The 115210-nt window shown below is 28.7% G+C and carries 118 protein-coding genes, 13 tRNA genes, 1 rRNA gene and 1 other RNA gene; 26 read left to right on the plus strand and 107 right to left on the minus strand.

The genetic code is table 11. From position 1 onward, the window contains the following. Both NSA50_RS13045 and nagE read right to left on the minus strand, forming a co-directional pair. Positions 1-113, minus strand: a 16S ribosomal RNA gene (locus NSA50_RS13045); the annotation flags it as partial. A 648-nt stretch (positions 114-761) separates the two neighbouring features. After that, positions 762-2201 carry an N-acetylglucosamine-specific PTS transporter subunit IIBC gene (nagE, locus tag NSA50_RS13050; RefSeq protein WP_195266740.1) on the minus strand — a complete coding sequence of 480 codons (1440 nt, stop codon included), beginning with the start codon at positions 2199-2201 and terminating at the stop codon, positions 762-764. Between the two features lie 550 nt (positions 2202-2751). Between nagE and NSA50_RS13055 the strand changes: the two genes are divergently transcribed. Further along, the gene (locus NSA50_RS13055; protein ID WP_195266739.1) at positions 2752-3270 is read left to right on the plus strand and encodes a PTS sugar transporter subunit IIA; all 519 of its coding nucleotides are present in this window, start codon (positions 2752-2754) and stop codon (positions 3268-3270) included. Positions 3271-3318: 48 nt separating this feature from the next. Here NSA50_RS13055 and glcT read toward each other — a convergent pair whose 3' ends face one another. Together glcT and NSA50_RS13065 are read right to left on the minus strand one after the other, a co-directional pair. Then, positions 3319-4179 (minus strand): glucose PTS transporter transcription antiterminator GlcT, encoded by an 861-nt coding sequence (gene glcT, locus NSA50_RS13060; protein ID WP_195266738.1) that lies wholly within the window; start codon positions 4177-4179, stop codon positions 3319-3321. Between the two features lie 35 nt (positions 4180-4214). Beyond that, positions 4215-5150, minus strand: a complete 936-nt coding sequence (locus NSA50_RS13065) for a GNAT family N-acetyltransferase (protein ID WP_195266737.1) — start codon at positions 5148-5150, stop codon at positions 4215-4217. 178 nt (positions 5151-5328) lie between these two features. Between NSA50_RS13065 and NSA50_RS13070 the strand changes: the two genes are divergently transcribed. Next, positions 5329-5994: a DUF4230 domain-containing protein gene (locus NSA50_RS13070; protein ID WP_257429739.1), complete on the plus strand. Its 666-nt coding sequence runs from the start codon at positions 5329-5331 to the stop codon at positions 5992-5994. A 75-nt stretch (positions 5995-6069) separates the two neighbouring features. Further along, the gene (gene msrA, locus NSA50_RS13075; protein WP_195266735.1) at positions 6070-6540 is read left to right on the plus strand and encodes a peptide-methionine (S)-S-oxide reductase MsrA; all 471 of its coding nucleotides are present in this window, start codon (positions 6070-6072) and stop codon (positions 6538-6540) included. A gap of 124 nt (positions 6541-6664) precedes the next feature. Here the strand turns inward: msrA and NSA50_RS13080 are convergent, their stop codons facing one another. The 5 genes from NSA50_RS13080 to NSA50_RS13100 form a co-directional block, all read right to left on the minus strand. Beyond that, positions 6665-8014 (minus strand): carbohydrate ABC transporter substrate-binding protein, encoded by a 1350-nt coding sequence (locus NSA50_RS13080; RefSeq protein ID WP_195266734.1) that lies wholly within the window; start codon positions 8012-8014, stop codon positions 6665-6667. A gap of 133 nt (positions 8015-8147) precedes the next feature. Then, positions 8148-8306 carry a DUF6903 family protein gene (locus NSA50_RS13085; protein ID WP_195266733.1) on the minus strand — a complete coding sequence of 53 codons (159 nt, stop codon included), beginning with the start codon at positions 8304-8306 and terminating at the stop codon, positions 8148-8150. Between the two features lie 75 nt (positions 8307-8381). Then, positions 8382-10541 carry a 1,3-beta-galactosyl-N-acetylhexosamine phosphorylase gene (gnpA, locus tag NSA50_RS13090; protein WP_257445684.1) on the minus strand — a complete coding sequence of 720 codons (2160 nt, stop codon included), beginning with the start codon at positions 10539-10541 and terminating at the stop codon, positions 8382-8384. Between the two features lie 15 nt (positions 10542-10556). Next, on the minus strand, positions 10557-11453 hold the full coding sequence (locus NSA50_RS13095) for a carbohydrate ABC transporter permease (RefSeq protein WP_257445686.1): 897 nt from the start codon (positions 11451-11453) through the stop codon (positions 10557-10559). A 12-nt stretch (positions 11454-11465) separates the two neighbouring features. Next, positions 11466-12359, minus strand: a complete 894-nt coding sequence (locus tag NSA50_RS13100) for a carbohydrate ABC transporter permease (protein WP_257445688.1) — start codon at positions 12357-12359, stop codon at positions 11466-11468. Positions 12360-12543: 184 nt separating this feature from the next. Between NSA50_RS13100 and NSA50_RS13105 the strand changes: the two genes are divergently transcribed. Beyond that, positions 12544-13413 (plus strand): helix-turn-helix domain-containing protein, encoded by an 870-nt coding sequence (locus tag NSA50_RS13105; RefSeq protein ID WP_257445690.1) that lies wholly within the window; start codon positions 12544-12546, stop codon positions 13411-13413. Positions 13414-13480: 67 nt separating this feature from the next. Here NSA50_RS13105 and NSA50_RS13110 read toward each other — a convergent pair whose 3' ends face one another. After that, entirely contained in the window at positions 13481-14239 is a 759-nt protein-coding gene (locus NSA50_RS13110) for a tRNA threonylcarbamoyladenosine dehydratase (RefSeq protein ID WP_257445692.1), read from the minus strand. Between the two features lie 402 nt (positions 14240-14641). On the opposite strand from NSA50_RS13110, the gene NSA50_RS13115 reads away from it, so the two are divergent. Continuing rightward, positions 14642-15334 carry a 5'-methylthioadenosine/adenosylhomocysteine nucleosidase gene (locus NSA50_RS13115; protein ID WP_257445694.1) on the plus strand — a complete coding sequence of 231 codons (693 nt, stop codon included), beginning with the start codon at positions 14642-14644 and terminating at the stop codon, positions 15332-15334. Between the two features lie 240 nt (positions 15335-15574). Here the strand turns inward: NSA50_RS13115 and NSA50_RS13120 are convergent, their stop codons facing one another. The 19 genes from NSA50_RS13120 to NSA50_RS13210 form a co-directional block, all read right to left on the minus strand. After that, the gene (locus tag NSA50_RS13120; protein WP_195266726.1) at positions 15575-15979 is read right to left on the minus strand and encodes a GtrA family protein; all 405 of its coding nucleotides are present in this window, start codon (positions 15977-15979) and stop codon (positions 15575-15577) included. Positions 15980-15982: 3 nt separating this feature from the next. After that, positions 15983-16948 carry a glycosyltransferase family 2 protein gene (locus NSA50_RS13125; RefSeq protein WP_195266725.1) on the minus strand — a complete coding sequence of 322 codons (966 nt, stop codon included), beginning with the start codon at positions 16946-16948 and terminating at the stop codon, positions 15983-15985. Between the two features lie 24 nt (positions 16949-16972). Next, on the minus strand, positions 16973-18820 hold the full coding sequence (locus NSA50_RS13130) for an LTA synthase family protein (RefSeq protein WP_257445697.1): 1848 nt from the start codon (positions 18818-18820) through the stop codon (positions 16973-16975). Positions 18821-18822: 2 nt separating this feature from the next. Then, positions 18823-20346: a glycan biosynthesis hexose transferase WsfD gene (wsfD, locus tag NSA50_RS13135; RefSeq protein WP_257445699.1), complete on the minus strand. Its 1524-nt coding sequence runs from the start codon at positions 20344-20346 to the stop codon at positions 18823-18825. Between the two features lie 223 nt (positions 20347-20569). Next, a complete protein-coding gene (locus tag NSA50_RS13140) occupies positions 20570-21076 on the minus strand; it encodes a COG2426 family protein (RefSeq protein ID WP_195266722.1) in 507 nt (168 codons plus the stop codon). A gap of 101 nt (positions 21077-21177) precedes the next feature. After that, positions 21178-21597 carry a hemerythrin domain-containing protein gene (locus NSA50_RS13145; protein WP_195266721.1) on the minus strand — a complete coding sequence of 140 codons (420 nt, stop codon included), beginning with the start codon at positions 21595-21597 and terminating at the stop codon, positions 21178-21180. Between the two features lie 261 nt (positions 21598-21858). Continuing rightward, entirely contained in the window at positions 21859-22413 is a 555-nt protein-coding gene (locus tag NSA50_RS13150; RefSeq protein ID WP_195266719.1) for a rubrerythrin family protein, read from the minus strand. Positions 22414-22931: 518 nt separating this feature from the next. Then, complete coding sequence (locus NSA50_RS13155; RefSeq protein ID WP_195266717.1) at positions 22932-24167, minus strand: DUF1015 domain-containing protein; 1236 nt, start codon at positions 24165-24167, stop codon at positions 22932-22934. 24 nt (positions 24168-24191) lie between these two features. Then, on the minus strand, positions 24192-25097 hold the full coding sequence (locus tag NSA50_RS13160; RefSeq protein ID WP_257429735.1) for a D-2-hydroxyacid dehydrogenase: 906 nt from the start codon (positions 25095-25097) through the stop codon (positions 24192-24194). 188 nt (positions 25098-25285) lie between these two features. Then, positions 25286-26362, minus strand: coding sequence for a pyridoxal-phosphate-dependent aminotransferase family protein (locus tag NSA50_RS13165; protein ID WP_195266713.1), 1077 nt, complete (start codon positions 26360-26362; stop codon positions 25286-25288). Between the two features lie 288 nt (positions 26363-26650). Then, on the minus strand, positions 26651-27097 hold the full coding sequence (gene mscL, locus NSA50_RS13170; RefSeq protein ID WP_257445702.1) for a large-conductance mechanosensitive channel protein MscL: 447 nt from the start codon (positions 27095-27097) through the stop codon (positions 26651-26653). After that, positions 27098-27283, minus strand: a complete 186-nt coding sequence (locus tag NSA50_RS13175; RefSeq protein WP_195266709.1) for a hypothetical protein — start codon at positions 27281-27283, stop codon at positions 27098-27100. A 296-nt stretch (positions 27284-27579) separates the two neighbouring features. Beyond that, positions 27580-27828 carry a pro-sigmaK processing inhibitor BofA family protein gene (locus NSA50_RS13180; protein WP_195266708.1) on the minus strand — a complete coding sequence of 83 codons (249 nt, stop codon included), beginning with the start codon at positions 27826-27828 and terminating at the stop codon, positions 27580-27582. A 67-nt stretch (positions 27829-27895) separates the two neighbouring features. Further along, positions 27896-28153 (minus strand): DUF2508 family protein, encoded by a 258-nt coding sequence (locus tag NSA50_RS13185; protein ID WP_195266706.1) that lies wholly within the window; start codon positions 28151-28153, stop codon positions 27896-27898. A gap of 79 nt (positions 28154-28232) precedes the next feature. Next, positions 28233-29768: a cardiolipin synthase gene (gene cls, locus NSA50_RS13190; protein ID WP_257445705.1), complete on the minus strand. Its 1536-nt coding sequence runs from the start codon at positions 29766-29768 to the stop codon at positions 28233-28235. Positions 29769-29789: 21 nt separating this feature from the next. Then, on the minus strand, positions 29790-30386 hold the full coding sequence (gene recR / locus NSA50_RS13195; RefSeq protein ID WP_195266702.1) for a recombination mediator RecR: 597 nt from the start codon (positions 30384-30386) through the stop codon (positions 29790-29792). A 165-nt stretch (positions 30387-30551) separates the two neighbouring features. Then, on the minus strand, positions 30552-30896 hold the full coding sequence (locus NSA50_RS13200) for a YbaB/EbfC family nucleoid-associated protein (RefSeq protein WP_195266700.1): 345 nt from the start codon (positions 30894-30896) through the stop codon (positions 30552-30554). 148 nt (positions 30897-31044) lie between these two features. Continuing rightward, the gene (gene dnaX / locus NSA50_RS13205) at positions 31045-32664 is read right to left on the minus strand and encodes a DNA polymerase III subunit gamma/tau (RefSeq protein ID WP_257445708.1); all 1620 of its coding nucleotides are present in this window, start codon (positions 32662-32664) and stop codon (positions 31045-31047) included. 494 nt (positions 32665-33158) lie between these two features. After that, entirely contained in the window at positions 33159-33422 is a 264-nt protein-coding gene (locus NSA50_RS13210) for a ribosomal protein L7/L12 (protein WP_257445710.1), read from the minus strand. Positions 33423-33604: 182 nt separating this feature from the next. Here NSA50_RS13210 and NSA50_RS13215 point away from each other — a divergent pair, with 182 nt between their 5' ends. From NSA50_RS13215 to NSA50_RS13230, 4 genes are all read left to right on the plus strand, one after another. Beyond that, complete coding sequence (locus NSA50_RS13215; RefSeq protein ID WP_243242189.1) at positions 33605-34150, plus strand: thymidylate synthase; 546 nt, start codon at positions 33605-33607, stop codon at positions 34148-34150. Positions 34151-34265: 115 nt separating this feature from the next. Beyond that, the gene (locus NSA50_RS13220; RefSeq protein WP_257445712.1) at positions 34266-35285 is read left to right on the plus strand and encodes an NUMOD3 domain-containing DNA-binding protein; all 1020 of its coding nucleotides are present in this window, start codon (positions 34266-34268) and stop codon (positions 35283-35285) included. 239 nt (positions 35286-35524) lie between these two features. Further along, positions 35525-35839 carry a thymidylate synthase gene (locus tag NSA50_RS13225; RefSeq protein WP_257445714.1) on the plus strand — a complete coding sequence of 105 codons (315 nt, stop codon included), beginning with the start codon at positions 35525-35527 and terminating at the stop codon, positions 35837-35839. Between the two features lie 2 nt (positions 35840-35841). Next, on the plus strand, positions 35842-36324 hold the full coding sequence (locus tag NSA50_RS13230; RefSeq protein WP_195266085.1) for a dihydrofolate reductase: 483 nt from the start codon (positions 35842-35844) through the stop codon (positions 36322-36324). A 261-nt stretch (positions 36325-36585) separates the two neighbouring features. On the opposite strand, the gene ffs is transcribed toward NSA50_RS13230, so the two are convergent. The 9 genes from ffs to NSA50_RS13275 all read right to left on the minus strand — a co-directional run bounded on the left by ffs (position 36586) and on the right by NSA50_RS13275 (position 44599). Then, positions 36586-36847: signal recognition particle sRNA large type (ffs, locus tag NSA50_RS13235), an RNA gene on the minus strand. 3 nt (positions 36848-36850) lie between these two features. Beyond that, positions 36851-36940: transfer RNA gene (locus tag NSA50_RS13240), tRNA-Ser, on the minus strand. A 338-nt stretch (positions 36941-37278) separates the two neighbouring features. Then, positions 37279-37668: a hypothetical protein gene (locus NSA50_RS13245; RefSeq protein WP_257445716.1), complete on the minus strand. Its 390-nt coding sequence runs from the start codon at positions 37666-37668 to the stop codon at positions 37279-37281. A 5-nt stretch (positions 37669-37673) separates the two neighbouring features. Beyond that, entirely contained in the window at positions 37674-37871 is a 198-nt protein-coding gene (locus NSA50_RS13250; protein WP_257445718.1) for a hypothetical protein, read from the minus strand. Position 37872: 1 nt separating this feature from the next. Beyond that, entirely contained in the window at positions 37873-40686 is a 2814-nt protein-coding gene (locus NSA50_RS13255) for a phage tail tape measure protein (RefSeq protein ID WP_257445720.1), read from the minus strand. 81 nt (positions 40687-40767) lie between these two features. Further along, positions 40768-41403, minus strand: coding sequence for a hypothetical protein (locus NSA50_RS13260; protein ID WP_257445730.1), 636 nt, complete (start codon positions 41401-41403; stop codon positions 40768-40770). 14 nt (positions 41404-41417) lie between these two features. Next, positions 41418-41717: a hypothetical protein gene (locus NSA50_RS13265; RefSeq protein WP_257445732.1), complete on the minus strand. Its 300-nt coding sequence runs from the start codon at positions 41715-41717 to the stop codon at positions 41418-41420. Between the two features lie 589 nt (positions 41718-42306). Further along, positions 42307-42879: a recombinase family protein gene (locus tag NSA50_RS13270; RefSeq protein WP_257445734.1), complete on the minus strand. Its 573-nt coding sequence runs from the start codon at positions 42877-42879 to the stop codon at positions 42307-42309. A gap of 1054 nt (positions 42880-43933) precedes the next feature. Further along, a complete protein-coding gene (locus tag NSA50_RS13275) occupies positions 43934-44599 on the minus strand; it encodes a helix-turn-helix domain-containing protein (RefSeq protein WP_257445736.1) in 666 nt (221 codons plus the stop codon). Between the two features lie 504 nt (positions 44600-45103). Between NSA50_RS13275 and NSA50_RS13280 the strand changes: the two genes are divergently transcribed. Continuing rightward, positions 45104-45580: a type II toxin-antitoxin system PemK/MazF family toxin gene (locus NSA50_RS13280; protein WP_257445738.1), complete on the plus strand. Its 477-nt coding sequence runs from the start codon at positions 45104-45106 to the stop codon at positions 45578-45580. Positions 45581-45925: 345 nt separating this feature from the next. On the opposite strand, the gene NSA50_RS13285 is transcribed toward NSA50_RS13280, so the two are convergent. The 10 genes from NSA50_RS13285 to NSA50_RS13330 form a co-directional block, all read right to left on the minus strand. Further along, a complete protein-coding gene (locus NSA50_RS13285) occupies positions 45926-46594 on the minus strand; it encodes a hypothetical protein (RefSeq protein ID WP_257445740.1) in 669 nt (222 codons plus the stop codon). 272 nt (positions 46595-46866) lie between these two features. Continuing rightward, the gene (locus NSA50_RS13290) at positions 46867-47067 is read right to left on the minus strand and encodes a hypothetical protein (RefSeq protein WP_257445742.1); all 201 of its coding nucleotides are present in this window, start codon (positions 47065-47067) and stop codon (positions 46867-46869) included. A gap of 120 nt (positions 47068-47187) precedes the next feature. Next, on the minus strand, positions 47188-47430 hold the full coding sequence (locus tag NSA50_RS13295) for a hypothetical protein (RefSeq protein WP_257445744.1): 243 nt from the start codon (positions 47428-47430) through the stop codon (positions 47188-47190). A gap of 123 nt (positions 47431-47553) precedes the next feature. Continuing rightward, entirely contained in the window at positions 47554-47718 is a 165-nt protein-coding gene (locus tag NSA50_RS13300; RefSeq protein ID WP_257445746.1) for a hypothetical protein, read from the minus strand. A 995-nt stretch (positions 47719-48713) separates the two neighbouring features. After that, positions 48714-49682: a tyrosine-type recombinase/integrase gene (locus NSA50_RS13305; protein WP_257445748.1), complete on the minus strand. Its 969-nt coding sequence runs from the start codon at positions 49680-49682 to the stop codon at positions 48714-48716. 302 nt (positions 49683-49984) lie between these two features. Next, positions 49985-50752 (minus strand): prolipoprotein diacylglyceryl transferase, encoded by a 768-nt coding sequence (lgt, locus tag NSA50_RS13310; RefSeq protein ID WP_257445750.1) that lies wholly within the window; start codon positions 50750-50752, stop codon positions 49985-49987. Between the two features lie 97 nt (positions 50753-50849). Continuing rightward, positions 50850-51293 (minus strand): nucleoside deaminase, encoded by a 444-nt coding sequence (locus NSA50_RS13315; RefSeq protein WP_257445752.1) that lies wholly within the window; start codon positions 51291-51293, stop codon positions 50850-50852. A gap of 85 nt (positions 51294-51378) precedes the next feature. Further along, positions 51379-52623, minus strand: a complete 1245-nt coding sequence (locus NSA50_RS13320) for an HlyC/CorC family transporter (protein ID WP_195266079.1) — start codon at positions 52621-52623, stop codon at positions 51379-51381. A gap of 457 nt (positions 52624-53080) precedes the next feature. Further along, positions 53081-53155, minus strand: a tRNA-Arg gene (locus NSA50_RS13325). Between the two features lie 82 nt (positions 53156-53237). After that, positions 53238-54053 carry a staygreen family protein gene (locus NSA50_RS13330; RefSeq protein ID WP_257445754.1) on the minus strand — a complete coding sequence of 272 codons (816 nt, stop codon included), beginning with the start codon at positions 54051-54053 and terminating at the stop codon, positions 53238-53240. A gap of 289 nt (positions 54054-54342) precedes the next feature. Between NSA50_RS13330 and NSA50_RS13335 the strand changes: the two genes are divergently transcribed. Continuing rightward, positions 54343-55068, plus strand: a complete 726-nt coding sequence (locus tag NSA50_RS13335) for a lysophospholipid acyltransferase family protein (RefSeq protein WP_257445756.1) — start codon at positions 54343-54345, stop codon at positions 55066-55068. 305 nt (positions 55069-55373) lie between these two features. Here NSA50_RS13335 and NSA50_RS13340 read toward each other — a convergent pair whose 3' ends face one another. The 3 genes from NSA50_RS13340 to NSA50_RS13350 all read right to left on the minus strand — a co-directional run bounded on the left by NSA50_RS13340 (position 55374) and on the right by NSA50_RS13350 (position 58721). After that, the gene (locus NSA50_RS13340) at positions 55374-56744 is read right to left on the minus strand and encodes an MATE family efflux transporter (protein WP_257445758.1); all 1371 of its coding nucleotides are present in this window, start codon (positions 56742-56744) and stop codon (positions 55374-55376) included. Positions 56745-56878: 134 nt separating this feature from the next. After that, positions 56879-57985, minus strand: a complete 1107-nt coding sequence (locus NSA50_RS13345; RefSeq protein ID WP_257445760.1) for a Fic family protein — start codon at positions 57983-57985, stop codon at positions 56879-56881. A gap of 229 nt (positions 57986-58214) precedes the next feature. Next, on the minus strand, positions 58215-58721 hold the full coding sequence (locus tag NSA50_RS13350; protein WP_195430778.1) for a methylated-DNA--[protein]-cysteine S-methyltransferase: 507 nt from the start codon (positions 58719-58721) through the stop codon (positions 58215-58217). A 286-nt stretch (positions 58722-59007) separates the two neighbouring features. On the opposite strand from NSA50_RS13350, the gene NSA50_RS13355 reads away from it, so the two are divergent. After that, entirely contained in the window at positions 59008-60588 is a 1581-nt protein-coding gene (locus NSA50_RS13355) for a DEAD/DEAH box helicase (protein WP_257445763.1), read from the plus strand. A gap of 56 nt (positions 60589-60644) precedes the next feature. Here NSA50_RS13355 and NSA50_RS13360 read toward each other — a convergent pair whose 3' ends face one another. Further along, positions 60645-60947 (minus strand): hypothetical protein, encoded by a 303-nt coding sequence (locus tag NSA50_RS13360; protein WP_195266065.1) that lies wholly within the window; start codon positions 60945-60947, stop codon positions 60645-60647. Positions 60948-61076: 129 nt separating this feature from the next. On the opposite strand from NSA50_RS13360, the gene rd reads away from it, so the two are divergent. After that, positions 61077-61241, plus strand: coding sequence for a rubredoxin (gene rd, locus NSA50_RS13365; protein ID WP_195266063.1), 165 nt, complete (start codon positions 61077-61079; stop codon positions 61239-61241). Positions 61242-61274: 33 nt separating this feature from the next. Here the strand turns inward: rd and NSA50_RS13370 are convergent, their stop codons facing one another. The 5 genes from NSA50_RS13370 to NSA50_RS13390 all read right to left on the minus strand — a co-directional run bounded on the left by NSA50_RS13370 (position 61275) and on the right by NSA50_RS13390 (position 68173). Then, positions 61275-62753 (minus strand): BREX-1 system adenine-specific DNA-methyltransferase PglX, encoded by a 1479-nt coding sequence (locus tag NSA50_RS13370; protein WP_257445766.1) that lies wholly within the window; start codon positions 62751-62753, stop codon positions 61275-61277. A 127-nt stretch (positions 62754-62880) separates the two neighbouring features. Further along, positions 62881-64299 carry a potassium/proton antiporter gene (locus NSA50_RS13375; protein WP_257445768.1) on the minus strand — a complete coding sequence of 473 codons (1419 nt, stop codon included), beginning with the start codon at positions 64297-64299 and terminating at the stop codon, positions 62881-62883. Between the two features lie 232 nt (positions 64300-64531). Beyond that, entirely contained in the window at positions 64532-65656 is a 1125-nt protein-coding gene (locus NSA50_RS13380; protein WP_257445770.1) for a LysM peptidoglycan-binding domain-containing protein, read from the minus strand. Positions 65657-65830: 174 nt separating this feature from the next. After that, positions 65831-67390: a peptidoglycan-binding protein gene (locus NSA50_RS13385; protein ID WP_257445772.1), complete on the minus strand. Its 1560-nt coding sequence runs from the start codon at positions 67388-67390 to the stop codon at positions 65831-65833. 96 nt (positions 67391-67486) lie between these two features. Continuing rightward, a complete protein-coding gene (locus NSA50_RS13390) occupies positions 67487-68173 on the minus strand; it encodes a PHP domain-containing protein (protein WP_195266044.1) in 687 nt (228 codons plus the stop codon). 150 nt (positions 68174-68323) lie between these two features. Between NSA50_RS13390 and NSA50_RS13395 the strand changes: the two genes are divergently transcribed. Continuing rightward, positions 68324-69082: a 3'-5' exonuclease gene (locus NSA50_RS13395; RefSeq protein ID WP_257445775.1), complete on the plus strand. Its 759-nt coding sequence runs from the start codon at positions 68324-68326 to the stop codon at positions 69080-69082. 56 nt (positions 69083-69138) lie between these two features. On the opposite strand, the gene NSA50_RS13400 is transcribed toward NSA50_RS13395, so the two are convergent. From NSA50_RS13400 to chbG, 4 genes are all read right to left on the minus strand, one after another. Continuing rightward, complete coding sequence (locus tag NSA50_RS13400; RefSeq protein WP_195266040.1) at positions 69139-69939, minus strand: SIS domain-containing protein; 801 nt, start codon at positions 69937-69939, stop codon at positions 69139-69141. Between the two features lie 113 nt (positions 69940-70052). Beyond that, entirely contained in the window at positions 70053-70706 is a 654-nt protein-coding gene (locus tag NSA50_RS13405; protein ID WP_257445777.1) for an N-acetylmannosamine-6-phosphate 2-epimerase, read from the minus strand. 5 nt (positions 70707-70711) lie between these two features. Then, positions 70712-72202 carry a PTS transporter subunit EIIC gene (locus tag NSA50_RS13410; protein WP_195266038.1) on the minus strand — a complete coding sequence of 497 codons (1491 nt, stop codon included), beginning with the start codon at positions 72200-72202 and terminating at the stop codon, positions 70712-70714. Positions 72203-72439: 237 nt separating this feature from the next. Beyond that, a complete protein-coding gene (gene chbG / locus NSA50_RS13415; RefSeq protein WP_257445779.1) occupies positions 72440-73177 on the minus strand; it encodes a chitin disaccharide deacetylase in 738 nt (245 codons plus the stop codon). Between the two features lie 219 nt (positions 73178-73396). Between chbG and NSA50_RS13420 the strand changes: the two genes are divergently transcribed. Then, positions 73397-75787 carry a GxGYxYP domain-containing protein gene (locus NSA50_RS13420; protein ID WP_257445781.1) on the plus strand — a complete coding sequence of 797 codons (2391 nt, stop codon included), beginning with the start codon at positions 73397-73399 and terminating at the stop codon, positions 75785-75787. A 249-nt stretch (positions 75788-76036) separates the two neighbouring features. Here NSA50_RS13420 and NSA50_RS13425 read toward each other — a convergent pair whose 3' ends face one another. Then, positions 76037-76795 (minus strand): MerR family transcriptional regulator, encoded by a 759-nt coding sequence (locus tag NSA50_RS13425; RefSeq protein WP_195266032.1) that lies wholly within the window; start codon positions 76793-76795, stop codon positions 76037-76039. Positions 76796-77051: 256 nt separating this feature from the next. Here NSA50_RS13425 and NSA50_RS13430 point away from each other — a divergent pair, with 256 nt between their 5' ends. After that, positions 77052-77489, plus strand: coding sequence for a globin domain-containing protein (locus NSA50_RS13430; protein WP_195266030.1), 438 nt, complete (start codon positions 77052-77054; stop codon positions 77487-77489). Positions 77490-77597: 108 nt separating this feature from the next. Here the strand turns inward: NSA50_RS13430 and NSA50_RS13435 are convergent, their stop codons facing one another. After that, positions 77598-78302 carry a YjgB family protein gene (locus tag NSA50_RS13435; protein WP_257445784.1) on the minus strand — a complete coding sequence of 235 codons (705 nt, stop codon included), beginning with the start codon at positions 78300-78302 and terminating at the stop codon, positions 77598-77600. Positions 78303-78735: 433 nt separating this feature from the next. Between NSA50_RS13435 and cdd the strand changes: the two genes are divergently transcribed. Next, a complete protein-coding gene (cdd, locus tag NSA50_RS13440) occupies positions 78736-79155 on the plus strand; it encodes a cytidine deaminase (protein WP_195266026.1) in 420 nt (139 codons plus the stop codon). A 267-nt stretch (positions 79156-79422) separates the two neighbouring features. Here the strand turns inward: cdd and NSA50_RS13445 are convergent, their stop codons facing one another. The 19 genes from NSA50_RS13445 to NSA50_RS13535 all read right to left on the minus strand — a co-directional run bounded on the left by NSA50_RS13445 (position 79423) and on the right by NSA50_RS13535 (position 94732). Then, on the minus strand, positions 79423-79695 hold the full coding sequence (locus tag NSA50_RS13445; protein ID WP_257445787.1) for a CD3324 family protein: 273 nt from the start codon (positions 79693-79695) through the stop codon (positions 79423-79425). A gap of 155 nt (positions 79696-79850) precedes the next feature. Then, complete coding sequence (locus NSA50_RS13450; protein WP_257445788.1) at positions 79851-80597, minus strand: hypothetical protein; 747 nt, start codon at positions 80595-80597, stop codon at positions 79851-79853. A gap of 340 nt (positions 80598-80937) precedes the next feature. Beyond that, the gene (locus NSA50_RS13455; protein ID WP_257445790.1) at positions 80938-81054 is read right to left on the minus strand and encodes a PepSY domain-containing protein; all 117 of its coding nucleotides are present in this window, start codon (positions 81052-81054) and stop codon (positions 80938-80940) included. A 21-nt stretch (positions 81055-81075) separates the two neighbouring features. Then, a complete protein-coding gene (locus NSA50_RS13460; RefSeq protein WP_257445792.1) occupies positions 81076-81489 on the minus strand; it encodes a PepSY domain-containing protein in 414 nt (137 codons plus the stop codon). Between the two features lie 541 nt (positions 81490-82030). Next, positions 82031-83026, minus strand: coding sequence for an inorganic phosphate transporter (locus NSA50_RS13465; protein ID WP_195266019.1), 996 nt, complete (start codon positions 83024-83026; stop codon positions 82031-82033). An 11-nt stretch (positions 83027-83037) separates the two neighbouring features. Beyond that, positions 83038-83655: a DUF47 domain-containing protein gene (locus NSA50_RS13470; RefSeq protein ID WP_195266017.1), complete on the minus strand. Its 618-nt coding sequence runs from the start codon at positions 83653-83655 to the stop codon at positions 83038-83040. 258 nt (positions 83656-83913) lie between these two features. Next, on the minus strand, positions 83914-84909 hold the full coding sequence (locus NSA50_RS13475) for a hypothetical protein (protein WP_257445795.1): 996 nt from the start codon (positions 84907-84909) through the stop codon (positions 83914-83916). Positions 84910-84935: 26 nt separating this feature from the next. After that, positions 84936-86630, minus strand: coding sequence for a recombinase family protein (locus tag NSA50_RS13480; RefSeq protein ID WP_257445833.1), 1695 nt, complete (start codon positions 86628-86630; stop codon positions 84936-84938). Positions 86631-86826: 196 nt separating this feature from the next. Further along, a complete protein-coding gene (locus tag NSA50_RS13485) occupies positions 86827-87210 on the minus strand; it encodes a hypothetical protein (RefSeq protein WP_099314351.1) in 384 nt (127 codons plus the stop codon). A gap of 73 nt (positions 87211-87283) precedes the next feature. Beyond that, positions 87284-87811, minus strand: coding sequence for a hypothetical protein (locus NSA50_RS13490; RefSeq protein WP_055277843.1), 528 nt, complete (start codon positions 87809-87811; stop codon positions 87284-87286). A gap of 40 nt (positions 87812-87851) precedes the next feature. Then, positions 87852-87992 (minus strand): hypothetical protein, encoded by a 141-nt coding sequence (locus NSA50_RS13495; RefSeq protein ID WP_156327490.1) that lies wholly within the window; start codon positions 87990-87992, stop codon positions 87852-87854. A gap of 187 nt (positions 87993-88179) precedes the next feature. After that, positions 88180-88725 carry a hypothetical protein gene (locus tag NSA50_RS13500; RefSeq protein ID WP_257445801.1) on the minus strand — a complete coding sequence of 182 codons (546 nt, stop codon included), beginning with the start codon at positions 88723-88725 and terminating at the stop codon, positions 88180-88182. Positions 88726-89001: 276 nt separating this feature from the next. Further along, entirely contained in the window at positions 89002-90393 is a 1392-nt protein-coding gene (locus tag NSA50_RS13505) for a DNA primase family protein (protein WP_257445803.1), read from the minus strand. Positions 90394-90543: 150 nt separating this feature from the next. Beyond that, positions 90544-91308, minus strand: a complete 765-nt coding sequence (locus NSA50_RS13510; protein ID WP_099328553.1) for a hypothetical protein — start codon at positions 91306-91308, stop codon at positions 90544-90546. Positions 91309-91400: 92 nt separating this feature from the next. After that, on the minus strand, positions 91401-91856 hold the full coding sequence (locus NSA50_RS13515; protein ID WP_257445807.1) for a TM2 domain-containing protein: 456 nt from the start codon (positions 91854-91856) through the stop codon (positions 91401-91403). Positions 91857-91873: 17 nt separating this feature from the next. Then, positions 91874-92176 (minus strand): Mor transcription activator family protein, encoded by a 303-nt coding sequence (locus NSA50_RS13520; protein WP_257445809.1) that lies wholly within the window; start codon positions 92174-92176, stop codon positions 91874-91876. Between the two features lie 1439 nt (positions 92177-93615). After that, the gene (locus tag NSA50_RS13525) at positions 93616-93966 is read right to left on the minus strand and encodes a hypothetical protein (protein WP_257445811.1); all 351 of its coding nucleotides are present in this window, start codon (positions 93964-93966) and stop codon (positions 93616-93618) included. 19 nt (positions 93967-93985) lie between these two features. Then, on the minus strand, positions 93986-94294 hold the full coding sequence (locus NSA50_RS13530) for a DUF960 domain-containing protein (protein WP_257445813.1): 309 nt from the start codon (positions 94292-94294) through the stop codon (positions 93986-93988). Positions 94295-94438: 144 nt separating this feature from the next. Continuing rightward, on the minus strand, positions 94439-94732 hold the full coding sequence (locus NSA50_RS13535) for a hypothetical protein (RefSeq protein ID WP_257445815.1): 294 nt from the start codon (positions 94730-94732) through the stop codon (positions 94439-94441). 74 nt (positions 94733-94806) lie between these two features. Here NSA50_RS13535 and NSA50_RS13540 point away from each other — a divergent pair, with 74 nt between their 5' ends. Next, positions 94807-94968: a hypothetical protein gene (locus NSA50_RS13540; protein ID WP_186838387.1), complete on the plus strand. Its 162-nt coding sequence runs from the start codon at positions 94807-94809 to the stop codon at positions 94966-94968. Positions 94969-95000: 32 nt separating this feature from the next. Here the strand turns inward: NSA50_RS13540 and NSA50_RS13545 are convergent, their stop codons facing one another. Both NSA50_RS13545 and NSA50_RS13550 read right to left on the minus strand, forming a co-directional pair. After that, complete coding sequence (locus NSA50_RS13545) at positions 95001-95336, minus strand: hypothetical protein (RefSeq protein ID WP_257429894.1); 336 nt, start codon at positions 95334-95336, stop codon at positions 95001-95003. 66 nt (positions 95337-95402) lie between these two features. Beyond that, positions 95403-95711 (minus strand): hypothetical protein, encoded by a 309-nt coding sequence (locus NSA50_RS13550; protein WP_257429897.1) that lies wholly within the window; start codon positions 95709-95711, stop codon positions 95403-95405. 325 nt (positions 95712-96036) lie between these two features. On the opposite strand from NSA50_RS13550, the gene NSA50_RS13555 reads away from it, so the two are divergent. Beyond that, positions 96037-97092 carry an HNH endonuclease gene (locus NSA50_RS13555; protein ID WP_257445820.1) on the plus strand — a complete coding sequence of 352 codons (1056 nt, stop codon included), beginning with the start codon at positions 96037-96039 and terminating at the stop codon, positions 97090-97092. Between the two features lie 121 nt (positions 97093-97213). Here NSA50_RS13555 and dcm read toward each other — a convergent pair whose 3' ends face one another. The 8 genes from dcm to NSA50_RS13595 form a co-directional block, all read right to left on the minus strand. Beyond that, the gene (dcm, locus tag NSA50_RS13560) at positions 97214-98878 is read right to left on the minus strand and encodes a DNA (cytosine-5-)-methyltransferase (protein WP_306813943.1); all 1665 of its coding nucleotides are present in this window, start codon (positions 98876-98878) and stop codon (positions 97214-97216) included. A 210-nt stretch (positions 98879-99088) separates the two neighbouring features. Continuing rightward, positions 99089-99568, minus strand: a complete 480-nt coding sequence (rlmH, locus tag NSA50_RS13565) for a 23S rRNA (pseudouridine(1915)-N(3))-methyltransferase RlmH (RefSeq protein ID WP_195266015.1) — start codon at positions 99566-99568, stop codon at positions 99089-99091. Between the two features lie 30 nt (positions 99569-99598). Next, the gene (locus NSA50_RS13570) at positions 99599-100258 is read right to left on the minus strand and encodes an Hsp20 family protein (RefSeq protein WP_195266013.1); all 660 of its coding nucleotides are present in this window, start codon (positions 100256-100258) and stop codon (positions 99599-99601) included. Positions 100259-100433: 175 nt separating this feature from the next. Then, complete coding sequence (locus tag NSA50_RS13575) at positions 100434-101075, minus strand: lactate utilization protein (RefSeq protein ID WP_257445823.1); 642 nt, start codon at positions 101073-101075, stop codon at positions 100434-100436. Positions 101076-101241: 166 nt separating this feature from the next. After that, positions 101242-101739, minus strand: coding sequence for an SEC-C metal-binding domain-containing protein (locus tag NSA50_RS13580; protein ID WP_195266009.1), 498 nt, complete (start codon positions 101737-101739; stop codon positions 101242-101244). Between the two features lie 44 nt (positions 101740-101783). Further along, a complete protein-coding gene (locus NSA50_RS13585; protein WP_195266007.1) occupies positions 101784-101945 on the minus strand; it encodes a CxxH/CxxC protein in 162 nt (53 codons plus the stop codon). A 24-nt stretch (positions 101946-101969) separates the two neighbouring features. Further along, positions 101970-102761: an MBL fold metallo-hydrolase gene (locus NSA50_RS13590; RefSeq protein ID WP_195266005.1), complete on the minus strand. Its 792-nt coding sequence runs from the start codon at positions 102759-102761 to the stop codon at positions 101970-101972. A 22-nt stretch (positions 102762-102783) separates the two neighbouring features. Then, positions 102784-104043 carry a UDP-N-acetylglucosamine 1-carboxyvinyltransferase gene (locus NSA50_RS13595; RefSeq protein WP_195266003.1) on the minus strand — a complete coding sequence of 420 codons (1260 nt, stop codon included), beginning with the start codon at positions 104041-104043 and terminating at the stop codon, positions 102784-102786. 318 nt (positions 104044-104361) lie between these two features. Between NSA50_RS13595 and NSA50_RS13600 the strand changes: the two genes are divergently transcribed. From NSA50_RS13600 to NSA50_RS13615, 4 genes are all read left to right on the plus strand, one after another. Then, positions 104362-104904: a hypothetical protein gene (locus tag NSA50_RS13600; protein WP_195265994.1), complete on the plus strand. Its 543-nt coding sequence runs from the start codon at positions 104362-104364 to the stop codon at positions 104902-104904. Between the two features lie 159 nt (positions 104905-105063). After that, positions 105064-105513, plus strand: coding sequence for a dUTP diphosphatase (locus NSA50_RS13605; protein ID WP_195265992.1), 450 nt, complete (start codon positions 105064-105066; stop codon positions 105511-105513). An 89-nt stretch (positions 105514-105602) separates the two neighbouring features. Next, the gene (locus tag NSA50_RS13610; RefSeq protein WP_195265990.1) at positions 105603-106034 is read left to right on the plus strand and encodes a DMT family transporter; all 432 of its coding nucleotides are present in this window, start codon (positions 105603-105605) and stop codon (positions 106032-106034) included. Positions 106035-106126: 92 nt separating this feature from the next. Next, the gene (locus tag NSA50_RS13615) at positions 106127-107320 is read left to right on the plus strand and encodes a S8 family serine peptidase (RefSeq protein WP_195265988.1); all 1194 of its coding nucleotides are present in this window, start codon (positions 106127-106129) and stop codon (positions 107318-107320) included. Positions 107321-107374: 54 nt separating this feature from the next. Here NSA50_RS13615 and NSA50_RS13620 read toward each other — a convergent pair whose 3' ends face one another. Beyond that, positions 107375-108478, minus strand: a complete 1104-nt coding sequence (locus tag NSA50_RS13620) for a peptidoglycan DD-metalloendopeptidase family protein (protein ID WP_257445828.1) — start codon at positions 108476-108478, stop codon at positions 107375-107377. A gap of 164 nt (positions 108479-108642) precedes the next feature. Between NSA50_RS13620 and NSA50_RS13625 the strand changes: the two genes are divergently transcribed. Continuing rightward, positions 108643-109647, plus strand: a complete 1005-nt coding sequence (locus NSA50_RS13625) for a DnaD domain protein (RefSeq protein ID WP_195265984.1) — start codon at positions 108643-108645, stop codon at positions 109645-109647. Next, entirely contained in the window at positions 109640-110614 is a 975-nt protein-coding gene (locus NSA50_RS13630; protein ID WP_195266093.1) for an ATP-binding protein, read from the plus strand. The genes NSA50_RS13625 and NSA50_RS13630 overlap by 8 nt, the downstream gene beginning before the upstream one ends. Before the next feature lie 111 nt (positions 110615-110725). Here the strand turns inward: NSA50_RS13630 and NSA50_RS13635 are convergent. From NSA50_RS13635 to NSA50_RS13690, 12 genes are all read right to left on the minus strand, one after another. Then, positions 110726-110800, minus strand: a tRNA-Thr gene (locus NSA50_RS13635). Between the two features lie 26 nt (positions 110801-110826). Continuing rightward, positions 110827-110903, minus strand: a tRNA-Asp gene (locus NSA50_RS13640). Between the two features lie 7 nt (positions 110904-110910). Beyond that, positions 110911-110986: transfer RNA gene (locus NSA50_RS13645), tRNA-Val, on the minus strand. Between the two features lie 4 nt (positions 110987-110990). After that, positions 110991-111065: transfer RNA gene (locus tag NSA50_RS13650), tRNA-Glu, on the minus strand. 6 nt (positions 111066-111071) lie between these two features. Then, positions 111072-111146, minus strand: a tRNA-Thr gene (locus tag NSA50_RS13655). 24 nt (positions 111147-111170) lie between these two features. Continuing rightward, positions 111171-111247, minus strand: a tRNA-Asp gene (locus NSA50_RS13660). Positions 111248-111255: 8 nt separating this feature from the next. After that, a tRNA-Val gene (locus tag NSA50_RS13665) sits at positions 111256-111331 on the minus strand. Between the two features lie 3 nt (positions 111332-111334). Beyond that, positions 111335-111409, minus strand: a tRNA-Glu gene (locus tag NSA50_RS13670). Positions 111410-111436: 27 nt separating this feature from the next. After that, positions 111437-111513: transfer RNA gene (locus NSA50_RS13675), tRNA-Asp, on the minus strand. Between the two features lie 8 nt (positions 111514-111521). After that, positions 111522-111597: transfer RNA gene (locus NSA50_RS13680), tRNA-Val, on the minus strand. 4 nt (positions 111598-111601) lie between these two features. After that, positions 111602-111676, minus strand: a tRNA-Glu gene (locus NSA50_RS13685). Between the two features lie 136 nt (positions 111677-111812). Beyond that, on the minus strand, positions 111813-112394 hold the full coding sequence (locus NSA50_RS13690; RefSeq protein WP_195266325.1) for a hypothetical protein: 582 nt from the start codon (positions 112392-112394) through the stop codon (positions 111813-111815). Between the two features lie 249 nt (positions 112395-112643). Here NSA50_RS13690 and NSA50_RS13695 point away from each other — a divergent pair, with 249 nt between their 5' ends. Continuing rightward, the gene (locus NSA50_RS13695; RefSeq protein WP_195266327.1) at positions 112644-113888 is read left to right on the plus strand and encodes a BaiN/RdsA family NAD(P)/FAD-dependent oxidoreductase; all 1245 of its coding nucleotides are present in this window, start codon (positions 112644-112646) and stop codon (positions 113886-113888) included. Positions 113889-113937: 49 nt separating this feature from the next. Here NSA50_RS13695 and NSA50_RS13700 read toward each other — a convergent pair whose 3' ends face one another. Further along, positions 113938-114687 carry an acyl-[acyl-carrier-protein] thioesterase gene (locus NSA50_RS13700; protein ID WP_195266329.1) on the minus strand — a complete coding sequence of 250 codons (750 nt, stop codon included), beginning with the start codon at positions 114685-114687 and terminating at the stop codon, positions 113938-113940. Between the two features lie 119 nt (positions 114688-114806). Next, the gene (locus NSA50_RS13705; protein WP_257445831.1) at positions 114807-115070 is read right to left on the minus strand and encodes a hypothetical protein; all 264 of its coding nucleotides are present in this window, start codon (positions 115068-115070) and stop codon (positions 114807-114809) included. Positions 115071-115210: the final 140 nt, after the last annotated feature.

The raw sequence follows: 115210 nt of genomic DNA on the forward strand, positions 1-115210 counted from the left end.
TACTCACCCGTCCGCCGCTAGATTCGTTCCCGAAGGAACTCCTCTCGCTCGACTTGCATGTGTTAGGCACGCCGCCAGCGTTCGTCCTGAGCCAGGATCAAACTCTCAATAAAAAGTTTAATCTCTTCGCTCAAATTACTTTGAGTCTTAATTTTAAGACGTCTAAAAGAATTGCTGGTTTATTTTACTTAACTTATTTTCTGTTCAATTTTCAAAGACCATTTTCTTCATCGCCCTCAAGCGACTTACTTATCTTATCACTTATTTACTTTATTGTCAACAACATTTTTTAACTTTCTTTCAAGTTGTTTTGTTGAAATCAATTCGTTCACAAGGGACGAGTTACATAATATCATGTTAGCCTCCCCCAGCACCAATGAAATTACCTTATATATTTAAATTATATTTATTTTTATTTGTTTATCTCATATTTTCTTCGTATTTCAATTATTGACACACCAGGATAAGTTAATTATATATTTCATATGTTAATACTATATATATAATTATATATTCTGTTTTTTTATTCTATAATTACCTATATAACCTTTTCTAGCATTTTAATTTTATAGTTAATATATGTATATGATTAAATTACTACTATAAATAATTAAAACTAGAAATATATTAGAGAGTTAATTTACCTTTTAAATAAAATAGCTAAGCTTAGTTTCTATATCATTGAAGGAATGTATTTATTATTTAAAGAAAAATAGAAGGTACACTTTCATATACCTTCTACTTTCATTTATTTATTTTTATTATCTTTTTAATTCAGCTTTTATTGCATCAGCAACAAATTGTACATTTGTTCCAACTATTACTTGGATGTTTCCTTTTCCTGGTCTTATAACACCTCTAGCTCCTAAAGCTGTTAAGTTTTTATCCTTAATTATAGCGTTATCTTTAACACCAAGTCTTAATCTAGTAACACAGTTGTCTACTGATACTATATTTTGTCTTCCACCTAAAGCTTCAATATATGCTTTAGCTAATTCATTCATATCTCCACTAACTGCTACATTTTCACTTAATTCATCATCATCATCTTCTCTACCTGGAGTCTTTAAGTTGAATTTAGTGATTACAAATCTAAATACTACGTAGTAGATAATTGCAAATACTAAACCAATTGGTATTAAAAGAAGTGGATTTTCAGCCATTGGTGCTTTAAAGCTTAAGATCCAGTCAACAAATCCAGCACTGAAGTTAAATCCAGCTCTTACTGGTAATAATGTACAAACTATAGCTGAAATACCTGTTAAACCAGCATGTACAACATATAAAGCTGGTGCTAAGAACATGAATGCGAATTCTAATGGTTCTGTAACTCCTGTAAAGAATGAAGATAATGCAGCTGCTAATAATAATCCATATACAGCTTTCTTCTTATTATCTTTAGCAGTATGATACATAGCTAAAGCTCCTGCTGGTAAACCAAACATCATTACTGGGAAGAATCCAGTCATGTACATTCCAGTTACACCTTGAGTACCTGTTCCTGCCCAGAAGTTTCCGATATCGTTAATTCCTGCAACGTCAAACCAGAATACTGAGTTAAGTGCATGGTGAAGTCCTGTTGGTATTAACAATCTATTGAAGAATGCATATATACCTGATCCAACTGCTCCTGTAGAAACAATAGCTTTACCAAATGATACTAGTGCATTATAAACTACTGGCCATACAAAGAATAATATAAGTGCCGCAACTAATGATGCTAAAGCTGTCATAATTGCAACTGATCTCTTACCACTGAAGAAACCTAAAGCATCAGGTAATTTAGTATTTTTAAATTTATTGTAACATGTTGCACCAATTAAACCTGCAACAATACCAACGAATTGAGTTTGAATTTTTGAGAATGCTGCTGGTACTTCTGCAACATCTATTCCCTTGAACATTCCAACAACTGCTGGGCTTAATAAAGTTGTAATCATAAGCCATGAAACTAAACCAGCAAGTCCTGCTGTACCATCATTATCATCTGACATTCCAACTGCTACACCAATTGCAAAAAGTATAGCCATATTATCAATTAGTGCACCACCAGCTTTTAATAAGAAAGCTGCAATAACACTGTTAGCACCCCAACCTGTTGGGTCAATCCAGTAACCAATACCCATTAATATACTTGCAACAGGTAATGCCGCTACTGGAAGCATTAAAGATTTTCCTAGTCTTTGAAGATACTTCATCATAATAATAAATCCTCCTTAAATTTTTTATATACAAATTTAAGCGGCTGTATAATATAATTCCTGGCAAGAAATAAAAAAAGCCGAAAAGGATATTATAGATATATAAATCCTCTTCGGCTCATGCTCAACTAATTGATAACACGCCTAAATTCGTACACATATTTTATTTACAATGTAATTGTACCATCTGTTGTTATTGTTTTCAATAGTTTTTTTCATCATTTTTTTGACGTTTTTCTATCATTTTCTTAAGATTTCATTAATTATATTAAATATGCTCATATTTGCTAACGATTTCAGTTATTTTTTTTAATTTAGTTTATTGACAACTATTAGCAACTATATATATAATCATACTAGACGTGTTACTGTTTAATCAGGCATGAGTCCATTAATATTTGGAGGACTTATGCCTTTTGTTTTAAAAATTTTGTATATAATATTTATGTATTTATTATGATATATTTAAGAATACTATAAATATTAATTTATATACTCATCAAAATATGCAGTAGAAAGGATGTGGGTTCCTGATTATTCAGGAAATACTATGTTTAATTTTATCAAGAATTTATTTAAATCAGATTCAAACAATGAAAAGGCTGTAGTTAATCCTAACGCACTTGTTGCTCCTGTTTCTGGTAAGATTATTCCTTTATCAGAAGTTCCAGACCCAGTTTTCGCTGAAAAACTAGCTGGAGACGGAATGGCTATAGTAGCTGATGGAGATACTATTGTTGCTCCTGCTGATGGAGAAGTTACTCTTATCTTTAAAACTAAGCATGCATTTGCTATGACTTTAGAAAATGGATTAGAGTTACTAGTTCACATAGGATTAGAAACAGTTTCTCTTGATGGAGAAGGTTTTGAACAATTAGTAGAACAAGGTACAAAAGTTAAAGCTGGTACACCATTAATTAAGATAGACAGAGAATTAATCTTAAGCAAAGGATTATCTCTTGCTACACCAGTTCTAATAACTAACGTTGATGCAACTAAGTCAATTACCCCAGTTGAAAATGGAGATGCTGTTGCAGGTAAAACTGTAGTTGTTAACTTCGAAGTATAATAACTTTTTATAAAATAAAAATCAGCCATACTTTATAATGGCTGATTTTTATTTTACAATTGAAACTCTAAATCTTTCTATATGCATTGCTAAATATGCAACTTCATCTTCTGATAAATATTTGATTTCTAAAATTCTACAGATTATCTTTTTTGTCTCTTCTGCAATTTGATATGAAACTCCATACTTTTCTTTTATAATATCAATCAAATCATTTTTTATAGGTGTATTAGTAATTATTCTTTCTATCGCAAATCTTATATGAGTTAAGAACCTTGCATAATCTAAAGACTTTCTATCTATTTCTATGTTTAATCTATCTTCAACATGCTCAACTACTGAATTACTTAAAAAACTATATTTTATAGTATTAGATAGCTTTCCATTATTCCTTGCTGAATGAATATGTAAAGCAACAAATCCTTTTTCCCCTTCAGGGATATCTAATTTTAACTCCTCACTTATTCTGTTTGCCAATCTATTAGCCATTTCAAACTCTTTATTATATAAGGTTTCAATTTCTACTAAGAAAGGATTTTGTATCTCTTCATTATCTCCTAGTCTTTTTATTGCATAAAATAAATGATCTACTAACCCTATATGAATATTCTCATTAAGATCCTCTCCTAATTCATCAGTTATTTCAGCAATTACTTCTTCAACTAATGCAATTAATTTTGTATCTACTCTATTTAAAATTTCTTTAAAATTTCTTTGATTTTCCTTATCCTCAATTATAAATACCTTTTCAACAGAAGTACCCTTTTTTATAATGTCTCCAGTTTTTTTGCCAAATCCTATTCCTTTTTGAAAAAGGATTTTTTCTTTGCCTTTTTCTCTTACAAGTAGTATGTTATTATTAAAAGATTTTACTACAGTTGTATTCCTATTTAATATAATCTCTTTCATAAACACCTTCCTCTTATCCTATATAATAATTAATATTATTTTTCTAATATCTTAAAAAATGTTATGTGATCCTTCCATGAGCCATTTATAAATAAATACTTTTCATTTAATCCAATTTCTTCAAATCCACACCCATTAAGTACAGACTTTGATTTTTCATTATCTGTTAATACAGATGCTTCTAACCTATGCAACTCTAGCTCATCTCTTGCATAATCTATAACTAATCTTAAGGCTTCTTTCATATACCCTCTACCTTGAAAGTCCTTATCCATAGAGTACCCTACTATTCCATTTTTAAAAACTCCATAAACTATATTAGATATCTTAATCTTACCAATTAACTTTTCATCTTTATATATTCCAAAGTCTACTCCAGTACCACTCATTAAATGTTTATAACTTTCTAATAAAATATCTCTTTGAGCCTCATAAGTATAGAAATTATTATCTCTGCTTGGCTCAAAATTACTTAAATGGTCTTTATTTCTTATGTTATAGTCTAATAAGTCTTCTGCACAATCAGGAGTTAAATTTTTTACAGTTACATTCTCACCAACTAAGTTAATTAAGAAACTTCTTTGAGTATTGTTGTACTCATTTCTATTAATTCCAAAGCTTAATTCATCTAAAAATACTCCATTAGAAAAAAGATTCTCAGTAAATATTCCTTCTAATGTAAATCCTAAATCTAAAAATACCTTATAAGCAATGTTTTCATCTACTAAAACATTAGCCTTATATATATTTGTATCTTTAAATATCGCTCTTAATATGCTCTGTACGGTTTCTTTTAATAAATCGTATTTATTTTCTTTGTAAAACTTTAGTTTAACGGTACATTTCTTATTATCTTTATCTAGTTCTACTATAGTAAATCTGCCTATAAATATATTATTTTTATCTTTTATAATATAATCACTAAATGTCCCTTTTACTAAATCTATACTTATTCCTCTGTTTTCGCTCATAACAAAATCTCCTAAGTTGCATATATATCTACCAATAATTATATTATAACGATAAACGTACCTTATGCACAATATATTATATTCGACTAATTAATCAATATTCTAAGTTAATTTAATGTTCATTATTATAATGAAACTATCATATAATTAATTACTATTAATAATCTTAGGAGTTTATATGCTTGTTTTAAAGCTTTTTAAAAGAAATAGAAATAATAATTTCAAAAAAGTTCTTAAATTTTTTCTAATATTATCATTAACCTTACTAGCCTGGAAATTCTTTTTAGGATATAGAGCTGAAGCTAATAATTTAAAACATTCAACTATTGATAATATAAAAGTAATTTCAGAAGAAAGTTTAGTTAATGAAATTAAAAATGTAAATAAGATAATTCCTCTAGAAGTAGAGCTTTCAAAAACGGTAACAATAGATAAAAGCTGGGGCGATCTTGAAATATTAAAAAAATATAAAAGAATAAGATTTTTTGCTAACTGCTCATATTCTATCGATTTATCTCAAATTACTACTGACGATATAGACATTGATGATAAAAATAGAGAACTAAGCTTAACTTTAGCAAAACCTGAAATTTTTAGTATTAATATTAATAGAGAGAAAACAGAATATGAAGAATCATCTAATGGCTTACTCAGATTTGGAGAAATAAAATTAACTTCTGAAGAGTTCGATTTAATTCAAGAAGAAGTTCATAAAGGCTTTGAAGAAACCATGAAAAGTGTTGAAATATATAATAAGGTTATATCTAATACTAAAGTTTCTTTAGAAAAACTATTAGATCAAATAACAGAAGATAAAATTAGCATCAATATATCTTTTAAATAAATATGGTTTATTTTCTTTATAGATGTATAATATATTTAAATAATTTATACAATTGATTTATAAAGGAGTGATAAAATGAAAAAAATAGTTTTAGCTGGTGGATGCTTCTGGGGAGTAGAAGAATTTCTATCTAGATTAAATGGTGTAATATCAACAGAAGTAGGATATGCAAATGGAAGAACTGAGAATCCAACCTATGAAGATGTATGCTATAAAAATACTTATTTTGCTGAAGCTTGTTTAGTTGAATATGATGAAAATAAAACATCATTAAAATATATATTAAATGAATATTGGTCAATAATTGATCCTACAGTATTGAATAGACAAGGCCCAGACGTTGGAAGTCAATATAGAACAGGTATATATTATTTAAATGAAGATGACTTAAATATAATTCTTACAAGTAAAGAAGAAGAACAAAATAAATACGATAAAAAAATTGTTACAGAAGTAAAACCATTAATTAATTACTATAAAGCTGAAGAATATCACCAAAAATACTTAAAGAAAAATCCAAATGGATATTGTCATATAAAATTATAATTAAAATTTATCAAAAAATAAAAAACTCAGACATAGTTGAGTTTTTTATTTTTTAAGTTTATATAAGCTTTAATTTAAGAAAAATATCTTTTTTTAAATCTTTCACCGTATTATTCTTTTATCATTATTTTATTATATTTGCTCTCATCTTATCTGTAGCCTCTTGTAATGCTGTTTGCCAGTCCTTCACTGTCTTATCTCCAGTCATTACTGAATCAACTGTACCAACATATATATCAGAATATGTTAATCCTTCTACTGGTTCAGTTGCAGCAAAAACTCCAAGTAAAGCTTTAGCTCCATTTTCATAAATCTTCAATAAATCAACTTGTAATGGCTCTAAATATTCTGAAGAAAGTTCTGTATAATTATTAACAGGAACAACGCCCTTAGCATTTTCTGCTATAACCTTAACTGCTTCATCACTATAAAGGTAAGCCATAAATTCTTCTGCTAATTCTTTATTTTCAGCATCTTTTGGAATATACATTTGTTCTATAAAACTTACAGAATATTGGTCTCCACCATCCTTAAATGCAGGATAAGCCATAAATCCCCATTCAAAACCATCTGCTCTTGGAGCGTCTGCCATTTCTCCTGGTAACCAAGTTCCATTTGGTATAAATAACGCTTTGTTATCTAGAACTAATTGTTGATTATTCTTAAAGCTTTGATTATTAGCATTTGCTACAACTGTTGGCTCTAAGTAATCCTTAAGCTTTCCTATTGCCTCTAATGCTTTAGTTGCTGGTTCAGAAGTCCAGAAGCCTTCTTTATAATTCATTGCATCTTTAAATGCTTCTTCACCACCTGCTGCTGCAATCATTGGTGGAATCATACAATCTAAGTAACCAGCAGTTGGATATGACCATAATGATATTCCATCAGCCTTTGCCTTATCCCCTAAAGCAAACATTTGATCCCAAGTCTTTGGAAGCTCATATCCTTTTTCCTTGAATAACGTTTTATTATAGAATAACCCTGTTGGACTATAGAACAATGGTAATAAATAAGTTTTTCCATCTCCATATGGATTTGTAGCATAACTATCAGTAAAGCCTGGTAATAACTTGTCCTTTACAGTTACATCTTCTCCTGGAACTTTCATATTTAGCACATTTGATAAATCATTTATTCCTTGTTCTTTAATAAATGTTTCAGTTAGTGCATCAGGTCTTCCAGTTGCTAAATATATAAAGTCAGGAACATTTCCTGCTTGAATTTGAGGACGAATAACTTCTTCTATATTAGAAGCAACTGTTAACTCAACAGTTACACCTTCATGTGATTTTTCAAAGTTATCTTTAAGTTTTTCCCAATAAACTTTTCCATATCCCCCTTCGAAAGCAGCAATCTTTAATGTTTTTGTTTTATCAGCAGACGCTCCTGTGCTATCTCCATTTCCTCCACATCCAGTTAAGCTTGTCATTACCATAAGTGAGCTTAATAATAAGGCTAATGTCCTCTTTTTCATTACATTTCCTCCCTTTTCCCCTTAATATATGCCATTAATAATTTATGCTTTAATTTTATTACTTTGTAAACGTTATTTATATAATATTTTTGCTTATTATTTTATATATATTGCTTATATTATCAAGATTGTTTTATTGATACTTTTTATTATAGATGTATAGCTCTCCTATAACACCTGCCATACCTATAAACATAAACAATAATCCTAAATACCCATTAATAGAATTACCTTTAATAACTAAAAACATCGATAGAAAAAATATTACAGTTAAAATTATATTTTTTATCATCTTGCTTCCTCCTCTAAGGACTTGATAAAAGCTCTAGTAAAAATTAATCCATATATAATTTGCACTAAATTAATCTTACTTTATATCTATCCATTTAATTTCTGTAGGATTTAATTCCATAACAATTAAATTACCTTCACCATCATAAATATTAGATACTTGCTTTTCGTTAGAATTATTTATAACTGCGTATCTATTTGATTCTAAATAAGCTGATACCTCACAATAAGGATTATCTGAATACCACATCTTCATTTTCTTTTCCTTATTTGCAGCATAATAACAAGCTCTTGTTAAAATACGTGTATTTTGAATTGAATATGGTAGTCCTGCTATATATACAGTTCTGCCTTTTCCATAGCCATTAGCAGCCATTAATAAATCACCATTGGTGTATTTTATTATTTCAGTTAATTCTTTTAATGCATATATATTCTTTTGACTTTCTCCAAAATTCAACTCTTCAAATATATCTTCTGTTATGAAATGCTTATCTAATTCCTTAATAAAGTATTTATCTGTACTTAATGAGAATCCTAATTCTTTATCTACTCCTAAAGCATCTGCAAGTTGGAAGTAATGTCCTCCATTTAATATAGCTGAAGGTTCTCCAATTCCTACAAATCCTCCACCGTTATAGATCCACGCTCTAATTTTAGTAACTACTTCTTCATCAATCCATTTTTCTCCACCGCTAAATGCAGTGCCTGCATCTCCAGCATTTATAATTACATCAATATCCTTTGGAATTCCCTTATTTTTTATATCATCAAAGCTTATAAAACTCACATCTACACTCATACCACTTAAGGCTTCTATAACTCCTAAATATGAATATATTTGTTTATACCATAAAGCATGTGCTACCATATGTGTTTGCCATGTACGTAATTTTCCCCAACAGTTAATAACTGCAACTTTTAATCCACAATACGGCTTATTTCCATTTATGGTTTCATATATTTCTCTAAATTCATTACATACACTTTCTATATAATCAACAAACTTAGGAAACTTATATGCAAGTGATAAATATCCACCATAACCTATTCTATCTACTGGCTTTCTCATTATTGCACGTCTAGCTGTTATCCAGTTTTCTCTAGCTTCTACAGTAGGATCATTTCCTTCATAAAATGTATCTGGGAAAAAATATGGTAGAAAACGTCCTTCAGTATATTTAACACCTGGAATATCTGCTATCATTCTAAGGGTAGCTCCACTACCGACTGAGCCAACTACTGCGTCTAATCCTATATTTTCAAAATATTTTCCATAAGGCTCCGTTCCTATCCAGTTATCTCCAAGGAACATCATTGCTTCTCTTCCGTGTTCATGAGTAATATCAACAAGTTTTTTTACATTATTAGCTACAAATTCTTGTTGAAAATCCATATAATCTAAAAACTTTTTAGTTGGAACTCTAAATGAACTATTATAATATCCTTGATCTATGATATCCTCTGGTCTTAGCTTATATCCTTTTACCTTTTCAAATTCTCTTAATGCCTCCGCACTCACACTTGAACTATATCCAAACCAATCAACATACTTTTCCTTAGCCCTATCATTAAATACCAATGTAAAGTGATAGAAAAATGTTGTAAATCTCACTACATCAGTTTCTGGATGCTCATCTAACCATTTATGCATTGCTTCAAAAATATACTTATTTGTCTTTGGATTTCTTGCATCAAATGGTATTTCATGAGGCTTATCCCCCCATTTGTTAGTTATGTGATTATACATTTGAGTAGGATCCCATATGCAATATGCTAAAAATGATACTGTATATTCATGCCACGCTTTTGTATCATTTATCATTACCTCTTGTGCTTCTTCGTTATATTCCCATTTATTTAAATCAACAACCTCTCCCGTTGTCCTATCAATTACTTCCCAAAACTCTTTAACATCATGATAAGAATCTGGTTTTACTTGCTGATCAAAATAACCTTCCATTATCTTTATTGTTAATGTTTCACTATTAGCTAAATGATGTTTGGTCATTAAATACGTTTGTTGTAATTCATACATATTTTGCTCTGCCCACTTATTATCACCACGTGTTACAAAATAAGTAGAATATATTTTTTCTGCTAGCCCCTTTATTTCTCTTGGTAGCTTAAATCCATCACAATCACGGATTGCGTCTGCCCCCCACTTTTCCGCTATTTCCATTGTCTCTTTTATAAAATTATCATCAGTTGGAATTGTAACTCTTCCTTTATTCATCTTTATCCTCCTCTATTATTCTTTTATTCCGCCTACTGTCATACCTTCTGTAAGCTTCTTTTGAACTAATATATATAAAATTATTGTTGGAATCATAACTATAACTAATCCAGCATATAAAGCGCCGTAATCAGTTGCTGTTTTTTGAACTTGCATTAAGTTTATTAATCCTAATGGCAATGTTTTAGCCTTATTAGGTAGCATAGTTAATGCAATTATATATTCATTCCAAAATGCTAGGAAATTAAATAATATAACTGTTATTATGCTAGGCTTGGCCATAGGCATTATAACGTGAATTAAAGTTTTTAAATTACTACAACCATCAACATAAGCAGCTTCTTCATATGCTCTAGGTAATGATTTAAAAAATGTCATAAGTAAGTGTATAGTGAAAGGTAATGCTGTTGATGCGTAAATAATACTAACAACTATTCTGCTATCTAAAAATACAGTCATACTGGCTGGTATTGCAAAAATATTCCTTACTAATTTTTCTCCATCTAGTACTAATAAAAATATAGGTACAACAATATAATTTACATTTATAAATAACCCTGCTGAAAATAGTAAATTTAATATCTTTCTACTTTTAAATTCAAATCTTGATAAAACATATGCTGCTGGTATTGATACAACTAATAAAATTACTAGAGCTAATCCAGTTACTATTACTGAATTTATAAAGTATTCACCCATATGGGCTTCTACAAACGCTTTACGAAAATTTTCAAAATAAAATCCTTTTGGCAATGCCCATGGATTACCATAAAACTCTGATTTATGCTTAAATGATGCTAATATTGCCCAACCTAAAGGAATTAATATGCTTAAAGCAAATACAGTTAAACATAAATAAGTAAAAATTTTCATTAATTTTTCTGTTGACGTCTTTTTATATGATTTTTCCATATTAATCCCTCCTTAAAACTCTATTACCTCTCTCTTTGTTGCTTTACTTATTACTAAAGATAATCCAAAAGAGAAAATAAATATTATTACTCCTATAGCCATTCCATATCCATATGATGAATTAGAATACGCTTGCTTGTACATATAACTTAGAAAAACTTCTGATGATCCATCTGGTCCTCCTGCAGTCATAACCTTTACAAATAGGAAACTTAAATTTATTGTACTAATTATGAAGAATGTTAAAGTAGTTCTTATAACATTCCAAATTAAAGGTAATGTTATTTGAAAAAATTGATTCCATCTTGAAGCTCCCTCTAAATCAGCTGCTTCATAAAGACTTTCTGGAATACTACTCATACTTGCCATATACATTACCATGTAATACCCTACCGCCTGCCATATCATTGCAAATGCTATACACCATATAACTACCCTTTGATCACCAAGCCACATTCTTTTTAAATTTTCTAACCCGAGTGAACTAAGACTTGCATTTATTATCCCTTTATCAGGATCTAGAATTGCTGAAAATATAGCTGATATAACTACAACTGATAATATATTAGGAAAATAAAAAATTACTCTGAAGAAGTTTTTGAATTTAGTATCTTTTCTAGTTAATACTGCGGCTGAAGCTATTGCTAAAATCATAGTTATACCCGTTACTATTACTAATAGAAATACTGTATTTTGAAATGCCTTAATAAAATTTACATCCTTAAATAATATTGTAAAGTTGTCCAATCCTACAAATTTCTTGTTATTTGATAATCCACCCCACTTAAATAATGACATCCAGAATACATTTATAGTTGGAACTATCATGAATAGTATAAAAAGTATTAGTGCTGGGATTACTGAAAATCCTATAAACACTTTATTTACAGTGCTTTTCTTATGCATTGTTCATAATTCCCCCCTCATTTTTTCTCTTTCTATACATTTATTCTATCTTCATGAAATCTTTTACACAATAATATTGTTGCTTACTTTTTTAGTGATATTGCTATCCACCAATATTATGTAATTATGTATATTGCGTTATAATAAAAAATAGATAAAATAGTAAATAGATTGGAGGTGTATTATGAGCAATACAAGATATTTAATAAATAAAAAGAATTATGATCCAAATTATGAACTAATTTATATAAGTAAATCAAAATTTGAAAACGACTGGCATAGCACAGCTCATTTTCATCCATTTACAGAAATATTTTTTATAACTGATGGAAAAGGAGCCTTTCATTTAGATGATTCCATTGTTGATGTTAATAAGTGGGATCTAATTATAATTAATCCTAACTGTTTACATACAGAAAAATCATCTTTGTCAGATTCCCCTTTAGAATACATTGTTCTCGGAATAGACAACCTATTACTAAACCTTCCCGAATCCTATAGCTTAACTAATAATGAGCAACAAATTAATCTTTATAGGATTATGAACTTTTCTAAAGATAAAGAATTAATACTTAGCCACTTTAACCAATTAATTAATGAAATAGAAAACAAAGAATTTAATTATGAACATGTATGTAAAAGTATCCTAACACTATTCATAACACATATCATACGCAGCACAGCTTCGCTACAATTCATTGAAGAATCCCAAGATAAACTAAACTTAGAATGTATAAAAATTAAAAACTATATTGATTCACACTATGCGCAAAATATAACTTTGGACTTTTTATCCGATTTATCTTATATGAATAAGTATCACTTAGTTCATACATTCACTAAGCAAATAGGGATTTCCCCTATAAACTATGTTATAAATAAACGGATACAAGAAGCAAAAAATCTACTAGCTACTACTGGCTATTCAATTAGAGATATTGCTTCCATAGTGGGCTTTGGGAACTCCTCTTACTTCAGCCAAATGTTTAAAAAAGTAACTGGAATTTCTCCAAAAAGCTATAGAGTAGAAAACTCAAAAGATAAAACTATTTAAAAATTAAGGAGTAAGATTCATTATAAAAAATAACAAATCTTACTCCTGATTTTTAAATATTTATTAATTAAATTTCACCTATAATAAATTTTATAACTTCTCCTCCAAGAATCATACCTACAACTGGAGGAACAAACGATATACTTCCTGGTATTTGTCTTTTAGTTGCACATTTTTTAGTACCACCTGTACAAACACAACCAGTCTTACAAGTAACTACATCTTCATCTTTTGGTCTTCTTGGCTTTTCTTCTGAATATACAACCTTAAGATTCCTTACTCCTTGTTTTCTTAGCTCGTATCTCATAACCTTAGCTAAAGGACAGACTTTCGTATCATATATATCAGCAACCTTAAACTGTGTTGGGTCAAGCTTATTTCCTGTTCCCATTGATGCAATTATATTAATATTTTTTTCATAGCAATACTTTGCTAAAGCTATTTTTGCTGATACAGTATCAATTGCATCTATTACGTAATCAACATCATCAGGAATTAATTCACCTAAATTTTCAGGAGTAACAAATACTTGATGAGTAATAACATTACACTTTCTATTAATAGTAAGTATTCTTTCCTTCATAACTTCAACTTTTACTTTGCTTATAGTTCCATATGTAGCATGTATTTGTCTATTTAAATTAGTTAAACAAACAGTGTCATCATCTACTAATATTAAGGTTCCAACTCCAGCTCTTGTTAATGCTTCAACAGCAAAGCTTCCTACTCCACCAACTCCAAATACCATTACTTTTGCATTTTTTAATTTTTCTAGTCCATCATTTCCTATAAGTAATTCTGTTCTAGATAATGGATGTTGTAACATTCACTTCTCTCCTTTTTATATCTTATGTATAATTTCACAAAAGAATAATTTTAATTTATATCTTATTTTAGACTATTATTTATTTATATACAATAATATTATTTTCCATATAATAAAAATAATATAGCTCAACATAATTATTAATAATAAAACTATTTGTTTTATTTAAACAAGTTTTATTATATGATAATATAAGTTATAAATTGCAAATCAATTTAATAGTGAAAAGTTAATATTGAAGAAGTAAAAAGTTTAGGATGTTTTTCTACGTAAAACTAAACTGTAGGCATAAAGCACTTTTTATTCAAAAATCCTATAAGGATTTTCTCCTTCACTTTTTCATTATTCACTCTTCCATTATTGACCATTTTGTTTACAAAATATATTTCAAGGAGGATAATTATGATTTTAGGAATTATAAGTGCAATGGCAGAAGAATTAGAATTACTTCTAAAGGATATGTCTATTGAAAAAGAAACTAAGAAAGCAAATATGACTTTTTATAAAGGGACTCTAGGCGATAAAAATATAATTGCAGTTGTTTGCGGTATTGGTAAAGTAAATGCTGCTATTTGTACTCAAATATTAATATCTGAATATGGAGTATCTTCTGTAATAAATGTTGGAGTTGCAGGTGGAATCGGTAAAGACATTTATCCTGGAGATGTTGTCGTTGGAACAGATTTAGTTCAACACGATATGGATACAACTGTATTTGGCAATCCTCATGGTCAAATTCCAAGATTAGATACTTTTTCTTTCAAATGTGATGATAAATTAGTTAAAGCTGCTTTAGCTGCATGTGAAGAAATTAAAGAAATCAACACCTTTTCTGGTAGAATAGTATCTGGAGATCAATTTATATCAAGTGTTGAAAAAATCCAATGGTTTGAAAAAGAGTTTAATGCAATATCTTGTGAAATGGAAGGTGCGAGTATTGCTCATGTATGCTATTTAAATAATATTCCATGTGTTGTTATTAGATCAATCTCTGATAATGCTAATAATGGAGCTCATATGGATTATGAAAAGTTTATTCCTATAGCAGTTAGAAATTCAACTAAAATACTAAGAAAAATGATTCAAAACCTTTAAAAAGGTTAAAAAATGTAATATTGCTTATTCCATCGCTTCGCTTCAAGTCAACGCAATATTACATTTTTAACCTAGAAACTAAATGTAATAATTCCTCATTCTTTTGAATTATACAAATGTAGTATTATAATTTTTTATATAGTTATAATATATTATTTTCTTTCATTTTTCAGTCACTTCGCTCCAAGTCGCAACACCATATTATTTTACCTATTCATACTGAATGTAATAACTTTTCTTCTAGTTTTTATTATTAAATGCGAAAAATTTCATAAATATAAATGTTATTGGTACACCAATAATGGCTGCTAATCCATATGCAATTAACTTATATATACCCATAATATTAAATACTATTAAAACTATTATATTTTGAATTATGAAATTAGGTATATATGATATAGTAAACTTAATAAATTTATTAAAGTTTAATTTTTCTTTAAATGTTACGTAACTATTTAATATATATGAAATTATTAATCCTGAAATATATCCACATATAAACGCTATATTTTCATTGAAAAAATTTGAATATATATAAGAAAAGATAACTCCATTAAAGGTATTAATTACTCCAATAATAACAAAAATTATAAATTCTTTCGAAAAAAATATATTCTTAAATTTGTTAATTAAATATTCCATAAACTATCTAACTCTTTCTTCAGTATTTATAATCTTATTTGCTATAATAAATCTTGGTCTTTGCTTAGTTTCATTGTATATTTTACCTATATATTCGCCAATTACGCCAAGTGATAGTAATTGTATTCCACCAATCATCCAAATTGAAATCGTTAATGATGTCCATCCATCTTGGGTATTTCCGAAAAATTTAACTATTAAAGAGTATATTAAAGCTATAAAGCTTAGTGCAGATATTGAAAATCCTAAGCCTGTAATTATTCTTATTGGTTTAATACTAAATGAAGTTATTCCATCCCAAGCAAATGCAAGCATCTTTTTAAAAGGATATTTTGATTCTCCTGCAAATCTTTCATGTCTTTCATATTCTACTACCGCATACTTATATCCTATTAAAGGAACTATTCCCCTTAAAAATAAGTTTACTTCCTTAAATTCACTTAACACCTCTAAAGCAACCCTACTCATTAATCTATAATCAGCATGATTATAAATTACTTCAACTCCAAGACCACTCATAAATTTATAAAACCCAAGAGCTGTTGTTCTTTTGAAAAAAGTATCTGTATTTCTAGAAGACCTTACACCATATACTACGTCATTCCCCTTATAATATTCCTCTACAAATTTATCTATTACTTCTATATCATCTTGTAAATCTGCATCTAACGATATTACTATATCTGCATATTCTTTAGCTGTCATAAGTCCAGCTAATAAGGCATTTTGATGCCCCTTATTTCTTGATAAATTTACTCCACTGAATATGGTATCTTCCCTATAAAGATCATTAATTATAGTCCATGTTTTATCCTTTGAACCATCATTTACAAATAATATTTTACTATCTCCAGATACTAAATTACTATTAATCATACTCTTAAGCTTATCTGATAACCTTTTTGCAGTTTCCTGTAAAACAGCCTCTTCATTGTAACAAGGAACTACTAAAAATAAAATTTCATTCATTACTAACCCTCCATAAAGTTCTTACTATCTCCCAAAGTAATTATTCTTGATAATTTTTTCCCCTATTTCATAAGATTTTAATAAGTGTTCCTTCTCTTCGTTACTTTTCACATTACCCTTAATCTCATTACCCTTTATAATTGTTGCATCTCTATTAGTATTTAATAAAATTCTTCCCATAGAATAATTTATGTACTTACTATCATCCACTCCAAGTAAATATAAAACGGTTGTTGGAATATCGACTTGTCCACCACTTACCTTTATAACATTAGGCTTCATGTCCTTTGAATACATAATTAGTGGTATTCTATTATCATACTCCTTCCACCAATTTCCATCATAATCTAAATCTTTTATATCATCGTTATAATATTTATGGACACCAGCATGATCCCCATATATTACAACCATCGTATTATCTAAAATTCCCTTTTTATCTAATTCATTAAAGAAGTTCTCTATTTGTTTATCCGTGTAAAGTACACTTTCAAAATAACCCCCAAGGTAACTCTCATCTATCTCTTTAGGTAAATCTAACTGTCTATACTTTTTATCAATATTAAACGGTCCATGATTAGATAAGGTTGGCGATTGGAAGAAAAACGGTCTATCTACATTCTCCAACTTATTTGATACTTGAGTTAAAAAACTTCTATCAGATAATCCATATCCTACAGTTTCTTCATATATGTAATCACCGATATCCCATAGGTTTTTAACTCCAAAGCTATTCTTATGAATTTCAGTCCAATTAAATTCTCCTATTTCCTCGGCATGAGATGATATTGTATTATATCCTTCTCCTTCTAATATTCTAGGCAATGAATTACTATATGTATCTTCACCATAATTTAATGCTGTTATCTTGTCTCCCAATGGATAAATTGATGTATTAACCATAAAGTCACAATCAATGCTGTTTCCAGCATTATTTTGTTCATATATATTAGAAAAATATAATCCTTCTCTTGAAAGCTTATTTAAAAAAGGTGATATTTCTTTTCCATTTACACTCTTATTTATCACAAAATTTTCTAAGGACTCAACTTGAATAAAAATTACATTCTTTCCTTTTTCACTTCCCTTATATTCATTTGGCTGTAACTCCTCCTTATTATCTGATATCCAACTTTCTATCTCTGTCTTCTCATCTATTGATAATGGATTCAATACTTTAGATAGAGTTCTATAAGATTCTATAAGATGGTATCCTATAGGACCTGATGCTCTTGCAGACATTAATGTACTCCATCTTTTTGTAAGGATTCTATTTTCCCATCCTCCAAGGCTTAAAATATCTATTAAGAAAAATGATATTACTAATGTAATAATTGCATAACTATTGGTTAATAAAAATTTTCTTACTCTTCTACTATCATTACCTATTGTTTTTTTAATGATTGCATAAATAATTATAAAAACAATATCTACTATAAATAATAAATCTATAGCTCTAAATTGATATAGAGATTCTCCTACAGGATTAAATGTACCTATATAAAACATATTTTTTAATCCTAGAAAGTCTCTATTTACTCTAAAGTACCATAAGTCCATAATTAATAAGAAGCTATATGATATATTAATGAAAATATAATAAATGAGTTGTTTATTCCCTTTAAATAAATATCCAAATGAATAAAACAATAAGATAAAAGCTAAATAGACAAAAATGAATTTAAAACTTATATTATTGATTTTAATTACATCTGCAGAACTTACTTCTATTAAAGCCATAAACAAAAGTGACTTAATTAGCATATCTATAATTGTTGCAAATCTAAACTTACTTATCTTAGAAAATGATAATTTTATATTATGCCCACGAATGTATTCAAAGATTCTATTCTTTATTTTGCTTATATCCATATTTAATTTGCTCCAATCCTATTGTTTAAAAATACTTTCTTCTTAATAAAATCCATGAGCTTAAATAAAATATAAACTAGGCATATAAACAATAGAACATCAAATACAAAGTTAAACAAATACAATTGTTTTGCAGTATCTGCCTGCCCATTACCTACATAGGGCATAGGAAATTGTATTGCTCCTATTAACATTAATCCCCATAATAGTACTATCTTATTTTTTATCTCTTCATTAGACTTATTTCTTAAGAAATTAATTATTGACACTATAAATATAGCTATAAAAACACTTATTATAAACCATAATTTTTTTGGTAACTTATCTTCTCTAAAATCAGACCAAGTTGTAAATCTATTAAGTTTTACAATTGGTTCTTCGCTGTCATATCTATATCCTTTTCCTAAAGATGTACTTGTAAAAAAGGCCTTCCCAGCAGTATACTCCATTCCTTCTATCAATCTTTTTGGGTGAGTTAAATAGAATTTGGCTAGTTTCCCGTTACTTATCTTACTATAAAACTCTTCTTCAGTAATTGGAGTTCTAGGAACATATTTTACATATTCACTAGCATCTAAATAAGCATGTTTTCCTGCCTCACAAGCCATATCTGGATTAAGTCCTAAATCAATTAAATCTTGCTGTGGAGTTTTTGATCCATTAAGAACTCCATAAAAAACAGAATTATACTGAGTATCCTTACTAATATTTTTATTTACAATATTTATTTGAATTGGATAGATTATTATTATAATTAAAAACACCATTAACCATTTTAATTTTTTAGGTTCTAAAACTTTTCTATTATCCCAAAGTACTTTAGCTAAAAGAATTATTATAAATGGTAATGTAGTTAATACTTGCATCTTAGATCCTAAGAACATAAATGCTGAAATATATAAAAGAAAGATTTTAAATCCTATTTTTTTATCATCCTTTTCACTATACTTACATCTAATATAGTATAAAAATGCTGCTAAAAATAACAATAATGTACTTAGCATCATTGGCTCCCCATATAAACTATTAAACCAAACTATATAATTTCCATCCATGAAGACAAAAGCACTTAATAAAGCTATAATACTCAACTTAAAGTTACTTTTTATATTAAAATTCTTTAATATAAGTGCTATTGAGGATATATAAATTATTGCATATGCAATTGCAAGATACTGAGTTCTAAAAACTCCTTGTCCTACTATCTTACAAATAAAATTTATAAAAATAATTAGATACCCCAAACTAGAACTAACTATCCCCACTAATATGGTATTGGCATTTATATTTATCTTATAATCAGTAACTATATACTGATAGAATCTTTTAAAATCAGGATTTCCTTTATCCGAATCTAGAAGTGATAATCCTGAAGAACTCATAACTCTATCAAAATCTCCTTGATCCGCTACTCCCATCTGAGGATATTTGAATAGTATATAAGATATTATTCCAATTGATAAGATAGCAAATATACCTAATATATATTTTGTATACTTATTTTGAATACTTTTTTGTATTTTCATCGATTTGTCCCCCCACCAATAAATTACATTTATTATATTATATCACTATTATTACTATATTTTATATATTTTTTTATTTTTAACTCATATAGTAAATTTTAATATATTTTATGATTTTTATATTAAAACAAATCTTAATGCCATAAAAAAAATATTAACTTACTATATTTATGTTATGTAAGTTAATATCTTATTTGTGATTATAATTATTTATTCATTATGTTTAAGCCATTGCTCTAATAGCAAATGGAATTCCATAGGATATAAAAGTCATTATTATTGTTGCTATCATTATTCCTATAAAAATTGATAGAGATGCTTTTTTAATATCAATTCCTAATAATGCTGCTATTAGTGCGCCCGTCCACGCACCAGTTCCTGGTAGAGGTATTCCTACAAATAATGCAAGCCCCCAAAATTCATACTTTTGAATCTGATCGCTTTTCGACATTGATTTTTCTTCTAATTTTTCAACTAAAGGTCTAAATAACTTAGTCTTTTTCATCCAATTAAATACTGGTGTAATGAAGAATAGAATAAATGGTATAGGAACTACATTTCCTATAACACATAAAACTATAGCCTTAAATACTCCTATCCCTAATAATGAAGCTGCAACTAAACCACCTCTTAACTCCAAAATTGGTACCATTGATATTATAAATGCTACAGCTTCCTTCGGCATAAAACTTAATGTGTTAGTAAACCAATTAATTAATGAATCTGTCATAATATGCTCCTTATACTATATTTTCTTTAAATCTTATTTATTAAAATGTAATTATTTGCATATATATAAGATTACATAATAAACCCATAGTATTCAAGTCCTTATTTTTTTAAATTCTTAAGCTTTGGATATAAGTTCTTATCTTCTTTATCTATTCTATTTTCTAATAGTCTTAATACCTTTTTACTTTCTATTAAAAACTTATCTTTATCATTTAATATCTTATTTTTAGTATTAAATTGATTTTTGAACTCCGTAAATATTACATGAATATTTCCCATTTCATCACTATATTCCTTAGATATATTTCTTAAATTACTATCATTACTGTTGATTAATTCTGGATATAAAAACTTGTCCTCTGTTTTCATATGAATATTTAGTTTTCCAGCAAGTGTATTTATATCCCAAACTAATTCATCTAAACTATCTTCAATATTTCTTAAATTCAAAGTACTATTAATTTTTTTAAATAATTTATTTATCTCTAAATGTTGTCTTTCTAGATTATCTATATTCATATACGTAACTCCTATCTTTAATTTCATGTATTTTTAACTTAGCTAAATTATAAATCAATTTCATTGTATTTTATGTGATTAGAGTCACAATTTTACTTATTATGAAAAACAACCTAATAATAAAAAATTGATAATAGAATAAGTCCTTTATAACCCATCCATATATAAATAGATATATAAATAGATATATAAATAAAAACATATACAAATAAGATGCATATGTTTCTATTTACTATATATTTATTTAAAATAATTTTTATATTAGAAAGATTTGAATATATCTTTTTTTGCACCACAAACTGGGCAGTTTTCTACATTATCTCCAATTTCAGTGAATCCACAAACCGGACATACATAGATAGTTTCATCGCTTATATCTTTTTGTTGCTTAGCCATATCTTGAGCATCTTTAAACATCTTCGCGTGGATTTTTTCTGCTTCTAAAGCATAATGAAAAGATCTTTGAGCATCAGTTTCATTTTGAAACTTTGCTGTTTCTAAATAAACAGGATACATTTGATCTATTTCATGTAATTCACCATCGATTGCACCTTGTAGGTTTTCAACTATATTTGTATGGCCAAATACAGCTCCAGCAGCAACTGTTTTATCTCCAACTTGTTCATTTAATACATTAAAATGATTCTTAGCATGGCACCATTCTGCATAGGCAATTCCTCTAAAAAGTCTTGCTATATTTGGATAACCATCCTTCTCAGCTGAATCCCCCCAAATAGTATAACGCATATGAGCCATACTTTCTCCACCATATGCTGAACTTAAAAAATCTACTGTCATTGCATTTTTTACTGACATAATTTAAACACATCCCTTCAACTAAATAACATTATTATTATTCCAAATATGAGAATAATAATTCATTATTTATAGAATTCTCTCTAGATAATATTTAATGTATTACTTTATATAGTTATACATTATATAAACAACCTACTACCATCCCCGTAAATTTATAGAAATTATTAGCGAAGTATAATATATTTTAAAATTATTTATTTAAGTATAAATCATATAAAAATAAAGATATTTAAGTTTAATTACTCCATACTTCTCTAAAATCATCATAAACTTTATATGCCATGAAAGCACAAAATAAATCTACTTTTAAAATCTCAGATGATTATAAAGGATTTATATGATTATATTTTTATATTTCAGCATAAATAAAAAAAGAGTTATAAGTTTAGGCATTATCTATTTTAGTACTTTATGCCATCTAATTCTAATAACTCTTTTATCTTATTCTTTAACTAATTTCTTAATTTAAAACAATAACCTTTTATTATTTTCTCACCATTTCATTTTAGTAGCTCCTAGAACTTATGAATAAAAAGTCCACTTCTAGGTTTTGGCTCAAACCATGTTGATTTTGGCGGCATTATTTTTCCGCTATCTGCTATATCCATAATATCATCAGTAGTTGTGGGATACATAGAAAAACTAACTTTCATATCTGTATCAGCTCTTCTTTCAAGTTCTTTTAACCCTCTAATACCTCCAACAAACTTAATTCTCTTAGACTTCCTTGGATCATCTATTCCTAGTATTGGTTTTAAAAGATTATTTTGAAGTATTGATACATCTAATCGATCTACTGGGTCATTTGGATTAAATATTCCATTCCTAGCTTCAAGTAAATACCATTGTTTTTCTAGATACATTCCAAAAGTATGTTTTTCTTTCGGTTTAACTTGTTCATTACTTTTAGTAACTATAAACTTTTCACTTATCTTATTTAAAAACTCTTCTTTTGAAAGTCCATTTAAGTCTTTAACAGTTCTATTATAATCCAATACCTCTAACTCGCTATCTGGATAGGAAATTGATAGGAAATAATTAAATTCTTCCTCTCCAGTATAATTTTCTGTTTCTGCCCTCTTTATATGCCCAACTTTTACTGCTGATGCTGATCTATGATGTCCATCAGCAATATATAAGTATTTTACTGATTTAAATAATTCACTTATTTTATTTACTGTACTTTCATCATCTATAATCCATACAGTATGTGATATTCCATCTTCTGATTTAAAATCATAAATAGGTGCTTTTTTCACCCATTCGTTTATTATATTTGAAATATTTTTATTTTCTCTATAAGTTAAGAAAATAGGACCTGTATGTGCCTCGCATTTATAAACATGATTAATTCTATCTATTTCCTTATCTTCTCGTGTTAACTCATGCTTCTTAATTATATTATTAGTATAATCATCTATTGAAGCACAGCCAACAAGACCAACTTGACTTCTTCCATTCATAACTTGCCTATAAATATAAAAGTTAGGCTTTTTATCTTCTATATAATATCCCTTTTCAATCATTTCATCTAAATTTTCTTTTGCTTTTTCATAAACCCTATCATCATATACATCTATATCACTTGGCAAGTCAACTTCTGCCTTATCTACATGCAAGAATGAATATGGATTATCTTTTACCATTTCTCTAGCTTCATCACTATCCATTACATCATAAGGAAGTGCTGCTATTTTATCTGCTAATTCTCTTATAGGTCTTATACCCATAAAAGGCCTCATTACTGCCATTAAAATTCCTCCTAAATCTATAGCCTAGTTAAAAAAAACCCTTATAACTGAGACTACCTCTTCTCCAATTCTTTCTTGTGCTTCTATTGTTGATGCACCAATATGTGGAGTACAGCTAACTCTTGGATGATTAACTAATGCTTCATTTGTATTTGGTTCTACTGCAAATACGTCTATCCCTGCTCCTGCAATTTTTCCGCTATCTAATGCCTCTAATAGAGCTTTTTCATCTACAACTTTTCCTCTTGCACAATTTATTATATAAGCTCCATCTTTCATAATATCTAACTCTTCTTTTTTAATTAAAGATCCATTTTCTTTATCATAAGGAACATGTAATGAAATAAAATCTGATTTTTTAAGTAAGTCATTTAACTCTAGAAATTCATAATTTATATCATCTTGCTTGCCAAATACATCATTATATACTATATTCATTCCTAATGCTTTTGCTTTGTTAGCAAGTGACTTACCTATTCTTCCCATCCCTATTATTCCTAATGTTTTTCCTCCAAGCTCAATTCCTTCATATTTCTTCTTATTCCATTCACCATTTCTCATAGTGTAATTTGAAGTTCCAACAAATCTTGCTACTGCAAACATGTGAGCTAACGCTAACTCAGCAACTGAATCTGAACTTGCATTTGGAGTATTTTTAACTGTTATTCCCTTTTCATAAGCTGTGTTTAGATCTATATTATCTATCCCAACCCCAGCTCTTATTATAAGTTTTAATTTCCCACCTGCAGCTTGTTCTAATACATCCTTAGTTACTTTTGTTGCAGATCTTACTACTAAAGCATCAAAATCTTTAAGTTTCTCTCCTAAAAATTCTTTATCATAATGTTCATCCACAACCTGAAATCCTAATTCTAATAATTTATTAATTGCATTTTCTTGCAAACCATCACTTACTAATATTTTATACATTTCTACGCCCCCTATTTAATAGTGAAAAAGTGAAAAAATGAAAGAATGAACAAGTTAAGATAAAATCCTTTAAGGATTTTTGAATATAAAATGATTCGCCCCTATGTCCCTTAAGCTTTGCATAGCAAAGCAACCCCAATTCTTTCACTTTTCAATTTTTCATTAGTAAATTGCTCTGCAATTTATTATTACTCTAACCCTAAAATATCATTTATATTACTTAAAAGCTCATTTACATCTTCCATTTGGCAATCCGCCATGTGAGCTATTCTAAATGTCTTATCTTTTAGGCTTCCATATCCATTTGATATTTGGAATCCTCTCTTTCCTAGTTCCTTATTTAATGCAGACACATCTATTCCCCTATTATTTTTAACTGTTGTTAAAGTATTAGACAAATAGTTTTCATCTGGGAAAATCTCAAAATATTTTCTTGCCCATGCTCTAACAACTTTAGCCATTTCTATATGTCTTGCAAATCTATTTTCTAGACCTTCTTTGTTTAGTATATAGTCTAGTTGATAATCTAGCGCATACATATGAGATATTGATGGTGTTGAAGGATATTGATAATCCTTCTTTTGAATATATTTATATAAAGATAATAAATCTAGATAAAATCCCCTATTAGGCACCTTTTCTGCTCTTTCCTTTGCTTTATTTGAAAAAGTACATATTGCCATGCCTGGTGGCAATCCTATTGCTTTTTGTGTTGAAGTTAAACAAATGTCTATTCCCCATTTATCAACCTCTATCTTTGTTCCTGCAGCAGAACTTACTGTATCTACTATAAAAACAACATCTGGATATCTTTTTATAACTTCTCCAATCTTTTCAATTGGATTCATTACTCCAGTAGATGTCTCATTATGAGTAACTGCTACTAAATCATACTTACCTGTTGCCAATGCTTCATCAACCATTTCAGGCTTAATAGCATTTCCCATTTCTACTTCAAATAAGTCAGCAGGAACGTTATTTGAAATTGCCATCTCATACCATCTCTTTCCGAATGCCCCAACGGAAAATACAGCAGCTCTTTTTGCTGTACAGGATCTTATAGCACCTTCCATAAGTCCACTACCTGATGTAGTTGAAAGTAATATTTCACTTTCTGTAAAAAATAACTTTCTTAAGTTGTTGCTAATCCTTCTTTGAAGTTCTGAAGCCTCTTTGCTTCTATGCCCAATCATAGGATTTGCCATCTGTTCTAAAACATCTGGTCTTACCTCAACTGGTCCAGGAATAAATAGTTTTTTATGCATCGTACCTCTCCCCCATATAATCTTCATTTTTATTGCTTGTTTAATTATTGTTAATTTTACTACTTTTTTACACATTTAACAACCTTTTTTCGATTCTTTCAATATAATATTATTAAAAGTATCGTTTTATTACTAAAATAATAATTTCTATTATCATCTTATGCTCTTGTACTATGTTTGAATACTAATTTAAATATAAAATAAAGCTACAGCTCCTTTTATATTATAAAAAAGCTGTAGCCTTTAATCCTAAATATATTTATATCTATTATTTATACTATGTACTAACTATTCTTCAGAAGCCTCTTGCTTATTCTTTAATAAATTTCTTATTTCTGTTAACAGTTCTTGTTCTACTGTTAACTTTTTCTTTTCTTCTTCCTTTTTGGCTTCCTCTTCTTTTTTACCATTTAATTTATTAACTATTTTTATAAATATAAATATAGACAGTGCTATGATTAAAAAATCAACTATGTTTTGAATAAATAACCCATAATTTAATGTGACTGCATCACTTACACCTTCTATTGCTGGTTTTAATACATATGAAAGATCCGAGAAATTAACTCCACCTGTTAAAACTCCTATTGGTGGCATTATAATGTCCTTAACTAAGGATGAAACTATTTTATTAAAAGCTCCCCCTATAATTACCCCAATTGCTAGATCTAACACATTTCCTTTCATTGCAAAGTCTTTAAATTCACTTATAAACTTCTTTCCTTTTTCCTTCATCTAATCAATCCTTTCATAATGTTCATCAAACGTTAGAATAGACTCTGTTTCTCTGCAATACTTTACACACATACATTGTCCCAAATGCCTAGGACACTTATAACATAGACACCCTTTATCATCACCATTACAACTTTTTTTATACTCTGGACAATAGTTGCAATTTATTCCATTACCTGCTGGCATAATAATGTTCCCCCTTAAATTTAATTTATATTTATTTTATCACATGAGTCAATATATAAACTTAGTAATGTTTTGTAAATTAAAATAATGAAAAATGATACTCTTTCATTTATAAATTATAGTAACCATTTTTTACAATCTACATATACTGATCTCATAAGAGGCTTTTCACTCATAATAGACTGAAAAAACTTCTAACTCCCATCTATATAAACTTTTGGGAACTATAAGTTCCCTCTCTCATTAAAATAAAAGAGATTCAATTAAAACTGAATCTCTTTCATTTTTATAAAAATTTATAAAAACAGTTGAAATATTACTAAAAATATAACACCAGGAACTCCTAAGAATCCTGCTATTAATGCTGTTATTGCATTTATTCCTATTGAAAACCCGAAGTAAGAACCTAAAATATTTGTTAGGTATAATAAAACTATTCCTATAATACCATTTATTAAAATTTTTAATGGCCATTTTAAAAATTTTATTAATAAATACAATAGAACTAGTCCTATTAATCCATATAAAATCATATTTAAATCCATATAAATCCCCTCCGATTAATATTATGTATTATTTAACAATAATATTAATATATTGCATACCTATATATTAGTTTATTTTTCTTAATTCTCTTCTTTTAGCCATAGATATTAAATAATCATATCTAGTTTTAGCTACATCTTCTGCATGAATTGCTAGTTCAATTAATTGAGGATCGCTTACTGAATTAAATAATGATCTTGCTACTTCCATTTCTGTTATAGCATCTTTTATTGCACTCAATAACTCTAAGTCATCCTCACTGTATTGTATCTTATTTTTCTCCGCATTTTGCATCAATAAATCTAGAATGGTTTTCTTATCCATTTTCTATCCTCCCAAATAATTTATATATTAAAATATTATCCAATTTTTAACAAAATTATTCGGGATTTATTAACTTTTCTTACATTAACGGTGCAAAAACTCTTAATATTGCTGTTATAAATTTATTTGACCATTTGATTCTATGGCAATCCTCTATTGTTATCAACTGACAAACCTTCAAAGTTTCTAGGAAGTCATTCTTAATTTCCATTAATGATTTTGTCTTATAAAGTAAAACTCCACATTCAAAATGTAAATAAAGGCTTCTGTAATCCATATTTATAGTTCCTATAACACCTATTTCATCATCAGATACAAATGTCTTAGAATGTATAAATCCAGGAGTATACTCATATATCTTTACTCCTGCTTCTATAAGCTGAGCATAATATGCTCTTGTTACCATATGAACATACCACTTATCTTCTATATGTGGAGTAACTATTATAACTTCTACACTACTTTTGGCTGCCAAAGTTAAAGCAGTTACTAATTCATTATCTACTATTAAATATGGTGTATTTATATAAACATATTCTTTTGCTTTATTTATAATATTTAAGTATACATTTTCCCCTACAGTTTCATCATCAAGAGGACTATCACCATAAGGTTGAACATATCCATCCCCTTCGAACTCTTTATCATAATTCACATATGGCTTATATTTTTCATAGTCTTCTTTTTGACCACAATTAAATTGCCATGATTGAAGGAACATCATAGTTAAATTCCAGACAGCTTCTCCTCTTATCATAATTGAAGAATCCTTCCAATGGCCAAATCTAACTATTTCGTTTATATATTCATCAGCTAAGTTAATGCCTCCTGTAAATGCAGTATGACCATCAATTATTGTAATTTTTCTGTGATCTCTGTTATTCATTATAACTGATAGAAATGGCACAAATGGATTAAATACTAAACACTTTATTCCCTTTTGCCTTAACCTCTCGTCATACTTATAAGGAAGTGTTCTTAGGCATCCCATATCATCATATATTAACCTTACATCTACGCCTTCTTTTACCTTATCTTCTAGTATTTCCAGAATACTATCCCACATCACACCTTCTTGGATTATAAAATATTCCATAAAGATATAATGCTTTGCTTTTTTTAATTCTTCTTTTAGCTTTTCAAAAAACTCTTCTCCAGGTGATAAATATTTTGTAGTAGTATTTTTATAAATAGGACTTGCTGCATACTTATTTAAATATTTTACTTGGTTTGCAATTCCCTTATCTTCTTTTTCAATTTCACTGAGTATATCCTTATCTTGAATCAATAATTTAGCTGTTTCGTTGTGTATATTAGTTATTCTGGCTCTAAATTTCTTAGTAGTTTTTCTTAATCCAAAAAGCAAATAAAATAGCCCACCAAAAACAGGAACTAAAAGTACAGGTATAGTCCACGCTAGTTTGTAAGAGGGATTATCCTTAGTACTAACAATATAAATAACTGCAAATATACTTATTAGAAATAATAATACATATAGATATACGAAGGATTCAGAAAGCTTCCATATAGCAAAAATAAGAATTGATAATTGCACAATAATAAGTAGCCCAACAATTGCCATTCTACTAAATAAAAATTTTAATATCTTACTCATACATCCACCTTTCAATTATATTTATATCTCTTTTCTACCTTCTAATGCCTTTGAAAGAGTTACTTCATCAGCATATTCCAAGTCTCCTCCTACAGGTATTCCTGAAGCAATTCTAGTTACTTTTATATCTAATGGTTTTAAAATTCTAGATATATACATTGCTGTTGCTTCACCTTCAATATTAGGGTTAGTTGCTATTATGACCTCTTTAACATCAGCGCTCATTCTTGCAACTAATTCTCTTATCCTTATATCTTGTGGTCCTCTTCCTTGCATAGGTGATAAATTTCCATGTAATACATGATATGATCCATTATATTCCTTAACTTTTTCCATAGTCATTATATCTTTAGGTTGCTCTACAACACAAATTACATCTTTATCTCTATTTGGATTAGAACATATTGCACAAGGGTCCTTATCTGTAAAGTTACCGCATATTGAACAATACTTTATTGTTCCCCTTGCTTTAACCAAGGCATCTGCAAACTCTTTAACTTCATCTTCTGGAAGATTCAATACATGTAACGCTAATCTTTGAGCTGTCTTTTGGCCAACACTTGGTAGCTTGGCAAATTCTTCAATAAGTTTTTCTATAGCAACTGGATAAAAATCCATAAAATCATCCTTTCCGTAATTTAAATACATAAAAAGGCGAAATAAATTCGCCTTTTTATGTTTTAATTTTATTTATAAATCATTCATAAATAATTAAACATTATTTATTAATTTCTAATTATTAATTGCAAACTACGAACAATGCAAATTATTAATTATTAATTGTTAAAAAAGTCCTGGTATATTCATTCCACCAGTTAATTTACCCATTTTATTTGCGCTTTCTTCATCAGCTTTTCTTAATGCTTCATTTACTGCACTAAGAACTAAATCTTCTAGCATTTCAACATCATCTGCATCAACTACTTCTGGTTTTATGTTAATTGAAACTACTTCCTTTTTACCATTTGCTTTTACAACTACAGCACCACCGCCAACTGAAGCTTCAAACTCTTTAGTTTCAAGATCCTTTTGCATTTGCTCCATATCCTTTTGAAGTTTTTGCGCTTGCTTCATTAGGTTATTCATGTTTCCTCCACCAAATCCGCCTGGAAATCCTCCTCTTGCCATAAAAACATCCTCCTTATTATAAAAATCTATTCTTTATTATATAGTATTTTTCTTTATTTTACTACATTTAAGATACTATTTACATTAATTTTCATTCTTATTATTCTTATTTTTCATTTTGTTTATGTGCATATATTATAACTTAATTTTATTCATCTAATATATCTACCATATCAGATCCTAAGGTTTCTAAAAGCATATCTGCAGTTGACTTTTCACTACTTGATGTTTCTTCAACCTCAAAAACAATTTTTATATCTTCTCTAAAAATTTCTGCTAATACTTCTTGTATTATTGCCTTGTACTCTGGCTTTTCTAATCTATCCTTATTAAACTTAAATTGATCCTCATATTCAATAGTTAAAACACCATTTTTACATTCCACTGGCTTTCCAGTAAGCATTGATGCATATACTATCATAGCTCTTCTTGCCTTAAATCTCTCTAGAATATCCTTCCATGATCTTTGAATATCATTTAAAGTTACCTTAGAGTTTTCATTTGCTACAATATCATTATTTCTAGGCTTTGGCTGTTCTCTATTAGGCTTATTAGTAACAGCTTCTTTTTTGGCATCACTTTTATTAGGAGATGCTGCACTGACCACTTTAAGGCTACCATTTTTTAATCCTTCTTCAAGCTTATTAATTCTAGTTAAAATAACTTCATTAGATGTGTCATATTCTATTTTACACATTTTAATAACAGCTAATTCTAAATATAACCTAGCTTGCTTGCTTATCTTTGCATTAGATTCGGTTTCTTGAAGAATTCTTATATATCTCATTACTTCTTCTGCTCTAATTTTACTTGCTTGATCTTTTATTAATGCTATATTTTCTTCTGACATATCTAATACTTCTTCGGGATTATTAGTAACCTTAGCCATTAATATATTTCTATAGTGAGCTATCAAATCCTTAATAAATAGATAAATATCTTTTCCAGCATAAACAACTTCATCTATTATATTGATAGATTTTTCTACATTTCTTTGTATTACAGAATTAGTAAGATTGAACAAATGATCATTAGTAACAAGTCCAAGCATGTTTATAAGAACATCATACTCTACTGCTCCATTTCCCATTGATATAGCTTGATCTAATATACTTAAAGCATCTCTCATTGCTCCATCTGATACTCTTGCAATTAAATTTAGGCTTTTATCATCTGCGAGGGCATTTTGCTCATTGACTATTTTTCTAAGACGTTCTGTGATTTCATTATTATTTATTCTCTTGAAATCAAACCTTTGACATCTTGAAAGAATAGTAATTGGAAGCTTTTGCGGATCTGTTGTTGCTAAAATAAATATAACGTTCTTTGGAGGTTCTTCTAAAGTTTTTAAAAATGCATTAACAGCACCAGTAGATAACATATGAACCTCATCCATTATGTAAACTTTAAATCTAGCCTCTTGAGGAGGATACTTTACGTCATCTATAATATCTCTAATTTTATCAACACCATTATTAGAAGCTGCATCTAATTCAGTAACATCAATTGCTAAACCTTCATTTATTTTTCTACACATTTCACATTCATTACATGGCTCTCCATCTTTTAAATCTAAGCAATTTAAAGCTTTAGCAAATACTTTAGCTGTTGTTGTTTTTCCTGTTCCTCTTGTTCCACAAAAAAGATATGCATGAGCAATTCTGTCATTTAATATTTGGTTTTTAACTGTTGTTGTTATATGTTCTTGACCAACAATATCATAAAAATTTTGTGGTCTCCATTCTCTATATAAAGCTGTATATCCCATAAAATCATTCCTTAAATTTAATTATTTACTTATATTATAAACTAAAGCTGAGAATTAATGAAGGATTGAAAGTTTTAATTTTGAATCCTTCATATTTATTTTTTCAACATGCAAGTCACGCAACAAAAACTTGCATCTTATTTTGTTAATATTACCTTCACATTTTAATTTACAAATGCTGTAATTATTTTTCGTTAAATTTTAGACAATCATTTATCTTTTGTTATTATATTCTAAGGATACATAATATTTACTTATAAAAGCCAATAAGTATTTATAATATATTTTTACCTTTAACCTTTAATTATATATACAATCTTATTTTACAATTATTATAATATTAATTCCTTTATTAGTAAAATTTAAAATTTATTTACTTTATCATTTATTTATCTATATATTTTTAAATTTCAAAAAGAACCCAAGATAAACTTGAGTTCCTAAATAATTTCTATATTATTTTTTTATATAAATTTATTTTCATTACATAGAATCTATTTCTCACATAAATTATCAATATATTCTTTTGATTCCTTAAGTCCTAATCCAGTATGTTCTCTATATCTTTTAATAGCTTTTATTTTTCCTCTTCTTTCTAAAATAATATCCCTTAGTTCATCATCAATATTAGAATAATTTTCTATTCCTAAATGCTTAATTACTTTATCTAACTTTTTATTTATTTGTATTACTTCTTCTCTCAATTGTGAAACATAAGTCATTAACGATGCAATAATTACTAATAAAATACAAGTCATAATATCCCCCATATTTATCACCTCTATTTAAATTTTCACATTTAAAATACCCATATATAATTATACACCTATTTCCATATTGTGTAATTTGAATACTGTAATTTATTTTTTATATAACTTTCCTTATGATATAATATAGCTGTTCATCCCATGGGGTGAAATTAAGATATAGAGGTGAACCTATGACAACAAATTTTATATCAAAAGCAGATAAGTTATTTAAAGAGACATTAAATGATATTCTTACAAATGGAGTAAGCACAGAAGGTCATAAAGTAAGGCCTAAATATAAAGATGGCACTCCCGCACACACAATATATATAAATCAAGTTGTAGAAAAGTACGATATATCTAAAGGTGAATTCCCTGTTACTACACTAAGACCAGTTGCATGGAAATCAGCAATAAAGGAAATTCTATGGATATATCAAAAAGCTTCAAATGAACTATCAGTGCTAGAAGAAATGGGCATCACTTGGTGGGGCGATTGGGAAGTTAATGGTACAGGAACAATTGGTCAAAGATATGGTGCTACTGTAAAAAAATATGATTTGATGAACAAATTGTTAAATGGCTTAAAAAATGAGCCATATACTAGAAGACATATTATAGATTTATATCAATATGCAGACTTCGAAGAAACACCAGGTTTAAATCCTTGCGCCTTTCTTACTGTTTGGTCTGTTAGAGATGAATATCTAGATATGACCCTTACTCAGCGTTATTAGAGCGCCTGTATATAGTAATACATACAGCAAACCTATCTAAACAGGGAAACTCTTAATATTAAGACAATCCTGTGCTAAAATGCCTATTCTTCTTTAAAAAGGAGATTAATAAAAAATGAATTACATTTATGAAATCAGAAATATAATAACTAATAAAAGATATATAGGAAGAACTAATAATCCTAAGAAAAGAAAAGAAAGACATTTTCAAGATTTAAGAAAAGGCATTCATCATTGTTATTATTTGCAAAGAAGTTATCATAAGTATAATGAAGAAAATTTTATATTTACAATATTACATGAGATAAAAGATTTCAAGGAAGTATGTGAATTAGAGCTATCTTATCTAAATTCAGATGAAGCGCTATATAACATAAGCAAAGAATCGTCAGGTGGAGATCTTATTTCTTATCATCCGAATAGAGATAAAATAGTAGAGAAAATGAGGAATTCAAGCAAAAATATTTGGGCGAACCTATCAGAAAAAGAAAGATTAGAGCGTATAGAAAAAGTAAAGGGAGAGAATAATCCCAACTTTAAAAATAGGGGCAAAAATAGTCCTCTATATGGAATTCCTCTTTCCGAAGAACATAGCAAAAAAATAAGTGAAGCTAATAAAGGTAAGAAATTATCAGAGGAAACAAGAAATAAGATTAGTGAGATAAATAGAGGTAGGACTCCATGGAATAAGGGAATTCAACTTGGCCCATTATCTCCAGAAACAAAAGCTAGACTTAGTAAGGTATTAACAGGAAGAGAATGTTTGGAAGAACAGAAGCCTATAGTATGTGAAGGATATTATTTTAGAAGTATAAGACTAGCTGCAAAAACTTATAACGTAACATCTACTGCAATAATAACAAGAATTAAATCCAAAACTAATAAATTCAGTGAATTTTATTATTTCGATAAGACTCATGATAATATTAATAATTATACTATATATGAAAATGAATGTAACTTTAATTCAAATCTTATAGGCATTACAAAAGAAAAAAAAGTATATTGTGAAGGGGTAATACTTACTGTGCAAGAAGCTTTAAGTAAATATAATATGAAAAGTTCAAATGCACTAAAATATAGATGTGATTCAAAAAAAGAAAAATGGAAAGATTTTTATTATATAAATCAATAAGAATATGCATAAATGCCAAACGACTATCGAAAACATTTGAATTAAGAAATATAATTCAAAGAAGTGAGTAGAGTAGAGCCTAATGTTATGAGGTAAGGCAATGAGTGAATAAGACCTTTTAAATCGAAACGATAGGGTTCTTAAAAACGGTAAAAGTTTTTAAGAATATGATATAGTCTAAACTATATAGCGATATATAGAAGTTCATAAGAGAACTGTATAAGTAGAAGCGAGCTTATATGAATATTTTGTCAAGCGATTATTGCGTTGCAGGCCATGTTAATAAAATTCAATATGTTTCATTAATGATGATGGTAGCAAGGCATGTTGGTTTAAAACCTGGAGTGTTTATGCACGTTGTTGATAATCTACATATTTATGATAGGCATGTAGAACAAGCAAAAGAATTAATAGCAAGAACTCCTAGTAATAAACAACCTAAATTAATTCTTAAAGAAGGTAAAACAAATTTCTATGATTTTACTATTGATGACTTTGAAATGGTAGATTATGAACCTGTTAAACCACAATTAAAATTCGAATTGGGGATATAATTATGATTAGTTTAATAGTAGCTATGGATAAAAATAGAGGAATAGGTAATGGAAATAAACTCCTTGCTCATATTTCTGAAGACTTAAGATATTTTAAAAAAGTAACTGATGGTCATACAATTGTAATGGGCTATAACACATATATGTCATTACCTAAAAGACCATTACCTAATAGAAGAAATATTGTTCTTACTACAAAAGACATAAAATTAGAGGATGCTATAGTAGTTAATTCTATTGAAGAATTGTTAAAATTATTAAATTCTAAAGAAGAAACTTTTATATGTGGTGGTGCTAGCATATATAATCAACTGCTTCCATATGCAGATAAACTTTATATTACTCATATTTTTGATGAATTTGAAGCTGATACATATTTCCCGGAAATTACAGATGAATGGGAAATATCAGAAAGTATTTGCCACAAAGAAAATATAAACCATAAGCATCCTCATATATTTACGATTTATACAAAAAAGGATTAATAAAGTAAATCATGGTTTATTAAGTCAGTAATTTGTAATTTATAGTTGTTTAGTTAGCACATAGATAACATCTTTAAATAATAAAGAAAACGAGGGTATTCCATAAGGAATGCCCTCGCTTTCTTTGTCCTATTGTATGTTAATCCTATTGAAGAGTAACCTTTAATTAAATAAATATTCTATGTAATAATTAAACATTTATTTTCTGCGCTTTACATTAAAAAAACCCTTCTTTTGGTTAGAAAGGCCTAAAAATTAAAACCGTGCACCTAGCTTCGACAGTAATCTATAGGCGTTACTATGTAGTTAGCTCTGACAAGATTGATCCATATCACACGCAGTAATCGCTTATCGCTGCTTCCTTCCGGACCTGACGAGGTTCACGCACTTACGTCGTATGGGACCTTGCCATCAACACCACTTGCATAGGCAGACCCTACAGATTAAAGCCTAGGCTAGGAATTCAACCCCGCTATAGCGGATTGCGGGTTACAGGGCACCGCTGACTCCCCATCTAGCACGGCTATGGCGGAGAGAAGGGGATTTGAACCCCTGATAGAGTTTCCCCTATACACGCTTTCCAGGCGTGCTCCTTCGACCACTCGGACATCTCTCCATATCAGACTAGTAATACCAATAGTTTAAGCATTTTATGCCTTCACTAGTACTCAGTAAGTACTTACGATATATACTACTCTACTTTACTTTTTTACTCTCCCATTCTAACATAGGGTAGCTTACCTGTCAATTAAGTATTTACTGTATAATAAAAAAGAAGACTTAATCTAGCTCTACGCCCTGTAAATACTAGCCTGTATCATTTTTAAAATTTATTTTTCTAACAGAGAGGACGCTACTATATTCGCAAAAAAGATAAAAAAATTAGAGCCATATAACAGGTATTACCTACCTATTTATACAGCTCTTATATATATTACTTTATATTATTAGCTCTTATAAGTAGTGTACTAGCTCCTCAGCTGTAATCTCTACTCCCTGAGCCTTTAATATCTCTAATATCTCAGCTTGTTCTATTTGTTGAGCCTGTAGCTCCTTTTCTTTATATCCTAATGACATTAAATGTCTAGTTAATGCCAGCTCTCTACTCTTTAATCTGTTAAGCTCTGCAAGCTCCATATTAGTAAGCTTTCCTCTACGGCTTTCTAATTCCTTTACAGTCTTTTTAATATCGTCTTGCTCCTTAATAGTCTCCTCTGTAGTAGCTGGGAATAGCTCAGTCATTAAAGGAATACTGTAAGAGCTTTTACCCTTTGCCTTTTCTTTAGCCTCTCTAATTACTGTATGTATAGCGTATCCTTTACTCATATCTAGTTGATTATTCATATATTTTATACCTCCTGTTGTTCTTGTATTAATTTTTCTTTAAGTATCTCTATTGTCTCATTTACCTGCTGGAGCCTGATATAATTAATGTTTATATCAGACTCTAACCCTTCTATTCTGTCCTCTAAATAGTTTCTAGTATTTAATAGGTCTCTTAGCTTATCAAGAATGGTTACACACTCCCTTATCCTATTATAAGCCATATTATCTTACCCCCTTACTAAAGTTGTAGCGTTGTCTGTAGTACTCTAACTCTTTAGCTAGTTGTGCTACGTCCTGCTCTCTGTTGTTCTCAAAGTGTTCTATGTGAATAGAAGTTCCACCAGTAGCTCCAGCCTCACCAGCTAAGATTTTATCTATTAGCTCCTGCTGTTTATCCATACCTATTAACTGAGGTAATTTACCTAACGGTAGTATAGCCTCCTTACCTGCCTCACCAAATCCGTGATTACCTATTACTGTTGGTTTAGTAAAGATACCACCTTTAGCGTGCCAGCTAATCTCAGGTATTTTAGGGATATTAAAGCCGAATGACTTACCTCCCATTATTGGCACCCAGTCAGGGACGTCAAAGCTGAACTTATTCATAGCTCCTATCATACCGTTTATGGCTCTGATAATACCATTTATAACTCCAACTATACCTGATTTAATACCGTTCCATACTCCTATTACTCCGTCTTTAAGACTGTTAAAAGCAGACATTACCTTATTTTTAATATCTATTACAGGGTTTACTACATAAGCCTTAACTAACTCCCACGCTGAGCGAGTAGCTGACTTAATACCTTCCCATATGCTAGATATAAAGGCTTTAACTTGATTGAATTTATCAGTTACAGTCTGTTTAACGCTATCAATAGCTGACCTTATTATAGACTTGATACCTTCCCAAACGTCAGAGAAATACTGTTTAATAGAGTTCCACTTATCTACTATCCAGCTCTTAATTTCATTAAATTTAGTAGTGATATAGTCTTTAATTGAGTTGATAAAATTAGTAAAGGTAGTCTTTATAGCAGTCCACACTTCTTTAAAGAAGTTACTTATGCTCTCCCATATAGGAGTTATAAAGTTTTTAACAGCTGTAAAGCCTGCTGTGATTTTTTCCTTAACATAGTTGATACCAGCTGTTACTGTATCCTTAATAAAGTTCCACGCTGTAAGGAATATTCCACTAATAGCAGTCCATATCATAGCAATTAAAATCATAATACCTTGTAATACAAAAGTAATTACAGACTTAATCACTCCTAGAGCTGTTGTTACTATTCCACCTATCTTACTCCATACCCACTCAAAGACAGCTACTATAGCGTTCCATATAGTAGTTACTATAGTCTTAATTACTGTAAATACTGCTGTTATATAGGCTTTAACCATTTCTAAGTATGTAGTTACTACAGTCTTTATAGCCTCCCATATCATAGAAAAGAAATTCTTTATACCAGTCCAAATATTTACGGCTGTCTCTTTTATGCTGTTCCATATTCCACTTATCCACTCTTTAAAGCTGTTCCACATTTCAGACGCCTTAGTCTTGATAGCGTCCCACGTTTGAGAAAAGAAGTCCTTAACAGCTCCCCACACCTCAATACATTTAGCTTTTACTGTGTCCCAGTTCTTCCAAAGAGCTACACCAGCTAATGCAATAGCCATAATACCCATAGCTATCCACGTAGCAGGGGTAGCTAAAAATGCTACGTTTAGACCTTTTACAATTCTTATAGTATCTTTTAATGTACTGCCTAAACTAGTAAGTCCTCCTATAATAGCTCCTGACTTTAGATACAAATTAAATCCAGCTATACCAGCTGTTAAGATAAGAAAAGCACTACCTAGGGCTATGACAGTACCTTTGTGGTCGTTAAACCATTTATCTAAATTCATTATCCAGTCAATAGTCTCAGTAATACCGTCTACTACGGCTCTTAAAGGCTCCTTAATCTTATCGTAAATAGCTATCTTTAGACCTTCCATAGCACTCTCTAAGTTATCCATAGAGCCTTTAAGGTTATCTCCCATAGTATCAGCCATTTGTTTAGCTGAGCCGTCAGCGTTCTCTAATTCCTTAGCAAAGCTGTTAAGACCTTCCTCACCAACGCCCATTAATACGTTCCAAGCACTAAGAGCCTCAGTACCAGCTATCATAGTACTATACTGGTTTTTCTCCTCGTCAGTCATATTAACCATAGCTCTAGACACGTCGCCTATGATAGTGTTAAGGTTTCTCATTTTACCGTCTTGGTCGTAAATTTCTACCCCTAACTCGTTCATAGCCTGAGCTACTGGCTTAGGAGCTGTAGCTAATCTGTTTAGGATAGCTCTTAAAGCTGTACCAGCCATACTACCCTTAATACCAGCGTCCCCTAATTTAGAGATAGCACCAGTTACAGTCTCCATAGATTGGTTAGTAGTTTGAGCTAATGGAGCCACGTACTTAAACGCCTCACCTAATAACTCTACGTTTACGTTAGCGTTAGAGCTTGCATATGCTAGTACGTCAGCGAAATGTCCTGCCTCGTTAGCCTGCATACCAAAGCCTGTCATAGCGTCGCTGGCTATATCTGCTACTCTTGCTAGGTCGCTACCTGAGGCTATAGATAAATCTAGTATAGCTGGTAGACCTGCCATAATGTCCTGAGTTTTCCATCCTGCCATAGCTAAGTACTGCATACCCTGAGACGCCTCTGAGGCACTAAACAGAGTAGTAGAGCCTAGCTCTTTAGCTAAATTAGTTAAGGCTGTAAAGTCGTCTCCAGTAGCCCCTGAGATAGCTTGTACTTTACTCATTTCATACTCAAAGCTCTTACCAGTCTCTACTATATCCTTACCTAAGTCTAAGACCTGCTTACCTATAACAGTAAAGCCTGCTATCTTACCTATCTTACCTAGTGTATTAGATAGTCCGTTAGTGTTATTTTCAGCACCTTTAAGGTTATCCTGTAGGGTATTTAAAGAGTTTTGTAAGTCTTTCATATCAGCCCTAAGGGTTACTAAAATATCATTACTAGCCATTGTTTTCCTCCTTATCTTTTGTTAAATAAAAAAGAGACAGCTTTTGATACTGTCTCTTATGTCTCTAATAGTTATTTATTTTTAGTACCTATATATAGGAGCGTTCAGATTACTTATAAAATTTCTTGTTTTAGCTGGTACTATTTCCAAATACTTAGCCTTTAAATCAGCACTAGTATTAAAAAAGTCCGAGCTATAAGTACCTATGCTGTTGCATTTATCAGCTAAAAAAGCATTTATTAATCCAGTATGAGCTTTATACTCACACTCTAAAGCCTCTATGTCCTCGTATGCCTGTCCAACTTCTGCTAATAATCTGCATAACTTAGCCACTTTAGGGCTAGCTTTTTTACTAAATTCAACTCTCAGCTCTTTGCTATACTCAGTTGATATCCTATTACCTGCCTCATTTTCCATACTCGCACCAAAAGAGGTTAATAAACTCTTAGATAAACTCATAGCCATATACTCAACCTCTACCTTGTGAGCCTCAGCTTTTCTCAGCTCCTCAGCTAATTCCTTTTGCTCTAATTTAATAGTTTCTAGCTCTTCAATGTCTTTAGCTGTCAAACTTTTTGACGTTAAAGCCTTTTCTCTAGCTACTAAAGCCATTTCCTTAGCCTGTAACTCTCTAACTTTAGCCTCGCACTCCATTACAGCACTATCAAGCTCATTTATTTTATTTTGTACCTCAGTAAATTTATTAATACAGCTCATTTTATACCTCCAACTTACATATACTTTTCTAAGTCTCTTCTCATTTCTTGTAACATTTCCACGCTGTAGCCTACTGACCTTATATAATCATTTAATCTACGGTTTAGCTCCATAGTTATTTCATATTTATTTCTAGCTCTTAGGAAAATACTTAGATAACTGGGATTATACCCAAGCTTTATGCTCATTTTCCTAATACTAGTCTTTTCGTAAAATATTAATGCTCTAACCATTTTTTCGTCAAAAAAGATAAACGGTTCCTCTTTTCTTGGTCTCCCTACTTTTCTTTTTTCTTGTATCTCTTGTATATTCATATAAAAATATAACTCCTCCATACTTCTAACAATGTCGTACTATTATATCGAATAGATATTTAAAAATAATATAGGAGCCATTGGAGTACCTTTATCGTAGCTCCGTAGCTCCTGAATTACTTATAATTTATTGATAAAAATAAACCATAAAACCATATAAACACAGGGTATTAAATATTTTACCCCGTCTACTATCTAGTGTACGACTAACTTAATTTTATAAGTATATACTGAGTAAACACTAAGAAATAACTCTTTAAAGGTAATTACTGGTAGTTAAAGTATTTTTTACTGTAGATATTTTCAATAGGCTTTACCTTGAGAATATCTACCCCTGCTCCCCCTCCCCCATTATCTAACCAACTAGAGCATACTACTTTTTTATACAAGGAAATTTTAAAAAAATTTTTACTATTATTTTCAGCTCACATTTTATGGCTCTATTTAGCTCTATTTTTTCAGGTCTTTAATTTTATTTATTAATTTATAAAAGTATTTAAAAGCTCTAAATTAAGCCCTTAAAAGCTCTTGTAATTACAGCTCTAAACTTGAATATTAATACTCAAAAAATAGCAACAAAAAAAGGAGCTTAAAACTCCTCTTTATTCTCTGTATATTCTTTTATTAGTTTGTCTAGCGTTGGTCTCGATACTTCTAATATCTTAGCTAGCTGGCTCTTATTAATTTCCCTAGCTAAATATCTGTTGTATTCCTCTATAAATCTGCTGTCTATCTCTACAGCTTTACGTCCTTTGTAGGCTCCTCGCTCCTTTGCTAGAGCTATTCCCTCTCTCTGCCTCTCTAGTAAGTTCATACGCTCAAACTCGTTAATTGCTCCTATCATAGTTAACATTAGTTTACCTGTAGGCGTACTAGTGTCTATATTCTCTTTTATACTTCTTAGTACTATACCCTTTTTCTCCATAAGCTCTGTAAGTTCTAAAAGGTCTTTAGTACTCCTTGCCAGTCTTGAAAAATCCCATATATAAATAGTGTCTCCCTCTCTTGCATAATCTAACATTGCTTTTAATTCAGGTCTATTAGTGTCCTTAGCTGATACTTTTTCGATAAACCATTTATCTATATTGTAGCTCTTTAGTCCCTCCAGCTGTCTAGCCTCATTCTGTTCTATTGTTGATACTCTTACATATGCTATATTCATTTTATACGCCTCCTGTGTCTGTGTCGTGTCTCTCAGCTGGTGCCGTGTCCTGACTACATTATTTATTATAAGATATTGTAAAAATAAAGTCAAGAACTCTCTTTACATTCTGTAAAATAAATAGGAAAATAATTTTAAATTTACAACTTTTAAACCTGTAGACACTTGTAAAAATGGATATACTCTAAATTTACATACTAGAATATTAAAAAGCTATCAATAATTCAGGATATAACTATAAATAAAGGAGGTCTATACTATGAATAAAACAGCTAAGGGATATATTAGACTAGATATAATAATTAAATTAGCTATATTGGAGCTTGTGGCTCTGCTGGTCTCTGTAATGGTCTAGGATAGTGTTAGGCTCTTACTAGTCTCCTATAGCCCTGAGGCTCTTACTGCTCTAGATGGTACCTTATATAATTTACTATTATGTAATATATACTATTAATATACAATTAATGCTACTGTGTCGCTCTTTGAGTATCTCTAGCCCTCTAGGTATCTCGCTCCCTGATTTTTTACGGCTCGCATTAGTCGCCTCTGCCCCATATTTTAATTAAGCTAGTAATATAGTAATAACGCGTATTATCTGCCTTTCTAATACTCTATATCTGTTTAGTAAATAACTGTATAAAGCTGTATTAACTAGTATCTTACTGTATGCCTACATTATTGCTGTTATATTGTAGCAACTGTATTAGTAACTGTTTAACCGTTTCTAAAGACCTGACGGTCTTGCATAGCCTTACGGCTCTTCCACGTGTTTAGAGACAGTTTAGAGATTACTTAAACGGTTATATTAGTATGAGGGGCGTTAGCCCAATTATCGAGCTGTGCGAGATAATTCTTAACGGTTATACAGTTCTACAGCTAGACAGTTATACTAGTTACCTCTATGCCAGTATTAAAGTTATTTTCTATTATTGCCCCCTCCTTTAATAGTTCCCCCATATCTCTAACTATAAGGACGTGAGAAACCCTAAAAGTCAACCTTTTTAAATAACTTTTTTAAAATTTTTCTATATTTTCCTCATAAAAAAGAGAGCTACTATAGCCCTCCTGTGTTACCTGTTCCCTCCGTGGTCTCTGTAGTTTCTACTTTCTTCTTACGTTTCCTCTTACCTCTACCTAGAGACTCCAGTTCCTTCAATATCTCGCCTTTATCCAGCTCCGTATTATATAAGAAAATAGCTAAGTCTATCTTAGTATTAATTACGCCTAGAGCCTTATTAATAGCCTGCTTAGTGATATTTAACCATTTAGCTATCTCAGTTTGAGTATATCCCAATATAAAAAGCTGGGTATATATTAGTCTCTGTCTATCTGTTAATGTCTGCATAACTAGCTCCTCTATCTCCTCGGTTTGTACCTTTAAACAAATAAATTCCTGTAGCTCCTGCTCTAGTAGAAGACTATCTATATTGTATCTGCTGGCTAATATTAATTTAAATGTTAAAGGTGATAACTCTAAAGTAGTAAAGCTATTAAAATATTTATATATCTCTTTTACTTCTGTCTCAGTTAGATATATTTCACTGTCAGCCTTTACCGCTCTCTCAGCTCTTTTATATCTATCTATGTCTATACCTGTACCAGTAGCTACCTCCTCAACTGTTAGCCCCCTATCTATTCTCATTCTCCTAAGTTGGTCATATTTTAGTATATAAATACTTTCTTTATATGTCTTTGCTCTTGCTCTACTCTCTCTATTCATTGTAAGCCTCCTAGTATTTAAAAATCTTATAATGATTAATACTGCTTATCTGCTAGAGCTGTTACAGCTGTATAATATGACCTCTATATTAAAAAATATATTTCTAGAAATTTTACAGACATAGAAATATTTTATACATTTATTATTTCAAATTTTAAAAACTGTATAAATGGCTATATATAAAGATTTGAGCTTATTTTTTATATAAAAAAATCCACTTCGTGAACTATGAGTTTTATCGTCATAATGAAGTTATCCACAGATTTGAAAAAAACATAATTTCCTAAAGAATAAAAAAGAGCTAGCTATAAAAGCCAACCCATAAGATTATTAATAAAAGGTCAATTGATGATAGTTAGTAAGTCTAGTTTAGCTTACATATAGTAATACTAAAAAAATATATAGTTCGTTACATATATACATATTATCTTAATAAATACTTTGTAAAGTATTCCATAAAGTAGTAAACTAGTACAGTATTATATTAAAAAGGGAGGACAGCGTATGACTAAATGGAATAAAGAAGATAACATCAGAAATGCTGGATACTGGTTATCTAGAAAAATAGAGCTTATAGAACTAAAACATTATAATAAAGAAAATAGCATCACTAAAGAGGCTTTTAGAGGTGGTATTTTTAATGTAGAGTTAGGGACAGGCAATATAGGGGGAGAAAAGAACAAAAAGAGACCTTGCTTAGTTATAAGTCGTAATAACCTTAATACTGGCGATAATGTTGTTGTAATACCATTATCCACTAAATATAAAAGCTATGTCTCTAAAGGAATAGAATATCCTCAGTATAAAAATCACTATTTGTTAAAAAAATCTAAGTATCCATTTTTAAGAGATACCTCTTGTGTAAAGTGCGAGGATATTAGAAATCTTGATAAAATAAGACTTTTAGACCACTTGGGGAATATTGATACTAAGGACTTAGATGAAATAAAAAAGAGAATATTATTTGCATTAGGTTATTAAAAAAAGCTTGTCCTGTATTAGTATATGTGTTAATATAATAGTATAAATGACGTACTGTCATTCAATTTGTTTATGTTTGACTGTCTAGTCGCAGTCGTTAGAGACTAACTTTAGGTTAGGTTTTGTTAAGGGGGCTTTTTAGCTCCTTTTTTATTTATTTTAAAAAAATTGTATTCTTTTTGTTATTATGAGCATACTCTATATTAAGACTATGTTTGGTTACCTAGTCGTAGCCGTTAGAGACTAATCTTTTGATTAGGTTTGTAGCTACCTTGAAAAGGGTAGCTTTTTATTTTTTTTATAAAAAAAAGAGCCTGATATAGCTCCTTAATATTTCTTTTTGTACTATCTAATAGCCTGATACCCTGAGCCATTAGGTGTAACCTCTTTTATTCCTTTAGCCTCCAACTCTCTCAACCTTTTAATAGTCCTTTTCTTATTGTTTATTTTGCTATAATAATCCTCTATGTCTTCTATATCCTCTGATAGCTCCAGCCTGTTAATGTCCTCTACTAGCTCCTCTATTACGTCTGATATTTTAAATATCCTAGCGAGCCTCCTCTCCTCTCTCTCCTGCTCCTGCTGGTGCTTGACTTCTTCTAATATTTTTAATAAATATATGTGTAAATGGTCTCCTATTAACTTCTTACCGTTGTTAATATTCTCTATATACTTAGTTGGTACGCCTAGCCTCTTAGCCAGTCCCTCAGCTCCTATGATTTTTTCTATCTCTAGGGCTATTAATACTCTGTCTTTAAATTCCTGCTCTCTACCCTTTACTGGCTGTAATTTATTAAGAGTTATTAAGGCTCTCGCTCTGTTATACATTTCATCTGATACTGGTAACTCATTCTTTAGAGCTTTATATACTAGGTCTCCCTTATATCCTAGAACCCCTGTAAGCTCTACCACGCTGTAGCCTATAGTATTTTTCAACTCTATTAATACGGCTAACCTCTCTCCTATCTCCTCTCTTTTATACGTTAGTTTATTTGTCTTATGTACTGTATTCATATGTTTACTACCTCCTAAAATAATCTCAGTAGATAATACTAGATATATTTTATATAGGTTACATATTAGTAAATACAGCTTGTTACAGCTATTGGTACATATAGTACTATATATCTATAGAAATAATAGTACAGTTATATATATGTACTTACGTTTCAGTATTTGGTACAACTAGTATCAGTATTTAGAACAGCATATATTTCCAGTAAATTTGATTATTAATATTCAAGTTTAAATATAATAAAAGGAGATGTTAAGCTCCTATTATACTTCTAAAAACTTTCTATCAATATTAGGGTATTTTGTACTCCCCGTCCCTTACTTAAATTATTTAACACCTCATTAACTTGTTTCTCATTAAGACTTTTACTTAATAGTCTATCTACTATCAAAGTAGCATAGTCTATATCACCTACTCCACCCCCCTTACACATACTCTCAGTCACCTCAAATATCAATTCTTCCCTAGTCATAGTTAGAGTCCTCCATTACCTTTATTAATCCTTTTATTTAATACTGATACGCTATTCCGTATCACCCCCAAAACGTACGAAAAGAGCCATAAGCTGTATTCTTTTTTACAGCCTTAGCTCTTAACATTCCACTATATCTATTTTAACTATATCAGTTATAGTCTGTATATCCTCGTCTCCGTCCTCAAAGTATCTCTTTAGTTGGTTAGCTGTCTGCTCTATAGTACACGGTTCTAGTGTTCTCTTAAACTCCTCGGCTACACTTACCTCGCACTCTTCTAGTGTATTGTAATCAGATACGTATAAGTTCATACCTGTAATGTAAGCGTGATACTTACCGTTTTCTAGTGTATAGATTACCATTGTTTTATTTTTTGACATTATCTCACCTCCTATTAGACATTATAGCCTATCTTGTGATACTTTTCCATATATTAGTTTATTGTATTTGCTATTTATACAATAAAAAACTTGTTTATACTATCCCTATTTCTTTCCTCCGTATGTCTCAGATATTACATTATCTAGCTCTTTAAGCTCCTTCTTCTCTCTTTTACTTAATGCTGGTCTCATAGCTATAGTGTAGCCTATTAAACCTGATATAATTAGTATTAATGCTATAGGTATCCTATCTATCATTTGCTCTAACATTTATATTCTCCTTTTTTATTTTACATTGTATCATATAGATTAAATCCTGTTAATATTTTAAATTAAAGTATTATTAAACACTTGCAATTACTGAGCCGAAGGCTATTATTACAAAGGCACGTGGACACATTCGAGCGAATATAATAAGCCCTAAGATTTTACTCCTAGGACTTCGTTTATTACAAAGTATACGCATTGTATCCTCGCTTTAACACCTTAGTTATAGTTAAACACTAAGTAGCCAACTGTTACCCGACTACTCTCTTTGACGTGTTTAACTCCCGTCATTACTGACCAGTTCCCTTAAACAACCCATATAATTTATTAATCGGTCATATGTACCCGACTAAGGATATAACTTTATAACTAAGGTAATTAAACTATACCCCATAGATTTTCTGCATTGGCTCTATGTAACCACTAGAATTATTTATAAGTAGCTCTAGTGCTTGGACTACTAACCTATACCAATTTTAGGGTATAGGAAATAAAGCCTTGCATACTTCCACTTTTTTTGATACCATTTAATTACGTTTTTCGGTATCTCCTAGTGAGATATACAAAGATTTATTTAACAATATTTAATTGTTACAGAGGGAGTTAGGTATTCTCAGTACCTAGCTCCTTTTCTGTTATCTTAAAATATATGTTCTTCATAGTAGTTAAATAGTCTATCTTCTTCCTCTTTAGATACTTTCTCTTTTCTTATGTATCTTATAAATATATCTTGTATATGCTTTATATCATTTGTTTTCATTCTATTAACTTCTCCTTTTATTTTCTTTATAACTCTTCTCTTTCTTTAACCATATTCCTTATACTAATCCTATCCCAGCCCATATACTTTCTTAGGATATTAACACTATCTATAGTAGTTTTAAGTCCACCATAGCTAGAACAGTCGCTGTATTTCTTATACTTACCTGACTTTAGCTCCTCGTAAAAAATGTTAAAATCAAATTCTATATGTGTCTCGATTGTTTCTATTAAATGGTCTATTTTAATCTCCTCCTTTTATCTCTTACTGTTATCCTAGACCTTACTGGCTCAGCCATAGTTTCTAATGGATTAAATGTATCAAAGTCCCTCTGTAGGTCATCAGTAAACATATTTACATAGTTCTTAACTATCTCCATTGATGAATGACCTAGCATTTTTTGAAGTCTAAATATGTCTCCTCCTGAGAGTATCCACTTTTTAGCGAATGTATGACGCCACCTGTGTACTCCTGTTTTCATTACTCCTCTACGCTGGTTATAATACTGTAAACCGTGAGTAATAGTAATTTGACTAATAGGCTCACCGTATGAATTAGGGAATAATACTCCCTCACCATCTATATAAGCTACATACTCCTGTAGTATCAGCTTTAACTTACTACTCATAGGTACTACCTGACGCTTTCTATTCTTTGTATGTCTATAAGCTATTAGCTCATTCTCAAAGTCTAAATCCTCTACTCTTAACTCTACTAACGTAGATAGTCTAGCTCCTGTAGCTAATAGAAAGTTACATATTACCCAGTTACGATACTCACTAAACCTGCATTTTTTCATATCAGGCTTAGTCAATAATATCTTTAACTCAGCGTCTGTATATGTCTCTATAGGCTTAGGATTACGTTTAGGTTCTACTATCTGAAACTCGTCCATATATCCAAGTCTCATAAAGTAATACAGTATAGCTCTAATAGCTCTGACGTTTGTATTTACTGTAGTATCACCATTTCCCAAGGCTCTACAGTACTCCATAAAGTCATATACAGTCTGTAAAGTTATATCTGCTATAGCTGTCTCCTTAGGTAAAAACTTATACCAAGTATAGTTAATAATATTGTCATAATGCTTTATAGTCGCTGGTCTAAGATTACGAGCTTTACAGTATCCTATAAACTCACCATATCCCTGCTCAAAGTTTTTATCTACTGATATTAAAGTTAGTTTCTTTTTCTTATAGTTAGCCACTTAAACACCTCCTGAATATCTGTTTTAAACAACAAAAAAAGACCTACGGTATCGAGCTGTTAACTCTTATATACCGTAAGTCTTATATTTATATCTTACTTACTTTCAATTACGTATTTACTTGTCTAATACTAGATAGATAGCCCTTTACAGCCTTTCAACCGCTTTCCAGGCGTGCTCCTTCGACCACTCGGACATCTCTCCATAAAATAATATATAGCTATTTAATTTTAACTACTGCTATATATTATCACATACTAATTCATATTGCAACATTTAAAACTTCTATGTAACTATAATACCTAAACAGCCTTATTTTTCTTATTTATCCAGACAATTAAAACTATACCTAGTAGTACTCCAAGTAAGCTTATCATTTGAGCTGTTCTTAGTCCCATAAACATTAAACTATCAGTTCTTAATCCTTCTATAAAGAATCTTCCTATTGAATATAAAATCATATATCCCCCAAGAACTATACCGTCTTTTGCTTCCTTTTTCTTATAAACAATATAAACTAAAATTGCACAAACTAAAAGGTTCCATATTGATTCATATAAAAATGTTGGATGATAATAAACTCCATTAATATACATACCCTTTTGAATAAATTCTGGGAACTTACTTATAAACTCTTTAGATACTGGACCTCCATGCGCTTCTTGATTCATGAAGTTACCCCATCTCCCAATTGCTTGAGCTAGTATAACTCCTGGCATTATAACATCTACATATCTTAAGAAGTTTATTTTTCTATATCTTGCAAATATGAAACCTGCTAATAACGCAGCTATAACTCCTCCATGTATTGCCATTCCACCATTTCTTATGTTAATTACATCCATAAATGAATGGTAGTTTTTATATTCAAAAGCTACATAATATAATCTTGCTCCAATAATTGATATTGGAAAAGTTATTAAAAATGCATCTATTATTATATCATAATCTAATTTTTTCTTCTTAGCCAACATATATATTAATAACATAGCAGCTAATACTCCAAGTGATATTATTATTCCATACCACCTTATTTCTAAACCAAATAATTCAAAAGCTACTGGATTCATTTTATTTCCTCCTCTTATAGTTATTACTTTAATTATATAACTTTATAGATAATTATACCAAATAAATATGTACTATTTATAAAGGAATACATAATTCCTAATTTTTATTCCTTTGTTTTAAGAAAAATGAAGTTAATAAATCACTACATTCCTGATTGTAGCACCACCTAACATCTACATGCCAATTAAATATATTATAGTCTATTAAATTTATAGTAGAGCCACAGGCACCCATATCTTTATTAAAAGTGCCTATAAATAACTTTGAAATTCTGCTTTGTGCTATTGCTGCTGCACACATCGGACAAGGCTCCAAAGTTACATACATCTCGCAACCTGATAACCTCCAATTATTTAACTTTTTGCAAGCATCTTCTATTGCTAATATTTCTGCATGTGCTGTTGGTAAATTTAAACTTTCCTTCAAGTTATGTTGACTTGCTATAACTTCTCCATCTTTAACTATAACTACACCTACTGGAACTTCTCCTTTGTTATATGCACTTTTAGCTTCTTCTATTGCTAAATTCATATAATCCATAAAATACAACCTCTTATTAAGAATCTATCATTTTAAATAAAAATGGAGAACTTAATTTTATATAGTTCTCCATTTTATTTTTAAATTAAGTGTATATTCTAACTTTCTTAATTCTATTTTTATCTACTTCTTCAACTACAAACCTAATATTATTAAGCTTAACTTCCTCTGATTTCTCAGGAAATCTTCCTAATTCACCAATTACTAGTCCTCCTACAGAATCAAACTCCTCTGATTCCATTGTAACCCCTATTAAATCACCTATATGATCTAATCTTGCACTTCCATCAACTATATATTCATCTTCTTTAACAACTACTATATCGTTATCTTCTTCGTCATCATACTCGTCTTCAATTTCTCCAACCACTTCTTCAATTAAGTCTTCTATAGTAACTATACCAACATTTCCGCCATATTCATCTAATACAACAGCCATGTGGTTTCTAGTTTTTTTCATTTCATTAAACAGCTCTGTAATTTTCTTAAATTCAAAAGTATAGTAAGCATCTCTCATATAATCAGAGATTTTAAAATTCTCCTTACTTTGAGAAGCTATTATTAAGTCTTTTACATTTAATATTCCTATAACATCATCTATATTCTGATTATAAACTGGTATTCTTGAGAATTGTTCAGTTTTAATAATATTTATAACTTCATCATAGGTAGCATTTATATCTACTGCTACTACATCAACTCTTTGAACCATAACATCCTTAACTTGAGAATCTGCAAATTCGAAAACATTAAATATCATTTCTTTTTCTACATCCTCAAGTACTCCTTCTTCTTCACTAACACCTACCATAGTCTTTAGTTCTTCTTCTGTTATAAATGGTTCTGTTGCCTTTGGATCACCACCTAAAAGTCTTATAAATAAGCTAGATATAGCTGTAAATATAGCTATAAATGGTCTAAATATTTTAACTACAATATTTATAGGCTTACTAACCTTTAAAGCAACACTTTCTGATTTTTGTTTTGCTATAGATTTTGGAGTTATTTCACCAAATATAAGAACTAATATAGTCATCACTATAGTTACAACTCCTACTGCCCCTTCTCCAAAAGCTTTAACAGCAACAGATGTTGCAAGTGCAGATGCTCCTATATTAACTATATTATTACCTATTAGTATTGCTCCTAATAGCCTACTTGGATCTTCAGCAAGCTTCTCAACTAGCTTTGCTCCCTTAACTCCCTCTTCTACCATATGTCTTATTCTAATTTTACTTAGTGCCATTAAGGCTGTTTCTGACATAGAGAAAAATCCTGACATCAACAATAATATTATTAATAATACTATCTGCCACGTATAACTCTCCAAATTTATTCACACTCCTAAATTAAATATTTTTTATTTTATATTATATCATATCTTAAAATTAATATATTAATTTTAAGATAAAATTTAAGTAATAATTCTATAATATATAATATTTACCATAGCGCATTTATATAATTAAATTTTATAAATTATCTAGTTATCATTTTTCATATATAAGTAAAACATTATCGCTAAGTTATTTTCAAATTTACTTAGTTATGTATCTCTATTGTAGTTACCTTATCTTTTTCTTGGTAACTACATCTTTTGTGGTTACTTTATTATATTTCTTAGTAACTACATAACTTGTAGTTACTCTAATTCATTTATCGGTAACTACACTATATCAATAAACTCTATAAAATATATCATTCCTTAATCTTTTTAATTATATTTTAGTACTTAAAAAAACATAAAACCCTCAAGCCTAATAAAATTAAAGCTTGAGGGTTTTATGTGGTATCCCCAACAGGGATCGAACCTGTATCTGTCCCTTAGGAGGGGACTGTTCTATCCATTGAACTATGGAGACATAAACATCAAGTAAATTGTATAATAATATTAAACACATGTCAATATTATCCTACTTCTATAATATCATCCATAGCAATTATTTATTCTTCCATTCTTTTAATTATTACATTGTTTGGCTTTATGATAAAATCCATAGAAACCTCTCTAAGCTTAGATTTTATCTTCATTTTAACTGATAAAGATACTTCATATATTTTCCCACATCCATCTAATGATTTTATTTCATCAATATCAATTATCTCACATTTATCAATACAGTACCTTATATTATTCCCATATGCAACGCATAATTGATTTTCTATATATGGATTTAAAAGATTAAGTATAATACCTTCTTCCATTCTAATTTTAAATTTCTTTTTCCTAAGTAATTGAGACCTTGTTTTTCCCATTAGCCTACTTTCTTCTGACGATTTAAGGTCACATTCATCGTAATCATCTTCTATATACTTATAATTTTTTAATTTTCCCCAATGCTCAACTTTATAAAATTCATCAAATCTTGAATTAAACTTTATAAATATATCTGATTCATCTAATTTATTATGTTTTTTTATTAATCCTAAATCTCCCTGTCTTATAGCAGTAATTACTAATGGTAGAACATCTCTAAATATTCTATTTCTTTGTACCACCTTATTTTTATCTCTTTCATTCCCATCTACACTTAACTCGATACACAAAATATACTCATTACCATTTTCGCACCACTTACCATATATTTCATCTTTTTTATCAGTTACACAACTTTTATCATACGTTTTAGCAACTATTACCAATATATTGCCTGCCTCATCTGAATGAGTAACTGTATAATTACGTGGAATTATTGGGCCCTCCTTAGATATTCCATCTTTAAAATCAAATATAAGTTTACTCGGTTCTAGTTTATCCAAACCTCTCACCTCTAAAATACTTTTTATTACTTACTATATGTTTGATATAATTATATAGTTACTTAGATTATAAATTATACTTTTTATACACATATTTAGTGATATATTTTTCAAAAATTTCATCACAACTAGTATTAATACCTATTAAGGTCCTACCGTTTCGTTAGACCCTTAAATATCAAGAAATACCACTTTAAAAGTTATCTATTTATTTACTTTTATATGTAGTAACTTTGTTATATACTTTATTTATGGAATTTTTAATAAATTATTGAAAGGATTTGATTGCATGCTTAGATCTATTGCTTGGTATATAGTTTTCTTCGTAGGTTTACTGCTTAGTATACCTAGTATGATAAGAACTAAAAGGCTTGATAAAAAAGGTCTTGAAGATAAAAAGGAACAACTTGTTTATAAGGCGACTACAGCTTGGGCTAATAGTCTTTTAAAAGTTGCTGGAGTTAAAGTTACAGTTCATGGACTAGAAAATCTTCCTGAAGATCAAAATGTATTATTTATAGGAAATCACCAAGGAAATTTTGATATACCAATATATATTACTAAAATTCCTGGAGTAAAAGGATTTGTATCCAAAATAGAAGTAAAGAAAATCCCCGGAGTAAGTACATGGATGGAGTACATGCATTGTATCTTTATGGATAGAAGTAACCTAAGAAAAGCTGGAGAAGCTATAATTCAAGGTGTTAAGGTATTAAAAAACGGTCATTCCCTAGTTATATTTCCAGAAGGAACAAGAAGTAAAGGCGATAAGATGGGTGAATTTAAAGCAGGTAGTTTTAAGTTAGCTACAAAATCTAAAGTACCTATAATACCTGTTACAATGAGCGGATCTTATAAAATAATGGAATCTAGCAAGAAAAAATGGATTGTACAACCTGCTCACGTAGATTTATATATCCACCCAGCTATAGAAACAGCTAATTTAACTAAAGAAGAACAGGATGCTTTGCCTAAAAAAGTTTATGAAATAATACAAAGTAAATTGCCTTATTAAAAATGAAGGAATTAAAAAATAGAAAAATATAAAGATAATTCAACTTTTCTGAATTATGAATATATAAAAATTAATAAGAAAGATAGCAGATAGATTATGTAAAACAAATCTATCTGCTATCTTTCTTGCTAAAGGTACAAAGCACTTTTTATTTAAAAATCATCTGCGAATTTTTTCTTAACTACCTCACTTTTCCCTTTTACTATTAATTTAAGCGAGAAATATAAGTTGTCAAAGATAAATAGAATATTTGGAATGAGCATATAGTTAGCTACGGAATATATCTATTTCTCTTTTCGATTATATTACACTACTAATTCATTTTCTGCTATTACATTTTTAATCCATTTTCCAGATCTCAACCTACTTCTTTCAAAGCAAACTTTAATAAATTCCTCTATACATATTAAGAAATATACAAAAGTTATTGGCAATTTAAAAATTATAGCTGCTAAAAATGCCATTGGAACGGCATAAAACCAAACTGTTCCTAATTGAACTAATGTAGAATAAAGTGTATCTCCACCACCTCTAAATATTCCTACAATCATAACTACATTATAAGATCTTATAGGACATATTAAAGCCATTATTCTTAAAACTTCTACTGTATCCTTAAATGTCCCTGCTTCTACATTAAAAGGCCTAACTATTTGAGGAGCTAAATTCCATACTAAAACACCTATTATTAATCCAAGCATTGGTGCGACTTTTCCTATTTTATGTGAGTAATCGACTGCTATATCTTCTTCGTTTGCACCTATCTTGTTACCAACCATAATTGCAGCAGCAGAGGCTAGTCCTATACACAATACCATAAACATATTATTTAATGTAGTTGCAATTTGCATTGTAGCTACAGCACTTGTACCTATTTGTGCATAAGCAATTGAATATGCAGTCATCCCTAATGACCACAACAATTCATTTGCTATAACAGCTGTTGATGTATTAAAATACACTTTTACAAAATCTATATCAAAAGCAAATAACTCTTTAATATTTGCTGATATAACATTCTTTTTGCCATATATCATAATAATTATATAAATCATTTCTATAGTACGCGCTATGGTTGTAGCTAACGCAGCTCCTGCTACTCCCATAGGTTTTACCCCTAAGTTTCCAAAAATAAATACCCAGTTTAAAAATGCATTGCTTAACACTCCAATTAAGCTTGCATACATTGGTACCTTTGGTTGCTCTGAACTCCTAAGAGCTGAAGAAAGTGCTTGTGTAAAATTAGTAAATATAAAGCTTATTGCAATAATTCTTAAATATTGAACTCCCAATTCTATAACTTGAAAATCTCTTGATAAAACCTTCATTATTGGCTCTGCCATAATAAATGCAGCTCCTCCAAATATTAATGAAGCTAAAAATCCAATAGTAATATCTAATCCTAGTACCTTTTTAATATTAACTACATCTTTTCTTCCCCAATATTGAGACATAAATACACTTGCTCCTGCATTTATACCTGAAATACATAACATAAAAATAAAGAAGTATTGATTTGCAAGCCCTACAGCGGCAATAGCTTCTTCTCCTAGTCTACCGACCATCAAATTATCCACAAGATTTAATGATGAAGTAACAAAATTTTGCAGTGTTATCGGTAATGCTAGTGTAAGCATTGTACTTATAAACATCTTATCTTTTAGTATCTTTTTCATCTAACTCCTCCCACTTTAGTTAATTTAATTATTTGCATAAAAAAAAGCACATGGGTAGTCTGGCCGCCCATCTGCTCTTTTAACACTTAAATTTTCTCTAGTTATTTTCTAATAATTATTAAAATTTGTCAACATTATTCTTCAAAGTTATCCACAATCGTAGATATATCATTCTTATAATATTCATATCTCTTTCCTGACTTTGCTATCTTGAAAAAACCTAATGTTACTAAATAATTCAAATCACTTCTAGCAGTTTCATATGAAATATCCAGTTTATTTTTATAGTTTTCTATTGTTACAGTATTAATTTTAGATGATAAAATACTGTTAATAAATTTAATTTGTCTTTCTTCTAATTTTATATTATTTCTTTCAATTAACTCTTTCAATATTTTCTTACCAAATTTATAATTTAACTCACTATTTAAAGATTCAATTGCATCTCTTAATATACCTATGTAAAATCTTATAAAGTAAGTTATATCACCATTTGAAGCTATACTATTTTCAATTGCCGCATTATATTTTTTTAATTTTGAATTTATTAACGTTGATACTGAACAATATTTTATAACTTCATATCCATTAACTAATAGATATTTATATGATAAAAGTTCTGAAAATATAGAATTATATCTTTTAAATGGCCTATTAACTATTATGTATAAATATATTGTTGCAGCTACTATTAATACACTTTTCTCACCATTTTCATTTATTAAGGAAATTAATGTTTTTATGTTATCTGCATTTAATTCATCTCTACTAATGCCTTGTATATTATTCTTATTATCCTTTTTGCCTTTTCCATCAATAATACTATACAAATTCAATATAAACTCTTCGTCAATTTTACAGTCATTATTAATAGCTAATTTCAAATTCTTTAATATTTCATCCGAAATAACTATACTATCTAAATTATCTAACCCTATTAATTCCAACTCTTCCGCTGAATTATTTAACTTCTCCCTTATCTTTTGAGATATATAATTAAATACCCCCAAATTATTTGCTTCATCTATAAACTCAGTATTACAAATAATATCTTCCGTATTGTTAAACCAGTAATTTACAAGCGGTTCAAAATTAGAACTACTCTCCATAGACATTTTTATTCTATCTTCTTCGACCATTTTCCATATTTCTTCCAGCTCTTCTTTGTCGAATATTCTTCTTGAAATTTGCTTTTTGCTAAAATATAAATTTTTAAAATCTTGAATAAGTTGCGTATCCATATTTATCTCCTTACCTATTTACTAAATATATACTATTTAATTCCTAAATTAATTTATATTTATAAACAATTTATATACTATGTTTTACACTATTATTTTACTTCGCAATTATATATTAAAATACTTATTCTTATATTACAAGAATATTATTTATAAATAAAAAAAGGGAGAGACAAATTCACTCCCATAATATGTAAATATAAATTTCCTATATATTCCTTTCAGCTTTCTATCGGATTATATTATTTTCTTCAAATTTAATAAGCTTTTCTTGAATATCTGTATGGTTTCCTGCATATCCTAACAACCTCCCACTTTTACCAGCTACTCTATGACATGGAATTACTATAGGAATAGGATTTGCTCTATTAGCTTGACCTATTGCCCTTACAGCTTTTTCATTTCCAATAGAACTAGCTATATAGCTATAGCTTTTCACTTCTCCATATGGAATTTTTATTAATTCCTTCCATACTAGTTTTCTAAATTCAGTTCCTTCTATATCAAGCTTTAAGTCAAAGTTTCTTCTTTTTCCAGTAAAATACTCATTTAATTGAGTAATTACATCTAAGCATATATTTTTATCTTCTATTAAGTTATTTTTTTTCTTAAATTTGATCCACTCTTCTTCTATTAATTCAATCATTCTTAATCCTTTTACACTCTTCACAATATATATAGGCCCTATTATGCTATCTATTTCATAAAAATATAATTTTTCTCTATTATTTTCCATATTACACCTTCTCTCAAACGTTTACTTATTGCTTTTTCAATATTTATTACAAAATAACTTATTTTACTAGTAAATAATACGAGCATATTTTTGAATTATAGTGTATACTGAGTTAGTTAAGAAAAAATACTATATAGTTATAGTAAAAATTTAACATTACTAAAAATCATATTATATTTTTTTATGATTTAAGGAATGTTAAATCATATAACTAATATAAAATCAAAAAATATATATTATATTTAATTATAAATTATTTTAAATACTAAAAGAAAGAGGATTTTGAATGAACGAAATAAAATTTAGTAACTTAGGGCTTAAGGATACCCTTTTGAAATCTATTAATGATTTAGGTTTTGAAAAACCATCACAAATACAAGCTGAGGCAATACCTGTAGCTATACAAGGATACGATCTTATAGGTCAAGCTCAAACTGGTACTGGTAAAACTGCTGCTTTTGGATGTGGAATTATTAATCATATTTCTAAGAAAAGTGGACTTAGCGCTATAATTTTAGCTCCAACAAGAGAACTAGCTATACAAGTTAATGATGAGCTAAAAAGATTATCAAAATATGATGAGTTAACAATACTACCTGTTTACGGTGGAGATCCAATAACAAACCAAATAAGAGCATTAAAAAGAAATGTTAATATTGTAGTTGGTACTCCTGGTAGAGTTTTAGATCATATAAAAAGAGGAACTATAAAGCTGGATGCAATTAAATTCTTAGTTTTAGATGAAGCTGATGAAATGTTAAACATGGGCTTTATAGATGACTTAGAAGATATAATAAAGCAATTACCAAGTGAAAGACAAACTTTATTATTCTCAGCAACTATGCCTGAACAAATAAGAAAATTAGCTAAGAGATATATGAAGCCTGATGCAAAACATATATCTATAAAGAAAACTTCTATGACCGTGTCTAAGATAACTCAAAACTTCTTTGAAGTATCTCATAAGACAAGATTTGAAGCACTTTGTAGAGTTTTAGATTTCGATACTCCATCATCTGCAATTATATTCTGTAGAACTAAGAAGGGTGTAGATGAATTAGTTGAAGGTATGCAATCAAGAGGATATGTTGTTGAAGGTATGCACGGAGATATGTCCCAAGCACATAGATTAAGAACATTAAAGAAATTTAAAGAAGGTTCTTTAAATTACTTAGTTGCAACAGATGTAGCTGCAAGAGGTATAGATGTTGAAGGGATAACACACGTTATAAACTATGATTTACCTCAAGACGTTGAAAGCTATGTTCATAGAATAGGTAGAACTGGAAGAGCAAATAGAGAAGGTATAGCTTACTCATTAGTTTCTCCAAAAGAATATTCAATGTTAAAACAAATAAAATCAGTAACTAAGAGTGATATAACTAGAAAAAATATCCCAACAGTTAATGATATATTTAACAGTAAATCAAAATCAATATTAGAAGATGTAACTAATACTATTAATGATTCTGATTACTCAAAGTTTATTCCAGTAGCAACAGAATTAACTCAAAAGTATGATTCTGTAGAGATTATTGCTGCTTTAATAAAAACTAAATTCAATGATGATTTATTAGAAACTTATACATCTGATGTTTTAGAAGCTCCTAAATCAGAAGATATACGCTTATTCTTATCAATAGGAAGAAGAGATGGAATAAATCCTAAAACTCTAGTTAACTTTATTAAAGATACAGCTAGAATAAAGGCTTCTTCAATAGGTGATATAGATATATTAGAAAACTTCTCATTTGTTAATATAGCTCCAGATGTTAAGGATAAGGTTCTTGATAAATGTATAGGTGTTAGGCTTAATAAGAGAAAAGTAAACATCGAAGTCGCAAATAAAAATAGAAAAAGAAAATAATTAAATAAAAATAAGGCTATTTTAAGCTTGAGGTAAGCGTTAAATAGCCTTTTGTGTTATTTACATTTCTTTTTTATTCCTTCATAAAGATATTTTATATATTCTATATCCTTACCTTCTTTTTCAAGAATACTTATTCTATCCTCTACTCTCTTAATAGTTTCCTTAGCTTCATCAAAATCTTTTTGATTTATACATGCACTTGTATATTCTAATAAATAATCTATCTTTAATACTAATTCTGCTAAATCCTCTCTATCTTCATTTACTAAATCTACTAATAAGGAATATATTTTAGGAGATGTGTCCTTTCTTACACTACTTAGTAAATCATTATTTTTACTAGTTTTTCTTTTCATATCATCACCTCTATCTATAAATGTATAACTCTTTTATATTTTTTTATTATTTATAATAATTTATATCATATTTTAATAATATACCCAATACATTTTTAAATATAAAGGAATTTTAGGAGGTTTATATTAATGCAAAAATACATTTGTGTACCTTGTACTTATGTTTATGATCCAGAATATGGCGACCCAGAAAACGGAATAGATCCAGATACAGCCTTTGAAGATTTACCTGATGATTGGGTTTGCCCAGTTTGTGGTGCTTCCAAAGATGAGTTTGAGCCTTTAGATGAATAAATCATAATAAAAAACAGTCTTAAAGACTGTTTTTTATGTTCTCTTAACCAAATCAAATTTAAACCTATCTATATATAATACTGTATCAGTAGATAAATTAGCAGTATTATTAACTATCTTATCTATTTCTTTTAATGTATCACTAATATCTTTTTCATTTTTAACATTTTCATATGCTAGACTTCCTAAATGAGCTAACTTATTCTTTACTTCATTGTCAAAGTTTAAAAGTGGTATTCTTGATACATATCCTGATGTTATCATATTACTTCTATTTAAAACACCTCTAACTAAATAAGTAACTAAAGTAGAGTTTAAATACGCTAGTAACCAAAATATATCTTTATCTTCGCATATAATGCAAGTATTTACACCAAAAGTGCTTTCTTTAGGTAGCTTGCAAGCTGTAAATTGTACTCCCATTGAAGAGCAAATTATTCCCGTTTTATATAAAAGCTCTTTATTTCTTACTATAAAATTAGGAATACTTTTAGATATATTCATAAAATCTTTATTTATATACATGATTTTATTTGTATAGTATCTATCTCTACCTGGATTCTTATAAAACGGAACTATATATGGCTCCTTCTTTTCTTTTGAAAGATACAATTTATCATTTCCTGTTGATATTCCAGTTATACACTTAAATTGTTCTCCTAGCCTATAAAGCTTAAATAAATCTTTAATCTCATTTGGACATTCTAAGATAAATTCACTGTTATCTATGATATTATTTAACACTATATCCTTTAATTTATATAAATGATTTTCATCTGATTTTAAAATACTAACTAACTCTTCTCGACTTCTGCATCTATTATTTATGATTATATTTCCTTGATAATTTAATCCCTTTTGTAGTATAACTATACTAGTTCTTACTTCCGCTCCTTGCTCTAAAAACAAGTCAGTTGGACACATAGTTATTTCATGTATAGAGCACGTATTCAATATTTTCTTTCTTAGCCCATCATAGCTTTTAGACGTTAAAAATGAATCATGTGTTATTATTCCTATTACAGCTCCATCCTTAGCCATATCCATTATAGCTGAAATAAAAATTCCATACATATTATGAACACCTACATCATTGAAATATTTCTTTAATTCTTTTTTATTATCTCTTATATATTGAACTTCATGACAATTATAAGGTGGATTTAAAACATAATAATCATAATTTAAATTTTTTATTTGATTATTTGAATTAATAAATTCATAATAATATTTTATAAAATCTGTATTTTCAAAATTACAGTTATATTCTTCTTTATATTTAATGATATCTATACCATAAGTTTCTATGTTAAACTTATTGAAAGGATTAAGCATTTCTTCTCTTCCACAACATGGATCGAAAACACTCTTACCATTATTTTTTACATCTATTACTCGCCTTGTAATATAATCACATATAAAACTTGGAGTTGAATAATAACCTATTTGTCTTTTATCTATAGATAAATCATCTATTATTTTTTCCTTTAATACTTTTTCTTTTCTTCCCATAAACGCTTTCTCCAAATTTAATTTTAGATACTATATTACAAAACAAAACTTTTAATTTATATAGTCCCATAACTTATAATAGTATTATAACAATCCAAATAGCATATTTGAATTTAAATAATATATTTTACTTATTTAATAAACTATCAAAATTATTAGCACTTAAAACTAAAATATCACCCTTATTTATGACGGTAGATCCCTTCGGAACTATAACATCATCTCCACGCTTTATCATTACTATTAATACATCTTCGGGGATATCAGAATCCATGATACTCTTATCAACCCACTTGCTATCCTCATATATATTAACTTCTAAAAGCTTTGTACTTTTATCTTCTTTATAATCATTGAATGTTTTTAATACTGGTACACTGTCATCAACTAAATCTAGCTTTTGCGCTACTTTTGGTATTAATGTCCCTTGTATAGCTACTGAGAATAATGCTATAAAGAACATTATATGGAATATATCATTTTGTATATTAACTCCATAAGTCATAGAGAATATAGCAAAAACTATTGATGCAGCTCCTCTAAGTCCAACCCATGATATGAATATCTTTTCCTTAACAGAATAATTGAACTTACTTAAAATTATAAATGTGGCTAATGGTCTTGCTATTAATATCATAAATAATGATATTGCTATAGATATACCAACTACTTGTGGTAATTTAGATGGGAATGATAAAAGCCCTAAAATAAAGAATAAAGCAATTTGCATTATCCATGACACTCCATCAAAGAAATGGAATAAACTCTTCTTATGAGGTATCTTACTATTACCAATTATAATCCCTGCCATATATACGCTTAGATATCCATTTCCTCCAGGCCATTCACTTACTGCATATGATAATATAGCAATAGCAGTTATAAATATTGTATAGAAACCTTCTATTTCAAAATTAGCACGCCTAATTATATAGACAGCTCCTTTAGCTAATATACTTCCTATTAATATTCCAAATAATATTTGCTTTATTACCATTGGAACAATAGAACCTACCGCTGTGCTAGACATAAATGTTAAAACTATAAGCGTTAACATATATGCAATAGGGTCATTACTGCCACTTTCTATCTCTAATAAGGGTGCAAGTGATCCCTTTAAATTAAGCTTCTGAGAACGTAGTATTGAGAATACTGATGCTGCATCAGTTGATCCAACAACAGATCCTATAAGTAACCCTTCTAATAAACTTGTACCTAATATATAATAACAAAATAACCCTGTAAGCCCTGCTGTAATTATAACGCCTAAGGTCGACATTAATATAGATGGAACAGCTGATTCTTTAGCCATTTTCCAATTGGTACCGAATCCCCCATAAAACATTATAAACACTAATCCTAACGAACATAGTTTACTAGTTAATTCATAATCATCAAAATATATTCCTACAATTCCATCAGATCCAAATAGCATCCCTAACACTATAAAAATTAAAAGCATTGGAACTCCAAATTTGTATAAAATCTTACTGGATGTTATGCAAATTAATAATATTAACCCGCATATAATCATTAATTCAACCATATTACCTCCTTTAAGATATTTATTTTACTCTTTAATTATACACTAAAATTTATAACTATTCTAATTGACTAGCTTTTGTTCATCTTTATAAAAAATTTTAATGGATAATTATATATTACTAAATATTATATGTAATTCATTTTTCCAATTGTATAAACTCAATTCATAAAAAATGAACTTACTAATAATTTATATTAAAAGTAAGTCCATTATATTTAATTATTTTTTATTCCTAATTTATTCTAATTGTTTCTCCTGGATATATTAAATTTGGATCGCTTATATTGTTTATTTTTGCTAAGTGTTCCCATGTTGTTCCGTATCTTTGTGCTATTTCTGATAAAGTGTCTCCCTCTTTTACTATATAACTTTTTACTGAATTATTTGATGGTCCATTACTTATTACTATTGTTTCTCCTGGGTATATTAAATTTGGGTCACTTATATTATTTATCTGTGCTAGCCTCTCAGCTGTTGTTCCATACATTTGTGCTATTCCTGATAGAGTATCTCCATCCTTTACTATATAAGTTATCCTTGTCCCTCCTGATGTGCTTCCTGCTGAACTACCTGAACCAATCTTTAGAACTTGTCCTGGATATATCAAATTTGGATCGCTTATATTATTTATTTGTGCTAAATGTTCCCATGTTGTTCCGTATCTTTGTGCTATTCCTGATAGAGTATCTCCAGATTGAACTGTATAAGTTATAGTTGTTCCCCCTTGATTTGTACCTGGAACATTAGGTGTAACTCCTGATAATAATATCCCATCTGTGAATACATCTAAAGGACAGTACCCACTTATCCCTGGTACAGTTCCTGTTTCAGAATATTGGAATCCTACCCACCTATTCCATATAGGGTTATCACCAGGTGTAGTAACATCATAATTTGCTATCCATAATGGGTATTTTGCTAAGCTACTTGTAAGATTTGTCCTTGCGAAGTGAGTATATGTGTACACTACCACATCTCTTCCTGTAAGTCTTTTAACCTCTTCTAAAAATGTCACACACATGCTAGATAACTCAGATGCTCCATACCCATCTGCTACTTCAATATCTAAAGCCAATCTACAATTGAAACTCTTTCCTTTTACATAGCTTGAAAAATAATTAGCTTGAGTCTTTGCATCTACTCTTGGTCTAAAGAAATGGTAAAATCCTATTAACATATTGTTACTTTTAGCCCCTGAATAATACTCATCTGCTCTAGGATTTAAATAATAGTCTCCTTCTGTTGCCTTTATATATACAACTTTAACTCCACTATTACTTACTTGATTAAAATTAACCTCACCTTGCCAACTTGATATATCTATTCCTTTGTATTTTCCAGCGCTTATTGATTGCATATCATCCTCTCCTCTAATGTTAGAATTTAAAATATTTTAAGTTATAATATAATATGCAATTATTCTTATAAATGTAATTGATATACTTCCTGTATCTTTATAATAATCATAAATATTCAGCAATTACGCCATATACCTCTCTGTATTTAGTCATCATTACTTTATTTATATCTATTACATACTTCTCTTTGAAAGTGAATTATATATTTTCAATATTTTATTCCATGTATTTGGTCCAACTATTCCATCCTGTGATAGATCAAATAACCTTTGAAATGCTACAACAGCCGCTCTTGTTCCATCACCAAATATTCCATCAATTGCTATACTAGGTATATTATATTTATTCGAAATATTCCATAAATAATGCTGTAATTCCTTTACCTTATCTCCTTTTAACCCATACTTCAATAAATAGCCTGGATACTTACCATCTAATCCTATATCGCCTGTGTCTCCTGGGGCTCCTGCATTTCCTGGGTCTTCTTCTTCTGGTTCTTGACCTAATTCTGCTAATCTCTTTACTCCAACATAAATACTAGATATTTTATACCAAGTAGCTCTACCTACAACTCCATCTGAAGTCAAATTAAATACTTTTTGAAATACTTTAACAGCATTTTCTGTTTCCTTACCAAATTTTCCGTCTTCAGGATATATCTTAGGAATAGCAGGGAAATTCTTTGATATCCTATTTAATCTTTTTTGTATTGTTTTAATATTCTCATTTATATCATTAAGTCTCATTACATAACCAGGATATGATTCAGGAACTCCTTCAACAAGCTCAGCTCTTACAAGCTCCTTATCCTGTCCAAAATAATACTTTATTATCTCCAATGCAGACATACCCGAATTAGCCAAGTCTACAGTCCCCCATTGTGATAATCCCTCACATTTTACAGTTGTCCCATTACAATACTGAGCAAAAAATGGTGTCTTATTCCCTATTGTTCTAATATACTGATTAAAAATTTCATCTACTATCTTGCTTATATTCTCAAATATATTTCTATCTTTTACAAAAAATTGATCATATGCAGTTGAATTTGTTATTTGAAATGAATATCCCATATTTCTGTACCATTCTGTATATACCCTATTCAATGCAAAAGAAATCTGGCAATATACATTAGCCCTTATTGCCTCTTCAGGCCAGGTAGGATATATCTCAGAAGAAGCCACATTTTTAATATAGTCTATAAACCTTACTGTAACATTTTCTGCATTTACATTAGGTGCTCCTAAATGAACAGTTATAAATTCAGGTATAAATACATTTGAGAAAGTAAAAGGTGTACTTACTAAACTTCTCTGCATATCCCTAGTTGACTTCTCATCCGGTTGTTGCTCCCGCTTAACTGTTTCTCTATAAGATCTCATCATCCCTAGTTCAACACTTTTCTCTTCCATTTCTATATTTTGTATAGAAGTTATTCCTTCAAATACACTAACTCCTTCTACTATAACGTCCTTATATCCATCAGAAGTAACCCTTATATTGTATATTGAATATATATTTTTACTTTCGCCTTCTTCATAAGGTTCCCTTAACATTCCACTATCAGGTGTATCTACTGATATTATCTCACTTCGCCCACTTATATCAAAAGCATCTTCTTTTTCATAAGCTATGTCTTCAGTTTCTGAATTACTAATAACAATATTTCCTTTTGATATTGGTAATAAATCTTTTACTCTGAACAATCTTACTAATATATTTCCTTTTGACAATCTAACACCTTCTAAAATTATTATTATAGTATTTTATTCTCATAAATTTAAAATGTGCTATAAACAAGAACTAATTTTAAAAATCACAGAATACTATTAATTTAAATTTAATATCTTTAAAAAGTTATCTATCTCTTCCTCTTCTAGATATATTTGTCCTAAAGTTCCATGCTTTAAATCAATTTTTTTTAATGAATGAAAATCAGATCCTGCAGTGTATATAATATTTTTTTCTTTTGCTATATTTACAAAATACTCTGTTTCATTTTCCTTATTTCTATAATACTTTGCTTCTATCCCATCGAAATTCAAATTTATTATTTGTTCAAAAATCCTTCTATCAAGTAATGTAGGATGAGCCAAAACTACCTTTGCATTATAATGATGTAAAAAATCTATCCCAGCTGAAGTTGATATCTTCCCACCCTCCGATTTAAAGCTTAGCTTTCCTTTAAAATAAATTTGACATGCCTTGAATTTTCTAGTATTTAAATTATTTAAAATCATTTTAAATTCATCACTTTGATATACTTCATCAGTAAAATAACCTAATATATGAACCTTACTACCCTTAAATCTAGTAGATAACTCTATTCCTGGTATTACTCTTACACCATGTATTTGACCAACCTTAACAGCTTGTTTATTCCCATTTACAGTATTATGGTCTGTTAATGCAATTATATCTACTCTTCTTTCCTTTGCTAACAATACTATTTCTCCAGGTTTTAGCTCACCATCTGATTCCGTTGAGTGAATATGAAAATCTCCTTTCTTGTACATTCCCTAATCCCTTTTGATTACTTATGCTTCATAATATTTAAATATATTAGTTTTTGATATACTCTTTATAGAAATTAATATAATTTACATAATAAAATGGCTACAATATAAATATGTGATAAATACTTATAGATTAAGAAGGGATTTTTAATGAATTATATAGTATATGATTTAGAATTTAATCAAAAATATATATCGAGTAATACTAGTGATAGAAATAATGATAAATCCATCGATGCCACTATGAAGCAACTTCCATTTGAGATAATCCAGATTGGAGCTGTAAAACTTAATGAAAACCTAGAAATAATATCAAAGTTCAACGAGCTAGTAAGACCTATAGTTTATACTGATATTAATCCCTACGTGGAAAACATAACTAAAATTAATAAAGATATGCTATCAAACTGCGAAACATTTTCTAGTGTTTATAAAAGATTTTTAAGATTTATAGGAAATGAGGAGTCAATTTTATGTGTATGGGGAAAATCAGATATAAAAGAATTTATAAGAAATATAAAGTTTAATAATTTACAAGCTTCATTATTTCCTAGTAGATATATTGATGTTCAAAAACATACCTCTAATCTCTTCAATCTTCAGAAGGGAACACAAATTGGATTGAAAACTGCTGTTGAACTTTTAAACATAGATTTTGAAGATAACTTTCATGATGCTTTTTATGATGCCTTTTATACATATGAAGTTTATAAAAAAATTTATAACCCTTCAATAACTCCTAAAGTATATAATGATAATAATAGAGTAAATAAATCTAAGGTTAAGCTTGATACTAATGCTTTATTTAATCAATTTAGTAAGATGTATAATAAAGAGCTAACTGTCGAAGAAAAATCTATGATAAAAACTGCATATAACATGGGGAGAACTGGACAGTTTATAAAATAACTTTATGTTAGTATTTATGATAAAAAGCTGCTATTAAATTTGATAGCAGCTTTTTATTAGTTATTAATAATTGCATTAATAGTTGTTTGCATTTTATTACTTAAATTAATATCCTTTAACAATACCATAGATATTAAATCAAGAAGATACATTGCAGAAAACTGAGTATTGATAAATTTACTTCTGTCTACAAAATTAGGATTATACACTATACATTTTATATCTGAATATTTACTTATTGTGCTTCCTTCAAAGCCTGTAATTGAAACTATTTTCGCCCCATTTTCCTTTGATTTTCTTAAAGAGTGTATTACTTCTTGTGTTTCTCCAGATATAGAAATTCCTATAACTAAATCATTTTCCGATACTATAGAGCTATTTATAATCATCATATGAGAATCTGAAATACAATGTACATTAAATCCCATTCTTAAAAGCCTTTGCATCATTTCTTCCCCTGTTAATCCTGAGCTACCAACACCGTAAATATATATATTCTTAGCTTTCTTTATTTCATTTACAATCTTGAATATTTCTTCTTTATCAATTAACATCTTAGTTCTTTGTATAACTTCATTATAATACTGATATGTATATGCAAATATGCCATCTTCATCATTTATAGGCACTTCTACCTTATTGGATCCAAGCTTTATTTTCATATCTACAAAGCTATCACATCCGATTTTCTTAGCAAATCTTGTTATTGTGGCACCTGATGTTCCTATTTCCTTCGCTAAATCAGTAATATTTATATTTTTAATTTTATCGGCATGTTGCATAATATAGTCTGCTATGTCTTTTTCCTTACCAGAAAATTCATTATACTTTCTTTGTACCTCACATAAAATATCCACTTAATATCCTCCATAATCTGATATACGTATTAATTTATAATTTATATATTTAGAATAACATTAAAATAGACTAAATAAAAGAGGTAGAGATCTATGCCTCTACCTCATAAGTATTATAATGCTTTTAAAATTTCATCATTGAATTTCTTTGTTATTAATTGTGGTCTTGTTATTGCACTACCAACTACAACAGCACAAGCTCCTTTTTCTAAAGCAAGTCTTGCCTTTTCAGGAGTATCAAAGTTTCCTTCTGCTATTACTTCTGATTTACAATCTTTTATTAAAGCTTCTAACACTTCAAAATTATTCATTCCCTTAGAATGCTCTGTATATCCAACCAAAGTAGTTCCAACATAATGGAATCCTAATTCCCCAGCTCTTAAGCCTTCTTCTATAGTTGATATATCTGCCATAAATTTTTGTTCAGAGTACTTTTTAAATATTTCCTTTAAAAATTCCTCATCTTGATTTATTGTAGCATCTAAAGCTATAACATCAACTCCAGTTTCTACAAGTTCATCAACTTCCTTCATTGTTGGAGTTATATATGGCTTCATATTTTCATAATCTATTTTTATTATACCTATTACAGGTAAATCAACTTCTTTCTTTATAGCAACAATATCTTGAACACTATTGGCTCTTATACCTATAGCTCCACCTTCCTTAGCTGCTACAGCCATTCTACTCATTATATAAGAGCTGTGTAGTGGTTCATTTGCTAGTGCTTGACATGATACGATTAATCCTCTATCTATTACTTTCACTCTTATTACTCTCTCCCTATAATTTCATTTATTTTTTGCTTTAATGGATCTGCTTTTGCTCCAAATATTGCTTGAATTCCGCCTTTAACTTCTAAAACAGCAGTTGCTCCTAAAGCTTTAATCCTATCCTTATCTACTTTACTTACATCTTTTACAGCTACTCTTAATCTTGTTATACATGCATCGACATCATCTAAATTTTCTTCTCCGCCTAATGCTTCTAAAATTTGAGCTGCTGTTTCATTCATACTATCTTTTGTAACTACTTTAACTTCTTCACTATCTTCTTCTCTACCTGGAGTCATAACATTAAACTTAGTTATTAAGAATCTAAATGTGAAGTAGTATAATGCAAACCAAATTACTCCTACTATTAATACATATATCCAGTTTGTTTTATCATTGCCTTGAAGAACTCCAAATAATGTGAAGTCTATTAATCCACCTGAGAATGTATTACCAATTGATATATTTAGTATATCTGCTATAAAGAATGATAATCCATCAAAGAATGCGTGAACTACATATAACCATGGTGCAACGAATAAGAACATGAACTCGATTGGCTCAGTTATACCAGTAACAAATGATGTTATTGCCGCACCTAAGAATAATCCACCAACTAACTTTCTCTTTGCTTTAGGTACACAATGATACATAGCTAAACATGCTCCTGGTAATCCAAACATCATTGTAGCAAAACGTCCTGCAAAGAATCTTGTTCCTTCTGTAAACAATCCAGTATGGTTTGGATCTGCTAATTGTGCAAAGAATATATTTTGCGCTCCTGTAACTGTTTGACCTGCAACTGTTGCAATTCCACCTAATTCTGTGTACCAGAATAGTGGGTAAATCATATGGTGTAATCCGATTGCTCCTGTTAATCTTAACAAGAACCCATATAAGAATGTTCCTATTGGTCCTAATCCAGATATTGCATTACCTGCTGAAACTAACCATCCTTGGAATGTTGGCCATATTAAAAAGAATATAGCGCCAATAAAAATTGCTGAGAATGAAGAAACTATTGGTACAAATCTTGATCCTCCAAAGAATCCTAAAACAGCTGGTAATTGAATATTTCCATATTTATTATGAAGATATGATACCGTTAATCCAATTACTATAGCTCCAACAACACCTGTATCTATTGATTCAACCGCTGGGTTAAAAGCTGTAATCATTCCTTTAATTGATGCATTCATAACTAAGAATGAAACTGCACCTGCAAGTCCTGCAGTACCCTTATCCCTTTTAGCAAGACCTACTGAAAGACCTATACACATAATAAGTGCTAAATTTGAAAATACTACATCTCCTGCAGATGACATAATTGAGAAAATTCCTTGTAACCAAGAAATATTTAAAAACGGATAAGCTTGTACAGTATTAGGGTTTGATAATGCTCCCCCTATACCAAGTAATAAACCAGCTGCTGGTAATATAGCAATTGGTAACATAAAGGCTTTCCCAATTTTTTGTAATTGCTTGAACATTTATATGCCTCCTCTATTATTGAAAAATTTTTTATTTCTTTTGTTTCTTTAAAATTATTTTCTTCTGAATACATTTACATACTACCATGAAAACAATTTTAATTCAAGTACTTTTTTTAAAATTATTTTCACAACAAATTTATATTCTGTAAACTTCCTTAATTATTATTTGATGTTATACAATGTATTATTCTAAAAAATAAAACCGCATCGAAATTAATGATGCGGTTTTAAGTTCTATTTTAAACTATTCTTATAATTACAAAGCTCTATTCCCATAGACTCAATCAGCTCTTTAAGTTCTTTAGATGTAAGTATTTTTAATTCTTCTGCTCTTTTTATGTTATAAGAGCTTGTTTCCATAATAAAGCTATCAACATACGCTGGATGGCTCATAGTTTCTAAAATTTCATATTTCTCCAGTTTGCTTTTCAATTGCTTAAAGGCATCTATATTAACAGTCTCATTATAAAAAAGTCCATCATAAGGAATTATTTTATCATAATCTAATTCATAACATAGTCCCCCTCTTATAGGAAGATTGTATTTTTCTAATAACTTTTCCACAACAGGCTTCAAAAACTTAAATGTATGAACATGATGATGTGAATCTAAATGAGTTATTTCAATTCCCCTACTTTTAACTTTTTCAATTTGAGCGCAAAACTCTTTGTATATTTCCTCTAGATCAAACCCCTCTACATCCTCATCTGGATTTATCCTCTTATAGAAAAATCCGTTTTCATCTACTATTGTTTTATGCGAATCCAATACAGGTTTATATGCAGATAAAGTTAGATGAACCCCACATCCTAGATTGGGACATTCCTCTAATAATTCAACTGCATGATTAAACCCTGGCATTCCTGCCATTATTGAAGTGCTTCTTACAACTCCATTTCTATATGCATCAATTATTCCATAGTTAACTCCCCTACTAAATCCAAAATCATCAGCATTTATAATTAGCTTCATAATATATTCCCCTCTTCATCTATCTTTCCCTTTTTTCTAGTTTATTTAACATTTAAAAATAATCGTATATTATACCTTATAAATTATAACATTTTGAACAAATACTTCCAAGGTTGTATTTATCTTTTTTATCCCATCTTACTAATATCGTGAATAAACTAATCTACTCCTACTAATCATAATACATATCAAATAATATTGTATGTGAGGTGCTTACCTATGAAAAAGACTCTTAAGTTTTGTTCCATAATACTCTTAACCATACTCTACTCATTTGTACATATTAGCTATTATCCTAAAGCAGCTTCAGATGTAAATCTAGTAGAAGACTCTGCAAATAATAATTCTTTACCTCATCACTTTCGAAAGATCCCTGATGAAATAACTCTCAAAAAAAATCAGGATATTAATTTAAAAGGTTTAGATAAATTAAATATGTCTGGAAGCGCTCAATTCTCCGAATCTGCTCTTTCTTTAATAAAAGATTCCATACCTGATAACTTTTCTATAATTTCTGTTGATTTAAGGCAGGAATCTCATGGTTTTATAAATGGAATAGCTGTAAGTTGGAAAAACTCAGATAATAGTGCTAATAAAGGATTAAGCTTACCTGAAGTATTATCTACTGAAAATAAACTTTTAAAATCCATCAAGCTTGGTACTCCTATTACCTTTCATAATAATAAAGAAACTGTAGTTCCTAAATCTGTTCAAAGTGAACTTGAGCTTACTAAATCAAAGGAAATCGGATATGTTCGCATTCCTGTAACAGATGGGCAAGTACCTACTGATGATATGGTAGATTATTTCATTGACTTTGTTAATAAATTACCTGATAACGCTTGGCTCCATTTTCATTGCAAAGCAGGAATAGGAAGAACTACTACTTTTATGATAATGTACGATATTATGAAAAATTATAAAGACGTAAGTTTGAATGATATTATTAAACGCCAAGTAGTATTATCAAAAATGAGTGATAAAAATGCTCAAGACTTTTATAGTGGCAATCATTTTAAGTTTTTAAATAATTTTTATAATAATTATGTATCTAAAAATACTCATTCTAGCAATTATCAAAACTTTACAGATAATCTAGATGATTATTACATTAAAAAATCTATTATACCTGAACATTTATATGTAATTTCTGAAACTAATATGAGTAAAGAAGAGCAGACTATAATTTCTGCTCTTCAAGGCATTATATCAAGCAAATCTGAATTTCAAATTTATATTCTTCCTACTAATGAACCTGACTACAAATTATGGTTAGATAATCTAAATAAAAATTATAATATTAGTTATGAAAATATTTTAGACCCCTGGAGGCTATTAAATATATTTAAATCTAATATCACTGGTTACATATTATATAATAATTCAAATCCCTACTCCATTAACAATGCCTGTTCTCTTGCATCATTAAAAAACTCATTACCTATTGATGAATCTCTAGAATCTAAAGTTAAAACTTATGGGATAGATAATCTAATTGAAGATTGCAGGAATACAGATAAATACTGGGCTTATAAAAACCTATGGAATTCAGGACTAAATCATACTACAGTTATAGAACTATCTCTTGAAAAGTCTATGGCTTTAAGAGATTATGCAATAATGTCAAAATCACTTATATTCTATGAAAATAACGTAAATGATTTTTCATTAAGAAAAGATATATTTAGCTCCATGGATAATATTGCTCGTTGCTTAGGATGGGGACCTGATGAATTTAATAACGTAAGTATAGCATCAAAATATGGGGTAGATACCATCGCTGCAGATTGGTCTTGTAATCTATCCGTATTGAGCTCATTTCCTATTACCACACAAACTCAAAAAACTCACAATGAATTTCCTGAAGAAAATAATGTTCATTATGTAACTTTTATTATGTCTGATGGAGATAACCAACAATGGCTATTAGGAAGCAATTATGGTTCAAAAAAATGGTATGGTTCAAAAAATAGAGGAAATTTTAATTTAGGTTGGTCACTAAGCCCTTCTCTTTATTATTTAGCACCAACAGTATTTAAAAAGTATTATGAAAGTGCAAGTTCATCAAAGTATTCAGATTATTATCTTGTTTCTCCTTCTGGGAATGGATATATATATCCTAGTAAATTTCCTGAATACAAATTAGATAATTATATCCAAAGGCTAAATAACTACATGAAACAAGTTGATCAAGAATATGTATTAATAATCGATGATAACTCTTTATATAATGAACCTTTATGGGACAAATATACTACTTGTTCAAATATCGATGGTTTGTTCTATCTTGATTATAAAAAAAATAATAATTATGAAGGTAAAATAATTTGGTCTAATAATAAACCTGTAGTATCTTGTCGTGATTTACTTTGGGAAGGCTTAGAAGATGAGGAAGAACTAATTAATAAAATTAATTCTAGAGTTGAATTAGGTTGTACAAATATTAAAGACCCAGAATCATATACATTTGTTTATGTTCATGTATGGAGTAAAACTATGGATAATGTTCAACATGTTGTTAATAAAATAAATAGTAATCCCAAGGTTAGAATTGTTACTCCAGATACTTTTATGAAATTAATTAAAAATAATTTGTCTGCCACTTATTAATAACTTTATTATTAAAGAAAATTTGATGAAAGCTATATAAATAATCCCACATTCAGTATTGTCTCACTTAAATTTAAAATAATATTTCTTCATATAAATTTCTGGAATTCTTAAGGGGCTCGCGAAACGCGAGCCCCTTTTAATCCATTGATTTTACTTGCTTATAGATTAAAATACGTAACTATTACCATTTCTACGTCCTCAATATTTCATTTATATATTGAAGTAAATTTACAATGCTAATACTAATTATCTTGCATACTTCACAATAATATCTCTTAGCGTAGTAACTACTTCCCTACCAGCTCTATCATTATAATATTTTGCAAACCTTTCATCGGCAACATACATTTCTGCTAATCCAATATGAGCTTCTTTTGAGTAACTAGACCAAGAAAAGCTTAACCAAGCTTTATGCTTTTCATAAACACTTTTAGCTTTTTCCGAATCTAAATCTCCTGTATTTAAAACTTCAAGCAAATCCTCAAACATTTCATTTTCTATACTTTGCATCTTTTTAAAATTTTCTTCAGTCATATTCATAAACTTTTTATTTGATTCTTCTACAATTTCAGAACCGTACTTTTCTCTAATTTCTTTTCCGTATTTACTTTCATTTTCTTGTAGTTTTTCCTTTTTAAAACCCTCAAATTTCTCTTTATTTGACATTTCTATCTCTCCCTTATTATATTCTAATGTTTTTTCTACAGTTAAAATCAATTGATCAAGTTGATTTCGTCTAGAAATAAGTCTTTGGTGATGTTCAATTAAAGATTGGCAAATATCAAAATCAGGATTAGTTATTATTTCTTGTATATCTTCTAATTTCATATCTAATGACCTATAAAGTAAAATCTGTTGTAATAAATCCACTTCTTTCTGTGCATAAATACGATATCCAGAAGAATTAACTCTACAAGGCTTTAATAATCCTATTTCATCATAATATCTAAGGGTTCTAGTACTTACCCCTGCCAATTCAGCTAGCTTTTTAATTGTATATTCCATATCATTACCTCCTGACAATTTAATAATAAAGGATTACGTAGCGTTAATGTCAATACAAAAATATAATACTTTTAATTTTATAATCTTAAGCATAAAAAAGCTTAATCCATATGTTTTAAAATTTTATAAAAATATTAAGTTAATTAAGCTTTTATGATATTTGAATATATTTTTTTATAGTGCTAAAATTTAGTTAAACAATAGATGTTATTTATTAATAATATCTATTAATATTTTTTATTGAAGGTGAATTAATATGTTAGATCAAAAAACAATTGATATAATTAAAAGTACAGTACCAGTATTAAAAACTCATGGAGTAGAAATAACTACAACATTTTATAAAAATATGTTTGAAAAAAATCCAGAAATTAAATCACTATTTAATATGGACAAACAAGAATCAGGTGAACAACCTAAGGCTCTAGCTATGGCAATATTAGCTTCTGCACAAAACATAGATAACTTACCAGCAATTATGCCTGTAGTAAATAGAATTTCAGAAATTCACTGTAATGCAGGCGTTAAAGAAGAACATTACCCAATAATAGGAAGTAACCTATTATTTGCAATCAAACAAGTTTTAGGTGATGCTGCAACAGATGAAATCATGGAAGCTTGGGAAAAAACATATGGAGTTCTAGCAGGTATCTTTATAGATGTAGAAAAGAAACTATATCTTTCAAGACAATAATTTATGTATTTACTAAGTTATGATATATTTATATGAGAATAAAAGGATTATGGTAGGCCATAATCCTTTTATTTTATTTAATATATTATATAATCCAAGATTGATGTACTACCACTCTCTGCCTGGATCATCGGCCATACTATTAACAGTTCCACGAGGATATAAAACTGAATAGTGATCTAAAACAGCCTTTTCATTTTTACTATCTGAAAAAACAAATAATAATTTGAAATCATCATTTACCTTATACCCAATTATTCTTTCGTTTAAATCTGTTATAACTTCATACTGTGGTTCTCCAAAATATGATATTATATCTTGTAAGTTTAAATCTTTTAATGATTTATCAAAAGATCTTACTTCAAATATTTGAGCTCCTTTATTACATCCAAATGCTAAGTTTTTACTTTCAAAAGTATAATAAATCCCTTTAGCTTCAGCTATATAGTTTGAAGCATCTTCCTTACCATAAGCATTATTAACTTCATCGATAACACCATCTTTTGCTTTAAATTCACTGTTTATAACCATTCCACTTTGGGCCTTATTTTTTATATTATTTAATAAGTCACCTTTATAATTATCTACATTTTTAGTATTACTCTCACCTAAGTTTCCATTATCAGACTCTCTATCCTTAGGCGAAGTATCCTTAGATGAGTCTTTACTTATATCTTTGCTCGTATCTTTGTCAATATCTATAGACTCACTGCCATTGCTTTTATTATCATTAGATGGCTTCTTATATCCACATGCTGTAAGTGAAATTATAAAAGTTGCTATGATAGTAATAATTAGTATTCTTTTCTTCATTCTACTTCCTCCTTAATAAAACTTTATATATTTATATTGTACTCATTTTTAATATATATTTTCATTTTCACGTAAAACTTCATATTAATATCACTATATATTTATTTGCCTCAAGTTCTTACTTGCAAAATTCACTATATTATCATTATAGTTATGACTTATCATTCTAAAATTAAATATACTTATATTATTTAAAAAAGCTCTATTGCACTCAATTTTATATTTTATAAACACCTTTAATCTCCCTATCACTAATATACTATACATATAAAATATGGTGAAAATATGACTTTTTATATAATAAAACCGTTCAATTTACAAAGTATTATATACATCCTAAATTTTAAATGCTATAATAATAATCCATTTATTGATACATACTATTTATAGGTACTGATAAATGAATTATTATGGAAAGTGTCAGGTGAAATTTATGATTGATGCAAAATTATTAGTTGAAAAGGCTTATGAAGCTCAAAAATTTGCTTATACTCCTTACTCTAACTTTAATGTTGGTGCAGCATTACTTGGTACAAACGGTAAAATATATTTAGGTTGTAATATAGAAAATGCGGCTTTTACTCCGACAAACTGTGCTGAAAGAACTGCTTTTTTTAAAGCTGTATCTGAAGGACAACATGAATTCCAAGCAATTGCAATAGTAGGTAATATGGCAGATGCCGAAGAAACTGAATACTGTGCTCCTTGTGGAGTATGTAGACAAGTAATTGCAGAGTTTTGTGATCCAAAGACTTTTAAAATTTATCTTGCTAAAAATAAAGAAGAATTTAAAGAATATACATTAGAAGAACTTTTACCCCTAGGATTTACTGGGAAGGACTTGAATAAATAAATCATTTGATTAATTTCTTAATAATAAAAGGAATATAAGGGTAAGCACCTCTATATTCCTTTTATTATTTGCTTTTTATCTAATTTCTTAATTTTATTTTAGATTATTTCAATCTTATTTTCACCCTTACAACTTACAAATCACTACTTTTCTTATTTTCGTTCTTTATTAATTTCTTGACTATTTCCTTTTATTTGTAACAATTTCACTTTCTTGCTAATTTTACTATTATATCTTACTTTTCAATAATCATAATTTCCTAGGTAATTACTTAATATTTTCTTTTAAAATTATTCTATCAATACTCTTTTTTGATAAAAAGTACTTTTCAGCAAGGTCCTTCCTGCTTACCCCATTAGTATACTCCTTAAAAATATTAGCGTTTCTTGAATTAATTTCATCTCTACTAGTTGTATTGCTTCCCCATTGCTGTCTATTACATTCTTTCTTTGGAATATAAATATATTCTCCATCTATATATTTTTGAATTAACTCGATTATTTCTAAAGGTAATACCTCTTTTGCTTTTATATAGCACATAATGCCCTCCTAAATTTATATTTTATTTAGGTTTAAGCAAAGGCTATTCATTTATCTTATTATTTAATGCAATAGCCTTGCTATGCATTATTAGCAGGTGTTATCATAAAATATCCTCCTTTTTATTACATTATATCTATCATTTTACTTTTTAATTATCTAAAATGCAATTTATTAATAAATCCAATCATATTACCTTTATTATCTTTTAATTGCGTTATTCTATTTACGTTAGCACCTGAAGGATGAGGAAAGTCTTTCAGTATTTGTTCCTTATTTATAACCCCCTTGCTTTCTAATTCAAGTAAAACCTCTTCTACCGCTTTACCTAATGGTATTAATAAAATTTCTTCATGGTTATCCAAACTATTAAATTCATCAATAAAATTATCATAAACATATTTCATTAAAAAACCACTTTTTATTAATTTAGGTGTATGACCAGAATAATTTTGCTTTTTCACAAAAACAGGGTAAGGTATTAGTGATACTGTATGTAATAAATAATCCTTTTCATTAAATAACTCGCTACAACTTTCAATATTTAAGGCTTTATTTAATGTTATTTCATCTAGCATACTTATTATGTTTTTTCTTATTACTCCACTAAACCTTCCTGCTACCTTACACTTATATTGAATCTCTTTAATATCTCTCCCTAATTCAAACTCTTTCCTAGCAGTTGCAATAGCTGTACTCATTTGCTGAAAACCTGGAGTTATCCCAATGATAAATACTTTAGCCTTTGGATTTAAATATTCATTATGTGTTGCATAATATATTTCTATATTATTTTCCTTATCTACTAAAAAATCATCAATCAATAACTCCTCTTTAGTATATTTATCTTTTAATGGTAATTTCATTATTTTATCTTTATATTCGTATAAAGTCTTTTTCATATATTTTCTCCTAAAACAAAGCCTCTAGTAACACTCTTATATAAAACACTCATACTATTGACTAGAATTTATTATATATATTTAAGCAAACTATATAATTAATAAGCAACATACATTCAGTATATAATCCTTTCCTTAAAAATATACTTATCTCTAATAACCTATAATAGTGAAGATTCTTATATTAAATTTGAACTATATAAAAAATCAAGTAGTTACTTGATATAAATCTCTAGTAACTACTTTAAGTTATTTCCTTATTTTATTCCTTATACTATTTTAATAAATGCTTCATAGCATAAAATTTTATATTTATAAATAAACTCTAAAATACCAAGCTTTAATCCCGCTCATATTTTAGTATATCTCCAGAATTAGCATCTACTTCATAATTATATTCCTTATTATTAAAGTAAAATTCTATATCATATTTTTTAATACCATCATCATAATCCAACTCTGCTTTTTTAAATGAAACTTAATCACTTGTTAGATTTGCATGCTTCAATGCTATTTCTTTCGCTTTATCTACAGTTATTTCACTTATGTTTGAATTCTGCTCTTGTTTTTGAGGTATATCATAATTTTCTACCTCATAGTCATATTCAATTATTTGCCCATCAGTTGCATTTATTTCATAATCATATTCCTTATTTTCATGATAAAATTCTATATCATATTTTTCTATTCCATTATCCGTATCTTTTTTAGATCTAATGAAGGAAACTTGATCACTTGTTAAATTTGCATGCTTTAAAGCTATTTCCTTAGCTTCTTCAATTGTTATTTTCTTATTGGTTTCGTCTACATTATTTAACTTTGCTGAATTATTACAACCTCCTAAACTTATACCAATGATAATTATAATTGTTGCTAATGCTACTTTTTTCATTTTATCCTCCGGTTTATAGTATTTTTTTATTTACATAAAAAGTTTTTGTAAAATAATTAACCTCTTAATATCTAGGTTGCTCATAAATGATTAAAAAATTACACCTATTAATGCATATTTATCTAACTCACTTTTTATATGAACCTCAGCATTATAATTATTTGAGTTGTCATAATCAAATTTAACTAATTGAAAACCAAAAAATCTATAGTTGATGATCTATGTTATTATTTAATCTTCAACATGGATGATAATCACTATATAGTAAAGCCTCATTAAACAAAACTGAACACATTAATTTTATATTCATTTACACACGTAATAATTCTCTAAAAAGCTTCAATATCTTATCAATATTTATCTATTTAAAACTCTAGTAAAACCCTAACTTATTTATGGCATGGTTCTCCTTACCAATTTTAAATGCGACTTTTTTATATAATTATATAGCCATATATAATTATATTAGTAAAACCTAAATTTTCTCTAATAAAATAGCACAGTGTAGCTATATTCTACTATACTGTGCCATTTTAAAGAATTATAAAAATATTTTTATTATACTAAATACTATTGCTGAAATTGTAGCTGATATTGGAAGTGTAATAAACCAAGTAATTACCATTCTCTTACCTGTATCCCAATTTACTCCTTTAACTCTATGAGCAGAACCAACGCCCATTATTGAGGATGAAATAACATGAGTTGTACTTACAGGTAGTCCAATTTTTGATGCCCCGAATATAATTATTGCTGAAGATAAGTCCGCAGCAACACCATTAACAGGCCTTATTTTCATAATTTGTGTTCCGACAGTTTTTATTATTCTCCATCCTCCAATTGAAGTTCCAAGTGCCATAGCTGCGGCGCAGGAAACTTGAACCCAAAATGGAATACTTCCTGATTTAGCTAGTCCACAACTTACTAAAGCCATTGATATTATCCCCATTGATTTCTGTGCATCATTAGTTCCATGAGCAAAAGATTGAATTGCTGCTGTAACAACTTGAATTCTTCTAAAACCTCTATTTGCCTTTGAAAGATTTAAGTTTTTAAATAAATATTTAAAAATAGTAAACACTATATATCCTACAACAAGAGCAAGTATAGGTGATATAATCAATGATTTAATTATGTTTAAGAATCCTTTTAAATTTATGCATCCAAATCCTGCTGCTACTATTGCCGCTCCTGCTATTGAACCAATAAGTGCATGAGATGAACTACTAGGTATTCCAAAGTACCAAGTAATAAGATTCCAAGCTATTGCTGAAATAAGTGCAGCAATTATAACTACTGTTAAATCAGGTATATTTGCAACATCTACTATATCCTTAGCAATTGTTTTCGCAACACCTGTAAAAAGTATTGCACCAAGAAAATTCATACACGAAGCAGTGATTATTGCACGTTTTGGACTTAATGCTTTAGTTGAAACTGCAGTTGCAATTGCATTTGCAGTATCGTGAAATCCATTAATAAAATCAAAAAGTAATGCAAGAATAACAGTCAAACCAACTAATAAATATGATGTCATTTTAAATCTCCTTATGCATTTTTCATTATTACTGTTTCAAGAACTTTTCCAACCTTTTGACACTCATCAGCAATGTTCTCAAGAATTTCGTAAATCTCTTTATATTGAATAAGCGTAAAAAGATTTTTTTCGTTTTCAAAAAGTTCCTTTATTGCATTTCTTTCAATAACATCACATTTTTTCTCATATTCTTTAATTTTAATTGTGTGTTGTCTTATTTCTGTAAGCCTTTTTTGTGAAAGTAATTCTACAGCATTATATATTTCAATTACACACTTATTTAATAAATCACTAAATTCTAACATATAACTGTCTATTTTATATATTTTATATATGTAAAATCGAGATGCACATTCTTCAAATCCATTAAGAATTTGATCTATATGAGTTGCAAGTTCTAAAGCATCCTCACGTTCAATTGGAGTAATAAAAAGGTTAATTAATTCCTTAGTTAATTCATCAAGTAATTCATCACCTTTATCCTCAAATTCTTTCATTTTTAATCTAAACACATCAAGATCTTTCTCTTCATTAATTTTATAATCATAAAAATATTTTCCTCCATCTTTTAAGTTATTAGAAATATTTAAAAGCATTAAAAATAATTTATGCATTTTCTTATTACTCATTAGTATATCTCCCTTCAAATAGATATATATATTACACCTTAAATATTTTATCACAATTTATCTTAATGTTTTGTCTTCTATTATGTTAAATTTATGTTAAACACATAATGATTTTACTTCAACTGCATAAATATATTTAATACTGTAGATATTTCCCCCTATAAAAAATAGTCTTAACTAAGTAATTTCAATAGTTAAGACTAAAAACATCATTTACTTGTGATATGGTTCTCCGTAACAGTAGAAAGTGAGGTTTTTTTATTTTTTCTTAAAAGTTTTCCAATATAACCCCACTATTATTAAAATAGAAATCATAGCACCTATACAAAGTTCTTCCCACCCATACTTCTGATATATCTTATATATAATTGGTGAAATACTAATCACCCCAATTATAGGGGCTACTATATTAATTATAAATAGATTTTTATTTAACCTACTTACATTATTCTCTTTCCTAGTATAACCAATAGCTTCTACTATTTGAATAGTATAATCATAATGATTTTGAACTTGTTCTATTAACCTATCGATTATATAAGTTCTATCAACTTTTTTTATTATTATTTTTTTATTATTTCCTAATGTTAGATTTCCATATTTATTAACAATCTTTCTGAACTCTTTAATACTATCCTTACTTGTATTACTACATATAATTTCATAGTTTATTATTTTATCTTCATCCACACTTCTTATCAAGGACTGCTTAATATTATCTCTATCCCTCATAATAACATAACCAAAGTTATCTAGTTTATAAGCTTTAATTAGATTTTCATTGAATTCTCTTCGTTTTGTTCTAATAAATTTAAGCGAATTAACAATCAATTCTTGAATTTCACTACTTAAATTTATACTCTCTACTATAACCTCATATAATACTTCAAATCCTTCATTAAACTCAATATTGCTTTCATCAAACACTGTATCTACAGCAACCTCATCATAACATTCTTTTGACGGTTTATTAGATAATTTTTCTTCTATATTAATATATTTTTCATTTAATATATTTATAGTCTTAACATATTCATCCATAGTTATATTATTCTGATTACAATTATCTTTAGAGTCTAACGTAATAAATCCATCAAAGATTTCTTTCACAGAGTTTACAAGGTAATAATCCTCTCTTAATCTTTGATGAATTATCCAAAAATCCTTAACTATATCTATTTTTTCATGATTCTCATGAATAACTTCCATTCCTCTGTCCCCTCTTTCTGCTATATTTAACCTTTCTTTAATCATATTATACATTATTAAACATAGCTCATCTATATAGCTATATTTAAATTCAATGCACTTATACCAACATTTCTTAATATAAAAGAAGAAGGAGCATCCTTTATAGATACTCCTTCTTCTTTGCTTATATAGTCTACTAACTTATCATTTATAGTTAAATTTATCGAATCAACCTCTCTTAATTCATTTATTGTTATCTTAGAAATTATCATATGTAATAACTTCTTCTTCTGCTCTCTTGACTCTTTATTATTTAACAACTTACTGAAATTGTCTAGTATACTTTTAATAAACTCATAAGATATTTCTTCACTTACATCATCAGCTAATGTAACTAATAGAGGTTCTTTTGACTCTTGTAATATTTTAGCTCTTTGATTTAGCTCATCTTTTCTAGTTAGAAATTCTTCTCTTGTTATTATGTCATCTTCGTATGCTTCAAAAATCTTTCTCTTTTTCTTATCTATGTTCTCTAGTTCTTTATCTATTCTTTCTAACTCACTCTTACTTGGGTCTACTCTCTTTATTCTTTCCTTATTTATGTTTCTTACTATTGATTTAATCATTTCATCATTAGATAAAACACTTGAAAGTTTATTAAACACATATTCATTAGCTTTCTCTACTCTTATAGTATTTGAATTGCATATACTTGTACCTTGATTTTTCCATGACCCACAACAATAATAAGCTATTCTTTTCTTAGTTCCATTAGCTAGTACATTAGTAGTTCTTGAAATAACCATACCTGCTCCACACTTAGGACATTTTAATATTCCTGTTAATGGGTAAAATCCATCATATACTCTTGAAGGTTTACCAGATTTAGATTGAAGCATTACTTGAACTTTACCCCATGTATCATTATCAATTATAGCTTTATGAATTCCTTCTGCCACTATTGGCTCTGGATTGATGTTTCTTCTACGTTTTTCACTCCAATTCTGTCTAACATTGTACCTAACCTTTCCTATGTATACTGGATTCATTAAGATATCTCTAATTGAACCTTGTGAAAAATTGTTACCTTTCTTAGTCTTACACCCTAACTTATTTAATTTATTAGTAATTGCCTTATATCCTTTTCCACTAGCATACTCATTAAATATTATCCTTACTATTTCAGCTTCCTCCTTATTTATCTCTAGCCTTGATTTTCTTCTCTTATTATTTTCAGTACCTTCCATTGGTACTAAGTCATAGCCCAGAACACGGTTACCACACCATTCTCCTGATCTAGCCTTAGCACACATGGAAACTTTTACATTTTGAGAGATTGTCCCACGCTCAAACTCCCCAATCATTGCCATCATCTGCATTTGCATTCTTCCTACATGTGTAGTAGTTTCAAATGGCTCTGAATAAGACTTAAATGTAACATTATTTTTCTCTAGTAAATCCATTATTTTAAGAACATCTGCAAGCTTACGACTGATACGGTTTAGCTTCCAACTCACTACCATATCTACTTTTCTATCTTCTACATCTTTCAATAATGCTTTTAAAGCTGGTCTGTTCTTAATATTTTTTCCACTTATACCTCTGTCAGAGTAACAATTAAAGACTTCTAATCCATTCTTGTTACACCAATCAATGAGCAATCTTTCTTGCTCATCTATACTGTACCCAGTTTCTGCCTGTTCTGTCGTACTTACACGACAGTAAATAGCTATTCTTGGAACTCTATTGATTCTTTTTATTAATTCCTGTATTGAATTATCCATTGTTACATAATTATTAATCATCTTACAACTCTCCCTCACTATTAAATTATCAAATTTATAATATATATCTATCTATTAATTTAGATATTTTCTAAAACTAAATATTACTACCTATTATTATGTATTTCTCCAATTAATATTAAGAGTAAACTTTAAAGTTAGTCTCTTAATATTAATTGAATGTATTACTTTTATTTTAATCTTCCATAAAAGACATATGGAAATCAAACTCTATCTTAAAACTTTCACTAATAAATCTATCTAGCTTTTCACATAAGAAACTTACATAGTGTTCTATATATTCATATATAGATACTAAAGAACTAAAGAATATTGTTTCTCCAGTAAATATATTAAATTTTACTTCGTTGCTATTTATAGTAAAATTACTTACTCCAAAATGTAAGTCATTTTCTAGCTTATCAATATCTATATCATTAGATATCTCATTAACTGGAATAGTTAAAGTTATAGTATCACATCCCAATTGATTTCCCTTTTCCCACAATCCTCCATTTTCTACATCTAAATTCATATTAATTGATACATTTTCTTTCATTATTTTATTTATATTTATCATTTTTATCTCTCCTCCAGTTATAACTCTCTAAATATAGGTACTCTAGATGTTAACTAAAGTACCTATATAACCTCTAAAAGTTCATTAAGTCCTCTTCACTTGTAATTTCCTGCTGTGGAATAACTTCATTTGCTTTACTTCTTATATACTCCATGCTCATTTCTTTATTTTTCTCCATTTCTGAATACTTCTTTTCCTTTAACTTATTATCATAAGCTATGATAATCTCTCCTTCCTCAACATTATAGATATTAGTAACATTGATATATTCACCAGAATCCTTAACTTCATTTTCTAATTCTATTACTACTTCCTTACCTATTATTTCATTTTCATCAAATGCATCACATTCATTGAATATATTAAAGCCTTCTGCTTTAATAGCCTTAATTAATTTATAAAATAAATATGTATTCCATGGTGCTATAAGCATATATTGTTTTACTTCTGTTCCATCCTCAAGCTCAAATGTTATGTATCCTTGTTTAAATACATTTCTTTTTATAGCCTTTCTACCATTTGATTGATAGCCTACTATTCTGCATTTCTTACATCCTACTTCTATTTCTGTAATTCTTCCATCTCTCTTTATAGTTGCCATGTTTATCTCTCCCTCTAATCTTATTGATTTTCAACTTTATTTATTGATGATATTCTTTCATCCAACTTATAAACCATTCACTGTTCATTATCTCTTCTTGCTCTTTTAGTGTTACATCTTCTTCTCTTATACTTGCTGAATATTCTAATGCTAATCTCTCTAACTGACTATTAATGCTCACTATGTACTCCCCCTAAAATTATTTTAGTTTCACTAAGCATTGAACTTATTCGGATCAATGCTTAGTAGATTATTTAGTCTTCTTCTAACTCCTCTAGCTTTGAAGCTAGTATGTACAATCTTATCGTTTCTGTTATTGCATCAATTATGTCTTCTGTTGTTAATTCATTCATACTTATACCTCTCATTTAAACTATAGTTACTATTGCTACTACATGATTTTCATATCTAACGTACTTAACTTCTGAAAATGTAATTGAAGTTCTCGTACTAAAATCTAAGTCATATTTATCTACTATCTCTTTAACTACTCCTGCTGAATAGATAACTCCTTTTGTTTTTGAGTAATTAACCTTTAAATAATTCTCATTGTTAGGTAATTGTTCTCCTATAGCAATTTTTTGATCTGCGAATGAAATTACTACTCTTTTAGGATTACTTAGCTTATCCATCATCTCCTTTGCAAACATTAGCCTATTTACTGTTTCAGATTTTACTATTGATAGTATTCCAGAATCAGTTGTTCTCCAAGTACTTTGCTTTGCTTCTGATGCTTGGAATTCCTCTAATCCATTGTATTCTAATTCTACTTTCGGTTCTCTTGGCTTCCATATCTCTTCCTTTTTTACCGCCTTTTCTGTTCTCTCTTTCCCATCCACATCATTCTCCTGATTTTCTCTTGTCATTGCTTTTCCCATTACTGATGGTGCTTGTCTTCTTTTTACTACTGCCATTGTTTTTATCTCCTTTTCTTTCCCTTATTTTTTCTTCCTCATTACCTTACTTGTCTTACTGGACTTTATTATGTATCTTTCTAGGATTCATTTTATGTATCTTTTCCATTGATTTATCTTAGTTGGACGTATGGACGCATATTTATCACCTCCTTTCTCTATCTAATTTCTTTTATTTAGAAAATCTCTTTTTTTTGAGATTTTCTAAATTTACTTAGTCCTTACACCCTATTTATTGATTTATCTTACTTAAATCCATTCCAACTTAATCCTAACTTAGCCACCTAACTGTCCTGCTATCCTAGAGTCATCTAAAGAAACTCTAAAATCTCCAATTATTCTTACCCCTGTATGGTATCTAAAAGCATTTGACTTTCCACTTCTACAGTTATAGCCTAATGATTTAGCGTGCTCTTCGAACTTCTTCCAGAACTTCTGAACACTTATTTTAGCTTGTCCTTCCATTCCATTTGCTCTAGCCCATTCCCTGTAAGTGTTATAAATAATTTTATTATTCTCCTTATAAGTACTTTCACATTTAATAACACATTGCTCAAAGAATAATATCATTGGATTTAATTCCTTCTCATACTGTTTAAGTAAATCATTAGAACTTTTACACTCTGAGAATTTATAGTTATTTTCTTTAAGTCTTTTCAGTCCTTCTAATGCCCATAGGAATATAGCATCTAATTCACTTCTAAGCTTGTCCTTTAAATACATATCTCTATCTTCTTCCTTTACTGTATTAGTAAAATGAAGCATACATAACCTTCTCATAAGTGCATATCCCCCATCATTTGTGTGAGGTAGATTATTAGTTGTGAACACTAATTTAACTGTAGGTTTAAAGTTAAATACAGGTTGATGCTTTTGTTCAGCATTTATATTATCTTCACCTACGATAGCCTTTAGGTATTGGGTATTAAAACTCCTACCATTGAATTCGTTTTCATTGCTGATGTTAGCTAGCTTCCCATATATACATACTCTTGAAAATGGTCTATGTAACTCATTCATTGCTATACTAGATATATTATCTTCACCTATTAACTCGCTAATGATGTCAATGAAGACCCCTTTTCCATTTTTGCCCAGGCCATATAGTATTAGTGCTTTTTGTGCTCTTGTTTCTGCTGTAAGTAAATATCCAGCCCATTCCTGTGCTAGATTTATTGCTTCCTCATCACCTAAAAAGCATTGACCTAAAAACTTCTTAAAATTAGGGCAATCTATATCTCTTTTTAGAGTTATCGGTAATTGAATACTACTATAGAATTCAGGCCTATGTTCAACTAATGTGAATGTCTCTAAATCAAACATTCCATTTAAAAGATTTATATATCTCTTATTAGCATTTAAGTCTCCACCGTAATAAACTATTCTCTTAAGAGCTTGTATATATTCATTTTCAATTTTCAAAGACCAGATATCATCAAAGTATGTATGTAACTTATTTCTTAACTTTTGGAATAAGTACATATCATCCAGCTTCTTCCACACTCCATCTTTATATACATAGAAATAATCTTTATTGTTGATTATCTTTAAGTTATCTGCTATGTATGAAGCAAACTTATTTGGACTAAAGCCTTTTACTTTTTCTGATTTAGGAGATATCTCTATCCCCATGTTTTCAATTTCTTTTAATTGTTCTTTTGAAAACATTTCTTCCCTCCTTACTTGTTAATCAAGTAAGGTAATGAACTTCTTATGTTGTTTACATGTTTAATATTATTACATTTTCCTTTTATTTAAACGGACAAAAAATTTTTAAAATTTGTCCGTAAAAAAAAAGAATGAAGTAAAAACTTCATTCTAAATCAATCCCTTATCTATTTTTTCTTGTATTATCTTTATCATATCATCTACAGTTGGCAATCCTATAACCTCTGCAACACAATCAATCCCTAATTTATCAATATCAGTAATATCAATTTCCTTATCTCTTAATTGAGGATATTTATCAATTTTCATATTAATTCTCTCTTTTAAAAAATTATAATTTTCTAAATCTCTATTAATACTCATATCAATATCATCTAATATGTTAATTACTTTTCTATAATAATTAAATCTCTCTTTCCTGTTATCAAACTCCATTATTCCCGAAATTATATTATGTATATTATCACTTATAGTATTTATTAACTCCTCTTCTTCCTGGTTAGGAATTATATTATCTATGATATCTGATAACATCTTTTTCTCTATATCATCATCATCTCTTTTGTCAATTATATCCTTTAATTTATTAATTATTAAATCATATTCTTCTATTTCTACTTTCTTACCTTTACATATTCTTTTATTTATATCATTAAGTTTATCATCATTAATCAAATTTCCAAGCAATTCTGCAAACTCATTAAAGTTGTTGCTATTTAACTCTAAATTTTTAGGTATATCCGATACTTTTTTAATACTATTTATTAATCGTGTTACTTCTTTTCTTTTAGCATCAAAGTGTAAATGTTCACTATCTAATCCTGTTATTTCTCTTGTTAAATCATATACTTGTCCTTTTTTCTTAGATTTAGGAGCTTTCTTTATTGCTGCATTTCCTTCTTTTTTCTTTACCATTTATGATCTCTCCTTTAATTAAAATATTTATTCTATATATTACTAAATATTTTAATTAAATTCTATCAAAAAAAAGAGGTTTCCCTCTTTTTTTATATTAATTCTTCTCCTGTAGCTGTTCTCATCTTTCCTCTAAAGATATTTACAGCATCTACTATTGACCATATGTTATTTACTAAAACTGCTGGTGAAAATATAAATAATGCAACTAAAAATATAGCTAACTGAATGAACCCTTGCTCCTTATAACCTAAATAAAACTTATGTATTCCTATTGCTCCTAATATTATTGCTAATATTCCTGCTACTATCTTAGAATTTCCTATTGGCTTTCCTGTAGAATTAACACTTTTTAAACTATCATTAATATTTATTTTTGAACTTCTTAATCTTACACCACAGCTTAAACATACATCAGCGTCTTTATTTTTAACCTCTTGTCCACAATCAGGACAGTAATTATCTCCTTTCCCTTTATTAGTTCCACACTTTACACATATTACTGCCTTTGGATTATTTAATTCTTCTCCACATTGTCTACAATACATTCTTTCATTCCTCCATTTTAATTATTCTTTTTTGTAATTCCATTCTTGTTTATTACCTTCTGTAACCAATTACATGTGTATCCTAATTTTCTTGATATCTGCTTTAAGTTCTTTCCATCATAATTCTTATTTAAATAATCAATTATATATTTATCTGAATATAATCTCATTGGAAATGTTATTTGTTGCCCCTTATAATTTTCATATACTTTTAGGGTTATATCATGTCCTAGAACTTCAACCATATCTTTATAGATACCTCTGTAATTTTCACTCTTTTTACTCATTTTTTCTTGCTCAATCAACTCCTTTTCTTTCACATTAAATATTACCTCCTTTAAAAAGTTTTCATAAGATTGAAAAGATAAGTGATTTTACAAGGAAAAATCACTTATCTAATATAAAAAGAGTTAATGCTTCTTTTATTAGAAACATTAACTCTTTTTCATATTTATAATATATATTTGATTGTATAATTTAAAACGGTCAGTTTATTACTTTCTTGTTGATTTTATATTGAATGCTATTATTTATTCTCATCTCCTGAAATCTTTGTTTTATGATGTACTATTGTTGCTTTTTTATGTATTTCTCTTTATTGGTACATCATATTTTTTATCTCTGTCTATTGTTATGATTTTATTATCTATTGTAATTTATTAGACTTTCTTAATTCTATTTATGTCAATTGGTATAGTTATTATATCTTCTTCATCAACTTCTTTTGTTATTATATTTTCTTAATTCTATTAGTATTAATTGATATAATTATTATATCTTCTTTATTATTCAGTAACTTTAATTGTTATAATCTTTTATTTATTACTTGTTATTATTGAAATTTATTAATCATTTATTTTTATTTATAATTATTCTTAATTATTTTATTATTGTATTTACTTATTCTTATTATATTTACCTCTTATTATTTATTTTATTTTTTATTGAAATAGATTTTTATTAATCTATTTCAATTATTATTTTTATTATAAGGCTTTAGCCCCCCTATCCCCCCGTTACTCTTTCCGAGTTCCAACTCCTTAGTTCCTATTCACTAGTTCCAAGTTTCATTATTTTTATGTTTTATCATTTCAATTCTTTTTATTTTTTAGTGAATTTATATTTTCACTGTACATATTATTTGTTATGACTTATCCTTGATTTCAAGTGGAATTATTGAGCTTAGGATTTCCTGTACCTTCAACATCTCATAGTATTTCATGCCTTGTTATCCTAGGTTATATGGTTATGAATTTATTATTTACTGATTTTCTTTATTGCTTACAATCTTATTTAGAAAACATTCAATTTACCCTCTCTTCGCAGTTTTTTATTCCTATGGCTACATTTCTTCACATTTTCTAAAATCTCTGTTTTCTGATGTGTTATCGTTGCTTTTTAGATGTACTTAGATTATTTGTAGTTACAATTTTTCTATTTACCCTACGTTCAAGATAAATTACATCTTTACTTGGCTTCTTCTATTATTTCTACTCAATCTTATTTATTCTGAAAATATCGTCACTATCGTTACATCGGTACTACTATTACAACGATATTTTCTAGTAGTTTATTATTGTTATAAAAAAAATTATCTGCTTATTATAATATCATCACAATTAATTTACTATTCTTATTAATTGTGATGATACCTTATTTCATATTACTTCTTACTTGTTGATTCTATTGAAGTAGCTACAACTGTTAGTATTGTCCCAACTACTTTTATTACTGTTATAATATCCATAACTTTCTCCTCCTATCTCTTATACGTGTATATGTATGAGTAACTATCTTTTACAGGTATTAACTTTATTACATACTTACCTTCTTCAAGTTCTATGTATACTAGAGTTTCTTTATCATAACCTGTACCATTACATAGCTCTACAACTTTATTGAATTCTTCTATCAATGTGAATTGAAGGTAGTTAAGTTCTTGTTGTAATTTTTTTAGGTCTATTAACTTCCTATTATTCATTTCAATTATTAACTCCCTAGGATTCCATTGGTTAGATAGCCTTCCATCATAGAAGTCGAACCTCATTACTCCAAGAAGTTCTTTGCTATCATATTTAAAATACTTTTCTTTACTTAGCTTATTTATCATTTACTTGAACCTCCTTCAATTAGTATTCTGATGGAAAAAGCATTGTAGAATATTCTCTACTATCTATTACATAAACTTTAATCTCATCATCTATATGAATATCTTCTAGCTCTATTTCATATATGAATGAGTATTCAGGAACTTCTTGACTCTGACTTATTACAATCTTCTTTCCTTCTTTTCTTATATTGAAAACCTGTAAGTAATCCTGTTCAACTTTTCCTTCATCCTTCAATTTATCAATCATGCTCCACATTATAAGTTGTAATCTTATATCTACCTCCTCATTTACGCCTCTAGTTACACATCTATTGTCTTTCTTGAACATATCTCTTTATCTCCTTATCATTACTAATTTTTATAGTCATCTTTCCACCTCTTATTACCCCTACACATAGAATTCTCTTCATTCCCTTTTACCTCCCTACAATATATAAAGCCTTAATCACTATACTTGTAGCAATTAAGACTTTTAAATTTTATTTATTTCTTGTTTTAACATTTCAATGAATCCTTCTGAAAATACTTTTCTACTTATTGATTCTTTTATTAACTCTATTAGTTCTAGTTCTGTTACATCAAGACTTCTTGGAATATATCTATTATCTGATTTTATAGTATCTTTATATAAGCTGAATCTTATCTCTTCTGTTTTCTTAGCTTTTACATATATTCTTTCAATACAATATGTATATTCACTATCATTCAAACTAGCTTGTAATAATAAGTCACAATATTTAGTTGATTTAATTACCTTCTTTTTCATATTAATCACTTCCCTTTTTATATATAATTTACTATAATATTTATACTAATATTTCAATTAATGGAGGGCTTTTAATGGAGAAAACTTTTATAGATGCTACTGAAATGACAGACTTTATTTTCGAAAAATGTACTGCTTCTGGATATGAAGTCTCAAAAGAAATTATAGACCTTGTTTTAGACTTAGAAATGCAATTTTTAGAATCTAAAGGTTTAGTTACATATACAGAAGAATAAGAGGTTTTAACTAGCCTCTTTATTCTTCGTTATTATAATAGAAACTTAGAAAGTTCTTCTGTAGTTACTACTGTAATTGCATAATCACTTGAAAGCAAAAATAGTAAAGAAGTCCAATTAACTCCATTCACAACCTCAATTACATCAGTATATTCTGGCACTAAACCTTGTAACTTATCTTGTTTCAGCACTTCGATATCTACGATATTTTCTACTATGACTACATATCCACCTAGGTCAGATTCTATATCTCTATTAGCTCCATAGTTTTCACTTAGTATATCTATTGTTACTTTTATACTTTCAATTACTTCTATGGGCATATTATTCACTTCCAGTAATTGATTTTCTTTATAAATTTTTTTCATTATATTTTCCTCCTTATAAACATAAAAACCCTTACCCGTATATAAAAATACAAGTAAGAGCTTTTACTAAATTAAGCTTTTATAAAATTCTATTGTTGGCTTATCATTATTTATTAATAGATTTAACTTTTCATATGTTAAGTCATAGAAGTTATTATCTTTAGCATATTTAATTGCTTCCTCATAAGATAATTCAAAAATATTATCTGTTATACTATAGTAAAAATCATCATTCATTACACCAAAGAAATACTTAACTGCATCTTCATAAGCCATTCTTGGTATATCTTCTAAATCACAATTCTCATCTGTATAACAACCATTTCTATCATTCCATTGAAGAAATTCAATTATTTTAATTCTATTATTATCCATAATAGTATATACCTCCTATACCTAATATCAATATTATAATATATATTTACTATTCTTTTAAAATACATAAAACTTCTAGTATTATTATTTTTAATATATAATCTCATATCACAACCCGATAATTATCATTTTAGGGTTTGTTTAACTATATTTTTTATAAATTTAATTTCATTTACCTTACAATATTAATAATTAATCATTTTAATATATCAATTAATGTTTTTTTAATATTTTTTTAAATTTATATATTGATTATTTCGGGTTTCGTGTTTATTATAGATATATAAAGTTAATATTTACAAATAATACAAAAGGAGTGTTAATTATGATATATTTCTATAACAACAACAAAATTAATATCAATAATATAAGTTATACAATTCAAGCTTTTGCACAAGCAAATATCGTAGATTCATTTGTAGACCCAGCAAATAAAATTGGTTCTGGTAGTGGAGAAGCCCGTTTATATGTTTCATCTCAAAGTATGACACCTATATTCACCTTTAATCCAAATATCCCCCAAATAATCAAAGGTCGTAAATCTTATGTTGCTTGTGAACATAAATGTTTTTTGTCAAAAGATAATCTTATTAAATATATGGAAGATGCCGAAATTGATTATTTTTCTCCAAATCGCAATTATCGCCAAAATATTGCTAACTTATATGATTATAGATTAAATACTATTTATAATCTAACTCAAGATGAAATTTTCTTTCAAATTTATAATCAAAATGGAGATTTTGACTCTTCAAGATTCTATATAGGCTCTATAGATTACGCTTGGTCTCTTATAAGAGAGTTATCTCTCCCTAAACTAACTTATGTAAATATATATAAGCTTGTTAATGATATTAATCCGTCTGACATAATGTATTATTTTGAATTAAATCATATTAGTAATACCTCTAATCATTTAAACTATAGCAAACAAACTTCTAATTTATTAACCGAAACTATAATAAAAAATGATACTACTATAACTAATACAGAAAAGGAAACTATAATAAACGCTAGGCTTGGACAAGGTAAATTTAGAAGTAATGTTTTATCAATTATGCCACAATGCCCTTTCACATTAATCTCTGAACCATTTTTACTTAGAGCAAGTCATATAAAGCCTTGGGCAAATTGTTTAACAAACTATGAAAGATTAGATGGTTTTAATGGCTTAACATTATCACCAACATATGATATTCTATTTGATAGAGGATTAATTTCTTTCTCAAATAACGGAGAATTACTATTATCTAAATTTCTTCCATCAACAATAAAAGAAGCTTTAAATCTTACTCCCGGACGTAAATATGATTTAGCTAACTTTAATGGTGAAAAAAATATTTATTTAGATTATCATAGAAATTATGTTTTAAAAAAATAATAAAAAAAAATAGCTTGTTATAGCAAGCTATCTCATATTAATAAAAATAGACCTTTTATTGTAATTATATTTATTGCTGAGTTTAAAATTAAACTCAGCTTTTATCTTTATAATGTTCCCGTTATAAAATACTAGGATATGCTTTTATTATTTCAGTCATTATTGCTATTAATACATCTACAACAATAGAATTGCCAGCTTGTTGATATGCTTGAGTATCTGATACAACTATTTTAAAACTATCACAAAATCCCATTAGTCTTAAACATTCTCTAGGCGTCAACTTTCTTATTCGTCCATCCGTAGTTACGTAATTATCAACTCCAGCCCTATGCATTTTATGCATTGTTGTCAATAATGGCCTAGCTATATCTAAATCTATTTCAGGCTTAGAATAGAAATTTTTAGTACCACTAGCTAATACATATTTTCTTACTTTTTCTGATAAAAAATACTTTTCTAAATCCTGCATAGTTCTTTCTTTATCCATATTCTCTTCTTCAAACACAAAATCTCCATGCCAATTAAATTGTTGATTTTTCTTTTGACACAACTGAATTTCCCCATCAATTTGAGTCCATTTCTTTTGCAAATTTTTATTATCTGTAACAAAGGCTACACCTTTTTTATTTAAATAATATTTGCCTGATACATTATCTAAAAGGTAATCTTTCATAGTCTTTTCAAGAGTTTTTTTCATTGGTTCTTCAAACTCTCTTTCTAGTATTATATCATTTCTAAATCCAACAACAAATATCCTTTCTCTATTTTGAGCTACACCAAAATCCTTACTATTAAGAACCATTAATCTCCAATTATAACCTAATTCATCAAAAACTTGACTCATTGTATTCCAAGTATTCCCATTATCATTGTTTAATACAGCTTTTACATTTTCATAAATGAATACTTTAGGTTGAATTTCTTTCACTAATCTTGCATACTCATAAAATAAAGTTCCCCTAGTATCTCCTAAACCTCTTTGTTTTCCTACCATAGAAAAAGACTGACAGGGGCTTCCACCAACAAATAAATCTACCTTCTTTCTATACTGATATCCATCAATAAACGAAACATTCCAATGAAAATTAGCATCATCTATATTATAATTAGCAAAATAACTTTGTTTAACAAAATTTGATTTTTCTTTTCCCTTATATAAATTATCTACATACTTTTTCTTATCTGAATAGTCTTTAATTTTTCTAAGCTCACTATGTATATGTAATGTTTCTATTTTTTCATCTAACATTCCTAATTGTGCTACAATCTCTTTTAACTCTTTTAAAATAGTTTTAGTATTAATATTATTTCTAAAAGTTATTTCTTTTACTAATTCCAAATTCTCTTTTTCTATTTTGCTTATAATCAACGCTTTATCAAGATTGTTAATATGATTTTTATCATCGTACTTATTAATTATAATTTCTATATCTCTTTTAACCTTTTCATTATTTATTTTATCTACAATAGATAAAATATCAAAATTATAATGTCTATTTTCATCTTGTATTAAATTAATTCTTTCACTAATTCTACTTAAGTGACTTTCTAAATCAGTTAAATACTCATAATCACTATCAACTTTTATATCTATATCTTCTATTATTATTTTTAATCTATCTAATTCATTTGTTATATCTATAAAATTAATATCTATTTTCTTTTTAAATATATCTACATCACCATTATCTGATGCAAAAACTATTTCATGCTCTATTCCCATCCTCTTAAGTGCATGTTCTATAGCACCTATTCCACTAAAAACAGTTGCAAGTCTTAACATAGCTACACCGCCTTATCATTTTTGTACAACTTATTCATTATATCATAATTATGATTTATCTAGTAAGTACTTATTTATATCCAATTATATAGAACCTATGTTCTGTTGTAAAGTATCTGCTTGATCCTACTTTATAATTATATAAATATTTAGCCATATCTATTTTGTGATATGGCTAAATATTTATTCCAATTTTAGTAAAAACCTCATTTACTTATGGTACGGTTCATTCTTCATTATCCTAAATGCTCTATAAATTTGCTCTAATAGCATAACTCTAAATAATTGATGAGGAAAAGTCATCTTAGAAAAACAAAGCTTATAGTTAGCTCTTTTTATAACTCTTTGTGATATCCCTAAGCTTCCACCTATTATAAAAGCAATATTAGAATTGCCCATAACGCCACAGTTTTCTATGTAGTTTGCAAATTGCTCTGAAGTTAAATTTTCTCCTTTTAAATCCATTGCAATTACAAACATATTATCTTTTATTTTAGATAGTATAAGTTCTCCCTCTTTATCTTTTATTTGTAACTCTTCCTTTTCAGATGCATTATCTGGAGTTTTTTCGTCTGGAAGCTCTATAATATCTAATTTACAATATCTGCTTAACCTCTTTGAGTATTCATCAATAGCTTGCTTTAGGTATTTTTCCTTTAATTTACCTACTGAAATTATTGTTATATTCATACTATTTTCTCCTCATATGTGTTTATTTTATTATTTTGAATCTATATAGGTATCTATTTCTATAATATCATCTGCATCAGTAAAATTTTCTACATCTATAATTGTTGTATCTTTATCTACAGGTGGTCTCTTCTTTAAATAAATTCTTAGAACATCTGCATTATAAACAGCTTGAATTTTATTTGCTTCAACATTTGGCACATAATAGCTCTTTTCTAGATTAGATCCTTCTTGAAAGATTGCAACCATTGAATTTCCATTATTGAAAACTTGATTTCTCTTAATCTTTATTCTTATGTGGTCATCTTCATAATCTATATCTATATCTTTCTTATCTAGTCCAACTAATTTTCCTTCTATTAAGTACCTATCACCATAATCAATAAAATCTAAATCTAGCTCATCATCCTCTATGCTCTCTAAAACAGAATTTACAACATCACTATTTAAAACTGTATCAACTATGTTATTTATTAAATCCTCATTTGTGATTAATGTTGTGAAAACTTGATTGAATACACTATTAAACGTTCCTCCCAAAATACCAATCATATCACTTCCGTTACTAAAACTAGTATATCCATAACCATTATTATAATTATTATTTATATTATTATTTCCACTACTTGTACTTCCATTAAACATGCCACCCATCATGTTATTAATTAAAAAAGGGAACATATTAAACATATATATCTCCTACCTTATAAATTCTTATAATATAATTTTATTTAATACAAGAATTTTTGACACAAAAATTAAGAAATGATGTGTTTTAAAACTAAATTTTAAATATACACTTTCACTTCTTAACTTCCAATTTCATTATAATTAATTGTTCCCTAATTTTATAAATTGCTGACCTCTAATATCCTATGTTTTCATTCATAAATATTACATGCATTCTGTCCTTATTGCTTTGACTTGCTATAACAGCAAACTCTCTACATATCTTTTCATTACTTTTACAATCCATGCAATATCCAACCTTAGCACATGGAGTCTTTTTATTTAATCTCTTTGCATTAGATGGCGCACTTATTTCCCTATTTCTTTTAACAGCTTCATCAATATCTTTAACAATCTTATTTACACCAACTAAAAGAATAACTTTATCAGGCCCAAATAACATTGCTGCAACTCTATTTCCATTGCCATCAACATTATATAACTTTCCATCTTCAGTTACTGCATTACTACTTGCAAAGTATGCATCTGCTAAAAAGCTTTCTTTGAATATTCTAGTAATTTCTTCTGAAGTTAGTCCCTCTTTATATCTATCTAGAAACTCATATCTTCCGCTTCTTAAATGATCTATAACTCCATACTCAAAAAGAGACATAGATCCTCCACAAGACACTACTGCTCCATCTTTAACAATCTCAGTTATCTTTTTTATTAATTCATCCTTTGTATTTACTAAATATCCGTTTATATTATTATTATTTAATGCTTCTATAGTTCTATTTATCTTTTGCTCATTAACCCATTTTAAATTATTGTCCATATATAACTCCCCCAAATATTTATAATATAGATTAAATATTAATAGTTTAAATATTAATAGTTTAAATATCCTTTATAACTATTATAAACTTATTAAATAGATATTTAAATATACCTATTTGCAGCAAAAAAAGACCTATTTAAATATAGGCCTCTTTTATTTTAAACTATTTTCCACAGCACTTTTTATATTTCTTTCCACTTCCACATGTGCACGGATCATTTCTTCCTATTTTATTTTCATTTCTTACCATAACAGATTCTCTATATTTCTTTTGAATTTCTTTTCTCTTTTCTGGTGAGAATATTCCTTCCCATTGAGGTAAAGAGTATAGATATTCTGCTTTTGCATCTAACATATTGTAATATAATTTCTCTAAATCTACATCTAATGTTATTTCATCTGTAGCTGTTAAAGCTTCTAAATCAAGGCCATTCTTTAAACTATCGTTTATTCCGTCAACGAATCCCATAATAAATTCTGGAGTTGTATTATGCTTATTAGCTAAATCATTAATTGTAAAAGTATAATTTTCCTTGTGCTTTGCTAATATATCTTTGTATATAGCCTTTTCAATTTCCATATACTCATTCCAAAAAGCTTGTTCTCCCTTTGTCTTAACATACTCAACTACCATATCTGTCCATTGTTTATATAAACTCATAAGTTCCTTCTCCTTTTTAATGGTTTTATATTAATTTATTATTTTTACTCATTCGCTTTAATTATGTACTCTGCATTTTCACTACAATAACTACATTTTCCATCTTTAACCTTTTCCATAATAGGAAAAGTTTCCTCATAGTTAATTAAATCATCCATTGCATCATCAATGTGAACCTTACATGCATATATTTCCTTACTATTCATAATAATTCATCTTCTTCCTTATAACTAAACTTCTATTAGATTACTTGGGCTATGTCTATTAGCCATAGTTAAGTCAATATCCTCTTTAGGTATTATACCATGCTCCTTCAATACAGAACTAACTGTTTCTAGAGCTAAATCTGGATGATTATTAGTTCCACTTAAATGTCCTAATATCAATTTTTTGTTTGGCTTATATCTAATTAAGTCTACTATTGCCTTACCACAATCCTCATTAGATAAATGCCCAACCTCACTTAGTATTCTTCTTTTTAAACTATAAGGATACGGTCCAAACTTTAGCATATTTACATCATGATTACTCTCTAATAATATGACTTCTGAATCCTTTATATTATCTCGTATTTCTTCTGTATATATTCCAAAGTCTGTAGTAACACTAACTTTTTTACCATTATGGTGCATAGTATATCCAACTGGAGCAACTGCATCATGAGGTATGTTAAATGATATTATATCTAAATCATTTATAGACAGTGTTGACCTTCTATCCATTATTCTTATATTATGCTCTTTTATTTTTCCTATATTTCCTTCCATAGCCATCCATGTATCTGCATTGCTATATATAGGAATATCGTATTTGCGAGATAATACCCCTATTCCCTTTATGTGATCAGAGTGTTCATGGGTTACAAATATTCCATCTATCTCGCTTGGATTTTCTCCAATACTCCTTAAGGCATCATCTATCTTCTTTCCTGGTAAACCCGCATCTATTAATATCTTTGCATGTTCTGAAGCAACAAATATACTGTTGCCGCTGCTCCCACTGTATAATGAGCAAAACTTCATTTTACTATCCCCCATGCAGATATTATTCCGCTACTCTCATTATGTCTGCGCCTAATGCAGTAAACTTATTTTCAATATGCGGATATCCTCTATCTATATGTTCTATTTCTAATATTTCAGTTACTCCTTCTGCAACTAAACCTGCTATTACCATAGCTGCTCCAGCTCTTAAGTCAGTAGCTATAACTTTAGCTCCTACTAGCTTTTCACAACCCTCTATTATAGCTGTTCTTTCTTCTACTTTTATAGTAGCTCCCATTTTCTTAAGCTCATCTATATGCTTATGTCTACTTTCCCATATACTTTCAGCTATTAAACTTTTACCAGGTACTATACTTAATAAAGCTGACATTGGTTGTTGAACATCTGTTGGGAATCCTGGATATGGAGCAGTCTTTACATTAACTCCTTTTAGATCTCCTTCAACATATACTCTAACACTATCATCCCCTTCTTCAACCATAGCTCCCATTTCTATAAGCTTTGCTGCAATTGATTCTAAGTGCTTTGGTATAACATTCTTTATAGTTACATCCCCCTTAGTTGCTGCTGCTGCTATCATAAATGTACCAGCTTCTATTTGATCTGGTATAACGCTATAATTGCATCCTGTTAACTTTTCTACACCTCTTATTCTAATTACATCCGTTCCAGCACCTTTTATATCTGCTCCCATAGAGTTTAAGAAGTTAGCAACATCTACTACATGAGGTTCTTTTGCAACATTTTCAAGTACAGTTGTCCCGTCTGCTAAAGTTGCTGCTATCATAACATTTATAGTTGCTCCAACTGTAACAACATCGAAAAATATATTTGCTCCGTGAAGATGCTCTGCTTCAACGATAACTGCTCCATGCTCTATGGTAACATTTGCTCCTAATGCTTCAAATCCCTTTATATGTTGATCTATAGGTCTAACCCCTATAGGACATCCTCCTGGAAGTTCAACTCTTGCCCTCTTAAATCTTGATAATAAAGCCCCAATAAAGTAATATGACGCTCTCATTCTTCTTACATCATCAGTGCAAGCTTCTACACTTCTCACATCAGTAGCATCTATCTCTAAAGTATTATTATCTATCTTATTTACTGAACAACCAAGGCTGGTTAATATTCTTTCTAAACAATGTACATCTTCTATATCAGGCACGTTATCAATTATGCACTTTCCTTCGCTAGCCATTATAGCTGCTGGTAATATTGCTACAGCCGAATTTTTAGCACCATTTATATCAACTGATCCTTTTAAGACTTTGCCTCCATTTATAACTAATTTTTCCATCCATTTCACCCTTATCATAATTTATATATATATTAATCTTTCCTATTATTTCAACTATTATCCATTGTTAAATTTCATTCTTAATTTACATTCTTAAAAAACTTACAATACTCATTATAACATAAAAATAATTTTAGGAAATAGAGTTTTTTATTCCAATTACCATTTTCCCTAACCTTTATAATATTTGAACTTTTCTTTATATTATCTTTTTTAATTTATTTTAATATGTTATAATTTATAACAAAGTTTGTATTCATTTAAAATACATAAAATAAAATGAAAATATAAACTAATTTGATATGAGAGGCTAAAGCTATGAAATATTATTTAGTGGCATTATTTGATGAAGAATCTTATAAAAACTTGAATCCTATACAAAGAAATCTATCTAAAAAATTTAGAGCTAATAGGAATTCTCCAACACCTTACATTCCATTAGAGATAATAGAAAATCCTAATATAGATAAATTGGATGTTGTTGTAGACAAAATAGTTAAACCCTACAAAAATTTCAAGGTTCAACTCTCTACTGAAGTATCAGTTTCAGAGGCAAGCAAAACTTTAAATATGAAGATAGAAGATGTAGGATATATAAAGAGACTTACAAGATTAATGAGTGATACATTAAAATTACATGGATTTAATATACAGAATTTCAATAGCGAACCATCGATGCATATATCTTTAGCTAATCTTAATTACCTTCCAAAGGATATGAAAAAATTTGATGGTGGAGTTAATTTTAAATCTAATTGTGAAACTCTTAAAGTTGATAGAATAGAGCTATGGAAATTCTCTGCTAACAAAAGAGAAACATTAATAAAAAGTTATCCTTTAAAAAAGAACCTTTATTTATGATTATTAAATATCAGAAAGTGTTTAATTATTTTAAACACTTTTTTTATTTTCTTAATATATAAAAAATTTATTTTTTTGTATTCGTTTACCACACTTTTCATTTGTAAAATATTTTTGTAAAATATATTATAGTAAATCCTTAAAAGCAGGAGGATATTTATGAATATTGTATCTTTTTTTGAATCGCAAAAAGAAAAAAATAAAAAAATCATTATTGATAATAACTTAAGCGAATATAAAATTTGGGCTAGAAAACACCTAGAATTACATACAAAATTAAGCTATCTAGCAGATGAAACTAAATGTTATAAGTATTGGATATCAGAAGATGAACCAATGAATAAATCAATATTATTTGAGAAATATTTAGATTGTTTTGCTCATATAATTAATCTTGGTATAGATAGACATTACGATCATATCGAAGAAGTCCTTATTAAACCAAATGATTATTGTTTGAGCGATCAATTTTTAAATCTATTTATAGATTTAAATGACTTAATAATATCACCTTCTGAAGATCATTATATAACACTTGTTGAAGATTTTATCAGCTTAGGAATTACTTTAGGTTATTCAGAATCTAAAATTAAAGAATCATTTATTTAGTATATAATTAAAAACCTTCTATAAATAATAGAAGGTTTTTTTAATATTTCTCTTCTTTAAGTGGCATACTATTCCTGAGGTGATTTAATATGCTAGCAATCATATATGCAATAATATCAGGGATATCTATGACACTACAAGGCGTATTCAATACTAAATTAGAAGAAAAAGTTGGCACTTGGGAAACAAACGTTATAGTTCAAGGCACTGCATTAGTTTTAACCTTAATTATAGTGATGTTCTTTGGAAAAGGTAGCTTTAAAGAAATAAAAGAAGTAAACAAACTCTATTTACTTGGTGGTGTCCTTGGAGTCATAATTACTTTTACTGTTATGAGGAGCATTGGCGCTATGGGTGCTACATGTGGGATTGGCATAATCCTAGTTGCTCAATTAGCTTCTGCAGGGCTTATAGATGCATTCGGATTATTCGGAGCTGAAAAAATATCATTCCATATTAAAGAGTTTATTGGAATATCTATAATGATATTAGGAATAGTTATATTTAAATGGAGAGGTTAGCACTTCTCCTTTTTTTATATAATAAATTATAATATTAACAAAATTGAAACTTTTAATATACTATATAATGTAATTAATTTTAGGAGTATATTATGTTTTCTTCTAATAAAAAGTTAGATACAAATTTAAAGAGTTGTATGTTATCAAAGCCCTATAATAATTATAGGATACTTATTAAATATAAAAGATTTCAGGATAGTATCATAAAGAAAATCGCATCTTATAAAGGGGAAGTTATGAGCAATATAAAACATTGCAAGATAATATCCGCTAGATTAAATTCCAGAGGTATTCAAAGATTATTAGAATATCCTGAGGTTGAATATATTTGCTTTGATGAATATCTATTTTTATGTGGCATGAGTGTTAGCACTGCTAATAAAGTAAGAATATCTAGTAAAACTAAAAGTAAGGGACAAGGAATAGGTGTTGCAATCATAGATACTGGAGTTTATCCTCATCCTGATTTAGTTACTCCATATAATAGAATATCTATGTTTGTTGATTTAATAAATGGGCTTAAATATCCGTATGATGATAATGGTCACGGTACTTGTACTGCTGGAATAATTGCAGGAAATGGTGAAAAATCAAATGGTATGTATCGTGGAGTTGCTCCTGGATGTAATATATATTGCTACAAAGCATTTGATAAGAGTGGTAAAGGATATATATCTGATATACTTTATTCAATGGAAATGGTTTCCGAAGAGTCTGAAAAACATAATATTAAGCTGTTATGTTTACCATTTGAGCTTCTACATTATAATATATTTCTACAAAAGTGTTTTGATATAATGGTTTCATTAGTAAATAGTAAAAACATAACTTGTATAGTTCCAAGTGGAAGCAATAAAAATTTAGATGGATCAATTACAGGAATTGCTTTATGTCCTGATTGCATAACAGTCTCAGGATATGATTCTACATCAAAGGTTAAGCCTTATACTTATTCATCTATAGGATCACTAAAAAAAGATTCAAAACCTAATTTATGTGCAGCATGTGTTGATATAGTTTCTTTAAACTCTAATACTAATTATATTTCCGAAAAAGATGGTATTAAACTTTATCCATCAAAACTTGATAGTTCATATAAAACATTTAGTGGTACCTCTCTAGCTGCTGCTTATGTAACTGGTATTTGTGCTTTAATTTATGAGAATAATGAAGATTTAACTCCAAAAGATATAATTTCACTTTTAAAAGTCTCTTGTGAACAACTTGATATGCCAAAGAATTGCCAAGGCGATGGAAAAATAAATATAAACTCTATATTAAAATGAAAGGTACTAATTTAAGCACCTTTCATTTTATAATTTTTTATATTAACTAGTAAATTATTGTACAATATAGTTAGTAGGATCTACAGGATCATTATCTACTCTAAGTTCAAAATGTAAATGGGGACCAGTACTAAATCCAGTATTTCCAATAGCACCTATTATATCTCCTTTTTTAACCTTATCTCCTACCTTAACGTAAAAGTCACTTAAATGACCATAATATGTAACCATATTATCTTCATGCTTAACCATTATTAAATTTCCATAACCACCGTCATTATACTGTGCGTAAGTAATCTCTCCATCCATTGCAACTAATACATCATCTCCTATATTACCTGCAATATCTATTCCCTTATGGAAAGAGTTCCATCGCTCTCCATATCCAGAGGTCATGTATCCCCCCCTAGTTGGGCTACTTAAAAAAGCAACTCCATAATCATAAGGATTTTTTGTTCCTCTGTATATCTTTTTACTAATTTGCTCTTTTATTACTTCTTCACTGACAACCTTAGTTTCTATTAGTTTATTGTTTTCATAAGTAACTTCTTTAACTTGCTTCTTTAATCCAACTTCTCCATATTCAACCTTACTTTCTCCTAAATACATTGAATCACTTGGTATTATTATTGTATTAGGCTGAATTTTTACATTTTCCTCAGTAGTATATTTCACATTTAATTTAATCTTACTTGATTCTTCTTGTGATAATTTATATATATAATTAGCTAGTTCATCATTTGTCTGTAATAAACCTAAGTCAAATCTACTTTCTTGTAAATCTATATCTCCATTTATTTCAAATGATAATACTGAGTCTTCATTGATATTCATTTCGTCTATAACTTTCCTCAAAACTAAATCTTTTATATTAGTTAGATTATTTTCTATTGAAGTATATCCTATAACTTTATTATCCAATTTAACTTCATAGCCATTTATTTTACCCGTTACCGCAACAATTAAATTTTCAAATATATTATCATCAGATATTTTATCATATAAAGAATATCTTGAGTTATTTAAGTCAATATTATTTAATGCATCATTTGTATTAGCACTAACCTTAATACAATTAATATTTATAGTTAGAATAACACTAAATATTGATAATATAACATATTTAATTATTATTCCCGAGTCTCCTTTTGTATCCATAAAATCTCCTTTCATATTAATAATGTTAAGCAACACATCTATTAGTTTTGCCAAATTTAGAAATAATATTCTTTTTATATATTCAATAGTTTTGTTGAGCCTAATTCACCACTTTGTTATAATTATCTTACTATACAATTAATTTTAGAAAGGTAGATGTAAATATGAGCACTTTTATGCTTAAATCAAAGCCTTTAAAATTTACTCCTGTCAGTAATGCATTTATTGAAAAATATATGCCTAAAGCTAGAGGAGAATTTATTAAAGTATATCTTCTTATGCTTAAATATAATTTTACAGGCGAAATCGGTGTTAATGCATCAATCTTAGCTACATCATTGAACTTATTAGAGTCAGATATAATAAACGCCCTTAACTACTGGAATGAAGAAGGAGTAATTAAACTAGTTCCAATAGATAAAATGGGAAACTTTGATATAGAATTTATAGATCTTTCATCTGAAAATATTGTTAATAGAGAAGAAATCAATATATTAGCTGAACTTTCGGATGAATCTAACAATGGTATGCTAAAAGATATAGAAAAACTGTTAGGTAGACCACTATCCCCTAGTGAATTCACAACCTATATAAGTTGGAAAAAAGATTTTAAGTTTTCTTCAGAACTTATACTACTGCTTATAGAGTACTGTGTTTCTAAAGGAAAAACAAATCATAGATATATCGAAAAGGTTGCTTTAGCTTGGCATGAGATGAATATAAAAACAATTGATGACGCTCAAAATTATATAAGAAAAACTGAAGATAAATGGGGTACTTATAGAGAAATTTTAAAATTCTTGGGAATTAGAAATACTGATATAATGAAACCCCAAGAAGATATGTTAGAGAAATGGACTACATCGTACAACTTTTCATTAGATATAATAAAAAAAGCATGTGATATTTGTTTCCAAAGGTTAAATAGAGCTGATTTTAAGTATATAGATGGAATATTGTCCAGTTGGAATAAAGATAACTTAAGAACATTAAAACAAATTGAAGAAAAAGAAACCTCTTATAAAAATTCATCTTCTAAAAAGAATTTTAACACTCAAAAATCAAATTCATATGAAAAACCTAAATTAAGATTCAATAACTTTAAAGGCCGTGACTATGATTATGATGATTTAGAAAAGAAATTATTAGGATGGGATAATGATGATTAAAGGATATGAAAAAGAATTAACATTAATATATGAAAACATACGACTTGAAGAGGAAAAAAACTTAGAAAAAAGACGTAAAGAAATAAAGGAGAATCATCCAGATATCTTAGAATTAGATAACTTAATTCAGAAAAAATCACTTAATTTAGCTATGTCAATTTTAAAAGGCATAAATGAATTAGAACTTAAAAGTCTGAAAGAAGAAATAGTTGAACTTAGATTTAAAAAGTATGAAGCTCTCGTAGCCAATGGATATGATCCAGAATATTTAGCACTTCATCATAGATGTAGTAAATGTAAAGATCAGGGATACATTGGTAGTACAAAATGTATTTGCTATAAAAATAAATTAGTTAACCTTTACTATAAAGACTCTGATTTACAAGATTCACTAAGAGTAAATAACTTCAATAACTTTGATTTATCTTTATTTGCTAATTATAAAATAAGCGATGATAAGTACACCCCTAGGAAAAACATTGAAAATATTCTTGAGTATATAAATGGAGATTTTATTCCGAACTTTTCTAAAAATAATGATAATATGTTATTTTATGGTGATTCGGGGACCGGAAAAACCTTCCTAAGTTGTTGCGTAGCAAAAGAACTTCTTGATAAAGGCTATTTAGTCGTTTATAGAAGTATAGATGAACTTATTAAAAATTTAAGAGAAATAAGATTTGAAAATAATTATAATTTAGAAGACCTTTTAATAAATTGTGATCTACTAATAATAGATGACTTAGGCGCAGAACAACTTACAGAATTCTCTGCAACAGAATTTTTTAATTTTTTAAATAAAAAGTTATTAAAGAAGAAAAAAATGCTAATTTCTACAAACTTATCTTTACCTGATATAAGTAAAAATTATTCTGAAAGAATTTCTTCCAGACTCCTAGGGAATTTTAAGTTATATAAGTTTTATTCTGAAGACATAAGAATTCAATTAAATTTGAAGAAAAAATAAAAAGAAGTGTAATATTGAATGTTAAAAATTTAATGTTACACTTCTTTATTTATGTTCTATAAAGTATAATTTTATATACAAAAAAGACTTTAGATAAATCTAAAGTCTTTCTGGAGCTGGCAATAGGAATCGAACCTACAACCTGCTGATTACAAGTCAGCTGCTCTACCGTTGAGCCATGCCAGCGCATAGTAATTCTATTCACTTTAAAGTGGCGACTCAGAAGGGGCTCGAACCCTCGACCTCCGGCGTGACAGGCCGGCACTCTAACCAACTGAGCTACTGAGCCAAATTTATGGTGGAAACAACAGGGATCGAACCTGTGACCCTCTGCTTGTAAGGCAGATGCTCTCCCAGCTGAGCTATGCTTCCATAATGGTGACTCCTAGGGGAATCGAACCCCTGTTACCACCGTGAAAGGGTGGTGTCTTAACCGCTTGACCAAGGAGCCATAAACTGGAGCTGGCAATAGGAATCGAACCTACAACCTGCTGATTACAAGTCAGCTGCTCTACCGTTGAGCCATGCCAGCATAATAATTTTATTCACTTTAAAGTGGCGACTCAGAAGGGGCTCGAACCCTCGACCTCCGGCGTGACAGGCCGGCACTCTAACCAACTGAGCTACTGAGCCAAATTTTATGGTGGAAACAACAGGGATCGAACCTGTGACCCTCTGCTTGTAAGGCAGATGCTCTCCCAGCTGAGCTATGCTTCCATATGGTGACTCCTAGGGGAATCGAACCCCTGTTACCACCGTGAAAGGGTGGTGTCTTAACCGCTTGACCAAGGAGCCAAATAATTTTTTTATCGCACTTTAAAGTGGCGACTCAGAAGGGGCTCGAACCCTCGACCTCCGGCGTGACAGGCCGGCACTCTAACCAACTGAGCTACTGAGCCAAATTTTATGGTGGAAACAACAGGGATCGAACCTGTGACCCTCTGCTTGTAAGGCAGATGCTCTCCCAGCTGAGCTATGCTTCCATAATGGTGACTCCTAGGGGAATCGAACCCCTGTTACCACCGTGAAAGGGTGGTGTCTTGACCGCTTGACCAAGGAGCCATGTTCTTTTTGTTTTTCTCAACCGAGCTGTTCTGTCGGCGAGCACATTAACTATAATACATAAATTTTAATATAGTGTCAACACTTTTTAATAACTTTTTTTTTTATTTTTTATTTACTTTATTTATACGTGTATTTAAGTCAATAATTTAGTGCTATTATCGCCGAATTTTACTACGTTTATAGCTCTTTCATATCTTAATAAATGTGATTGATTTTCTTTTATTTCTTTTTTTATTTTATTCATTTCAAAATTACAAACTTCTAAAAATTCTTCTCTATTTATTTCTTCTATATTTATTTTATAATTATTTTTCCTAAAGTTTTGTCCACTAGCAATTATCTTTACAGGAATCTTATCATTTATTACACAAATTATTTCCTTTTCCCATATCCCTCTTTTATTTACAGAATACTTATCTTTTAATAAATTTATTTCCTCTACAATTTCTTCAAATTGATCCTTAAAACTATCAAATAATATTTTATAAAATTGCACAGATATTCCCCTATTTAATTTTATTTTTAGAAAATCTTTGTTATTTATTAAAAAATCATCTACATCTGATTCCGGAATAAACTTCAAATCTTTATTTAAGAATATATTAATCCCCTTAGAATTAGGATAGTTTACTACACATTGATCATAGTTCATTCTTCTTAACTTGAATTCTTTATTGTAATCTTCATTATCTTGATTAACTACTTTAACTATCATAACCTCACCTCATTCATTATTTATTATTCCATATTCATAAATTTATATTATATATTTTTTAAAGATTACAGATTTAAAGAATTTATATTATAATTTGTATTAATTCATATTTGTTAAATTACACACTAGGATTTATATCTAAAATTAAAAGCAAATAAAGATTTTTACATATATAGAATATTATTATATTAACCAAAAAAATTATAATATGATAAAATTAAAATTATTAATTTATTAAGGAGATTTATTATGATTCATCATGATTTAATTATAGTTGGCGGTGGTGCTTCTGGCTTATCTGCAGCTATTACCGCTAAAGATTTCGGATTAGATGTTGCCATAGTTGAAGGTACTGATAGAATAGGTAAAAAAATATTAACTACAGGAAATGGTCGTTGTAACATTTCTAATAGAACAATTTCATTCCCTTTTCTATCTTACCATAGTGAAAATCCAGGATTTTTCACAAATGTTTTATCAAACTTCGGTGTAGATGACACCGAAAACTTTTTTCTATCATTAGGACTTCCCATTGTGGAATTAAAAAATGGTAAGATGTATCCCAAATCTCTTCAGGCATCTTCAGTTGTGGATATATTAAAATTAGCCTTAGAAGATAGAGGTATTCCTTTATACACAGATTGTAAAGTAAAAGATATCCACAAGAAAAATGTCTTTAAATTATCCACAAGTAACGAAGAAAATAAGTTATTCACATGTAACAAGTTAATTTTAGCTTGTGGAGGAAAATCAGCAGTAAAAACTGGATCTGATGGTTCTGCTTATAACTTAGCAAAATCATTTGGACATTCAATAGTTGAAACCATTCCTGGAATAGTTCAATTAAAATTGAATTATACTTATTTAAAATCTATTTCAGGAGTTAAATTTGATGGATATGCAATATTATTAGTTAATGGTGAACCAATAAGAAAAGAATTTGGTGAAATCCTCTTTACCGACTACGGAATATCAGGACCTCCAATTCTTCAAATTTCAGGTCATGCATCTAAAGCCTTATTAAAGAAAAAAAATGTTGAGGTTGTTGTAGACATGATGCCTAATCAATCTCTATCAGAAATAGAGGATTTTATGGAAAGCCATTTTGCAATGTTTTCTCATAGACCTGTTATAAGCTCTTTAATTGGAATTGTACATAAAAAATTAATTCCAATACTATTAAAGGAAGCTAAAATAGAAGATTTACATAAACCTTGTTATGACTTACAATGGGATGAGAAAAAAAGACTTATCACTCTACTAAAGCATTGGAAATTTAAATGCATTGATACTAATGGATTTAACCAAGCTCAAGTTACCATTGGCGGAATAAACACTAAAGAAGTTAACCCAAAAACACTTGAATCTAAATTAGTTGAAAATTTATATTTTTGTGGTGAAATACTCGATGTAGATGGCGATTGTGGCGGCTTTAATCTTCAATGGGCTTGGAGTTCAGGTCATTTTGTTTCAAAAAATATAGCAAATTCTTAATACAAAAAAAGGAGTAATAAATTATCATTCATTACTCCTTTTTTATAATTTAGCACTTATTCCAACGACAAATTAATCTTGTCAATTCCTTTCCATCAACAGTTTCTATTTTATGAATAGTAACTATTTCATCTCCCTCTTCTAATCTAACATCTGTAAATACTTTTACCTCTTCACCGTAAGTGCATTCTTTTTCAAATGTTACTTTTACTTCATTTAAAACATAACTATTTACGATATCTTCTGGTAATGTTTCAATAGCCCAATCGATGTATTTAGTATTATTTACATGCTTATTAAAATCTATATCTGTATATCTTATCTTGAAGTTTCTTTCATACTTATGTTCATTAATCTTTTCTAATCTAGGAAGCTTAAATTCCTCTTTCATATCGCCATCTACACCATAAATTTCATACTGCTCTTGAGGTATTCTCATCATTCTTCTTTTTTCTAGATTGACTAATAAAAATATGGCATTAGCAGATACAACCACATTCCCACTGCTATCTTTAATTTCATAATTTCTTAAAGCATAAAATTTCTTAAATCCTACAGCCTCAGTTTTCACTGATAGCTTTTCTCCATACATTGGATGTCTAAATACTTTTACATGATAGTTATAAAATACCCATGTCATATTATCTTTTAATAAAGCTTCCATACCTGATCCCAGCTCTTCTGATTGTTTTGTACCTATATCAGATAAAATATTTATAATAGTTGACATTGTACACCTTAAGTTACTATCTACATCGTAATAATGTAATTCGTATTCTTTACTATAACTTTTCCCCATAATATCCTCCTAATCTAAATATCAAAACTCTGTATTTCTACAGAGCTGAAATAATACTATAATTATAGCACTTTTTATATATTTTAGAAAAACTATGATAAAAGTACTTCTACTTCCTCTTAGTAAAATCTATTATAATTTAATTCATTAAGTAATTTCTCTACATCTATTCCTCTTTTTATACATATGTCTTCTATTGTACTTCCAATATTATTGCTAAAAATTCCACATCCTATTCCAAAGCTTAAAAAGATTTGTTCAACTTGATGATTTTCTTGTATAGCTTCTAATACAGTCATATTCCTATTTATCATCTTCTCACCTCTACTATATTTTCTTTTTATAGTATTAGTCTTATTTGTATTATTATGTATAAATTTCATAATGACTATTAACGGGGCTGTTGCAAAAGCAACTAGCCGAATAAATGGGAAAAGGTGGATTCAATAGAATCCACCTTTTTTGCATAAACTTAAATCATGAAACTATTCAGTTTATACAATACTAATCAACAATTAGTATT

The organism is Clostridium mucosae (genome assembly GCF_024622765.1).
Classification (GTDB): domain Bacteria; phylum Bacillota; class Clostridia; order Clostridiales; family Clostridiaceae; genus Clostridium.

Bases quoted from the DNA above. Each gene is read 5' to 3' on its own strand.
- nagE (WP_195266740.1), bottom strand. From the start codon at position 2,201: ATGATGAAGTATCTTCAAAGACTAGGAAAATCTTTAATGCTTCCAGTA.
- NSA50_RS13055 (WP_195266739.1), top strand. From the start codon at position 2,752: ATGTTTAATTTTATCAAGAATTTATTTAAATCAGATTCAAACAATGAA.
- glcT (WP_195266738.1), bottom strand. From the start codon at position 4,179: ATGAAAGAGATTATATTAAATAGGAATACAACTGTAGTAAAATCTTTT.
- NSA50_RS13065 (WP_195266737.1), bottom strand. From the start codon at position 5,150: ATGAGCGAAAACAGAGGAATAAGTATAGATTTAGTAAAAGGGACATTT.
- NSA50_RS13070 (WP_257429739.1), top strand. From the start codon at position 5,329: ATGCTTGTTTTAAAGCTTTTTAAAAGAAATAGAAATAATAATTTCAAA.
- msrA (WP_195266735.1), top strand. From the start codon at position 6,070: ATGAAAAAAATAGTTTTAGCTGGTGGATGCTTCTGGGGAGTAGAAGAA.
- NSA50_RS13080 (WP_195266734.1), bottom strand. From the start codon at position 8,014: ATGAAAAAGAGGACATTAGCCTTATTATTAAGCTCACTTATGGTAATG.
- NSA50_RS13085 (WP_195266733.1), bottom strand. From the start codon at position 8,306: ATGATAAAAAATATAATTTTAACTGTAATATTTTTTCTATCGATGTTT.
- gnpA (WP_257445684.1), bottom strand. From the start codon at position 10,541: ATGAATAAAGGAAGAGTTACAATTCCAACTGATGATAATTTTATAAAA.
- NSA50_RS13095 (WP_257445686.1), bottom strand. From the start codon at position 11,453: ATGGAAAAATCATATAAAAAGACGTCAACAGAAAAATTAATGAAAATT.
- NSA50_RS13100 (WP_257445688.1), bottom strand. From the start codon at position 12,359: ATGCATAAGAAAAGCACTGTAAATAAAGTGTTTATAGGATTTTCAGTA.
- NSA50_RS13105 (WP_257445690.1), top strand. From the start codon at position 12,544: ATGAGCAATACAAGATATTTAATAAATAAAAAGAATTATGATCCAAAT.
- NSA50_RS13110 (WP_257445692.1), bottom strand. From the start codon at position 14,239: ATGTTACAACATCCATTATCTAGAACAGAATTACTTATAGGAAATGAT.
- NSA50_RS13115 (WP_257445694.1), top strand. From the start codon at position 14,642: ATGATTTTAGGAATTATAAGTGCAATGGCAGAAGAATTAGAATTACTT.
- NSA50_RS13120 (WP_195266726.1), bottom strand. From the start codon at position 15,979: ATGGAATATTTAATTAACAAATTTAAGAATATATTTTTTTCGAAAGAA.
- NSA50_RS13125 (WP_195266725.1), bottom strand. From the start codon at position 16,948: ATGAATGAAATTTTATTTTTAGTAGTTCCTTGTTACAATGAAGAGGCT.
- NSA50_RS13130 (WP_257445697.1), bottom strand. From the start codon at position 18,820: ATGGATATAAGCAAAATAAAGAATAGAATCTTTGAATACATTCGTGGG.
- wsfD (WP_257445699.1), bottom strand. From the start codon at position 20,346: ATGAAAATACAAAAAAGTATTCAAAATAAGTATACAAAATATATATTA.
- NSA50_RS13140 (WP_195266722.1), bottom strand. From the start codon at position 21,076: ATGACAGATTCATTAATTAATTGGTTTACTAACACATTAAGTTTTATG.
- NSA50_RS13145 (WP_195266721.1), bottom strand. From the start codon at position 21,597: ATGAATATAGATAATCTAGAAAGACAACATTTAGAGATAAATAAATTA.
- NSA50_RS13150 (WP_195266719.1), bottom strand. From the start codon at position 22,413: ATGTCAGTAAAAAATGCAATGACAGTAGATTTTTTAAGTTCAGCATAT.
- NSA50_RS13155 (WP_195266717.1), bottom strand. From the start codon at position 24,167: ATGGCAGTAATGAGGCCTTTTATGGGTATAAGACCTATAAGAGAATTA.
- NSA50_RS13160 (WP_257429735.1), bottom strand. From the start codon at position 25,097: ATGTATAAAATATTAGTAAGTGATGGTTTGCAAGAAAATGCAATTAAT.
- NSA50_RS13165 (WP_195266713.1), bottom strand. From the start codon at position 26,362: ATGCATAAAAAACTATTTATTCCTGGACCAGTTGAGGTAAGACCAGAT.
- mscL (WP_257445702.1), bottom strand. From the start codon at position 27,097: ATGAAGGAAAAAGGAAAGAAGTTTATAAGTGAATTTAAAGACTTTGCA.
- NSA50_RS13175 (WP_195266709.1), bottom strand. From the start codon at position 27,283: ATGCCAGCAGGTAATGGAATAAATTGCAACTATTGTCCAGAGTATAAA.
- NSA50_RS13180 (WP_195266708.1), bottom strand. From the start codon at position 27,828: ATGGATTTAAATATGATTTTATATGGATTAATAGGACTAGTTCTATTG.
- NSA50_RS13185 (WP_195266706.1), bottom strand. From the start codon at position 28,153: ATGGATAAGAAAACCATTCTAGATTTATTGATGCAAAATGCGGAGAAA.
- cls (WP_257445705.1), bottom strand. From the start codon at position 29,768: ATGAGTAAGATATTAAAATTTTTATTTAGTAGAATGGCAATTGTTGGG.
- recR (WP_195266702.1), bottom strand. From the start codon at position 30,386: ATGGATTTTTATCCAGTTGCTATAGAAAAACTTATTGAAGAATTTGCC.
- NSA50_RS13200 (WP_195266700.1), bottom strand. From the start codon at position 30,896: ATGGCAAGAGGAGGATTTCCAGGCGGATTTGGTGGAGGAAACATGAAT.
- dnaX (WP_257445708.1), bottom strand. From the start codon at position 32,664: ATGGGATATACAGCTTTATATAGAGAATGGAGACCACAAAATTTTTAT.
- NSA50_RS13210 (WP_257445710.1), bottom strand. From the start codon at position 33,422: ATGACTTGTATTTTATTAGTAATTATTGCATCGTTAATGACTTATGTT.
- NSA50_RS13215 (WP_243242189.1), top strand. From the start codon at position 33,605: ATGACAACAAATTTTATATCAAAAGCAGATAAGTTATTTAAAGAGACA.
- NSA50_RS13220 (WP_257445712.1), top strand. From the start codon at position 34,266: ATGAATTACATTTATGAAATCAGAAATATAATAACTAATAAAAGATAT.
- NSA50_RS13225 (WP_257445714.1), top strand. From the start codon at position 35,525: ATGAATATTTTGTCAAGCGATTATTGCGTTGCAGGCCATGTTAATAAA.
- NSA50_RS13230 (WP_195266085.1), top strand. From the start codon at position 35,842: ATGATTAGTTTAATAGTAGCTATGGATAAAAATAGAGGAATAGGTAAT.
- NSA50_RS13245 (WP_257445716.1), bottom strand. From the start codon at position 37,668: ATGAATAATCAACTAGATATGAGTAAAGGATACGCTATACATACAGTA.
- NSA50_RS13250 (WP_257445718.1), bottom strand. From the start codon at position 37,871: ATGGCTTATAATAGGATAAGGGAGTGTGTAACCATTCTTGATAAGCTA.
- NSA50_RS13255 (WP_257445720.1), bottom strand. From the start codon at position 40,686: ATGGCTAGTAATGATATTTTAGTAACCCTTAGGGCTGATATGAAAGAC.
- NSA50_RS13260 (WP_257445730.1), bottom strand. From the start codon at position 41,403: ATGAGCTGTATTAATAAATTTACTGAGGTACAAAATAAAATAAATGAG.
- NSA50_RS13265 (WP_257445732.1), bottom strand. From the start codon at position 41,717: ATGAATATACAAGAGATACAAGAAAAAAGAAAAGTAGGGAGACCAAGA.
- NSA50_RS13270 (WP_257445734.1), bottom strand. From the start codon at position 42,879: ATGAATATAGCATATGTAAGAGTATCAACAATAGAACAGAATGAGGCT.
- NSA50_RS13275 (WP_257445736.1), bottom strand. From the start codon at position 44,599: ATGAATAGAGAGAGTAGAGCAAGAGCAAAGACATATAAAGAAAGTATT.
- NSA50_RS13280 (WP_257445738.1), top strand. From the start codon at position 45,104: ATGACTAAATGGAATAAAGAAGATAACATCAGAAATGCTGGATACTGG.
- NSA50_RS13285 (WP_257445740.1), bottom strand. From the start codon at position 46,594: ATGAATACAGTACATAAGACAAATAAACTAACGTATAAAAGAGAGGAG.
- NSA50_RS13290 (WP_257445742.1), bottom strand. From the start codon at position 47,067: ATGACTAGGGAAGAATTGATATTTGAGGTGACTGAGAGTATGTGTAAG.
- NSA50_RS13295 (WP_257445744.1), bottom strand. From the start codon at position 47,430: ATGGTAATCTATACACTAGAAAACGGTAAGTATCACGCTTACATTACA.
- NSA50_RS13300 (WP_257445746.1), bottom strand. From the start codon at position 47,718: ATGTTAGAGCAAATGATAGATAGGATACCTATAGCATTAATACTAATT.
- lgt (WP_257445750.1), bottom strand. From the start codon at position 50,752: ATGAATCCAGTAGCTTTTGAATTATTTGGTTTAGAAATAAGGTGGTAT.
- NSA50_RS13315 (WP_257445752.1), bottom strand. From the start codon at position 51,293: ATGGATTATATGAATTTAGCAATAGAAGAAGCTAAAAGTGCATATAAC.
- NSA50_RS13335 (WP_257445756.1), top strand. From the start codon at position 54,343: ATGCTTAGATCTATTGCTTGGTATATAGTTTTCTTCGTAGGTTTACTG.
- NSA50_RS13340 (WP_257445758.1), bottom strand. From the start codon at position 56,744: ATGAAAAAGATACTAAAAGATAAGATGTTTATAAGTACAATGCTTACA.
- NSA50_RS13345 (WP_257445760.1), bottom strand. From the start codon at position 57,985: ATGGATACGCAACTTATTCAAGATTTTAAAAATTTATATTTTAGCAAA.
- NSA50_RS13350 (WP_195430778.1), bottom strand. From the start codon at position 58,721: ATGGAAAATAATAGAGAAAAATTATATTTTTATGAAATAGATAGCATA.
- NSA50_RS13355 (WP_257445763.1), top strand. From the start codon at position 59,008: ATGAACGAAATAAAATTTAGTAACTTAGGGCTTAAGGATACCCTTTTG.
- NSA50_RS13360 (WP_195266065.1), bottom strand. From the start codon at position 60,947: ATGAAAAGAAAAACTAGTAAAAATAATGATTTACTAAGTAGTGTAAGA.
- rd (WP_195266063.1), top strand. From the start codon at position 61,077: ATGCAAAAATACATTTGTGTACCTTGTACTTATGTTTATGATCCAGAA.
- NSA50_RS13370 (WP_257445766.1), bottom strand. From the start codon at position 62,753: ATGGGAAGAAAAGAAAAAGTATTAAAGGAAAAAATAATAGATGATTTA.
- NSA50_RS13375 (WP_257445768.1), bottom strand. From the start codon at position 64,299: ATGGTTGAATTAATGATTATATGCGGGTTAATATTATTAATTTGCATA.
- NSA50_RS13380 (WP_257445770.1), bottom strand. From the start codon at position 65,656: ATGCAATCAATAAGCGCTGGAAAATACAAAGGAATAGATATATCAAGT.
- NSA50_RS13390 (WP_195266044.1), bottom strand. From the start codon at position 68,173: ATGTACAAGAAAGGAGATTTTCATATTCACTCAACGGAATCAGATGGT.
- NSA50_RS13395 (WP_257445775.1), top strand. From the start codon at position 68,324: ATGAATTATATAGTATATGATTTAGAATTTAATCAAAAATATATATCG.
- NSA50_RS13410 (WP_195266038.1), bottom strand. From the start codon at position 72,202: ATGTTCAAGCAATTACAAAAAATTGGGAAAGCCTTTATGTTACCAATT.
- chbG (WP_257445779.1), bottom strand. From the start codon at position 73,177: ATGAAGCTAATTATAAATGCTGATGATTTTGGATTTAGTAGGGGAGTT.
- NSA50_RS13420 (WP_257445781.1), top strand. From the start codon at position 73,397: ATGAAAAAGACTCTTAAGTTTTGTTCCATAATACTCTTAACCATACTC.
- NSA50_RS13425 (WP_195266032.1), bottom strand. From the start codon at position 76,795: ATGGAATATACAATTAAAAAGCTAGCTGAATTGGCAGGGGTAAGTACT.
- NSA50_RS13430 (WP_195266030.1), top strand. From the start codon at position 77,052: ATGTTAGATCAAAAAACAATTGATATAATTAAAAGTACAGTACCAGTA.
- NSA50_RS13435 (WP_257445784.1), bottom strand. From the start codon at position 78,302: ATGAAGAAAAGAATACTAATTATTACTATCATAGCAACTTTTATAATT.
- cdd (WP_195266026.1), top strand. From the start codon at position 78,736: ATGATTGATGCAAAATTATTAGTTGAAAAGGCTTATGAAGCTCAAAAA.
- NSA50_RS13445 (WP_257445787.1), bottom strand. From the start codon at position 79,695: ATGTGCTATATAAAAGCAAAAGAGGTATTACCTTTAGAAATAATCGAG.
- NSA50_RS13450 (WP_257445788.1), bottom strand. From the start codon at position 80,597: ATGAAAAAGACTTTATACGAATATAAAGATAAAATAATGAAATTACCA.
- NSA50_RS13460 (WP_257445792.1), bottom strand. From the start codon at position 81,489: ATGAAAAAAGTAGCATTAGCAACAATTATAATTATCATTGGTATAAGT.
- NSA50_RS13465 (WP_195266019.1), bottom strand. From the start codon at position 83,026: ATGACATCATATTTATTAGTTGGTTTGACTGTTATTCTTGCATTACTT.
- NSA50_RS13470 (WP_195266017.1), bottom strand. From the start codon at position 83,655: ATGAGTAATAAGAAAATGCATAAATTATTTTTAATGCTTTTAAATATT.
- NSA50_RS13475 (WP_257445795.1), bottom strand. From the start codon at position 84,909: ATGATTAAAGAAAGGTTAAATATAGCAGAAAGAGGGGACAGAGGAATG.
- NSA50_RS13480 (WP_257445833.1), bottom strand. From the start codon at position 86,630: ATGGATAATTCAATACAGGAATTAATAAAAAGAATCAATAGAGTTCCA.
- NSA50_RS13485 (WP_099314351.1), bottom strand. From the start codon at position 87,210: ATGATAAATATAAATAAAATAATGAAAGAAAATGTATCAATTAATATG.
- NSA50_RS13490 (WP_055277843.1), bottom strand. From the start codon at position 87,811: ATGGCAACTATAAAGAGAGATGGAAGAATTACAGAAATAGAAGTAGGA.
- NSA50_RS13500 (WP_257445801.1), bottom strand. From the start codon at position 88,725: ATGGCAGTAGTAAAAAGAAGACAAGCACCATCAGTAATGGGAAAAGCA.
- NSA50_RS13505 (WP_257445803.1), bottom strand. From the start codon at position 90,393: ATGTTTTCAAAAGAACAATTAAAAGAAATTGAAAACATGGGGATAGAG.
- NSA50_RS13510 (WP_099328553.1), bottom strand. From the start codon at position 91,308: ATGGTAAAGAAAAAAGAAGGAAATGCAGCAATAAAGAAAGCTCCTAAA.
- NSA50_RS13515 (WP_257445807.1), bottom strand. From the start codon at position 91,856: ATGTATTGTAGACAATGTGGAGAAGAATTAAATAATCCAAAGGCAGTA.
- NSA50_RS13525 (WP_257445811.1), bottom strand. From the start codon at position 93,966: ATGATAAATAAGCTAAGTAAAGAAAAGTATTTTAAATATGATAGCAAA.
- NSA50_RS13530 (WP_257445813.1), bottom strand. From the start codon at position 94,294: ATGTTCAAGAAAGACAATAGATGTGTAACTAGAGGCGTAAATGAGGAG.
- NSA50_RS13535 (WP_257445815.1), bottom strand. From the start codon at position 94,732: ATGAAAAAGAAGGTAATTAAATCAACTAAATATTGTGACTTATTATTA.
- NSA50_RS13540 (WP_186838387.1), top strand. From the start codon at position 94,807: ATGGAGAAAACTTTTATAGATGCTACTGAAATGACAGACTTTATTTTC.
- NSA50_RS13545 (WP_257429894.1), bottom strand. From the start codon at position 95,336: ATGAAAAAAATTTATAAAGAAAATCAATTACTGGAAGTGAATAATATG.
- NSA50_RS13550 (WP_257429897.1), bottom strand. From the start codon at position 95,711: ATGGATAATAATAGAATTAAAATAATTGAATTTCTTCAATGGAATGAT.
- NSA50_RS13555 (WP_257445820.1), top strand. From the start codon at position 96,037: ATGATATATTTCTATAACAACAACAAAATTAATATCAATAATATAAGT.
- dcm (WP_306813943.1), bottom strand. From the start codon at position 98,878: ATGTTAAGACTTGCAACTGTTTTTAGTGGAATAGGTGCTATAGAACAT.
- rlmH (WP_195266015.1), bottom strand. From the start codon at position 99,568: ATGAATATAACAATAATTTCAGTAGGTAAATTAAAGGAAAAATACCTA.
- NSA50_RS13570 (WP_195266013.1), bottom strand. From the start codon at position 100,258: ATGTTTAATATGTTCCCTTTTTTAATTAATAACATGATGGGTGGCATG.
- NSA50_RS13575 (WP_257445823.1), bottom strand. From the start codon at position 101,075: ATGGACAATAATTTAAAATGGGTTAATGAGCAAAAGATAAATAGAACT.
- NSA50_RS13580 (WP_195266009.1), bottom strand. From the start codon at position 101,739: ATGAGTTTATATAAACAATGGACAGATATGGTAGTTGAGTATGTTAAG.
- NSA50_RS13585 (WP_195266007.1), bottom strand. From the start codon at position 101,945: ATGAATAGTAAGGAAATATATGCATGTAAGGTTCACATTGATGATGCA.
- NSA50_RS13590 (WP_195266005.1), bottom strand. From the start codon at position 102,761: ATGAAGTTTTGCTCATTATACAGTGGGAGCAGCGGCAACAGTATATTT.
- NSA50_RS13595 (WP_195266003.1), bottom strand. From the start codon at position 104,043: ATGGAAAAATTAGTTATAAATGGAGGCAAAGTCTTAAAAGGATCAGTT.
- NSA50_RS13600 (WP_195265994.1), top strand. From the start codon at position 104,362: ATGAAATATTATTTAGTGGCATTATTTGATGAAGAATCTTATAAAAAC.
- NSA50_RS13605 (WP_195265992.1), top strand. From the start codon at position 105,064: ATGAATATTGTATCTTTTTTTGAATCGCAAAAAGAAAAAAATAAAAAA.
- NSA50_RS13610 (WP_195265990.1), top strand. From the start codon at position 105,603: ATGCTAGCAATCATATATGCAATAATATCAGGGATATCTATGACACTA.
- NSA50_RS13615 (WP_195265988.1), top strand. From the start codon at position 106,127: ATGTTTTCTTCTAATAAAAAGTTAGATACAAATTTAAAGAGTTGTATG.
- NSA50_RS13620 (WP_257445828.1), bottom strand. From the start codon at position 108,478: ATGGATACAAAAGGAGACTCGGGAATAATAATTAAATATGTTATATTA.
- NSA50_RS13625 (WP_195265984.1), top strand. From the start codon at position 108,643: ATGAGCACTTTTATGCTTAAATCAAAGCCTTTAAAATTTACTCCTGTC.
- NSA50_RS13630 (WP_195266093.1), top strand. From the start codon at position 109,640: ATGATTAAAGGATATGAAAAAGAATTAACATTAATATATGAAAACATA.
- NSA50_RS13690 (WP_195266325.1), bottom strand. From the start codon at position 112,394: ATGATAGTTAAAGTAGTTAATCAAGATAATGAAGATTACAATAAAGAA.
- NSA50_RS13695 (WP_195266327.1), top strand. From the start codon at position 112,644: ATGATTCATCATGATTTAATTATAGTTGGCGGTGGTGCTTCTGGCTTA.
- NSA50_RS13700 (WP_195266329.1), bottom strand. From the start codon at position 114,687: ATGGGGAAAAGTTATAGTAAAGAATACGAATTACATTATTACGATGTA.
- NSA50_RS13705 (WP_257445831.1), bottom strand. From the start codon at position 115,070: ATGAAATTTATACATAATAATACAAATAAGACTAATACTATAAAAAGA.